This is a genomic window from Flavicella sp. IMCC45668, from assembly GCF_057219105.1.
The window spans coordinates 2,133,166-2,248,508 of the sequence record NZ_CM170114.1 but is presented as its reverse complement, the minus strand read 5'-3'; the positions used below and the strand labels follow the sequence as shown (position 1 = coordinate 2,248,508).

Sequence of the window (115,343 nt, the reverse complement as noted above, 5' to 3'; positions counted from 1 at the left end):
TTGTTAGTTCCATTCTTTCATGGTTTTTAAAAAAAAGGAAGCATCAACTTGATCTTTTTATCAAGTATCCGGTTGAAGTGCAAAATGAACTTTTATTAAACCTTTTGAAAACGGCTAGAAATACCGAAATTGGAAAGAATTATGGGTTTAAAAAAATTTCTTCATACAATGATTTTTCTAAGATAGTTCCCATTCAGAAATATGAAAGTATTGAAGAAATGCTTGAAAGGACTAGGAGGGGAGAACAAAATATTTTCTGGCCCTCTCACATTAAATGGTTTGCCAAATCTAGTGGTACCACAAGTGCAAATAGCAAATATATTCCGGTAAGTGATGAGGCTATTGAGTATTGTCATATGAACGCCGGAAAAGATATGTTATGCCTTTTTTTAAATAACAATCCAGAGGCTGATTTATTTTCGGGTAAAAGTTTAAGACTTGGCGGTAGTAGTGCTGTATATGAGGATAACAATACTTATTTTGGTGACCTATCGGCAATAATTATTGAGAATATGCCTTTTTGGGCGGACTTTAGTAGTGCTCCAAAGCAAAAAACGGCTTTGATGAGTGAGTGGGAAGAAAAAATGAATGCCATTGTTCAAGAGACAATTCAAGAAGATATTACGAGTTTGGCAGGAGTCCCTTCTTGGATGCTGGTATTGCTCAATAAAGTTTTAGAGGTTACCGGAAAAGATAATATTTTAGAAGTTTGGCCTAACCTGCAAGTTTACTTTCATGGTGGTGTAAATTTTACGCCTTATAGAGAGCAATACAAAAAAATAATACCAAGTGAATCGTTTCGATACTGTGAAACCTATAATGCCTCAGAAGGTTTTTTTGCCATTCAGGATCAGAATAATTCTGATGAGTTGTTATTGATGCTAGATTATGGGATTTTTTATGAATTTATTCCGATGTCTGATTATAATGGAGAAGATTCTAAGGCGATTCCATTAGATGAGGCTAGGATGGGAGTTAACTATGCTATAGTAATTACAACTAATTCTGGTTTGTGGCGCTATTTGATTGGAGATACCGTAAAGTTTACAAGTCTTACACCTTATAGAATTCAAATAACAGGTAGGACAAAACATTTTATCAATGTGTTTGGAGAAGAGTTGATTATTGAAAATACGGAGCACGCACTTGAGATAGCCTGTAAACAAAGTGGTGCTGAAATATTAGATTATACCGTTGCACCAATTTTTATGGAAGGTAAAGAAAAGGGAGCTCATGAATGGATGATTGAATTTAAAAAGGAGCCAGTTTGTAGAACAAAATTTAGTGAGTATTTAGATATAGCCTTGCAAAATGTTAATTCTGACTATGAGGCGAAACGTTATAAAAATATGACACTTGGTTTTCCGAAAATAAATTTCTCAAGAGAAAATTTATTTTACGATTGGTTGAAATCTAAAAATAAGTTGGGAGGACAACACAAAATACCAAGGCTTTCTAATAATAGAAAATTGTTAGAAGAGTTGCTGGTTTTAAATAAAAAACAAAATTGTATATTGTATACCTGAACAATAACCAATGGATTTTGAGAATAAATCCGAATATTTAACTAAACTTATGAATATTAAACTTATTATCAATAGCTTCATTTTTGGGGTTGTATTTTCATTTCTCAATGTATCGGCACAGAATAAAAATATTGAAGTAAAAGGTGTGATTTTAGATGAAACTGATGTTACCATTCCTTATGCTTCCATCAGTATTGTTGCAAAAAGTAAAGGAACCTCTAGTACCGATGAAGGGGAGTTTTCTCTTTACGTTTCGGAAGATGAGTTGAAGGATACCCTTACGATTTCTTCTTTAGGTTTTAATTCAGTTAATATTACTGTTGCAGATTTTTTAGCGACTAAAGACAAAAAAATTATTTTATCGGAGAGTGCAATTCTTATGGATGATGTGGTTTTGTTGAGTGATAAAACGTATGTTTTGAATGCCTTAAAAAACCTAAAAACTAATACTTTGAGTTCCACACATATGTCGGAAATGTTATTTCGTCGTGCTACAACTGAAGGAGGTACCTCTAAATTTTTTGTAGAAAACTATATTAAATATATCGATAGGGGGCCAGCATACGGAATAGGACGATTACAAGTTACAGAGGCTAGAAAATCGGCTGACTATAGAGTGTGGAAATCTAAAGATTGGAATCATTGGATAAATGGGATGATTCAGTTAAATCCATTACATAGTAAAGTTGATTCTCAGCACAGAAGAAACTTGAAAAAATTTGATTGGAAAAAAACAGGAAGTTCTTCTTATGAAGGAGAAGATGTATTAATTATTCAAGGACAAAATCCTAAAATTGATTGGGAAAGAATTACGTTATATATTGGTATAGATACCTATAAAGTTTATAGAATTGAACGAGGTAGAACAATGTATTTGTACAAAACTCATAAAAGTGGAAAATTAGTATTAAGTTATTTCAATCACGAATGGGTGTTGCAAGATGAAAGAATACCTGAAAAATACAGAAATACTATCGCTAGTAGAACCTCTTATAAGGCGGAGGCCACATTGTATTCAGTAGAAACTGATAAGTCTAAAATGAGAATAAAAGATTACGGAATCGATAAAGATATGGGATTGTTGGATTTGCCTTATCATTCGGAGTTTTGGGCAAATTTAAGTTTACCACCAGATACTAATTTCTACAAGAAGATAAAATCTGATATTGAAGGATTGTATGGTGTTCCCTTAGAAACTCAATTCAAACTTGTAAATAAATAATAGTTTCGTAATTATTTTTTTCTGTCAACAACGTAGTTAATCATTGTTTTTAGAGATTCTTTGTATTCAGATTCTGGGTAGGTATTCAGTATAGAAAGGGCCTTGTTTTGATAGGTTTTCATTTTACTAATCGTGTATTCGATACCTCCATTTTCTTTTACAAAGCTAATTACTTCTTTAACACGTTGTTTGTCTTTGTTGTGCTTTTTAACAGAATTGATCAACCACTTTTTGTCCTTATCAGAGCAATTGTTTATGGTATAGATAAGGGGCAAAGTCATTTTTTGTTCCTTGATATCTATTCCAGTCGGTTTACCGATGTTGCTTTCTGAATAGTCAAAAAGATCATCTTTAATTTGAAAAGCAATACCAATCAATTCACCAAATTCGTGCATTTTTTTTATTTCTTCCTCATTGGCTCCTACAGAGGCAGCTCCGATAGCGCAACATGCAGCAATTAAAGTAGCCGTTTTTTGTCGGATAATTTCAAAATAAACATCTTCGGTAATGTCTAGTCTTCTCGCTTTTTCAATTTGTAAAAGTTCTCCTTCGCTCATTTCCCTAACCGCTACGGAGATCAATTTTAATATGTCGAAATCGTCATTGTCAATAGATAACAATAGACCTTTTGATAGTAGAAAATCACCAACTAATACGGCAATTTTATTTTTCCATAGAGCATTGATAGAGAAAAATCCTCTTCTTCTATTACTGTCATCTACAACATCATCATGTACCAGTGTTGCCGTGTGTATCAATTCAATAACGGAGGCACCACGATAGGTGCGTTCTGAAAATTTTCCATTAGAAACCATTTTTGCCACTAGAAAAACGAACATAGGACGCATTTGCTTCCCTTTTCGTCTGACAATATAATAGGTAATTCTGTTTAATAATGGAACTTTAGAGAGCATAGCATCTTTGAACTTTTCTTCAAAAAGTTCCATCTCTTTTGTAATTGGAAATTTAATTTGCTCTACTGCTTTCATTGATGAAAGTTGTTCTCTAAAGGGGTTAAATTAAGGAGGTGTAAACTTAAAACATTCTCCTTTAAATTTTATGCTTTTGTACTTTTATTTGCTAATTGGCCACAAGCCGCGTCTATATCCTTACCACGACTTCTTCTTACGTTTACAGTTATGTCGTTCATTTCTAAAACACTTACGTAATCAGTGATAGATTTTTTACTTGCTTGCTGAAACTCCCCATCATCAATAGGGTTGTATTCAATGATGTTTACTTTAGAGGGGATATATTTACAAAATTTAACCAATGCCCTAATAGCTTCTTTGTTGTCGTTGATTCCGTCCCAAACAACATACTCATAAGTAACAGCTCTTTTGGTTTTTGCATACCAATATTCCAAAGCTTCTTTCAAATCTTTTAAAGGAAAGTTTTCATTAAATGGCATGATCTGTGTCCTTACTTCATCAATAGCAGAGTGTAAAGATACCGCTAGGTTAAACTTAACGTTATCATCTGCCAATTTTTTGATCATTTTTGGAACTCCAGAAGTTGAAACGGTAATTCTTTTCGGAGACATTCCTAGGCCTTCCGGTGATGTTATTTTTTCTATCGAGGCAAGAACATTGTTGTAATTCATAAGCGGTTCTCCCATTCCCATAAATACAATATTCGATAGTTTATGATTGAAGTATAACAAACTCTCTTGATTGATTGCAGAAACTTGATCATAAATCTCATCTGGATTTAAGTTTCTCATACGTTTTAATCGAGCGGTAGCGCAAAATTTACAGTCAAGACTGCACCCAACCTGACTAGATACACAAGCAGTAGTTCTCGTATCAGTTGGAATTAAAACGGATTCTACGATAAGACCATCATGTAATCTTACGGCGTTTTTAACCGTACCATCAGAACTCCTTTGCATATCATCAACTTGAATGTGATTGATTACAAAATTTTCTTCTAACATTTCTCTGGTGCTCAAAGAAACATTTGTCATATCTTCAAACTTATGAGCTGATTTAGACCAAAGCCATTCATAAACTTGGTTTCCTCGAAAAGCCTTGTCTCCATTCTCAACAAAAAATGCTCTGAGCTGTTCCTTTGTCAAGGCTCTAATGTCTTTTTTCTTAACTGTCATAAGGTGTAAAAATCTTGTGGTGTTCCGTGTGCAAAGATACTTCTTATTTATAAAAAAATCTCGTACCTATAATAGATACGAGATTTTTATTTATTGTGATATATTTCTTAGATGATTAACATAGCATCACCATAAGAATAGAATTGATATCCTTCTTTTACTGCCTCATCATAAGCTTTCATCAAGAAATCATAACCAGCGAATGCAGCTGTCATCATCATTAAAGTAGACTTAGGAGTGTGGAAGTTAGTAATCATTGCATTTGCAATACTAAAATCGTGAGGAGGGAAAATAAACTTATGTGTCCATCCATCATAAGGATTTAAACTTCCTGTTGGAGAAACTGAAGATTCAATAGCTCTCATTACAGTAGTTCCTACCGCACAAATTCTTTTCTTACGTTTGATAGTATCATTAACTTTTGCTGCTGATTCTTCAGAAATGATAACCTGTTCAGAATCCATTTTGTGTTTTGATAAATCTTCAACTTCTACAGCACTAAAAGTACCTAAACCAACGTGTAGGGTTAAAGCTTCAAAATCAACACCTTTTATTTCCAAACGCTTCATTAAATGTTTAGAAAAGTGTAAACCTGCCGTTGGCGCAGCAACTGCTCCTTCGTTTTTAGCGTAGATCGTTTGGTAACGTTCTGCGTCACTTTCTTCAACATCTCTTCTGATGTATTTCGGAATAGGTGTTTCTCCTAATGAAGTCAATTTATCTCTAAATTCTTCGTAAGATCCGTCAAATAAGAAACGTAAAGTACGTCCTCTAGAAGTAGTATTGTCAATAACTTCAGCTACTAGGCTATCATCATCTCCAAAAAATAATTTGTTTCCAATTCTTATTTTACGAGCAGGATCTACTAAAACATCCCAAAGTCTGTTTTCAGCGTTTAATTCTCTCAATAAGAAAACTTCAATTCTTGCTCCAGTTTTTTCTTTGTTCCCAAATAAACGAGCTGGAAATACTTTTGTATCGTTTAGCAGCATTAAATCACCATCATCAAAATAGTTGATCAGGTCTTTAAATTGTTTATGCTCTATAGTTTGTTCTTTTCTGTTTAATACCATTAGACGAGATTCGTCTCTGTGCTCAGCAGGGTATTCAGCTAATAAGTCATCAGGTAACTCAAAGTTAAATGCAGATAATTTCATTTGTGTGTTTTAGAAAATAGTTGGCAAATATACGATATCGAGATAGGGGTTGTCAAGTGTTTGCCGATTTAATTTTAATTAATTGACAAATAAAAGCCTAGCTTATAAAATTATAGGCTAGGCTTTTGATTGATTTATGAGTTGCTAACTATTGAAAGTTAGAAAAATCTTCCCAGAACGTTGGGTAAGATTTAGATACTACTGCCGCTTCGTTTATGATAATTGAAGTTTTTAGTAATAGTGGAGCAAATGCCATAGCCATTCTATGATCTTGGTAGGTATCAATGGCAACATCGCTTTGTATTTTTGTTGCTTTGTTAAGGTGCAAACTATCATTAGTTACAGAAATATCTGCCCCAAGTTTTGAAAGTTCTACATCCAATGCAACCAGGCGATCTGTTTCTTTAATTTTTAAAGTATGTAAACCCGTAAGGTCACAAGCAATCCCCATTCCAAATGCCGTAACAGCAATTGTTTGGGCAATATCTGGTGCTTTGATTAAATCAAAGTTTACTTTTTCTGGATTTTTAAATCCTTCTATCTTTTCTAAAGTGATGCTGTTTTCTCCAAATGTAGTCTGCACTCCAAAACTTTTATAAATTTCAGAAAGTACGCTATCACCTTGTAAACTTTTCTCTTTGTACGAGTTCAGCTTTATTTTACCATTGTTGCTTAAGGCAACCAAACTGTAGTAATAGGAAGCAGAGCTCCAATCAGATTCTACTGTGATTTTATGATTTTCTATACTTGATTTTGGAGAAATTTTAATGAACTGTCCCTCAAAAGAAGTTTCAATACCTACTTCGTTAAGCAAACCTAGAGTCATTTGAATATAAGGAACGGAGGTTATAGCTCCTTCAAATTCTAATTCAATACCTTTTTCTAAACTTGCTGCAATTAATAGTAATGATGATATGTATTGACTACTCACATTTCCATTAATGGTTACTTTACCACCTTTTAGTTTCGTGCCTTTTATTCTTAGGGGAGCAAAACCTTCATTTTCTATATAAGTAATATCTGCTCCAAGTGTTTTTAAAGCATCAACAAGAATTCCAATAGGTCTTTCTTTCATTCTCCCAGAACCTGTTAAAATAACATCAGACCCTTCTTTGATAGATAAAAAACTAGTTAAAAAACGCATGGTAGTACCCGCATGACCAATATTGATTTCTTCACCTTTGTTTGCCAAAGCTGCCATCATCAATTTACTGTCGTCAGAATTAGAGATGTTTGCAATCTCCAAATTTGGGTATAATGACTGTAAAATTAACAATCTATTTGTTTCACTTTTAGATCCTGTAATTTGAATCTCTTTGTTTACTTCTCCTGTGAAGTGGTGTAATTTTAAACTATCCATACTATTTTAATCCTTGAAGTTTTTTAGCTTTATTTCTTGAGAAGTATGCCATAGCAACTCCATAAACGATTCCGATTGCAACTCTAATTAAAACAAATTTAACCCAAGAACCATCTAACATAGCCTCATTCATTGCATCCATGTTACCATTTCTGAAATATGCGGCTGCGGATAAGACGATACCTAGTAATACCAAAAAACTTAAGGTAAATCGTAGGGCTACTTTCCAAAAAGGAACTTTTAAAATATTGTGTTCTTTCATTTTTATTTTAATTTTTCGTTGTTGTGATGGCGATCATGGTCTCTTTTTGTTTTGAAGTCCAATTTTTTGTCAAAAGATTTTTGCAGGTCAATTCCTGTTTGATTTGCCAAGCATAGGACTACGAAAATTACATCAGCCAATTCTTCGCCTAAGTCTTTGTTTTTATCGCTTTCCTTCTCAGATTGTTCTCCGTATCGACGAGCAATAATCCTAGCAACTTCACCAACTTCTTCAGTTAATTGTGCCATATTAGTAAGTTCATTGAAATAACGAACTCCGTGTTCTTTAATCCAATTATCAACAGCTAATTGAGCATTTTTTATGTCCATGGTCTTGTTTCTTTAAAGCAGGACAAATATACATAAGTCTTTTAAGATTGAGGCACCCTAATATGACAAAGAAATCTTAAACTATCCCTCTTGTGTGGTTGGGTTTTTAAGGAGGTTTAAGAAGGTGTCTCGAGATATTTCTTCTGCCCCCAAACTGGCTAAATGATCGTTGTAAACTTGACAGTCTAAAAAGTGATATCCCTCTTGCTGTAGTTTTTCTACTAGGTAAATGAAAGCTGCTTTTGATGCATTGCTTACTTTGCTAAACATGCTTTCTCCACAAAATACATGTCCAAGATCAACACCATAAAGTCCTCCTACCAGTTCATTGTTCTGCCAAACTTCGACCGATTTTGCTCTTCCCATTTTATGCAACTTGTTATAAGCGTTTTGCATGTCATGTGTAATCCAAGTTCCTAAACCATCATTCCTATCTATAGTTTTGCAATTAGCAATTACTTGTTCAAACTGTTGGTTGAATGTAATTTTAAAAATATTTTTTTTCAAAATACTTTTCATGCTTTTTGATACTTTTAATTGATCAAAGAATAAAACCATTCTAGGGTCAGGGCAGTACCAAATAATGGGTTCATTATCACTATACCAAGGGAAAATACCGTTCTTATAAGCGTGTATGAGACGTTGTGGTTTTAAATCACCACCTAAGGCTAAAATTCCTTCCTCAGTAACTTCTGTAATACTCGGAAAATTGATGTCAGTTTCAGAAAGCCACATGTTATCGTTGTTAAAAAAAATACTTTAAAAACAAAAAAGGCTGTTTGATATCAAACAGCCTTTTTAAAATATAATTGGTAAATTATCCTAAAGAAACTCTAGTGAAATTTACTACAGAAACGTCACCTAAAGAACTTACGTACTCAGCAACAGTTTTCTTTTCATCTTTGATGAATTTTTGATCTAAAAGACATTGCTCTTGATCTAAAGTTGTGTTGTCAGAAATGAATCTTTCCATTTTTCCTGGTAAAATTCTATCCCAGATTTTTTCTGGTTTCCCTTCAGCAGCTAATTCAGCCTTAGCAGCTTCTTCAGCTTTAGCTAATACATCTTCAGTCAATTGAGACATAGAAATAAATTGAGGAACATTTTTCAATGTTTTTCCTAATCTTCCTAATTCAATATTGTCTTTTTCGATAACAGCGATTCTAGCTTCAGTTTCAGCAGCAACATAAGCAGGATCAAAATCTTTGTAAGACAAAGAAGTTGCCCCCATAGAAGCAGCTTGCATAGCTAAATCTTTACCAAGTGCTTCAACACCATCAATCTTAGCAGATAAACCTACTAAAGAAGCGATTTTGTTTCCAACGTGGATGTAAGAACCAACATAAGGAGCTTCTACTCTTGTGAAGTCGTTTAAGTCGATTTTTTCACCGATAACACCAGTTTGCTCGATTAATTTTTCAGCAACAGTAATTCCTCCAAAGTCAGATGCTAAGAAGTCTTCTTTTGTAGTGTAGTTCAAAGCTTGCTCAGCTAACTTAGTAGCCATGTCTACAAAACTTTCGTTCTTTCCTACGAAATCAGTTTCACATCCTAATACGATAGATACACCAACGGTATTGTCAGCATTTACTTTTGCGATTGCAGCACCCTCAGAAGAATCTCTGTCAGCTCTTTTAGCAGCGATTTTTTGTCCTTTTTTTCTAAGGATTTCAATTGCACCGTCAAAATTACCTTCAGCTTCTACTAAAGCTTTTTTACAATCCATCATTCCAGACCCAGTTGCTTTACGCAACTTCATAACGTCTGCAGCTTTAATTTCTGCCATGATATTATAATTTTATGTTGTTTATAAAACGAGTTAATTAAAACTCAATTATTTTTCTTCCTTTACTTCAGGAGCTGCTGCCTCTGCTTCTGCTTTTGCAGGTGCTGGAGTAGCTTCAGCTTTGTCTTTAGCAGATTTTCTGTTGCTCAAACCACTAGCGATAGAATCGATCAAGAAACCTATTACTTTTTCAATAGATTTAGAAGCATCATCATTAGCAGGGATTACAAAATCCACAGCTTTAGGGTCAGAGTTAGTATCAACTAAAGCGAATACAGGAATGTTTAATTTTTGAGCTTCAGAAACAGCAATGTGCTCTTTCTTAACATCAACTACGAATAAAGCAGCTGGCAAACGAGTCATATCAGAGATAGAACCTAAGTTCTTTTCTAATTTAGCTCTTTGACGCTCGATTTGTAATTGTTCTCTTTTAGATAAAGCAGCGAAAGAACCGTCAACTTTCATTCTATCAATTTGAGCCATTTTCTTAACAGCTTTTCTGATAGTTACGAAGTTAGTTAACATTCCACCAGGCCATCTTTCAGTAATGTAAGGCATGTTTACAGATGCAGCCTTATCAGCGATAATATCTTTAGCTTGTTTCTTAGTTGCTACGAAAAGGATTTTTCTTCCTGATGCTGCAATTTTTTCTAAAGCTGTAGCAGATTCTTCAATCTTAGCCGCTGTTTTGTAAAGGTCAATAATGTGAACTCCGTTACGCTCAGTATAAATATAAGGAGCCATGTTTGGATTCCACTTTCTTGTAAGGTGTCCGAAATGCACACCAGCATCCAATAATTCTTTAATTTCGATGTTTGCCATTTTGTTATTTGTTTACGTTCTCTATGAATAGCAATAAGTAAGTAGCGCTTTTATTTTACGGTCTTACTTATTTAGATGCTAAACAAACCCTGCCTAAACAGGGTTTCGATAACTTGATTATAATTGTATTTTGTAAAGTCCAAATAGGACTTTGAATAAAAAATCCAATAAAACGGATTAACGTTTCGAGAATTGGAATTTTTTTCTTGCTTTCTTTTGTCCGAATTTCTTACGTTCAACCATTCTTGGGTCTCTAGTAAGTAATCCTTCTGGTTTCAAGATTGCTCTGTTATCAGCATCAATCTCACATAAAGCTCTAGAGATAGCCAAACGAATTGCTTCAGCTTGTCCTGTAACTCCACCTCCAAATACATTTACAGTAATATCGAAAGTTTCGATGTTTTCTGTTAATGCTAAAGGTTGTTGTACTTTATATCTTAACGTAGAAGTTGTGAAATAGTTATCAAGTTCTCTCTTGTTAACTGTAATTTTTCCTGATCCTTCTGACAAGTAAACACGGGCTACAGCCGTCTTTCTTCTTCCTATTTTGTGAACTGTTTCCATAATTATCTAAGGTCGTTTACGTTAAATGGTTTAGGCTCTTGAGCAGATTGTTGGTGCTCAGCTCCAGCATATACATATAAGTTTCTGAAAAGTGCAGCACCTAATTTGTTCTTAGGCAACATTCCTTTTACAGCCTTCTCGACTAAACGAGTAGGATCTTTTTCGAACATTTCTGTTGCTGATAAAGATCTTTGACCTCCTGGATATCCTGTGTGACGGATGTAAGACTTATCAGTCCATTTTTTTCCAGTTAAAATAATTTTGTCTGCATTGATAACAACTACATTATCTCCACAATCAACATGAGGAGTAAAGTTTGTTTTGTACTTACCTCTAATTAGCATTGCTACTTTAGAAGCAAAACGACCCAATGTTTGTCCGTCCGCATCAACAACTAACCACTCTTTGTTAGCAGTGTCTTTGTTTGCTGATACTGTTTTGTAACTTAATGTGTTCATACACTATTAGTTTTTGTATAGATTAATAAAATATTTTTCCCTTTTAAAAGGGCTGCAAATATAGTAACAATATTCTTATGGAACAATAGTGATTTGAAATATTTTATTGACTGATTTATAGTGTACTTACACAAATAAAAATGCCTCTGTTAATTATAGTTGAATTAACAGAGGCAGCATTGTGAAAGATTGTTTGATTTTTTTATTTCTAGTGAGCTTCTAGCCAGTTTTCACCGGTTCCTACTTCAACATCTAAAGGCACAGAAAGTTCAAAAGCATTTTCCATTTCTTTTTTAATGATAGGTTTTAGGGTTTCAAGCTCTTCTTTATGCATATCAAAAACAAGTTCATCATGCACTTGCAATAACATTTTAGACTTGTAATTATGTGCATCAAAATGACGTTGTATATTGATCATCGCTATTTTTATGATGTCTGCTGCGCTTCCTTGTATGGGAGCGTTTACTGCATTTCTTTCATCTCCTGATCTGACCATACCGTTTTGGGAGTTGATGTTCTTAAGGTATCTACGTCTTCCTGAAATAGTTTCTACATACCCATTATCTCTTGCAAAGTCCACTTGTTTTGCCATGTAAGATTTTAATGTAGGATAGGTTTCGTAATAGGCTTCTATCAAAGCTTTGGCTTCTTTTCTGGTCATTCCGGTTTGATCTGCTAAAGTAAAAGCACCTTGTCCGTATAAAATCCCAAAATTAACAGCTTTTGCGTTGCCTCTTTGTTCTCTAGTAACTTCCTCTAGTGGCACTCCGAATACTTTTGCAGCGGTTGTGGCATGAATATCTTGTCCGTCTTTAAATGCTTGAATCATGTTTTCCTCTTTACTAAGTGCGGCGATGATTCTTAATTCTATTTGAGAGTAATCCGCGGCAAACAATACATATTCTTTGTTTTTAGGAACAAAGGATTCTCTCACTTGTTTTCCTCGAGGTGTTCTAATCGGAATATTTTGAAGGTTCGGGTTGTTTGAACTTAATCTTCCGGTCGCAGCTACGGTTTGACCGTAAGTTGTGTGTATTCTTTTGGTGTTTGGGTTGACTTCATTTGGAAGCGCGTCAATATAAGTGCTCTTTAATTTTACCAAACCTCTCCATTCTATAATTTCTTGAATGATTTTATGATCTGCAGCAAGTTTAGAAAGGACATCTTCATTGGTTGCGTATTGCCCAGTTTTAGTTTTTTTAGGCTTTTCAACTAGATTCATTTTTTCGAATAAAACAACTCCAAGTTGTTTTGGGGATGCTAAGTTGAAATCTTCACCGGCCTGTTCGTAGATACTTTTTTCTAGAACTTCAATATCTTTAGTGATAACCGTGGATAATTCAGATAAGTATGCTGTGTTTAGGTTGATACCTTCTATTTCCATTTTTGCTAAAACTTTCAGCAAAGGAATTTCGATTTCTTGGTATAGTTGTGTAAGCTTGTTTTCGTTTAATTCTTTTTCAAAAATGGATTTTAATTGAAATGCGATATCAGTGTTTTCAATGGCAAAATCTGCCTGTTTTTTTAAGTCTGCATCTCCAAATTCAATAGCTTTTTTCCCTTTTCCTACAACGCTCTCTTCAAGAATGGTTTTGTAGTTTAAATGATTTTCAGCTAATACGTTGATCTGATGACGCATGTCAGGGTTTAAAAGATAATGTGCCAACATGGTGTCAAAAAGTTCACCTTTTACTGGGATGTTGAATTGTCCAAGTATTTTTATGTCACGTTTTAAATTTTGACCAATTTTTAAAATGTTTTCGTTTGAGAAAAATGCACCAAAGTTTTCTAAAATCTGTTTTGAGATTTTTTCGTCTTTTGGCAACGCTAAAAAATAGCCTTTTCCTTTTTGGTAGCTAAAAGAAATTCCAACGATAGTCAATTCAGTAGAATCAGTTTTTACCTCAAAACATACTTCTTTTTGTAACAATAGGTTTGAAAGTAATTTTTGTCTTCCTAAGTTGGTGTTTACAAATTGATACACATGATCGCTCGTTTCAATTGTAGTATATCCTGTTTGAACTTCTTCTTCTTTATATGGAGAAGCAAATAAATCCAACTGAGCAGTTTCATTATTTGGTTGTGGAACTTCTTTCGTAACTTCCGATTTTGCTTCAATAGAAGTTGTTTCTTCAGGTTGTTTGAATAGCTTGTTTATGGTTTCAAGAGTTCTTCTGAATTCAAGTTCTTGAAAAATATCATTTACCTTTTGGAAATCAGGTGTTGTTAATTGGTAGTCTTTTTCGTTGAATTCAACGGGACAATCTAACATGATTGTTGCTAATTGTTTAGAAAGTAAACCAAGTTCTTTGTTGGCTTCAACTTTTTCTTTCATTTTTCCTTTTAGCTCATGTGTGTTTTCTAAAAGGCCTTCCATACTTCCGTATAGTTTCAAGAATTTCTTAGCTGTTTTGTCTCCTACACCTGGTAGTCCAGGGATATTATCAACCGCATCTCCCATCATCCCTAGGTAATCAATAACTTGAAGTGGGTTTTCGATTTCAAATTTTTCTTTCACTTTTTCGACATCCCATATTTCAATACCATTCCCCATTCTAGCTGGTCGATACATAAAAATATTTTCTGAAACCAACTGAGCGTAATCTTTATCTGGGGTAACCATGTAAACTTGGTAGCCTTGTTTTTCTGCCTGTTTAGATAAAGTACCAATTAAATCATCAGCTTCAATTCCTTTGTGTTCTACAATAGGAATATTCATGGCTTTCAAGATTTCTTGAATGTATGGAACTGCTATTTTGATAGCTTCAGGGGTTTCTTGTCGATTCGATTTGTATTCCGGAAAAGCTTCGTTTCTAACATCAGAACCTCCTTTGTCAAATGCAACGGCTAAAAGATCTGGTTTTTCTCTTCTGATGACATCAATAAGGGAGTTTGTGAAACCTAAAATGGCAGAGGTATCCATCCCTTTGGAGTTGATTCTTGGATTTTTAATTAGTGCGTAATATCCTCTAAAAATTAGTGCAAATGCATCTAATAAAAATACCTTTTTTTGATTCGACATGGAATAGAATTTTAATACGAATGTAAATGTACAGAAATAAGTTTGAAAGTTAAACTTAGCTCTTTAAATGATGGAAAAAGAGTGATAGACCTTCTGAAATGCAGAACGTTGTTCACTGAAAAAACGATATGAAAATTAAAGTAGTTCAAGTACTTCTTGTGCTACTTCTTTTTTTGTTTTGTTGTCGGTTGTGATTTGAAATTCTGCTCTGCTGTAAAAAGGAGCTCTTTCAAATAAATGTTTTCCTATGAATTCTGCTAAGGCTTCTTTGGTTTCGATATTTGCAATTAACGGACGTTTTGCTTTTTTTAGAAAAAGTTTGTCTGTTAGTTTAGGTACAGATCCTCTTAGGTAAATACTTTTTGTGTCCTCAGATTCTAAAACAAGATCCATGTTTTTGCCAAAGCAAGGAGTTCCTCCTCCCAATGATAAAATGATATTTTCTTTTGTTTTAAGAAGTTCTTTTAAATACTCTTCTTCTTTTTGTCTGAAGTAAATTTCACCTTTTGTTTCAAATATTTCCTTTACGGTAACCGCTTCCTTCTCAACGATAAAATCATCAAGATCGACTAATTTATAGCCCGTCTTTTTTGATAATTTTCTACCAATTGAAGATTTTCCAGACCCCATATACCCAATTAAAACAATTATCATTTTTTTCGTTATTTAATTTTGTGAAACAAACTTATTTAAGAAGTACAAAAGAACAAAAAAATATATGAAATGAATGAATCGGGAGGCTCTGAAAAATTATTTTTATAAATGACATAAATACAGTATATTGCAGGATGCTTTTTGTTGTTTTAATAATTTTAAGACAAAAAAACACAGAATAAATTAAAAGCTTTCAATCAGATTATGACAAAATTTGGAGAACTAATAAATTTAGATATCCCTGTATTAATTGATTTTTATTTTGAATGGGATAAAACAGGTGAAAACCCGAATGAGGTTTTACGTGATGTTGTAGCAGCTCTTGGTGACAAGGCGAAAGTGATTAAGATAGATATAGAAAAGAATGAGATATTAGCAGATGCCTTGAAGGTAAAGGCGAATCCTACTTTTATTATCTACAAAGGAGGTCAAATGAAATGGAGACAGTCAGGTGATCTAGATGCAAATACTCTTATAGGGTTGGTGAAGCAACATGCTTAATCAATCGCTTTAAATTGAAATCCTTTTTTGTTAAAATGCTCCATCACTTTAGGGAGTACATATCTCAAGTTTTTTGAGGCTTTGATGCTGTCGTGAAAAACAATGATAGAGCCAGGTTTAGTGTTTTTTAATACATTTTGAAGGCACTGCTCTTTGCTGATGTTTTGATCAAAATCAGCACTTAATACTTCCCACATTACTACTTTGTATCCTTTGGAAATTATTTGATCCAATTGACTGGGTTTAATTTTCCCGTAGGGAGGTCTGAAAAGTTTTAAGGACTTTGAGTGTTGTTTTTCTTTTAACAGTTTTTCCGTTTTAAAAACATTGTTCATATAGTCAACCGTTTTAGTTTTCCATCCTTGTAGATGGTTGTGTGTGTGGTTTCCTATACTGTGTTTTTGAGAAATTATTTTTTCAAGTATTAGGGGGTGCTCTTCAATGTTTTTACCAATGCAGAAAAAGGTAGCTTTTGCATTGTATTGTTTTAATAGACTTAGAACCCACTCCGTTATTTCGGGAGTAGGTCCATCGTCAAAAGTTAGATATATTTCTTTTTTATCTGTTGGAATTGACCACAACTGTTTGTGGAAAAATCGTTGTACCCAAGATGGAATTTTTACAAACAGAGAATTCATTTGGGTGTCTTTAGAATTATTCCATTAGGCTTTGAAAAAGCTTAACATGATTGATGAAATCTTGCTCTGAGTTTTTCTTGTAAGTTTCGTCAGGATCGTTCGAGTCAATGTCTCTCATTACACTACGATACATGTTTAAATTGCGTTCAATTTCGTCAAAGGTTAAGTTGAGCCAAGCTTCATCAAAACGACTGTAATAAACTAGTTTTTCTTGGAAAATAGTAATTAATGTGTCGCAAACAGCTCTCGCTTTTTCTGGTTTTCCTATTTGGTAGTAATATTCAGGATAGCCTAAGCATATACCGTAATGGCCATAATCTTCAATCGGCATTTCCGCTAAGCTTAAATCAAGAATTTCCTCCGCTTTGTCATATTTATTTTCAGCGATTAAAGATTCCGTAAGTCTTAATAAGTTATTTCTAAACGAAATTGAGTTTTTTCTAGACTCTACATCCAGGTAAATGTTTTTAGAATTGATTTCAGACCAATCCCATCGTAGTACCTTTTCGTACATGTTTTCAGAATAGATTTTACCCATGTCAAACATACTCCCTGTATTTTTTGTTTTTACAGGGATGAATTTATAGCACAATCCGTCTAACTGCAAATAGTCTTTCAGCCAAATATATTCTTCGTCAGCATTGGCTCCTCCCGTAAAATAAATAGGGTGCTTCCAATTATTGTTTGCAAGAAGGTCTAACATCAATATTCTGTTTTTGGTTAGTCCTTGCTTGTCTATATCAAGATCAATATAAGAAACGATTAAGGCAGAATCTTTAACTGGAACAAGTCCGCTTTTTAGTACTTTTTCTTTGTCTACTTTTAAGCGTAGTTTGTTGGTTGGGTAAAACTTTTCTTTATGCCCGTTTTCTGTTTCGAAATACGTTCTTTCGTCGTTCGAAGCAATCCATTTCATAAAATCTTTAATGTCCCATCTATTTTCTGTTTGAGGATAGTGGTAGGCAACATCTAAAGTTCCGTGTTTGTATTGGTCGTGTGTTAGTTGAGATGGAATAGGGTCTGCTTTATAAGTTTTCCTTTTCATTTGATCGATGTACCAATCTGTAGCAAAAAGACTCGTATTGATCAACTTTATGTCCGTTCTGTAATCTTCAACTTCTTGCATGTACCAAAGAGGAAAAGTATCATTATCTCCAATGGTGAACATAATTGCATTTGGGTCACATGAATCTAGATAAGCCTTCGCATTAAAGTGCGCTGTGTACTTACCAGATCTATCATGATCGTCCCAGTTTTCAGAAGCCATAAGGGTTGGTACCGCGAGTAATGAAACTATTGAAACTGCAAATGCAACGGTTTTCGGACTTGTGAATTTTTTGAGTGCATCATACAAAGCATATACACCAAAACCGACCCATATAGCAAAAACATAAAAGGATCCTACAACTGCATAGTCCCTTTCTCTTGGTTCAAAAGGTTTTGGGTTTGTGTAAAAAATAATGGCAAGTCCAGTAAAAGCAAAGAATAAAAATAAGGTGTAAAAATTATTTTGGTCCTTGTTTAATTGAAATATAAGTCCAATAAGTCCTAAGATTAAAGGAAAGAAATAGTATTTGTTTCTTCCTTTATTGTTTTGAACATCACTTGGTAGGTCTGTTTGTGGACCGAGACGCATTTCGTCGAAAAAGTTAATTCCGCTAAGCCAATTTCCATTGAAAATATCCAAGTTTCCTTGTTCATCATTTTGTTTACCAACAAAATTCCACATTAAATACCTACCATACATATAGCCAAATTGATAGCTAATCATAAATTTAATATTCTGGTAGAAAGTAGGTCTTTCTTTACTTTTAGGGTCTATTCCAGCAATGGATTTGTAATTGTCAATGACGGCTGGATTTGGCATTCTAGGTATAAATCCTTTGTGCTCATCAGTATAAACAGGGGTTGAATTTTTGTAATTGTTTACAATAACATATTTTCCTGTTTTTTCGTCTTGTTCGTATTTTGGTTTATCGTCTTTGTATATAGAGTTTCCTTGGTCGTCTTTTTTCTGTTCTCTATTGTAGGTAATAGAGTAGTAGGTGTCATAAAAAACATTGGCATCTCCATATTGTTCACGGTTGTAGTAAGCAAGTAGTTCACGTGCACTGGCTGGATTATTTTCATTAATGGTTGTGCTAGCATTGGAGCGAATCGGTAGCATAAGCCAACAAGAAAATCCTATCATGATAAACAAAACAGAAAGAGTTAGCGTGTTTGCCAAAACCATCTTTTTAGATTTTGTGTATTTCAGTGCGTAAAAGAAGCCTACTGCTAATGCGATTCCTGCGATGATACTTCCTGAGTTAAAAGGTAGTCCAACAGTATTCACAAAAAATATTTCAGAAATACTAAAAAACTTTAAAGTAAATGGGAAAAGGAGTTTAAATACAAAAGCAAGAACCAAAACAGAAATTACATTTGCGATTAAGAATTTTTTTAGATCTATGTTTTCATAGTTTTTGTAAAAATAGATAAATACAATGGCCGGTATTACAAGTAGCGATAGGATATGTACTCCAAAAGACAATCCCACCACGAAGGATATTAACAATAACCATTTATGACCTCTTGGGGTATGCATTTCGTTTTCCCATTTCAGGGCAAGCCAGAATAAAAGCGCCATTAAAAATGACGACATGGCATATACTTCTGCTTCTACAGCACTAAACCAAAAACTATCTGAAAAGGTGTAAGCCAAGGCGCCAACTAATCCGCTTCCAAGTACCGCAATTGCTTTTCCTTCTGAAAAAGAACCCGACTTTAGAGCTAGTTTTTTTGATAAGTTTGTGATGGTCCAAAACATGAAAAGTATGGTAAAAGCACTTGCTAATCCAGACATGAAATTTACCATTTTAGCTATTTCTGTTACATCAGAAGTAAACATAGCAAAAAAGGCACCAAGCATTTGGAATAAAGGAGCTCCAGGTGGGTGTCCTACCTCTAGCTTCACAGAAGTCGCTATGTATTCTCCACAATCCCAATAGCTAACTGTAGGTTCTAGTGTTAAAGTGTAGGTTATGAGGGCTATTGCAAAGGTTGTCCAACCTAAGATGATATTTAGTTTCTTGTAGTTTGTTAAAAACATAGTGCTGATTAGTGATATGTGTGTGCGAATTTAATAATTTAAAGTGAATAGTAATACAAAAGCTTGGTGCATCCTGTTTTGAATTTAATTTTTCTAATTTTTTTAACAATTCACTGATTATTTGAGAGTTGAATTTTGGTCGAAAAAAAATATTAAAAAAAGTTTAGATTTTGTTTGTAGAATTGAAAGTTTACTTTAAATTTGCACCCGCAATAAGCAATTGACCCATGGTGTAATGGTAGCACTCCGGTTTTTGGTATCGTCAGTCAAGGTTCGAGTCCTTGTGGGTCAACAAAAAAGCAACTTCATTTGAAGTTGCTTTTTTTTATTTTAGGTTGTTTTGTAATAAGAATAACTTTGGTTTCTTTGATTTTTTTCTGAAAGAAGTATTCTTTTACGAGCTGATCTAAAGAAAAAAATAACTTTTAATTGTATCTTTAAGGACAACTCTAAATTTAGAATTATGAAAACGATGACTTGTGCTCAATTAGGGGGAGCTTGTGATGAAAAATTTACCGCTGCTACTTTTGAAGAAATTGCTGCTTTAAGTAAGCAACATGGAATGGAGATGTTTCAGAAAAAAGATATTGCTCATTTGCAGGCTATGGAAAAAATGCAAGCGCTTATGGGAAGTCCTGAAGCTTTGCAAGGTTGGATGCAGGAAAAAAGAAAGGAATTTGAAAATCTTTCTTAGTTGTTAAAAGGCTTCTTCGATTCCGAAATAGACACCACTATTCCCGTCAGCTCCTATACCAATATCAGCCCTTAGGTTTACATGTTCTTTTTTATTGAACATGTAGCGCAATCCAGAGCCAAAACTGTACTTCATAGATTTAAAATTGTATTCAATAATATTTTCAGATACGTTACCGACGGTTCCGAAAAGTACATATCCCCATCTTTTTGAGAAGCTTTTTCTGTATTCTAATTGTCCCATTGCATAAAAGTTGTCTCGATATCTACCAAAGAAGTATCCTCTCATTTGTTTTCCTCCAAGTGCTGGTAGTTTGTAGAATGGTGTGTCTCCCGTGGCAGATTGAATAAAAATATTACTCGCAAAAACACCTCCGTTTTTAAAAGAAACAAAGTTTCGAACATCGAATTCAAAAAAAGCAAAATTAAAATCACTCAAGCTTGGGTAGATTACTGCTTTGAAATATTGAAAACTTCCCGATTTTGGAGTGAATAAATGCTCTCTGCTATCCCAGACTAAATCTCCTCCAAAACCTATCATTTGTCCACCGTTTGAACCTATTACCAAAGGATCGTCGATCAACTCATTGCCTTTTTTGTCTTCAATGTCAGTATAGTTATAGTCAAAGATCATTCCTGCTCTATCTGCAGAAAACCATGTTGTAGGAATTTGTACTGTAAGCGTGGTGGCAAAGGTTGTGGCCGTGTAGGCCGCGTTCCCATAATCTGGAGCATCATCGCCAATTCCCCAAAATTTATTTACATAAAACCCATAATTCATGGGTAATTTGATGTTTAGTCTGTTTTTAAACAAGTATAAATCGTTGTCCATACTCACTCTGTATTGATTATTTAGCGAATAGAAACCACCGAAACCAAGTTTAGATGGGTTGAGTTCTTTTTCTTTTCCGGTGTAATAAATTAGAATTCCACCAGCTCCAAAGGTAACATCTGTTTCTGGAGTATAAGAGATAAAAGGATAAGTGTTAAAAGTTGGTTTTCTTAAAGTATCGGTAGATTTGAATTCTTGGTAGTGTCTTGCCTTCAGAGTTGCAGTTGTGATGCTATCTAAAAGTCTGCTTTCTTTATTTTGAGCAGAGTTAAATTGAATAAAGACCAGTGAGTAAATCAGCACGGTACATATTTTTTTCATAGCAGCGACAAATCTTAGTTGTTATAGCGGTTGCAAATTACAACAATCTAGTAACTAAATTATGAAATTAATATGGCAGGTACAAGTGCATATAATTTCTATAAAATGTTCTGTTAAATTTTTAGTGTTTTTAGTAGTTTTATTGTTGAAAATAAAATTCCTGCAGATAATAAAGAGGTTGTTGGCAATATCAATGTCAATGATACTGATGGGAATCCTATTTTTTGAGATCAACATGTGTGATTAAAAATGTGAGTTTAAGGTGTTGAATTGAGGAAATATGTGGCATAAATTAGGGTAATAGCATTGTTGTTACGCTTTTATAGTTGGGTGGATGTTCTGCCCCTATATGAACAACCATAAATGATAATCTATGAAACCAAAACTACGTCAATTCTATAGTGTGAAAAAAACTGTTTTTATCAGTGTTTTTTTTATGGTTCAATTTGCCTTTTTTGCTCAGGAAAACACCATAGAAAGACAGCTAAAACCGCATCCGATAGAGGCTATTGAGTCTGAAAAAAAAGAATACTTTCGAGAAAGAAAAACCAATTTTGAACATTGGATGTACTCTCAAAAAACTCATGCTTTTGTTGGGTATTTGGGTTCTATCGCTCAAGGAGGGTTTTCCAATAATCTTAGTGCAAATACTTGGCATTATGACTTGGGTTTGTTGTATCAAGGGAAGTGGGTGAAAACTAAAAATTACAAACTTAACTTTCACGGTTGGGTAGAGCATACAAATTTGATTTCAGGAAGCGATCCAAAATCCTTTGCAAAGAAGTTGCAGATGTTTACAGTTCCCAATGGCAATGATGAGACAAGCTCTGGTGTTGCACTTGAGTATCTGCATTTTGAGAATTTCTTTTTTGATGGTTTTTTGGATGTAACAGTTGGAAAACTTGAGCCTACGTTCTATATGACTTTTACCAAATACAGCGCTTGGGATAAGCTAACCTTGTTTAGTAAAACAGGCTCTTCAGATCCGGTTCCTGATATGGATGGAGCTTTTGGTGTTTTTACGGAAGTTAATTTTTCTGATTATTTTTCAGTTGGAGGTCAAATATTAGACGATACGCCCACAAATGAAGTGTTGGATGTTGCCAATTTTTTTGGGAAAACAAAATACAATTACCAAGGATTTGTTTGTTGGGCGGTTCCTTCAAAAAAGAACTATTATAGTTATCATGTCTTTAATATGTATTCATATCCTCAAAGTACAAAAAAAGCTGCTGGAAGCGGTTGGATGTATATAGGGAATCAGGGAGTCACAGACAATTTGATATTGACGATAAAGTTATCAAAAGGTACGGGTAGGGTTTTAAAATATAGCGGAGCCTATACAGCTGGTTTTATTCTTAAGAATACGTTTGATCGACCTGGTGACCAAGCAGGTGCAGCTTTTATGGTTAACGAGTTGGACGGAAAGTATGAGTATGGAATCGATGGTTATTACAAAATTTTTATCGCAGATTGGGTTACAATGGCTGTTAGTGTACAAGGGTATTATACCATGTCAGAAAATATAGCTGTTATTCCAGGGTTAAGAATGATGATAACCTACTAAGGTGTTTTAAATCGGTTAGATTTAAATAAAAACAAAAAATAATTAGGGTTTTCAATACAAAAACACACTGTTGTGTATAGAACCGTAAAAAATAAAACAATGAAAACAATCAATTTACTATCAGTCACTTTTTTGATGGCACTTTTTATAAGTTGTACATCAACAACAAAACCAGTAGCAGACCAGGTATTTACCAATGGTAAAGTATATACATTAAATGCTGAACAAGAATGGGCAGAAGCCGTAGCTGTAAAAGATGGTAAAATTATTTTTGTAGGTGCTTCTAAAGAAGCCAAGGCTTATATAGGAGCAAATACAAAAACAACAGATTTACAAGGAAAAACCATGATGCCAGGTTTTGTAAGTGCACATGATCACTTAATTGCCTCTGCTTGGACCAATTTGGGAATACAAATTTACAACGCTAAAGACAGAGCTGAAGCATTGGCCATGATTAAAAAATATGCCGATGAAAACCCAGATAAAAAAGTAATTCAAGGTATCGGTTGGGACACCAATATGTTGGGTGGTTACCCAATTGCCAAAGATTTGGATGCGGCAGTTCCAAACCGTCCTGCATTTATCTTAGACAATACAATACATGATGCTTGGCTAAACACGGCTGCCTTGAAAGCGGCAAATATTACTAAAGACACACCAGATACAGTGCCTGGCGTAACGTTTTGGAAACGAGATGCAGAAGGAAATCCGACAGGAATCGCTATTGAAATTCAATGGTTTGAAGCTTATGGGCAAATTGCATGGGATCCTGAAAACATGATTAGAGAAAGTGCTGAGAAACTTTTTGCACTTGCAGCTTCTAATGGAACTACCACATTTTTAAACCCTGGAATCGTAACACCCAATGTTAAAGATGTACATGGAGGTATGGAGAGAGACTTTGAGGTAGCCATGGAACTGCTGAAAGAATGGGAAGCTAAAGGGACTTTAAAATTACGTACGGTAGCGTTGCCGTTCTATAAAACTGCTGTGGGAGATCCTCAAAAATTTGTTGACTTTGGTGTGAAAATGAATCAGAAATACAACTCAGACAAATTGATGGTGACAAGCTTAAAGATACACCCAGAAGGGAACACGGTTGCTGGAACAGCTCCTCATTTTGAAAATTATATTGGAAAAGATCACAACGGATCTTTCAATGTACAGCCAGAAGAAACCATGTCTATCATTACCAAAGCTGCAAAAGTGGGATTGGATGTAATGGTACATACTGATGGAGATCGTTCTTCGCAGGCTGCCATAGAAGCGATATTGGCTGCCAGAAAAATCGACCCTAATAATAGAAGTGCTTTGCATCATGCGATTTACGTACATCCAGACGATCAACAACGCATTATAGAAAATAAAATTCCGGTTAATTCAACTCCAAATTTCACCAATACCTTTGGTAATGGAGATAAAGATAATGTTAGAGTGAGAGGAGAAAAGCAAGTAAACAGTTCTTTAGGTCGTTATCCTCATTTTGCAAGAAACGGTGTTAAAGTGAGTATTTCTGCAGATGTACCTAGTACACCACCTAGTATGCAAGGGCCTTTGTTTGTAGCTCAATGTGCTGTTACCTTAAAAGACGCATCTAATCCAGATGCAAGTGCATTTCCAACCAACAGAACAGCAATGACTTTAAAAGAAGCGATCAAAGCAATTACTATTGATGCTGCTTGGCAACTGAGTATGGAAGATAAAGTAGGTTCTATCGAAGTTGGTAAATATGCAGATTTGGTGATTTTAGAGGAAAATCCATTTGAAGTAGCTCCAGAAAAATTAAAAGATATCAGAATTATGGCTACAATTATGGATGGAGACTATACCTTTTATGCTGAAGAGAAAACAGCTATTCATATTATAAGTGATGAGCACTTTAGAGCGATGCCAGCAACACTCAAAGGTTGTGATCACGGGCATTTATAAAAAAAAGGGGGCAATTTGGGATTCTGATACCTTAGTCAGATAAGTGTGAAATCTAATAAAAATAACATGAAAAAGCCTCAGTTTACTGGGGCTTTTAGTTTTTATTATTTGCTCATTTAAACGAGTCTTTTTTATGTTAAACATAATGTTTTTTACAAACATGTAACTAAGCGTTTTTGGTGAAGTTCAGTAAATTTTTGTAGTTTCGATAGTGAATATAAAAAAGATTAAAAAATGAAGTTAGGAGCGTTTTCGGTTAGTTTGAATGTGAGTGATTTGATGGTTTCAAAAAAATTTTATGAGAAATTGGGGTTTTCTGTTTTTGGTGGAGATATCGAGAGTAATTATCTGATCATGAAAAATGGGGAAACATTGATTGGTTTATTTCAGGGAATGTTTGAACATAATATTTTGACCTTTAATCCGGGTTGGGATAGTGATGCTAAAATTTTAGAAGAGTTTGATGATGTAAGAGAAATTCAGAGTAAATTATTGGAGTCGGGAATCCATATTGAAAATAAAATTTCAGAGGAGAATAAAGAAGGACCTGCTAATGTAATTATTATTGACCCTGATGGGAATCCAATATTAATAGATCAACATATATAAAAGTATTTTGAGGGTGTTGATATTAAAATTAAAATAAAGAAAAAGACATTATGAAATATTTATTTACTCCTTTATTCCTTTTTTTAATCTGTTGTGGTAGTGTTGCTACAGATGAGGTTACCTCCATTGCTGTTGGTTTTGATGCAAAAGAGGTGTATTATGAAGGTAGAGTTCAGCAGAACAGAAATCTTGGTGCAACCGAATTGTATTGGCCGGGAACTTCAGTGTCGTTGAAATTTGAAGGGACTTCTGTTTCTGCAGTTTTAGACGATGAAAAAGGTGAGAACTTTTTTACGGTAGTCGTAGATGGCAAGCAAACGAAGGTTCTGGACTTGAAAAAAGGTAAAAATGAATATTTATTAGCCAACAATTTACTTTTCGGGGTGCATCGAGTTGAGATTCATAAAAGAAATGATTGGGGGTTCGGGAAAACCTTATTTTATTCCTATAAAGTTTTAGGAAAAAAAACATTGGAAATAGATGCTAAAAAAATGTTTATTGAATTTTATGGTGACTCTGTAACGGTGGGGTATGGAAATGAGGATACGACTGGACAGGATAGATCTACAGGTGATGTAACAAATAATTATTTGGCTTATGGGGCTATAACAGCGCGTAACTTAAATGCTGAATATTCTTGTATAGCGCATAGTGGTATTGGAATTATGGTAAGTTGGCATAATTTGATCATGCCTGAAGAGTATTATCGATGGAATCCTTTTGATGAAACGAGTAAATGGGACTTTACTTCAAAAAAGCAACCCAATGTAGTGGTGGTGAATTTGTTTCAAAATGATTCTTGGTTGGTAAAAAGAAAAGAGCACCCAGAGTTTGTAAGGAGATTTGGCCAAAAGGCACCAGATCATGATTTTATTATTGAAAGCTATGTGTCCTTTTTAAAATCAATTAGAAAAGAATATAAAGATGCAAAAATAATTTGTGTTCTTGGGAATATGAATGTTACAGAAAAAGGATCACAGTGGCCGGGTTATGTATGGGAGGCGGTTTCAAAAATGAAAGATCGTAAAATTTTTAAACTTTTTGTCCCTTATAAAGAAACCAAAGGGCATCCTAGTGTAAAAGAACAGGCTATTATAGCAGATAGGTTGACTACTTTTATAAAAACGCACTAGTCAAAAAAGGTCATTTGATTTTGGTTTCGGTCTAAATTCACTGCGATAAGATCTCTGTTGTATGGAGTCTTAAAATAATTAGGGTCTTTTCCTTGCAACCAGTTTGACTCGTCTTCAGGTTTTAAGATCACAGGCATTCTTTTTTTTGTGTTGTGAATCGTGCTCATTAGTGCGTTCGCTTCAGTTGTAATGATGCTGTAACTTTTGATGATTTCACCTTGGGTGCTTTGCCAAGAGGCGTAAATTCCTGCAAAGACAAATAATTCATTATTTGGGAGTGTAATCAGGTGTTTTTCTTTGATGTTGCCCGTTTTATTAAGCCATTTCCATTCATAAAATCCATCAGCAATAACAAGACAACGGTTTTCTAAGTTGTGTTTAAATGATTTTTTTTCGTGAAGGGTTTCTATCCTAGCGTTTAATGTATAGTTTCTAATGGATGTATCTTCAGTCCATGATGGAATCAATCCCCAGTTGTAAAGCACGGCTTTATCAGGGTTTGTATTGGTAATGATTGGTGTTTTAGGGAAATCAAAAGCTTTTATTGTTTCTGTACTTTGGAAAAGTTCAAGTTCAGAAATATCTAATTTGAAATGAGTTTTAATTTCGTTTTTCTTTTTCGCTATTCGAGTTTGGTAGCACATAACTTAGAAAACTATTTGTATTAAAAATACAAATAATTTTATAGGACAGGTATGTTTCTTTTTTTTTGAGCGAAAAAACTTTTGTAAAAAGAAAAAGCTTCAGTAAAAACTGAAGCTTTCTTTGTAGCGGGAACTGGACTCGAACCAGTGACCTTCGGGTTATGAGCCCGACGAGCTACCTACTGCTCTATCCCGCGATTTCGTTCGGCAAAGATACATCATTTAAAATGTTTTTTCCAAATAAAAACGGACTTTTTTTAAAGTATTTTAAAAATGATTTTTAAAGCTTTGATTTGTAGTTGTTTCGTTAATTAAAATCTTAGAGGATTTATATTTTTAACTAAACGAAAAGAGAGTATCTTTGCACTCTAAATAAATAACATGAAGCACAAAGCAGGTTTTGTAAATATTATAGGGAATCCTAATGTAGGAAAATCTACCTTAATGAATGCCTTGGTAGGAGAGCGTTTGTCTATTATTACTTCTAAGGCACAAACAACTCGTCATAGAATTTTGGGAATCGTAAATGGTGATGATTTTCAAATATTATTTTCTGATACACCAGGAATCATCAAACCTGCCTATGATTTACAGTCTTCAATGATGGATTTTGTAAAGTCGGCTTTTGAAGATGCTGATATTTTAATCTATATGGTTGAAGTAGGAGAGTTAGAGTTGAAAGATGAAGTGTTTTTTAGTAAAATTAAAAATGCTAAAATCCCTGTGATGCTACTGATTAATAAAATCGATAAATCAGATCAAGCAGAAGTTGAAGCTAAGTTAGCATACTGGCAAGAGAAAGTACCGAACGCTAATGTGTATTTAATTTCTGCGTTGGAGAATTTTGGAATTGAAGGTGTTTTAAATAAAATTGTAGAGATTCTTCCGGAATCACCTGCGTTTTATCCAAAAGATCAGTTGACAGATAAGCCAGAAAGATTTTTTGTAAATGAATGTATTCGAGAAAAAATATTAATGCATTACAAAAAAGAAATTCCTTATGCTGTAGAAATTGAGACAGAGGAGTTTATTGAGGATGAAAAAATAATTAAAATTCGCGCAATCATAATGGTGGAGCGTGAAACCCAAAAAGGTATAATTATTGGACATAAAGGAGCGGCTTTAAAAAGAGTTGGATCTGAGGCAAGAAAGGATTTAGAAAAGTTTTTCGATAAAAAAATATTTTTAGATTTATATGTCAAAGTGAACAAGAATTGGAGAAATGATTCTCGTCAATTAAAACGTTTTGGGTATAAGGAATAGGAACGCTATTCTTCTAAAATTTTTATCATAAAATCATGCAGGTCCTCCATTTGAGAGTGACCTGTTTTTTTTCCTAGTTGTCCTAAAAAGTACATCACAAACCAAAAAATAGGTAACAAAATAAGGACCCAAACACTTATAGTAATATCTTCTTTTAAAGTCCATTTGGTGTATGCGTAGATTAGAACGCTAATAAAAGTAAACGCAACAGTAGAGTGTAAAAAAATAAATAAGGTCCATACTTGTGGTTTTGGTCCAAACAATCCTTTTGCAATAGAGTTATTCGGATCCGTTGCTTCAATTTCTAAATGCAACTGCGGCGACCAAAAATGATTTTCTGTATCGGCTACATCAATCACTATATGTGCATCAACTATTTTTCCTTTAAGAGTACAATGTTCCTTAGTAAACTCTTCTTTAAAACGATTTAATAGTTGTGTTTTACTTTTTTGAAGCTCAATTCTAAATCTTGGTCGTAAAAATACCGGACTATTTTTTTCTTCTTTCATAGTGAGGTGCTTAGAGTAGAAAGATACTCATTTTTAGAATTATTATTTACTTCAACTTTACATTCCTAACATAAACCTTACTGTTTTTTTACTTGGAGAGCTAATTTCATAACGTTTGTTTTTTTCGTGGGTAAACATTTGTTTATGCTTCAAGGCTAATATTGCAGGGAATTTAACAATATGAATTATGAAAATTACAAGTAAATTATTTTTGGCTGCATTTTCTGTTGCCTTGTTCTCGTGTAACGATGATGTAAAAGAAAACCTAACAGAGGTTATTAAAGAAGTAGAAGAAGAGATTGTAGATACAACTGTAGACTTTGCTTATAAAAGTACCATTACACTTAGAAATGGTCCAGAGGGTGAAGATGATTCAGAAGGAGCTTCTGAAATAGCAGCATTTGAACCTGTGTCAAAAAAGTTATTTGTAGTAAATGTTGAGGTGAATGAAATTTCGGTAGTAGATCTTAGCAATCCAAGTCAGCCAGTAAAGTCAGGAGCAATAGATTTAAATGGTATGGGAGCACCTAACAGTGTTGCTGTTTATGGAGGTAAGGTTGCCATTGCATTAGAGGCGGATGTAAAACAAAACAATGGTAAAATTGTTGTTTTTGATGCTGTTACAGAAACAAAAGAAAAGGAGTATACGGTAGGTGCTTTACCAGATATGGTAACCTATACTAAGGATGGTAAATATATATTATCAGCAAATGAAGGAGAGCCTAATGATGCTTATGATAATGATCCACAAGGAACAATAAGTATTATTGAGGTAGACTCAGATGTAGTGACAACATTGGATTTTACGGCTTTCAACACATCTGAAGCAGCTTTAGAAGCTGAAGGATTTAGAGTATTTGGTCCAAATGCTGATTTAGCGAAAGATGTAGAGCCAGAGTATATTGCGGTTTCTGAGGATTCTAAAACGGCATGGGTTTCACTGCAAGAGAACAACGGAATTGCGAAAGTTAATATTGAATCTAAGTCTATTGAGGCAATTTATCCATTAGGATTTAAAGATTATAACCTGCCAGGAAATTCTATTGATGCAAGTGATAAGGATGGCCTAAAGCAATTGAAAAACTGGAATGTAAAAGGAATCTATCAGCCAGATGCTATTACAGCAATTAATATCGGAGGAACGGAATATGTGATTTCTGCAAACGAAGGGGATGCTAGAGATTATGATGGGTATAGCGAAGAAGTAAGATTGGATGATTTGCAGTTAGATGAATCAGTTTATCCTTTGGCAGGAGATTATTTAAATGAAATCAACCTAGGTAGATTGAAAACGACTACAACTTTAGGAGATGCTAATAATGATAACAAGGTGGAGCAAATTTATTCTTATGGAGCGCGTTCATTTTCAATTTGGTCTGCTAATGGATCTTTGGTATATGATAGTGGAAATGATATTGCAAAAGAAACTTTGATTGAAACACCTGCTGTGTTTAACGGTGGAGATAAAAGAAGTGATGATAAAGGAGCTGAGCCAGAAAGTGTGACTACCTTAAGTTTAGGGAATCGTCATATATTGTTTGTTGGTTTGGAAAGAAATAATCAAGTTATGATGTATGATATTTCAAATCCCATCGCTCCTGGTTTTTTAGATATTCTTTCTCATGAGGGAGATGTTGGTCCAGAAGGATTACTTGTAATTCCTGCACTTGAAAGTCCATCAGGAAAAGATTTATTAGTGGTTTCTAACGAAGTGAGTGGTACCGTGAGTATCTACGAAAACAAGTAAGCTAAAATATTCAATACAAATAATTAGGGTCTGAATGGCAATTTGCCTTTCAGACCCTTTTGCTTTTTTGTAACTTGAATAAAATGAGAATATTACTATCATGTTATCTTCTGGGTATAGTAGAAGAGAATTACTGTGGATTCCAAAATAAAAAGCGTAATTTTGCAAAAAATTAAAAACACACAATGAATACTATTGTAGCCATCGTTGGTAGACCTAATGTAGGGAAATCGACATTATTTAATAGACTTGTACAACGTAGAGAAGCGATTGTTGATTCTGTGAGCGGGGTTACTCGTGATAGACATTACGGTAAAAGCGATTGGAATGGGAAAGAGTTTTCTTTAATTGATACAGGAGGTTATATAGTAGGTTCTGATGATGTGTTTGAAGGGGAAATTCGCAAGCAAGTACAATTAGCATTAGAAGAATGTGATATTACAATTTTCGTTGTTGATGTAACGGAAGGAATTACACCTTCTGATGAAGCGGTAGCCAAATTGTTACGTAAATCTAAAAAACCAGTTTTTTTAGCGGTAAATAAAGTGGATAATTCAATGCGAGAAAACGACGCTTTTGAATTCTATAACCTGGGATTAGGAGATTTGTATACGTTTTCTGCAATTAATGGATCGGGAACTGGAGATTTATTGGATGCTTTGGTTAAAGATATGCCAGAGCCAGAAGAATTTGTAGAAGATGAAGAAAAGGAAGAATTACCTCGTTTTGCTGTAGTTGGTAGACCGAATGCAGGTAAATCTTCTTTTATCAATGCTCTTATTGGAAAAGATAGAAATATTGTTACCAATGTTGCAGGAACTACTCGTGATGCGATCGATACGGAGTATACAAGATTCGGATTTAAGTTTAATTTAGTTGATACCGCAGGAATTAGAAAAAAATCTAAAGTGTCAGAGGATCTTGAGTTTTATTCAGTAATGCGTGCAGTTAGAGCAATTGAACATTGTGATGTAGCCGTGTTAATGATTGATGCCACTCGTGGATTTGAAGCTCAAGATCAAAATATATTTTGGTTGGCTGAAAAAAATAGAAAAGGGATTGTAATTCTTGTCAATAAATGGGATTTGGTGGATAAAGAAACCAATACCATGAAAGAATTTGAAGCTTATGTAAGAAGAGAAATAGCTCCCTTTACAGATGTTCCAATCATTTTTACTTCTACGGTTACAAAACAACGTTTGTTAAAAGCTATTGAAACGGCTGTTGAAGTGTTTGAAAATAAAAAACGAAGAATTCCAACGAGTAAGTTAAATGAAACTATGTTGGAAATTATTGCACAGTATACACCACCTGCAGTGAAGGGGAAATTCGTAAAAATTAAATACTGTATGCAACTTCCAACGCACACACCACAATTTGCCTTTTTTGCAAATTTACCACAGTATGTGAGGGAGCCTTACAGACGATATTTAGAGAATAAGCTACGTGAAATATATGATTTCAAAGGAGTGCCTATTACGATATATTTTAGACAGAAATAAAAAAAACCGCTTATTATAAGCGGTTTTTTTGTTAATAATTCTATTTGTTAAGATATCATATGAACATCTCTTTGAGGGAAAGGGATGCTGATATTTGCTTCGTCTAATGCTTCCTTACATTGTTCTATACATTCAAAGTAAACGGTCCAATAATCCTCTGGTTTGGCCCATGGTCTAACACCAAGGTTTACAGAGCTGTCTCCTAAATCAGTTACAGAGATAGAAGGTGCAGGATCTTTCAAAGTCAAAGGATGTTTTTCTAATACATCCATAAGAATACCTCTTGCTTCTTTAATGTTAGAATCATAACTAATACCAATAGCGATGTCAACTCTTAACTTCCCTTCGTCGGTATAATTTTTAATCGTTCCGTTTGATAAAATTCCATTAGGAATGATGGCAACTCTATTTTTTGGAGTTATTATTTTCGTTACAAAAATTTGAATTTCTTTTACGTCTCCTTTTTCTCCTTGAGCTTCGATAAAATCTCCTACTTTAAAAGGTTTGAATAAAAGTATAAGTATACCGCCGGCAAAGTTACTAAAAGAACCTTGGAGCGCTAAACCGATAGCAAGACCAGCTGCTCCTAGCATTGCCATAAACGAAGTGGTGGCTACTCCAATTTGATTCAAAACACTTATGAATAATAATATCTTAAGTGTCCAGGTAATTAGATGAGACAAAAAACGTAAAAGACTGGTTTCTAATTCGGCCTTCTCCATTAATGTGTCACTTATTTTTACCAGTTTTTTGATAATCCAAAGTCCCACTACTAAAATTAATAAACCAATGGCTAGTCTTACGCCAAATTCAATAGCTAATTCTGTGTATTTTACATAGTCAATCTGACTGATGTCTTCTGAGAAATCTTCTAATTCGTCCATTTTTTTGATCTAAAGTGTATTGAGTGAAATAAATATAATTGCTAAAATTGCTGGCGTGGATTGGATGTAAAAAATTGCTCTTTTATTTAGACTGTAACTCCCATAGATTCCCGCAATTACAACACAAACCAGAAAGAATAAAACAGCAGAATTATTTCCAACAATCCACGACCAAAGAATTCCTGAGGCTAGAAAACCATTATAAAGACCTTGATTCGCAGCAAGAACTTTTGTTTTTTCTGCAAAGTCTTTTTCAAGATTAAAAGTTTTCATTCCTTTCGGTTTTGTCCATAAAACCATCTCTAGATATAAAAAGTAGAAATGAATTAAGGATACTAAAAGCGTGAAGACTGTGGCCAATATTTCCATTAATAAGTAATATTTATTTGATTACTAGCTTTTTTTACGGATGAAACCGGAAGTTTACAGGTCCCTTCGATACAAATATAAAGTAATGTTTCAGTTTCAGAAAATCTATTTTTTAATAGGGGGGCTTGACTATCAACAAGACTTCCTGCAATAATTTTATTTGGAATATAGATCTGATTGAGCTCTTTTATTTTGTTATGGGCATCTTTTCCAACCACTGCAATTTCATAAAAATCGGTGGACAAGTTGCTGTAGAGTTCCATCCAATTGGAATATCCAGAAGGGTATGCCGTCATATCATTCGCTACATTATGAAGCATTTGTTTGCTAATATTTTTGAACTCATTGCTTTCAAAATAAAGTCCCAATTTGTAGAGTGAATTGGCAAGAATAGAATTCGAAGCTGGTATTACATTATCAGTAAGCTCCATTTTTCTAGTAATCAAGTTTTTATCTTCATCAGAGGTAAAATAAAACATTTTTGTCTTTGGGTTATAGAAATGTTTGAAACAGTAATCGGTTAAGTTTTTAGATATATGTAACCATTCTTCGTCTAAGGTTACTTCATATAAAGACATATAGGCTTCAATTACTGTGGCATAATCTTCTAAATACCCATTGATATTACTTATCCCGTTTTTGTAGTTGTGATTTAAACCCCCGTCTTTTCTGAGTTGTTTTGTTTTAATAAAATGAGCATTTTTCAATGCTGTTTTTAAAAATTTAGGTTCATTAAATACACGATAAGCATCTACATATCCTTTTAACATAAGTGCATTCCACGACGTAAGAGACTTGTCATCTAGCCTGGGTTTTTCTCTTTTATTTCTTTCTTTTAGTAATTTTTGTTGCCATTTAGCAACTTGTTGCTCTAAATCATTAATTCCGATTTTATGTTTGGCGCAAAATTCAGAATCTGTTGAGGTTCTAATTAAATTGTACTTATGGTTTTCCCACAAGCCATAATCGTTGATGTTGTAATAGTCAGCGAATAATGAGAATTCCTTTCCAATGATATGTTGTAATTCTTTTTTAGTCCATACATAAAATGCTCCCTCTTCCAATTTGGAGTCCGAATTTTTACTGTCAGCATCTAAAGAAGAGTAGAAAGCTCCTTCGTTGTTGGTAAGTTCTCTCTCTACAAAGTCCAAAGTTCTGTAAACTGTTTCTTTGTAAATTTTATTTTTTGAAATCAAATAGGCATCCGCATACAGACTTACAAGTTGTGCATTGTCATATAACATTTTTTCAAAGTGGGGTATATGCCAATTTTTATCTGTAGAGTATCTCGCAAATCCACCACCTACTTGGTCAAAAATTCCACCTAGAGCCATTTTATCTAAAGTTGTGTAAGTGTATTTTAAAAGGCTGTTATTTTTAGTTTGAGTTGCGAACCTTAATAAAAAATGATAGTTGTTTGGCATTGGGAATTTTGGAGCCCTATTCATACCTCCCAAGTTTTGGTCAAACTGTTGTGACCATTTTTTTACTGCCAACTCAAGAGTATCTTTTAGATAAGTTGGTTTTGTAGTATTTAAAGAAATTGTTTCAGTGTCCTGGATCCCCTTGGTAAGGTTGTCTGCATACTCAATAATTTTTTCAGGGTCTTTTTTGTAGAAGGCTGCTATTTGTGTTAGGTTACTGATCCATTCATCTCTAGGGAAATAGGTGCCGCCCCAAAAAGGTCTCCCATCGGGAAGCGCCACGCAGTTTAATGGCCAACCTCCACTTTGTGTTAATAACTGAACAGCGGTCATATATATCTGATCGATATCAGGTCTTTCTTCTCTGTCAATTTTTATATTGATAAAGTTTTCATTCATGATTTTTGCTACAGAATCATTCTCAAAACTTTCATGCTCCATAACATGGCACCAATGGCAAGCTGCATATCCAACTGAAATTAAAATTAGTTTGTTTTCTTTTTTAGCCAATTCTAAAGTTTCTTCATTCCAAGCATGCCAGTTTACTGGGTTGTGGGCGTGTTGCAGTAAATAAGGGCTAGTTTCCTTAATAAGTGCATTGGTATGTTTATAATTTTTCGTATCTTTTTTATGTTTTTGATTACAACTAATAAAAATTGCTATGACGATTAGTAAATTAAAGACTCTATACATTTAATTTTTTTGGTTTTAACAAATATAACAAAAGGTAGTTCTATTTTTTTTAAAACGTTTATCGATCTAAAGACCGTGTTCGTCGAAGTTAATCGTTACTTAAGCTAAAAACCTAATTTTTGGGATATTTTGAAACTATTTTTACTTGAATTTAAAATCTATCGAGATGAAAACACAATTACTAATCAATCAAATGCGTTGGAAAATAAGTGTTATTTTTTGTATTTGTTTAACTTTTACGCTTAACGCTCAGGAAGAGCCTTTTAATTGCGACTACAACGCTTATCTTTTTCAGTATAATGATGTATATGCAATAGATTTAGCTTCAGGTAGTGCTTATGAAGTTGCTACGGACATCACACCAGGAAAAATTAATGCTGCTGGATACAATCCTGCCGACGGATACATATGGGGGTATGTTTCAGAGCCTGCTAGTTCAATAGTTAGGATCGGTAAAAATTTTAATGTCTCAATTTTTGAGATACCGGAATTACCAACAGGAGGAAGGTACGTAGGAGATGTAAGTTCTTCTGGAATTTATCATTTCAAAGGAGGTGGTACTACTTATTATAAAGTAAATCTTGATCCTGAATCAGAAAACTATATAAAATACGAAAGCACAAATACCTTATCTGCAAATATTAGCATTCATGATTGGGCGTTTAATGCTGTGGATGGAATGTTATATACCGTTGAAAAGAATACAAACCATTTGTATCGAATAAATGGAGATACAGGAAGTGTACAAGATTTGGGTGAGGTACCTATCTTGAAAGGATTAAAGTATACTTATGGTGCGGTTTATTTTGATGCGTCTGGACGTTTTTATGTTTCAGCAAATCAGACAGGTACTATTTACATTATTTATGATGTCCAGGACATAGAAGCAGGGGGTGCGATGAATTCCAATCTTTTCGCTTATGGTCCTTCTAGTGCAAGTAATGATGGGGCTAGATGTCCAACTGCGCCAGTACCACAAGAAGATTGTATCAATGGAATTGATGATGATGGAGATGGTTTAGTGGATTGTGATGATCCATCTTGTTCGGGTGTTTCTAGTTGTCCAGTTTTAGTTCCTGTAGTTTCTAGTGGTAATGATGGAGGTTTAGAAAGTAACGATAGGCTTTCTCAACAAATCAATCAAAGAAACTATATGAGAAGTAAGAATAGTTACAGGTTTTCTAAAAAATCTGCGAAAAAAGTAACAAAAGGAAATAGTTATAAAATGGCAAAATCAGCCGATAATTTTGGGTTGATTGATTTAATTCCATTAGAAATTTTGCCGGAAACAACAGCAATTGAATCGTCTCCAAGTGATTTAATTCAAATGACTAATGCTAGTGAATTATTTTCTGTTGATTATGTGAAGAATAACGAAACTGTCGCGGTAGTTTTAGCTAGTGTTACAGAGAATGGAGTTTACGAGCATACCAAATATATATGCGATCGATTGCTAGGAAGTGAATTACTTTCTGTTTCAACCATCGAGCTAAATGAGGTAACATTTATCAAATCGATTATTAAAAATGTTGATGGTTCGATAGAATTTGTTTTGAGTTTTTCAGGAAAGTTAAATGACGATGAATCTGGTTTTGAGATTGATAGTCATTGGAATATTGATAAATATACAGCCGATGCTAAATATTATAATTTCCAAATATGGACCAATAAAATTGATGATTTGGTGTTGTTAGGAGAGGAAGTATTAAATTTATTCGAAGCGCAAAAGCCAATTAGTTTATATGATAATTCAGCACCACCGCCTGTATTTGTTAAAAAAGGAAAATATGTGAATGGAATGATTGAATTAGAATTGGTAAATACGAATTCTAGTAAAAAGATTCAGTTTGATGCTGGTTTTAAAAGAACAGAAACTAGTGAAACCGAAAATATTAGTGAAGAAATAAACTTGCAAGAAGGATATTTAACACACATGACTTTAAATACAGGAGCGTTATTTGATATAGGTTTCAGAATTCAAAATGATACAGGGGAAACTTCTGATGATTTATTTATGTCAGATGGTCCATGGGGATTAGATAGTTCTCAAGAAGGTACAGAAGTTGGTTCCTTTGAGATTACGGAAAATGAAACGAATTATGAGGGTAGTGGGTTACGAATTGAAAGAGATTTAAGTTTTAAAGCAAATATTACTTCTTATGTTTCTGCTTACAGAGCGTTTACACCTCGTTTTAAATCTGTTAACCTTTCCGATTATAATGTGTTGGAGTTTGATGCTAGCGGAACTGGTGAAATTGAAATTACGATCGTAAAAGAAAGTATTGAGGATTGGGCAGATCAATATAGAACAACAATACCATTGGACGGTACATTTAAGCATTACCAATTGCCTTTGTCATATTTTAGTTCTAAAGCATCTAAAGGTTTGATGATCGATGATGCAGTGTCAATCGTGATAACAATGGCTTCTGATGGTGTAACTGAAGTAGAAAAAGAAATAAACATGAAAAATATTTCTTTTGAAACTAAAGACGTGGAGGATTATTCTTTTACCAAGGATAAAGCAGTTGTTTTCCCAAATCCAATAGTAACAGATGCACAAGTTAGTTTTTATACTGAAAGTTTATCAGAATGTAAAATTGAAATATTTAACCTAACAGGTTCATTAGTGAAAGCATTAGAACCTCAAACTTCTTTAGGTTACAATCAATTAAATATATCTAAAGAAGGTCTAAGCTCAGGTATTTATTATTTAAAAGTATCTACGGATACGAAAAACTTTGATACAGTACAATTGATAATCAACTAGCAAACTAATTCAAATGAAAAAAGCTCGTAAACTTTAGTTTACGAGCTTTTTTTTGTTGAACTATTTTAATTCCATTTGTACTTTAGAATTAATTCTACGGATGATGCGTTGTTCGTATCATATAGTTTTGATGTACTGATATCATAGCCTAGTCCAAATCTAAAGTTGTTTTTAGTACTCATTAAAGCGTATAATGAAACAGATTCATCAACTCTGTAGTTAACTCCTACTGTAGCCTTATCATGAAAATCAAATGTTGAGAATATATCATAAGAAGTAGGAGCTCCTTCGACTACTCTAGCCATTATACCGGGAGTTAAAGTTGTTGATTTGTTCAGGGTAAATATATATCCTCCTCCAAGGTAAGCATGGAAGGCATTTAATGCAGCAATGGGTACATTTCCGTCTTTTTCATATCGTTTCCCGTTCAGGAAATTAGGAGTAGATATGGTGATGTAATAGTTTTGACTTTTTAAATGTAAACCGGCTCCTATCTGCGGATTAAACGCACTTTCGTTAGAGCCAAATAAAGGGTCTAATTCAGGAGCACCAGTATTGGTCAAGTCTATATTCGTGAAAGCTCCACCTGCTTTAATACCAAAGGTCAAAGACTCATTCTTTGTCAATTGAACTTTGTAAGAAAAATCTATCGCTACATCTGTTTCAGCTAAAACAAAAACTTTATCGTTAATTATTGATACTCCTATTCCCATATTGTTTTTAAGGGGTTGAGAGTAGGTTAATGTTTGAGTTTCTGGAGCATTCGGCACTCCTATCCATTGACTTCTGTAAGCTAAATTAATTTCAGTGAATTCTTCGGATCCTGCGTAAGCAGGGTTTATAATATTCATATTAAAATTATACAAGGTAAAGTTTGGGTCTTGTTGAGCTTCTGTTTTTGAGATGTATAAAACAGTGAATATCAGACTTAAAATTTTAAAATATTTCATTTTTTTTATTTTTTATTTTTATTGGAATGATATATGAATTAATAATTGATGTAAATCCATCCTGAAACCATCTTGACTCCATCAACATTAAGATCGATTGTGAAGTAATAAGCGCCAACGGGTAGTTTTCCATTTCCTAATCCAGCAGACGAAGTTCCGTCCCAAGTATTATCATAATTGTCTTTGGCATATACTAGCCTTCCAGATCTGTTAAAGACTTTTACAGAGTTGTTAGCAAAGTTTTCAATATCTCGAATAGTCCAAGTATCATTTATTCCGTCCCCATTAGGTGAGAAACCATATTTGGTTTTTTCTGTAATCTGAGTTGTGTCGGCATAACCATCATTTTCATCATCAGAATCACAAAAGTCAGGTATGTTGTCCAAATCACTATTCGTTGTAGAAACGATAATTTCAAATTCATCAGAAGAATTACTTGTATTGTTGGAACTATCTGTTGCTGTTGCGGTAATGTTATATTCACCATCTATTTGAACAGTAGAACTTAAGTCTAAAGTCCAGTTACCATTGCTGTCTGTGTTCGTAGTTCCAACATTTGCATCGTTAATAAATACATTTACCGTGCTTTCATTTTCTGCTGTTCCCGTAATTACAAATGTGTTGTCAGCTGTAGCAAGAGTTGTTTCGGAACAAGTGTAGTCAGCAACTTCCACAATTATTGGACTACTAGGAGCGGTAATATCCGCTGTTGCAAAACTCCAAATATCTTTGGTGTTTACTCCACTGAAATTATTGTCATAGCTATCTTTAAAGGCAGTTCCTTCGATTTCTATATAAAATAATGTTTCACTTGGTAGATCGTCCGTAGGGTTTATATTTACAACGTTTGAAGTTATATTTACTTGGTCGGAAGTTACATCTATGGTAGCTATAGTGCTATTATTAAGATGGTTCTTTACTAGTATATTTCCTGTTCCTTTAACAATTTCCTCTGAAAATGAAATTTCCAAATTGCTACCCGGTGCAATATCAGTGGATCTATGATTTGGCGATATTGTTACTATTGTTGGAAGTACTGTATCGTCGCTGGTAAAGTTCCAATCTGTTTTGTTATTAAAACCAGTCCATCCATTTCCTGATAGATCTTCAACAGCTCCAACGGGTACTATAACATAAACTTGTGTTGTTTGCGGTAACTCGAGCGTTGGTGTGATTGTTATTTTTTTCCCTGATACAGTAACATTTGTGCTTGACACTGCTATTGTTTCAAGTAATGAATCATCATTGGAATTAATAAGTAAAATGTCTCCAGTACCTTTTTGAATATCATTATTAAAGACAATCTCTAAATTTATGTCAGGATCTACTCTTTCGGTTCCTGTTGATGGATTCGTGTTTTCAGTAAGTGCCAATGTTGGTTCCTCTAATAAAGTAGTGAATTCTTTTGCACCTCCATATAACTCTGAAGAGGCTAATGATTTATTAGATGTAAATATTCTAATCTTTCCTGAAGGAGTTTCAACAATAATGTAGGTTTGAAAATAGTACGTGGTATAAGGGTCAAGACCAGTGATGGTCATTTGAAAAGGACCGCTCACAGAAGAGTCTGCTAGTTGAGTTACATCGGAACCTCCAATTTGAGGGTCTGTGTTTGAAGATGAATATACAATACCTCTTTCGGTTACATTCGCTTCACTTGAAATCTGACCTTCTATTATTATTGCTTTTGAAGAACGACCCAAAGCACCTGTTGTTAATATCAATGAGATGTTAAACCTATTGCTTATAAAGGAAAGGTCATAGTTCTCACCTAAGGTTAAATCTCCGATGAGGATATCGTAAATACCTGCAGACTCCCCAGTGTTTCTCGTTAATTCTCCAGAAAATGTATCTCCACTGACCAAACTTCCTGAAGTGATTTGGTATGTGAATTCAGGGTCGTTTTCTCCTGATATTTTAGATAATTCATCGGCAGTTATGGTCAAAGGTTTTTTAGTAATAGTTAAGTTTTCCGGTACAAAAGTAATATCATAATTACTATTGTTCAGAGTTGAACTAATTGCATAAGTTCCGACATCTGTACCTGCTGCTCTTGATAAGCTTCCTGTTAATACATCAGCACCTTCTAGCGTTGCAGTATAAGTAAGTGTAGGATCGGCATCACCATATACTTTAGATGTCGCCTCTGCAGTTATGGTCAAAGGTTTTTTAGTAATGGTTAAGTTTGCCGGTACAAAAGTAATATCATAATTACTATTGTCTAGTGTTGAGCTAATAGCATAAGTTCCGACATCTGTACCTGCTGCTCTTGATAAGCTTCCTGTTAATACATCAGCACCTTCTAGTGTTGCAGTATAAGTAAGTGTAGGATCGGCATCACCATATACTTTAGATGTAGCCTCTGCAGTTATGGTCAAAGATTTTTGAGTAATGGTTAAGTTTGCCGGTACAAAAGTAATATCATAATTACTATTGTCTAGTGTTGAGCTAATAGCATAAGTTCCGACATCTGTACCTGCTGCTCTTGATAAGCTTCCTGTTAATACATCAGCACCTTCTAGTGTTGCAGTATAAGTAAGTGTAGGATCGGCATCACCATATACTTTAGATGTAGCCTCTGCAGTTATGGTCAAAGATTTTTGAGTAATGGTTAAGTTTGCCGGTACAAAAGTAATATCATAATTACTATTGTCTAGTGTTGAGCTAATAGCATAAGTTCCGACATCTGTACCTGCTGCTCTTGATAAGCTTCCTGTTAATACATCAGCTCCTTCTAGCGTTGCTGTGTAGGTAAGGGTTGGATCAGTTGCACCATATACTTTAGATGTCGCCTCTGCAGTTATGGTCAAAGGTTTTTTAGTAATGGTTAAGTTTGCCGGTACAAAAGTAATATCATAATTACTATTGTCTAGTGTTGAGCTAATAGCATAAGTTCCGACATCTGTACCTGCTGCTCTTGATAAGCTTCCTGTTAATACATCAGCACCTTCTAGTGTTGCAGTATAAGTAAGTGTAGGATCGGCATCACCATATACTTTAGATGTAGCCTCTGCAGTTATGGTCAAAGATTTTTGAGTAATAGTTAAGTTTTCCGGTACAAAAGTAATATCATAATTACTATTGTTCAGAGTTGAACTAATTGCATAAGTTCCGACATCTGTACCTGCTGCTCTTGATAAGCTTCCTGTTAATACATCAGCACCTTCTAGCGTTGCAGTATAAGTAAGTGTAGGATCGGCATCACCATATACTTTAGATGTCGCCTCTGCAGTTATGGTCAAAGGTTTTTTAGTAATGGTTAGGTTTGCTGGCACAAAAGTAATATCATAATTACTATTGTCTAGTGTTGAGCTAATAGCATAAGTTCCGACATCTGTACCTGCTGCTCTTGATAAGCTTCCTGTTAATACATCGGCACCTTCTAGCGTTGCTGTGTAGGTAAGGGTTGGATCAGCTGCACCATATACTTTAGATGTCGCCTCTGCAGTTATGGTCAAAGGTTTTTTAGTAATGGTTAGGTTTGCTGTCACAAAAGTAATATCATAATTACTATTGTCTAGTGTTGAGCTAATAGCATAAGTTCCGACATCTGTTCCCACAGCTCTTGATAAGCTTCCTGTTAATACGTCCGCACCTTCTAGAGTTGCTGTGTAGGTAAGTGTAGGATCAGCCGCACCGTATACTTTAGATGTCGCCTCTGCAGTTATGGTCAAAGGTTTTTTAGTAATGGTTAGGTTTGCTGTCACAAAAGTAATATCATAATTACTATTGTCCAGAGTTGAGCTAATCGCATAAGTTCCGACATCCGTACCTGCTGCTCTTGATAAGCTTCCTGTTAATACGTCCGCACCTTCTAGAGTTGCTGTGTAGGTAAGCGTTGGATCCGCATCACCATATACTTTAGATGTCGCCTCTGCAGTTATGGTCAAAGGTTTTTGAGTAATGGTTAGGTTTGCTGGCACAAAAGTAATATCATAATTACTATTGTCTAGTGTTGAGCTAATAGCATAAGTTCCGACATCGGTACCTGCTGCTCTTGATAAGCTTCCTGTTAATACATCGGCACCTTCTAGCGTTGCTGTGTAGGTAAGCGTTGGATCCGCATCACCATATACTTTAGATGTCGCCTCTGCAGTTATGGTCAAAGGTTTTTGAGTAATGGTTAGGTTTGCTGGCACAAAAGTAATATCATAATTACTATTGTCTAGTGTTGAGCTAATAGCATAAGTTCCAACATCGGTACCTGCTGCTCTTGATAAGCTTCCTGTTAATACATCAGCACCTTCTAGCGTTGCTGTGTAGGTAAGTGTTGGATCAGCCGCACCGTATACTTTAGATGTCGCCTCTGCAGTTATGGTCAAAGGTTTTTTAGTGATGGTTAGGTTTGCTGTCACAAAAGTAATATCATAATTACTATTGTCCAGAGTTGAGCTAATCGCATAAGTTCCGACATCCGTACCTGCTGCTCTTGATAAGCTTCCTGTTAATACGTCCGCACCTTCTAGCGTTGCTGTGTAGGTAAGCGTTGGATCCGCATCACCATATACTTTAGATGTCGCCTCTGCAGTTATGGTCAAAGGTTTTTGAGTAATGGTTAGGTTTGCTGTCACAAAAGTAATATCATAATTACTATTGTCCAGAGTTGAGCTAATAGCATAAGTTCCGACATCCGTACCTGCTGCTCTTGATAAGCTTCCTGTTAATACATCAGCACCTTCTAGCGTTGCAGTATAATTAAGTGTAGGATCTGCTGCACCATATACTTTAGATGTCGCCTCTGCAGTTATGGTCAAAGGTTTTTTAGTAATGGTTAAGTTTGCCGGTACAAAAGTAATATCATAATTACTATTGTCTAGTGTTGAGCTAATCGCATAAGTTCCGACATCCGTACCTGCTGCTCTTGATAAGCTTCCTGTTAATACATCAGCACCTTCTAGCGTTGCAGTATAAGTAAGTGTAGGATCGGCATCACCATATACTTTAGATGTCGCCTCTGCAGTTATGGTCAAAGGTTTTTTGGTAATGGTTAAGTTTGCCGGTACAAAAGTAATATCATAATTACTATTGTCTAGTGTTGAGCTAATCGCATAAGTTCCGACATCCGTACCTGCTGCTCTTGATAAGCTTCCTGTTAATACATCAGCACCTTCTAGCGTTGCAGTATAAGTAAGTGTAGGATCGGCATCACCATATACTTTAGATAAAGCCTCTGCAGTTACCGTCAAAGGTTTTTTTCCGATAGTTAACGTGATGTCCTTTGAACTCGAACTGTATATTCCATTTGCTGCTTGAGAAGCTCGAATAGTAACGGTTCCGGTTTCTCCTAATGTCACAGTTTCATTGTTAGTTCCAGACAAAGTTGCTGTACCTGAACCACCTGCTACAATTGAATAACTAATAGTACCTGCTGAGTTAGATGTAGCTTCTAAGTTAAAATTGGCTTCCTTATAGGTTTTGCTGATATCAGAAAATGTGATTAGTGGTGTAACAGAGGGTGCCACTACATTTGAAATTGTAATATCTGAAGAAGTCCAGTTTTCTGCTGCGTCGTCTGGACGACCTGGAACAATTGTAAATATAATTTCTGCTACTGAATGAACAGGAGATGAATTATTGTTGTCAAAAAATGAAAATATAGAGGAACCTATGTTTGGAGCTAAATATTTATCAGAATTTAATGTCATGGTTCTAATTGTAGCACCTGTTTTGTCTTTAAAAACAACATTTGTTGATTGATCATATGTCCTACCAACTGGAGTGGCGGCACCCGAGTAAGAACTTACATTTAAGACATCTACCGTAAAGGACTCGGCATTTACCCCATCAGCTTTTATACTATATGTTTTTGTTGCTCCAAGTTCAGAATCATTGATATACATACCAGCACCATCATTTAACATTATGTTACTGATTACATAATTGCTATTGCTTGAATTCGTTTTAAAACCAGTACCACCAGAATCATTTGATCCCAAGCTAGTAAAATTACTTGTTCCTAATTGATGTGTAGAAAAACTAATATCACTTCCATATGCCGTTCCTGCTGAATTGGTCGCATAAGCTCTTACATAAATCGTAGTATTTGAAGGTAGTGACCCGACCATTTTTGAAAAAGATCCAGTAGAACTGCCAATAGAAACTTTATTGTTTGCTATTGTCGGGTTAGAAGTTGTAGCCCAAACGATTCCTCTTTCAGAAACAGAAGCTCCACCGTTACTAGTAATATTTCCCCCTAAATCTGCAGATGTTGTAGTAATATTGGTCTGAGTTGCAGTAGTGATGGTTGCCAATACAGCTGGAGTTGCTGTGGTAAATGTTTGAACTGCTCCGTAAGAAGTTCCAGCAGAATTTATAGCATAAGATTTATATGAGTATTGTGTACTTGAACTCAAACTACCAATGGATTCAGAAAAAACTCCAGTTCCTGTGCCATTGGTGTTTTTTGTAACACCAGTCCCATCAATCATTGGATTACTATTGGTACTCGTAATTGAGTAAACGATTCCTCTTTCGGTAATTGATGCTCCACCATTTGCTGTTGCATTTCCGGCTAGCGTAGCAGAGGTAGTTGTAATGCTGCTAGCTGCTGTTGTGGAAATTGTTGCCAGGTTAGCTAAAGTGGTAATGTCTATTTTGCTAGGGCTTACCTGTAGGTTTGGTGAGCCTTCATCATCTTGAGCAGTGGTGTACACATCGTAAGATGTACCTGGCGATAGATTTAAAACGTTAAAATTAGTATTGAATACGCCTGAATTTACAATAGCATTTCCACTTGTTACGGCAGATGCTCCTCCGCTACCAGTTCCATTTTTAACTTCTGAAGAAGTTGGTGCACTAGCACCATCAGCAACAATTACGTAGTATATTGTACCCGCTTCATCTATATCAGTAGCTAATGTAAAACCAGTAGTTGTTACTGAAGATCCATTTGGTGTACCGTTTTCAAAAATTGGAGCTGTTGTGTCTGAGACAACTGCTGTATCGTATTTAAAGTCATCAAGATAGAAATTAATGTCTGTACCTTGAATTCTAATTTCATCTATGTTTGAAAAATCAGAGTTTCCAGAAAGAATCTTTACACCGTCAAAATTTATAGCAACGGATGATCCTACCTTTGAGTTGTCTTTGTAAGCAGATATAGTACCATTTGCAACTGCGAAACCTGCATCTTTTAAATATAAACTAATTAGTTGAAATTCTGATCCATCTGTTTTTTTTATTGTCCATTGCGTGATTCCACCAATGTCTAAATTATCGTCATAAAGAGCAGGACTACCAGAGGTACTATGAGATCCATCATCAAAGGTAATGTCGTCCGGTGAACTAGAGTTAATGCTAAAAGTGAACCCACCTATGTCGGTAGAAGTTCCAAGTTGAGCATTGTCTGATAGACCGAGGCTAAAATTAATTGTAGTTTGGGAATTCCCAAGAGTTGAGAATAAAAATGAAAAAATGAAAAGTAAATAGTATGTTAGCAGAGTAGTTTTTTTCATGACGTATAAGAACTAGTAGATCAATGATTAAAGAAAAACACACTCTTTAGAAGAATCCAAGGAGTGTGTTTGAGGAGTTATTTTTTTGAAGGGTTTATTTTGTTCAAGGGTGTGATGTAATTGATAGCTATAGAGGGTTGAACATTGTTTACTCCAGCGCCTAGGTTTGTAACAATAATATTGATATACAGGTTGTTATCTGTGTTTGGAGTGACTTGAACCAAGTTGTTTGGTGCTCTATATGTGTTTATGGGAGCAGTATTACTTCTATCAATAATATAATTAGATTTAGTAAGTACATCTATTGTAGGCTCATTTGTTTTTGCAGTATCTAAGCTAGCAAGTGTTGCTTCTGTATTAGTTCCTGTAGCTACATGTATATGAGAAGGTAATTGGTTTGTCTCAGATTCAGATAATTCACCGTCACAATATGTCCAGCCTATTGGAGTAAAATTCCCACCAAACATAATTATTTGTTGGATATATGGTTTCATGATTTTTTTAGACAAAAATATCTAAGACGATTAAAAAAAATACTGAAGATTCCTTTAGCGTATGAAAATAATGTTTAAACGAGGTTTAAAAGGTGTAAGCGTTATCTTTTTATAAATCGACTGGTGATAATATTCTTGTCAGTAGTGACTTTTAGATAATAAATCCCGGTGGGGAGGTTTTGGACATTTATTGTCGAATTCTTTATAGAGCAGTTCTTTATAAGTCTTCCTGAAATATTGTGAATTCCAAGGGTTTTGATTTCTAATAGACTTGTAGATTTTAAAATAAGTTCTCTATGAACAGGGTTTGGGGAGATACTGATGTCAGGAGTGTTGTTATTAGAGCATATAAAAACATCAGATTTTTCAAGTGCCGTCTTTTCTTGGTTACCACTTGGTTTCATGGATACCAAACAAAAAATTAATGCAATCAATACTAGGGGGTAGAATTGTTTCATATTTATCATTTCCTTTCGCGTTTCGGCTGTTTGAATAATGACAAATATACAATCCCGTCTGAAAGGTGTCAATCCCTATGGAAGAGGAATAATACAACTCACTAGTTATAGGGAGTGCCGGTGTCTTTGAACAATATCCTCGTCTAATTTGGATAGATTGTATAAAGCTTTATTCCATTTTTTTGATTGAGTTGAAAGTTTATAAATGCTAAAGTAAATAAAGATACCGTATAGACCTATGAGTACAAGAAAACTGTATGAAATTGTTTTTACAAAATCCAACTGATTATCAAATAAATAATTCAATTTATGTCCGCTAAAGTTAAACATGAGCGTATAGCATACAGTCATACAGACTATAATGAATGGTGCAGATTTCTTTTTCTTTGCAATTGACTTTTTGTTCCTGTTGATCGCATTTTCAAATTCAATGATGTTTTGTAACTTTTTCATTGTCGTTGATTTATAAAATTGGCAACTATTAGGGGCAAGTTAAAATTAGAAAAAGATATTGTTAAATGAAAATTTGTGATGTAATTGTAAACAATTGTTTACAAACAACCTCGCTATTATCAATAATGTGTTTTCAAAAAAATATTTTTTGGCTGTCTTATTTGAATGCTTTCTTGATTTTATCGATAGCTTCTCTTATTTGTTCTTCAGAAGCAGCTTAAGACATATGTACACAATCTAGAGCTCCAAAATTTGATCCGTAACCGTTGCATTATTGTGTTTTCTAATAAGATTATTTTAATGTGTCATATTAAAAACGTTTACTTCACCAAGAACTCAGTCGAAGAAAAATCGCTAGAGCTTGCTGTTTTAGAGACTGTAAAATCATCACCTATAGCTAATTACTTATTTAGGTCAGTCAAACTAAACACAGCAATATTTTCTTCTATTCGGTAATTTTCTCCAATATTGAACCCTTTAAAACTTCTAAATTTGTGACTAAATTATTAGAAGCAGGTGCAATTTATAAGCTATAATCATAAATTCTTGTTTACTACCAAAGGTATATCAAAGTCCTAAATAAAGGTGCTATCTTGTTGTTATCATTATCGGAGTAGTTCGTCTTTTACAAAAAAAAAGCCAGATTTAATTCTGGCTTTTTGCTTAGGTTTATCGAGTTTTAGCTTCTTGAAGGGTAAGTTCCGGTCAAAGCAATGATGTAATTTACGCATCCAAATGGCTGCATATTGTTCACCTGCTGTCCACCACCAGTGTTCCCAATTGTTATTGAAACACTTCGATCACCCATTAAGGCATTGGCTGTGGGGTTATATGCATTAATCTCAGCTTTGGCATTTCTATCTATTTGATAAATTGGGCTTGCAGGATACATGCCTTTTGGGTCACTTGTTGTTCCTTCATTCGTTGAGGCTTCTATTTTTCCTGTTGCAACATGACTATGTGAAGGAATCTGCGCAGTGGTAAGAACATTATATTCCGTACCTGATCTTTGACCGAGTCTCCTTGTAGTTAAACCAGGGCCCGTACCGGGGTGTACTGCGGTTCTTCCTCTTAAATCCGGTAGACCTACAGTTGTTCTTCCATCACCACCGTAAATAGTTCCTATAACAGAATATAATGCTTGATTTTGGTTAATTGGTAATAATTGTCCGTCACAAAAAGCCCAGCCTCTTGGGGGGAAGTTTCCTGCGAACATTACTATTTCTCCGATTGTTGGATTGTCTAAAGCCATTTTTTAAAGTTTTTATTTATATTAGATTTTACAATACAAAGATTTGTATTATCTGTTTTGAAAAAACTAAAAATTCCTTGAGCGTTAAAAAACTTAAATTAAGAGTTGTGAAAAATGGTATGAGAAAAAATTATTTGGGAAATTAAAAAGCCTCAATCAAATTAATGATTGAGGCTTTTAGAAATTTAGCACTTTTTAAGCCAAAGCTTTTTTGATTCTATCAATAGCTTCTCTCAATTGTTCTTCAGAAGCAGCGTAAGACATACGTATACAATCTGGAGCTCCAAAAGCTTCACCTGTTACGGTAGCGACATTGGCATTTTCTAATAAAAACATAGAAAAATCAGAAGCGTTTTCAATTTTATTTCCCTTGATTGTCTTTCCAAAGAAATAAGAAATATCAGGGAATACGTAAAATGCACCTTCAGGAATATTAAGTTTAAATCCTTTGATTTTTCCTAATAAATCTAAAACAATATCTCTTCTTTTGTGAAACTCATCCACCATGTAACCAATTTTCGTTACTGGTGCATCTAAGGCAGTGATCGTAGCACGCTGAGCAATACAATTAGCACCAGAGGTTACTTGTCCTTGTAGTTTGTTACAGGCTTTAGCAATCCATTCAGGAGCACCAATATAACCAATTCTCCAACCAGTCATAGCAAAAGCTTTCGCTACACCATTTACGGTGATAGTTCTGTCATACATACTCTCTATCGCAGCAAAACTGAAGTTTCCAGCTCCATAGTTGATGTGTTCATAGATTTCGTCAGATACTACATAAATATTTGGGTGTTTTTCTAATACTTTCGCTAATGCTCTATATTCATCTTCAGAGTATATAGTTCCACTTGGGTTGTTAGGAGAGTTAAAGAAAATTAATTTTGATTTTGGAGTGATAGCAGCCTCTAATTGTTCAGGTGTGATTTTAAAATCTGTATCAATTGAAGAAGGAATCTCAACAAAACTAGCTTCAGCTAATGTTGAAATAGCTGAATAACTAACCCAGTAAGGTGCAGGTAATAAAACCTCGTCACCTGGGTTTAATAAAACTTGTGCAACATTGGCAATAGATTGTTTTGCTCCTGTTGAAACAACAATTTGATTAGGGTTGTAAGATAAGTTATTGTCTCTTTTGAATTTTTTACAAATAGACTCACGTAAATCTAGGTATCCGTTAACAGGACTGTAAGAGTTATAATTGTCATTTACAGCTTGGATAGCAGCGTCTTTGATAAACTCAGGCGTGTTGAAGTCTGGTTCCCCTAAACTTAAACTGATAATGTCTTTTCCTTGTTCTTTCAATTCTCTTGCTTTAGCAGCCATTGCTAAAGTTGCAGAAGTTGGTAAGCTGTTAATTCTGTTTGATAATTGTTTCATTTTTGATAAATGTTGATTATTTGATATTGAAGTCTTATAAAACTTTTTGTGTTTTGTTTATTAATGATATGCAGGATTTACCCCTAAAGTTTTTAATTGGTGAAAATGTTCTTTTAAGGCTTTGGTCATGGTTTTGTATTCATGATAAGGTAAATTAAATTCTTTTGCCGTTTCTTTTACAATTTTAGCTAGTTTTCCATAATGAATATGGGAAATATTCGGAAAAATATGATGTTCTACTTGATGATTTAACCCACCCGTACAGAAGGATACAAATTTATTGTTTGGTGCAAAATTAGAAGTTGTATACAACTGGTGAATAGCCCAGGTGTGTTCTAAGTTACCTTCTTTATCAGGTAATGGCATTTCTGTATTTGGGACCACATGTGCCAATTGAAAAACTAAACTTAAAATTAGACCAGCAGTATAATGCATGGTGATAAAACCAATTAATACTTTCCACCAAGCAATGTCTAAAACGAGCATTGGTAATGCAACCCAAAAGGCATAATACAAAACTTTTGTAATAATCAGCGTGATCCATTGTTTTGTTGGATTTGGAAAATCACCATAAGACAAGCCTCTTTTTAAATACCTACTTGTTTGTTTAAAATCTGTAGTTATGGCCCAGTTAATTGTTAAAAGTCCGTAAACGAAAATTGAATAATATCTTTGTAAGTGGTGTATTTTTAGCCATTTAGAGTGTTTTGAAAAACGAATGATTCTACCGGCGTCTATATCTTCATCATGACCTTTGATATTAGTAAAGGTATGGTGCAATACATTATGCTGTACTTTCCAATTGTAAACATTTCCAGCAAGTACATACATGCTGCTTCCCATTAAGGTGTTTACCCATTTTTTACTAGAAAATGATCCATGGTTACTATCATGCATTACATTCATACCAACACCAGCCATTCCAATACCAGAGACTATCATAAGTAATAACATGGCCCATTGAGGAAGGGAAACAGTAAGAATAAGAATGAATGGAACAAAAAGTAAAACAAACATCAGAACCGCTTTGGAGTATAATTTCCAATTTCCTGTTTTTGCAATTCCGTTCTCCTTAAAATAGCCATTTACGCGCTTGTTTAAAGTTCTGAAAAACTTTGCTTTGTCTATTCTAGAGAAGTTTATTTTTTTCATATGTATACAGATCAGTTTGCAAAAATAAACTTTTTTTAGCTCAAAAGAATTCATTATTTCATAATAATAACCCATTAAATAGTTAAAAGATGTTACTTTTGGGGCATAATTAAGGGAATTATGGAAATAATAAAAAGATATTTTCCAAATCTTTCTGACTTACAGTTCAGTCAATTTGAAAAATTAGAAGAGTTATATAAAGATTGGAATGCAAAAATAAACGTTATATCTCGTAAAGATATTGACGAGTTATATTTGCGACATGTACTTCATTCATTGGGGATTGCCAAGGTGCAAGGGTTCAAAGCGGGAGCAAGAGTTTTGGATGTAGGAACTGGTGGTGGTTTTCCTGGGATTCCATTGGCCATTTTGTTTCCTGAAACCGAATTTCAACTAGTGGATTCTATTGGTAAGAAAATAAAAGTGGTTCAAGGAGTTGCAGAAGCTTTAGGTTTGAAAAACTTAAAAGCAGATCACATGAGGGCTGAAAAGGTGAAAGGTGAATTTGACTTTATTGTTAGTAGAGCTGTTACCACAATGCCAGATTTTGTAAAGTGGGTTCGTAAAAAAGTGGCAAAAAAGCAAAACCACGAATTGCGAAATGGAATTTTATATCTAAAAGGAGGGGATCTTACCGAAGAATTGTCGGTTTTTCAAACGACCACGCTTTATAATTTATCTGATTTTTTTGAAGAAGATTTTTTTGAGACTAAAAAAGTCGTGCATTTGCCATTAAAATATAAACCTTAACGGTTTAACGTGTAAGTTCCTCGATGATAGTTTTATGATTGGGGAATTTTTTTTGTAATTCGTTTTTGTCGGCAAGTATAAAATCTCTAAAATCAAATCCAGGTGCAACTGTACAGCCAACAAGACTGTATGAGTTAAGGTTGTTAACAGTAGCTCCAAACCAATAATTTTTTGGAACCGTATGTTGATAAACTTCTCCTTTTAAAATATTGGAACCTAGTTGGGTTTTGATATACACACCCTCAGGTGAAATTTGATGAATTGTTAGGCTTGATCCTTCATGGAAAAACCAATTTTCATCTTGATTAATTTTATGAAAAGCAGAAAACGAATCAGATTTCAAAAGGAAATAAATAGAAGTAGAATAATTTCTATCACCTTTAAATTGTTCAGGTAGATTGCTTTCAAAAATTAGTCCCTCACTTCTATAAGTTTCTTTGTAATATCCTCCTTCGGGGTGCGCTAATAGATTCAGTTCTTTAATTATGATGTCTTCTCTTTTCATGAGTTAAAGATATCAATTATTTGAAGCGATTATTTTTTTAGAGATGATTTTTCCGTCAATTTTTAGTTGAACAACGTATACGCCTGTTTTTAAATATGGAGTATTTAAAATTTCATGATTCTCTTGAGATAGGTCACTCCAACTTTGAATTTCATTACCTAGTACGTCAAATAAAATCACCTCTGAAATCTTGTTGTTATGATTTTCAATTACAATAGAATTATTGTTGCTATTGAAGTATACCAGTAAATTTTCCAGATGATTGTTGTCCGGTACATCTAAAATATCTTTTGCAGAAAAACTTAAAACGAATCGGTCCTCATAGAGTCCCTCTTCAACATACAAACTTGTTTTTCCGTTGTTTAATGGGTATAAAATGTTATTGTAAGAGTCTTCAATATAAACCGTTCTATCAATGGCTTGCCATTCATCTATTGAAATTGAGATTTCTCCGGTATATCCCATTTTTATAACTAGTGGTACTTGTAAATCATCAGATATCTCTTGAACACCGGCTATGATGTATTTGTTATCATCATTCGGGAATTGCCAATACATGTCTGTTGCACCTAGGTCGAACATCGAAGAATCATAGCCATTATCAAAGGCGAACGAATTATTTTTATTAAAAGATATTCCTATTTGACGATGCATACTTATGTTTTCATCATTTTTATAATCTAGTCCAAGTTTTATTATAGATAAGTTGCTATTATAGTAGCTTGGAGTAGGATTTACTGATGATTCTTTTTGCTGTTTTCCTGTTTTAAAGAAAATAGACTCTGAACCAAGTTTGATAAATTCTCTTTGACTATTGTTAAAATTAATGATCCCTCCATCAACATCACTTGAGACAAAGAATCCTTGTCCTACGGCAATATATTCCTCAGGTGCTGAATAGCTTCCGTTTCCTATAGAAGGAGTGTTTGGGTTTTCGTTATCATTTGAGATTACTTGGTTTGCGGCTAATCCTAAAGTAGCATTTCGGGTACCATAGCCGCCAATGTATCCTCCATAATTATGACCTGCCGTTTCTGAACTATCTTCATCTTCAATACCGGCATGTTCCCAAAAATAAAGGGTACCGTCTATAGCGTCTTTATTATCTTCAATGAATTTTTTTGCACTTATAGCAGAGGCGTAAGGGTTTCCGACTAAATAAGATTGATAACCACCAATTGTTGTAGTAAGGTTACCATCTTTAGGTGTTCCTACAAAGGTGTAATTCTGCGCTGCTCCAGGACCTTTTAGTGTAAATCCATCGACTTGTCCAATGGTACCATCAGAGCTTTTTCTAGACCAGCTAGATCTCCCTCCATCTCCGTTCGTGTAGGTGTAAATCCAGTATTCTGCTATGGAAATAGGGTTTCCAGTATTTCCGTCATAACCAGCAATAAAATTGATATCAAGGGGTGTTGAATCGACCTTGGTAGCTTCAGTACCGTCCTTAAGGACTGAGGCAACTGTGAAATTTGATCCTCCTGTTGAGTTTACAGGAGAGCTCAAGTAGTTATATCTATAGATACTGGCTGTGTTTGATTTTTGATCGATGAACATGTTTCCTGTTCCCGCAATTTTTTCAGAATCAGTATGAGTCTGGATAAGTTGAGAGGTACCTGCGATTCTAAGTTCACTAGCAGTATTTAAGGTGATATTCTCATTTATAAGAAGTAAATTATCTGTTATGGTTAACTTCTGAGAGGCAGTTAATTCTAATGTTCTGCCTTGTAAAGTAGATGAGGTTGCGAAGTTCTCGTCAATAACTAGACTTCTCGATCTGTCTGGATTACCGTTAGACCACGCATTGCTGATTCTAGAAGTTTCATCAAAATAATGTGTACCCAATAAAATACTAGTTTCACTTGCTGCAGTATTAACTTCTGAAATTAATGGTGCATGTGGATGTCTTTCCGGTCCACCGTTTTCAAGATCTCTGTAAGGATCTAGGGAGTCATCAACAAAAGCTACCCATTCATTATAATTATAATTATTACGATACGTATTAACTTGGTCAATTCTCACAAAAGAAGTATTGTTTGTTATGTTTTCTATAATATCAAAACGATTTGCCCATGCAGTGTTATCCGATTTTGTCGAGATTATTAAAATATCATCTCCTCCATCAAAACTTGTAATGTTATCGTCTGTTAAGGGAGTTGTTGTATAATTATTTAAAACTGCAGCAGAATTATTGATCAAAATAGAGGCATTTACACTTATGCTAACTGGAATTGTGTAAGTTGCTGTTGGCGTTTGACCAGTTTGGTCTCCATTTCTATTTTGGAATAATGCCAAAATCAAAGTGTCTGCTGGTATAGTTTCACTTCCGGAATTACTTATTTCAATCCAACGGTCTGTAGTGCTATAATGATAAACTTGTGAAAATATAGCTCCCTCAAAAGCACTTGTGTCGTTTATATAAATATCATAGTCTTCAATTTCTCCTGCTTGATAGTCAAAGTTACAAGATGAAGAAGGAATACTAGATTGTTTGATTCCAATTCGCATTCTTGATTTACCTTCAATGGCATTGGATGGAACTAAAATATTATTAGGAAGATCAATGCTTGTTACTCCAGTTGGTACAACAACACTGTAAACTTCTTCGTTTTCATCAAAGAAATCACCATCTCCATTATAATCTATCCAAACTACAATTCCTACAGCGTTATTTCCTCTTTCAAAATGTATGGTACCACTTATAGATTGATCAGGTGTTAGATTTGTTGAGACATCTTTATAATACGTATAGTTTGAGGCTGCGTTTGTCGAGGTATTGTCGATGTCATCAAAGATTACTTGACTTATATAGTATGATGAATTCCCTCCTAGATTTACATCCGAGTCACAATAAGCGATATCAATAGTAGTAAAGCTTTGTGTTGCGGTGTACATAGCGCAAGAAGCATCAATTGCAACTTCGATATCGTATTCGGTTCCAAAATTTAATCCACTGAGTGAAATTGAATTTGTTTCGCTTGTGGTTTCAGTCCAAGTACTATTGCTGCTTTGTTTGTATTTTATTTTATACGAGACTCCGGTGTCATCCCATGAGATATTAGCAGTGTTTTCGGTAATAGAGGTAATTGAGATGTTTGTTGGTGTTACAGGGTTTTCAATTGTGATAGTTTCTGTACTGGTTACTACAGTGCTTCCGTTGTCAAAATCCCAGTCGATCGTGTAGGTTCCTGCGGTGTTAAAATAAGTAGTATCCGATGTGGTTCCTATAATCTGTTGTCCACATTGATAATCCATAACGGGTGCGGAAGCTGTATATTCACAATAGGTGGTGGTCGGTTCAATCGCTGGGGCTTCAAACAAACCAGAGTAATTACTTACTGTAACAGTTGCTGTACAGGTGTCAGAAAGCCCTTTAAGATCAGTAACTGTTAGGGTGACTTCGTTGATTCCTATGTCATCACAGGTAAAAGATGATTTGTCTAGACTCAAATTAAACCCGTTACTATCATCTGAAGATCCATTATTAATTTGTTCAGGGGTAATAGTGATGTTACCAGAGACATCTAAACTCACGTCTAAATTTCCAATACAACTGGCAACGGGAGCTTGGTTTTCTGCTGAGATGTTTATTACATAATCTTCTACTTCTCCTGCGGCGTAGTTATATTGACAAGCTTGAAGTGATGTTTTATCACTTACGGCAACTCGCATTCTGCTTGTACCAGCTGTAGCATCTTCAGGTACTGCTATGGTGAAATATTGTACTGAGACACCATCTGCTGTTGAGTTGAAATCAGCAGTGTATACTGTTTCGTTTGCACCTCCAAAATCATTGTCACCATCAAAATCTATCCATACTCTAACGCTAACCTTTGATCGCCAAGATTCTCTTGTGATACGTAAAGAAGCATCATTAGAGGTTCCAATAATCAACTCAGTTGATGTAGTGTTGTAAAAAGTATAGTTGTCAGTATTGTTTCCTGTGGTATTGTTAATGTCACCAAGCTTAATATTTTCGATAAAAAAAGTACCGTAATTATTAATATTAGCTGGATTGCAATAAGGGGAAGCATCCGTGATAAAAGTTTGTGCCTTTGCTTGAAATCCGAACACGAATATTAGCAGTGCAATCGGAATGTATTTCTTTAATATATATTTTACTAACATTATTTCTTCTTTAAAAACCTTTAAAATAATTCTCAGGTTTGTTTATTAAACAGTTAAACCTGTTTTTACCCCACTTTAATGCTAAATAAATAGCTTATATTATGATAGGTTTAAGTTTCATGAAACCTTTCGGTTTTTTTAATTTTAAGAATGGTTGTTAGTTAAATGCAAAACTAACTGAAATTAGGGAGTTTGCCAATTCAATTATATTTAATATTTGTTAATTGTTGAGTACCATTAACTTATGTAAATAATAAAAATGGATAGAAAGAACTTAGATTGTTTTGAAAAAAAGTTAGAGATTTGAACTTTATAAATTGCATTTCATTTAAAATGGAAAATTTCCCTAGCTCACAGAATACTCAAAAGGAAGAATTATTAGCTAAAATTTCTGATAAGAAAAAGGAATTAGAACGTTTAGAAAAAATGCTAATCCCTTTTGAAAATGAGTTGATTAAATCGTTGGAGTCAGAGATTGTGGAGGTTCAAGAGTTAACGGCTCTTTATAAAAAAATCCAAAAGGAGAAAAAGCAAAAACGTCTTTTACAAAAGCAAAAAGGGAAGAATTATATTCCTCAAGAGGCTGTGGTTCCTATTCCATCTTATGAAGAAGTAGAGTCCGATTATGAAAAGAAACAAAGAAAATCTCTGTATCGTGAAGCAATGATTTGTGTGCACCCAGATAAATTTTCTTTGGAAAGCGATCAAAAAGATTTAGCTACAGATGCGGCAAGTCAATTAATCGAATTGTATAACAACGGAAGTTTGGAAGAGCTTATCGCTTTTCATGCCTATGTAATGAGTGGAAATTTAGTAGAGTTTGATAGTGTGCCTGTATCAAAATCAGATATTGATCCGAATGAATATTTAGAAATTCAATATCAAAAAATCACTTTAGAGTTGCGTGCCTTTAAAAAGAAACAAACCTATATTGTGATGACAACTTATGATAACCCTATGGACTTTTTGGAAGAATTAAAAATGTACTATGCAGATAGGATATTCAAATTAAGAAAACGCACTAGAAAAGCCAGAAAATAAACAGCTCATCTCTTTGTTTCTACAGTTGGGTATATATTACTTCTTAGAAAGACAGTTTCGTTAGATTTTTGAAAAAAAATCAACTTTTATGAAACGTTTTATAGTAATGTCATGCTTGTTAATGATGTCGTTTATAGGCTCTAGTCAAACCCATATTAACGGATTCGTTTTGAATCAAAATAAGGAGCCGATCATTGGAGCCAATGTGTATTTAAAAGGAACTTATTCTGGTGGAATGACAGACGATACAGGTCATTTTGAATTCGCTACCCAAACTAAAGGCAAACAAACACTCGTGGTTTCCTATGTTTCTTTTGAAACAAAGGAGCTAACCTACGATGTGTTGCGTATGAAAGCAATGACAGTAAAATTAAAGGAAGATGTTAACTCATTAGATGCTGTCGTGATTGCTGCAGGTATATTTTCATCAGGTGATCATAGTAAAGTTGCCACACTTAAGCCTTTAGATGTCGTAACAACGGCGAGTGCTTTAGGCGACCCAATCGCGGCTTTTCAAACCATGCCGGGTACTTCAACAGTTGCTGAAGATGGACGTTTGTTTGTGAGAGGTGGAGAGGCAGATGAAACCCAGATATTTATTGATGGGATAAGAGTTTTTACTCCATATTTAGCCACCGCAAATAACACCCCTACAAGAGGTCGTTATTCACCGTTTTTATTTGAGGGAATGACTTTTTCAACCGGGGGTTATTCAGCAGAGTACGGACAAGCCTTGTCTGGTGTTCTATTATTAAATACCATTAATGAGCCAGAACAAGAAAAGACAGATGTCGGAATCATGAGTGTGGGTGCTACGGTTGGAAATACACAGATATGGAATAAAAATTCTTTAAGCGTAAATGTTTCTTATCTAAATTTAGCTCCTTACAATTCTATTTTTTACGACAGAAATGAATGGATAAAACCTTATGAAGCTTTGTCTGGAGAAACTGTTTATCGGCATGTGTTCAAAAATGGCTTGTTGAAATTATATACAGCTTTTGATGCTTCTAAATTAGAGGTTATTCAAGAGGATATCAACTTTAGTGATGGATTGAGGTATGGTTTGCAAAATGATAATTTCTATTTTAATGGTTCTTACAAAGGACTATTGTCTGAAAATTGGTCTATAATGACCGGACTTAGTTATACCTACGCAGATACCAAGGTTGATTACCAGCTAAGTGATATTAGGGATAAAGAGAATTCTTTGCATGCGAAAGTGAAGTTTAAAAGATTTTTCTCCAATAGATTTCAATTTAGTTTGGGGGCAGAATATTTTACGACAAATTTTGAAGAAGATTTTTTAGATGAAAATATTCCTTCTTATACGGTTGGATTTCAGAAAAATATTGTTTCTTCATACGCAGAATTTGATTTATTTTTCTCTAAGAATCTAGCATTAAAGGCTGGACTTCGCGGTGAATATTCAGATTTAGAAAAAAGAGCTTCCCTTTCTCCAAGAGCATCATTGGCTTATAAAGTATCAAAATTTGGCCAGGTTTCTTTTGCTTATGGTGATTTTCTACAGGCGGCATCCAACACCTATTTAAAATTTAATGACAACCTAAGTTCTGCTAAAACACAGCATTATATATTCAATTACCAGTTCAATAAGAATGGTAGAATATTAAGAACAGAACTGTATGCCAAAAATTATGATAATTTAATTAGGTATGATACTGAACTTCCATATCATGGTAGTTATTATTCTACTGGAGGTTATGGTTTTGCGAACGGATTCGATGTGTTTTGGAGAGATAATACAACGATAAAAAATACGGATTATTGGTTGAGCTATAGTTATTTAGATAGCAAACGAGATTTCAAGAATTATGAAAGTGAGGCGGAACCAAATTTTGTGAATAGGCATAATTTTTCAGTCGTTGTAAAGCATTGGATAGAAGACTGGAAAAGTCAGATAGGCTTGAGCTACACTTATGCCTCGGGAAGAACATATACAGATCTTAATAAAACTGGTTTTTTGAATCAGAAAACGACTCCCTATGGCAGTTTAAGTATGAACTGGGCTTACTTATTAACACAACAGAAAATCTTATACCTATCTGTGAATAATGTTTTAGGAAGGCAAAATATCAATGGATATCAATATGCGAATACTCCAAATGGGGCTGGTGTTTTTGAAAGCAGGCCAATATTACCTGCAGCTGATAGTTTCTTTTTTGTTGGTTTTTTCTGGACGATAAGTGAAAAAGGAACAGACAATCAACTGGATAATTTGTAGAGAATTACAATTCATCATTGAAAAATTACAATTCGGTTTCTAAGTTTTTTTAAAACCTGAATATCTCAACATCTTTGTTGCAACTTAAAAACAATTTATTATGAAAAAAATGATTACAGTTTTAATTTATAGTATCAGCTTAACATTGAGCAGTCAATCTAATTATCAAGAAGGAATGCAACAAGCTTTTGGTTTGTGGGGAGAACAAAAAAATACTGAAGCGGTACATATGTTTGAACGAATTGCCAATGCAGAGCAAACCAATTGGGTACCTTATTATTATGCAGCCCAAATTGAAATTATTTCTAGCTTTGGAGTTAAGGATCTTGCCGTATTAGATGCAAATTTAAAAAAAGGGCAGTTTTATTTAGATAAAGCAATGGTTATTTCAAAAGACAATCCAGAATTACTAGTGTTGCAAGCATTATTGTACACTGCTTGGGTTGCTTATGATGGAGCTACCTATGGAAGAAAATATTCTAAAAAAATTGATAAATTGTACAAAAAAGCAGAGAAAATTGCGCCAGAAAATCCAAGAGTTGCGTATTGTCATGCGGAATGGAATATTGGAGCCGCAAAGTTTTTTGGTAATGATATTCAACCATTTGTAAATGACTTAGAAAAATCTTTAGATCTTTTTGCTACATTTGAATTGCCTTCTCCGTTTTACCCTAATTGGGGTGAAGATCGTGCAAAGGTGTTACTTGAAAGTTGTAAATCATAGAAATGAATAGATTTTTGAAAAACGTATTGCTTGCCTTTGTAATGGGGGTAGTGGCTTTTCTCTTGGGAAGTTATTTTTATGGAGATTTCCAATTTAATTCTGCAGAAGAACTGTTACGAAATTTTGGAATAAACCAATTGTATTCCTTTGTTTTGAGTTTTTCAAATGTTGGTTTTTTCTATTATTTAAACAATATCAAATGGAAAGAGAAACAATGGCCATTAAGAGTGGCACTCGGAATTTTTGGAGCAGTAGGAGTTACTCTGTTGGCGTTATTTTTTCTGAGGCTGTTTACAGGAATGTATCTAAAAGACATAACTTTTTCTGTATTTATAAGTAGAGAGAAATGGGGGTATTATTCTTTTGGGCTTTGGATTTCGCTGACCATAGTAGTTATTTTTCACATCGTATACTGGTACAAAAGAAACCAAGAGAGAAAAGTAACAGAGTCGCAAATTGTTGCAAAAACAGAAACAGCGAAATATGAGTCTTTAAAAAATCAATTAGATCCACATTTTTTATTCAATAGTTTAAATGTATTGACTTCTTTGATTGAGGAGAATCCGGCACAGGCAGAAAGATTTACCACAGGTTTGTCAAAAGTATATCGATATGTATTAGAACAAAAGGATAAGAATCTGATTCCATTGGAAGAGGAGTTGAAATTTGCGAAGTCTTATATGCAGCTGTTGAAAATGAGGTTTGAAGACGGGGTGGAGTATTATATTCCAGAAAATGTGAGTAATCCTAATTATAAAATTGTCCCATTGTCTTTGCAGTTGTTGCTAGAAAATGCGGTTAAACATAATATGATTACCTCAGACAAACCACTGCAAATAAATATTTACGAAAAAGATGGGTATTTGGTTGTAGAGAACAATAACAGGCCAAAAGCATCTTTAGAAAAAAGTACCAAGGTGGGACTTAAGAATATCAAGCAACGTTATGGCTTGATTACTAAAAAAATAGTAGAGATAATTTCAGATACAGAAAAATTTCAAGTGAAATTACCTCTTTTAACCAAAGAAATTAAAGTGATGCAAACAGATTATATAAATCAGAGTGAAAAATATTTACGAGCTAAAAAACGTGTTGATGAATTAAAGAATTTTTATTACGGATTGGTTTCTTACTGTGTGGTAATTCCATTTCTTATTTTTATCAATTATCAGACCTATTGGGGGTACAAATGGTTTTGGTACCCAATGTTAGGTTGGGGGTTAGGAATGGCTATACAGGGAGCTCGATTGATTGGTTTCAATAAAGGATGGGAGCAAAGAAAAGTAAAAGAATTTATGGACTCAGAGAATTATTAATTATGGATAGGAACGGAAATTTATCAGAAGAAGAGAAATATACCAGAGCAATGCTTAAGGTAAAAGAGATCAAAGAATTTTACGGTCATGCCATCGCTTTTTGTGTTGTCATTCCGTTATTGATTTATTTAAACGTTTTGAATAGTCCTAGTTTTTACTGGTTTTGGTTTCCTATTGGGGGCTGGGGATTTGGTTTGTTGATGCATGCGATTCGCGTTTTTAAAAAAACCTCTAGATGGGAAGAAAGAAAAATTCAGGAATATATGAATGACGAAAATTTTTAAGGGAAGATTGCTATGAAAATAATTATCATTGAAGATGAAAAACCCTCTGCGAGACGATTAACGAGGATGCTTTCTGGATTAGGAAAAAGTATATTAGCTACGCTGCATTCCGTAGAAGAGTCTATTGTGTGGTTTCAAGAGAATGAGCATCCAGATTTAATTTTGTTGGATATCCAATTGTCTGATGGCTTGAGTTTTGAGATTTTTGAAGAGGTTACTGTAAAGAGTGCAATTATTTTTACCACCGCTTATGATGAATATGCATTGAAAGCCTTTAAATTAAATAGCATAGATTATTTGTTAAAGCCAATAGATCATGAAGAATTAGAAAATGCTATTGAAAAATTTGAGGATAATCAACTTAAAAAACAGTCGTTGCAAGTGGATTTAAATGAAATCAGGAAATTATTGGTCAATCCACTTGAGAGAAAATTTAAAGAAAGATTTACTGTAAAGCTAGGACAGCATATTAAGATGATTCCAGTTGAAGATATTGAGTGCTTTTATAGTGAAAATAAGGGCACTTATATTGCTACAAAAAGCAATCGTATATTTTTAATGGACGGAACTTTAGAGGATGTTGCAAGTGATGTTGATCCTGAAAAATTTTTTAGAGTAAGTCGTAAATTTTATATCAATATCGGTGCTATTAAAGATATTGTATCTTATACAAATAGTAGATTACAGTTGGTGTTGCATTCTTTTTCTGAGTCAGAAATAATTGTAAGTAGAGAAAAAGTAAAAGATTTTAAAAACTGGATTAGTTAGGGTATAATCAAAAAAAAGTCGCTGAATAGCGACTTTTTTTATGAGTTAAAATGAAAATTAGACTTTCATTATTTCAGCATCTTTAACAGCGTAAACTTCATCAATTTTTTTGATGTAAGAATCTGTTAAAGTTTGTACATCCGCTTCAGAGTTTTTCTTTTCGTCATCTGAAGTATCCGTTTTCTTAATATCGTTATTAGCATCTTTACGCGCATTTCTAATACTTACTTTAGCGTGCTCAGCAGCAGCTTTGGCAATTTTAGATAATTCACGTCTACGTTCTTCCGTTAAGGCAGGTACGTTAATGATAATGCTTTCTCCATTGTTCATAGGATTAAAGCCTAAGTTTGCCACTAATATTCCTTTTTCAATTTCAGGAATTAATTGTTTTTCCCAGGGTTGAACAGTGATTGTTCTACCATCTGGAGTATTAACGTTGGCAACTTGACTCAGTTTTGTTTGAGATCCATAGTAGTCCACCATTACACTTCCTAGCATACCAGGAGTTGCTTTTCCTGCTCTAATGTTGCTAAATTCTTTATGTAAATGATCAATAGCATTGTTCATTTGTTCTTTAGCACTATCAATGATAAATTCAATTTCTTCGTTCATAATGAGTATTTATATTGTTCAGCTTATTCTTTATCTGAAACTACAGTTCCAATTTTATCACCTGAAAGTAATTTTTGTAAATTTCCTTCAGTATCCATATCAAATACAATAATAGGCAAATTATTTTCTTGACTCAATGTAAATGCCGTCAAGTCCATAATTTTTAAACCTTTGTCAAGAACATTTTGATAAGTAATAGTATCAAATTTTGTTGCATTAGGGTCTTTTTCAGGATCTGCAGAATAAATACCATCCACACGTGTTCCTTTTAGAATAACATCTGCAGAAACTTCAATGGCTCTTAGTACTGCGGCAGTATCTGTTGTGAAATAAGGGTTTCCAGTTCCAGCACCAAAAATAACAACTCTACCTTTCTCAAGGTGACGCACTGCTTTTCTTTTGATAAAAGGCTCAGCAACTTGTTCCATTTTAATAGCAGTTTGCAAACGAGTACTAACACCAGCAGATTCAATAGCACTTTGTAATGCTAATCCGTTGATACAAGTAGCTAACATTCCCATATAATCTCCTTGTACACGGTCCATACCGTTACTAGCACCTGCAACTCCTCTAAAAATATTTCCACCACCAATAACAATAGCCACTTCGATTCCTTTATCTACGATGGCTTTAATTTCTTGAGCATACTCCGATAATCTTTTTGGGTCAATACCATATTGGTTTTCTCCCATTAACGATTCTCCACTCAGTTTTAGTAATATTCTTTTGTATTGCATGTTGTGCTAAATTTTTGGCAAATATAAGTTTTTTGGTTTTCTTGTCTAAAATATTTTTTTAATTCTTACAGCATTTAGGTCAAAAAAAAGAGGTTATCTAAAAAGATAACCTCTATATATGTTGTGAGATGAATTTAGAATGGTAAATCATCTGGTTCGTTACTACTTGCAGCAGGTGCGCTTGTAGTTTCAAAAGAGTTTCCTCCTGCAGGTGCTCCAGCTGATTGAGCTGCCTCAATTCTCCATCCTTGGATAGAGTTGAAATACTTTGTCTCTCCTTGTGGATTAACCCACTCTCTTCCTCTTAAGTTGATTGATACAGTTACATCTTGTCCAGTACTGTAATTATTTAATAAATCACATTTGTCTTGAACAAATTCTATTAAAATAGACTGAGGGTACTGTTCTTCCGTTGTAACAACTAATTCACGTTTTCTGAATCCATTACTTCCGAATGTTTGCTCTGCATTGATCAATTTAACCTTTCCTGTTACTTGCATTTCTTTATTAATTAAATTAGTTTTTTTTCGATGAGGTTCCTTTTAAAAGGAGCAATACAAATTTATAATTTTTTATCGTTTTAATTGCTTTTTTTGAACATTGTCTTGTTAGAACTTATCAACATAAATCTTAAAATATAAACCAAAGCTTGATTCTTGTACAATATTGGTTTTTTTTTGCGTTCTTGTTGTAGGCTTCTCAAATTGAGATTTTCATATGGTTAAAAAATATTACAAATATATTATTGTCGTTGTTTCTTTTGGTATCGTAAGTGCGATTCTTTGGAATACGTATGATTTTTCTAAAAAATTTAAAACGAATGAGCGTTCCAAAATGGAAATTTTAGCGAAAGCTTATGATAGATTCGGATCTGATGATTTGGATCAAGATTTTTCTTTAGAGGCAAAAATAATTGAGAGCAATCACAATATTCCAATGATTGTTACTAATGAATTAGATTCTATCATAATGAATAGAAATTTAGATTCTATCAAAGCTCTTGATAAAGAATATCTCTATGATCAATTGAGGATTATGAAGGTAGAGAATACGCCTATTATTATTAATTATTTAGAAAATAAAAAATATCATATCTATTATAGAGATTCTGATTTGTTGACTAGATTGCAGTACTATCCTTTAATGTTGGTGTTGATTTTGACATTGTTTTCAGGGATTATTTATTTGGTTTTTAAATCGAATAAAATTGCAGAACAGAATAAATTATGGACTGGTATGGCTAAAGAAACTGCCCATCAAATAGGAACACCATTGTCCTCCTTAATGGGTTGGGTAGAATTAATGAAGCTAGATAATTCTGTTCCGCAAATCGTACCAGAAATTGAAAAAGACGTATTTAGATTAAGTATTATTGCAGATCGTTTTTCTAAGATTGGGTCGATTCCAGAGAAAGAAGCTTTGGATGTATTGCCAATTCTGAAAAAAACACTTTCGTATTTTGAATCGAGAAGTTCAAAAAATATTTCTTTCACTTTTGAAACGGAAGAGCCGCAAGTAATTGTTGATATCAGTGAGCAGCTATTTACATGGGTCTTAGAAAACCTAATTAAAAATGCTATCGATGCGATGGCTGGAAAAGGTTCTTTGTCGATACATTTAAAAAGCGTGTCGAATAAAATGGTGATCACGGTACAAGATACCGGAAAGGGAATTGCAAAAAATCTATTTAAAAAAATATTCACACCTGGTTTTACAACTAAGAAAAGAGGATGGGGACTTGGTCTTTCTTTATCAAAAAGAATTGTAGAAGATTACCATTCAGGAAAAATATTTGTAAAAAAATCTGAACCAAAAGTAGGAACTACTTTTGAAGTTCAAATACCTCTTTAGTTTTTTATATGAGCTGCAATTTCTTTGGCTAAATTTATAAACTCTTCGGTTGTCATTTTTTCTTTTGGTGCAGCAAAGTTCGCATCATTCATAGAATTTAAAGGAATTAGATGCACATGGGCATGAGGAACTTCTAACCCTATAACGGACATCCCAACTCTATTGCACGGAACCACTTTTTCTATAGCTAAGGCAATTTTTCGAGCATAGCTAAACAAACCATTATAGGTGTCCTCATCCAGCTCAAATAACTTATCAACAGGTTTTTTAGGAATCACCAAAGTGTGTCCTTTTGCATTGGGGTTGATATCAAGAAAAGCGTAATAAAACTCGTTTTCAGCAATTTTATAAGATGGTATTTCTTGGTTTATGATTTTCGTGAATATAGTTTCCATGTTGAGTTTTTTTCAAAAGTAAAAAACCCTTTTCAAATAAATGAAAAGGGTTGCTATTTTATTTAGAAGTTTGAATTATCTAGAGATTTCTAAAATTTCAAATTTCATAATTCCATTAGGAACTTTTACTTCTGCAATTTCTCCAACTTTAAGTCCTAATAAACCTTTTCCGATAGGAGAATTTACAGATAACTTGCCATTTTTAATATCTGTTTCAGAGTCAGCTACTAAAGTATAGGTAAACTCCATTTTATTTGCAGTGTTTCTTAGTTTAACTACAGAGTGAATTAAGATTTTTGATAAATCTAATTGAGATTCATCTAATATTCTAGCATTGGCAACTACATTTTTTAATTTAGCAATTTTAAATTCTAAGTGAGATTGTTCTTCTTTTGCTGCATGGTATTCAGCATTTTCACTCAAATCACCTTTGTCTCTAGCGTCAGAAATTTCTTGCGTTACTCTTGGTCTTTCAACCGACTCTAAATGCTCTAATTCGTCTTTTAATTTTTTCAATCCTTCCGGAGAGTAGTAAGATATATCACTCATAACTTTTTCTTTTTATAAAAACAAAATCTCATTGCGACTAATAGCGAATGAGATCGTGACAAATATACAAATTATTTGTAAATTGCAACCTAATTTTCCTAAACCCCAAGGTGACATGAAAAAATATATTTACATTCTTTTTTTGACGATCATAGCAGTTGGATGTACAGATGAACCCTATCAAGATCAGAATCTTGTACCAAATATAGTTTTAAGTACAACAATAAACCTTAATTTACCGGAGTCTCAAAATTTATTGATTCCAACTGGTTATGTGGTGTATCCTGCAATTGGTCATAGAGGGATTATAGTTTACAATACTGGAAATGGTGATCAAAGTATAGATCAATATCTGGCTTTTGATTTGGCTTGTCCTCATATTGAAGTTCCATCATGTGCGATCCCTATGGATATTAGTAATTTTCCTGAAATGACAAATGCTTGTGATTCTGATGGGATTTTTTATCGTTTTGATATTGGAGAGTCCGTAACCTATATGAAAGATGAAAATGGGGAGTCAATAAAAATTCCTGATGGACAGGCAAGATACAATATGCAACAATACAGAGTAGATTACTTAGGAAATAATCAATTGAGAATTACTAACTTTTAAAAGGTGAATAATTCAAAATAGATACTTATTTTTGCGCCAAATTTTACACACATGAAAACATACTTTTCTTCGGATTTTAAATTAGGCGTTTTAGGAGGCGGGCAACTTGGTAAAATGTTGTTGGCTGAAACCCAAAAATTTGATGTACATACTTCTATATTAGATCCTTCCAAGGAGGCTCCGTGTGCAGCTCATTGTAATGAGTTTCATGTTGGGGATTTATTAGACTTTGATACCGTTTATAAGTTTGGAAAATCAGTTGATGTTTTAACGATTGAGATTGAACATGTAAATATTGAAGCTTTATATCGATTAGAAAAAGAAGGGGTAAAAGTATATCCTCAACCTAATGTTATAGAAGTCATTCAGCATAAAGGAAAGCAAAAAGATTTCTATGTTGAAAAAGGAATTCCTACTTCTCCGCATCAAAGATTTGAATCCTTGGCTACATTAAAAGAAACTAATTTTGAGTTTCCATTTGTTTGGAAATCAGCTCAGTTTGGATATGATGGAACAGGAGTTAAGATAGTTAGAAGTCAAGCTGATATTTATGGATTAGCCGATACTGAATGTATTACTGAGGAGTTGATTCCATTTAAAAATGAATTGGCAGTTATTGTAGCTAGGAATGCAAGCGGTGAAATAAAAACTTATCCTGTAGTGGAGATGGAATTTCATCCTGAAGCAAATCAAGTAGAGTATGTAATTTGCCCAGCTCGTATTTCTGATGAGGTTGCTGCAAAAGCAAATCAAGTAGCATTAAAGGTTGCAGAATCTTTCGAACATGTTGGTTTGTTGGCGGTTGAAATGTTTCAAACGGAAGAGGATGAAATCATCGTGAATGAGGTAGCTCCGAGAACCCATAATAGTGGACATTATAGTATTGAGGCTTCTTTGACGAATCAATTTGAACAGCATTTGCGTACTGTTTTAAATTTACCATTAGGGCATACTGATAGTAAAATGGCTGGAATTATGGTGAATCTAGTAGGTGCTGAAGATTTCTCTGGGAATGTTTTTTACGAAAACATGGAAGAGGTGTTGCAGTTAGAAGGAGTGACTCCGCATATATACGGAAAGAAAGAAACAAGACCTTTTAGAAAAATGGGACATGTTACCATCGTAAATCAAGATATTTCGAAAGCAAGGGAAGTTGCAGAGAAAGTTAAAAATACAATTCGAGTAATTAGTAAATAAATCCAATCAGGAATTAAAATATAAGAAAATGAAAGTAGCAATAATAATGGGTAGTGATTCTGATCTTCCGGTGATGCAGGATGCAATTGATGTATTAAATGAATTTGGAATAGCAAATGAAGTTGATATAGTATCTGCGCATAGAACACCAGAGAAATTGGTAGAATTTTCTAATAATGCTCACTTAAGAGGTGTTTCTGTCATTATTGCTGGAGCAGGTGGAGCGGCGCATTTACCAGGTATGGTGGCTTCTATGAGTCCCTTGCCTGTGATTGGAGTTCCTGTAAAATCTAGAAATTCTATTGATGGATGGGATTCAGTATTGTCTATATTGCAAATGCCAGGGGGAGTTCCAGTTGCTACCGTTGCCTTAGATGGTGCGAAAAATGCTGGTATTTTAGCAGCTCAAATTATTGGTGCTTCAAACCCTGATATTTTGGATACAATTATTGCTTATAAACAAGGTTTAAAAGAAAAGGTAATTGCTGCCTCTGAACGCGTAAGAAAAGCATAAAACATATTGATTTATATATGAAAAGCGACCTACTAGGTCGCTTTTTTTGTTGTGTAATTTTAGGTTTTCTATAATCGAAATTATATTCCGTCGCTTAAAATAGAAGATTTATTTGATAAATTTCATGCCATAGCTATTGGCTATAGAATCTATTTGTTGTCTATTGGGTTTGCCATTTTTAGATATTTGTGCGATTGATTCAAAGAAGTTTTCAAACCCTCCTGGCGTAATCGTATTGATTGTAATTCCAGTGATGCTGTCTATGTTTTTAAAATGATGTGGAATTCCTTTAGGGAGCTGTATTAAACTCCCTTGAGGAGCATCTATAGTTTGTGCTCCACAATAAAACTCATAATGACCTTTTAGAACATAAAACAATTCATCCTCCTGGCTATGAACATGTGGTGGGGGACCGCCCATAGGAGGCGTATCTGTTACGATTACTGAATAGGCTCCTTGTGTTTCTTCGCTAAGTATTTTACCGATAATTTTCACGCCAAATACATTCCATTCTTTTCCACCATCAGGTAATACAACAATGGGTTTAGAAGGGGTTTTATGGGAATGTGAACTTTCTTTTTTACAGGCTACGTTAAGTCCAAGTAGGGTGAATAAAAGTATTATTTTAATTTTCATATTTCATTTTTTTTTAAAAAGTTTCAAACTTCCAAAGATAGGGCCAATTGCCAAAATTAAAAATATGAAATTCGTATCATATGTAAGATATAAAAAACTTAATATCTGAATACTTATGATTGTAATTGAAAAACCAATACAATTTACAATTGTTAAAGCGGTGCCTTTTGTGTCTGCGGTGGTGTTTGTTGCAATGAGAGTTGAAAAAAGCGGAGAATCACCAATCACAACAAATCCCCATAGGCTTAAAAATGAAATAAAGGCAATATTAGGAAGGTTGAATATAAATGGAGCGATACAACAACATATACCAGATGCTAATAAAAAATAAGAGGCGGTTTTTTTGAGGCCAAAATATTCAGAAAGATATCCGCTAATTACACAAGATAGACTACCTATACCGATAATGATAAATGAACATAATGGGACAGATAGATTGTTTTGTGTGGTTTCATTGAAAATAGAAATCATGACTGGAACAAAAGCCCAAAAAGCATAGAGTTCCCACATATGACCAAAATAACCGAATGCAGCTTGCTTAAATTGTTTGCTTTTAAATATTAATGGAATGCTATTGATTTGGGGTCTGGTGTTATTTTTTTTGAAATAAGGTCCTTTTTTTACAAATATTAAAATTAATAGACCACCTATTGTGGCTAAGAGGGAAGTTGCGATGAGCACATATTCCCAAGGGGATGAGGTTGCAATTAGTTTAATATAATGAGGGAAAGCGGTACCTAATACCAAGGCTCCCACCAACCAGCCAAGAGATTTTCCAAGTCCTTTTTCAAAATAATCCGCAGCTATTTTCATTCCGATAGGGTAGATTCCGGCAAGACAAAAACCGGTTAAGAATCTAAAAAGTAAAATGCTACTTAGAGTGTTGGAAGGATAAAGTATTCCTAAATTAAATGCACTTCCGAATAAGGCACAGATAAAAAATATTTTTGAAGGTGGGTATTTGTCGCTAATTGCCAATAATGCAAAGGATAGAGTACCTAATATAAAACCAAATTGAACAGCTGAGGTAACATAACTTAGTGCATTGCTATCTAAGTTGTAAGCTAAGATAAGATCAGAAATAATGCTGTTGCCAGCAAACCAGAGAGAGGTACATAAAAACTGTGAGATAATAATTAAAGGAAGTGTTTTTTTAGGAATGCTCATGCGTTTAATTTTGGTGTTGGTCATAAAAGAAGATACACGCTTACAAATAATTACAATACTACGTTAAATTGATAACAAATGAATACGTAAATTTAATTCAAAATAGTAAGTTTACATTCAAAATATAAATAGTATGAGCGCATCATTTAATGTATCTGTGGAAGAAAATTACAAAGCAAGTGATTCTCGGTATGAGAATATGGTTTACAGGAGAACTGGAAATAGTGGGTTGTTATTACCTGCTCTTTCTTTAGGACTATGGCATAACTTTAGTTTTACTGATGATTTTGAAAATGCAAGAGATATTTTGCAAACTGCTTTTGATAATGGAATTACGCATTTTGATTTAGCGAATAATTATGGTCCTCCTTATGGGGGTGCTGAAACTAATTTTGGTACTATTTTCAATAAAGATTTTAAACCTTATAGAGATGAATTGATAATTTCTACGAAAGCAGGTTATGATATGTGGCCTGGTCCTTATGGTAATTTTGGTTCAAGAAAGTATTTAATATCTAGTTTAGATCAGAGCTTGAAAAGAATGAATTTGGATTATGTGGATATTTTTTATCATCATAGACCAGATCCAGATACGCCATTAGAAGAAACCATGGGAGCTTTGGATCATATTGTTAGACAAGGGAAGGCTTTGTATGTTGGATTGTCAAATTATAAGGCAGAAGAGGCAGCTAAAGCATTTAAAATATTGCAAGATTTAGGAACGCCTTGTTTGATTCATCAGCCGAGGTATAATATGTTAGACCGTTGGGTAGAGGATGGTTTATTGGATGTTTTAGGAGAGAACGGAGTAGGTGGAATAGCTTTTTCTCCCTTGAGACAGGGGATGTTAACAAATAAATATTTAAATGGTTTTCCAGAGGATTCCCGAGCAGTTAAAGATGGCAGATATTTGAAAAAAGATCAAATAAAAGAAGTTTTGGATAAAGTTAGACTTCTGAATGTAATCGCGGAAGAGCGAGGGCAAACATTAGCGCAAATGGCCATCGCATGGATTTTAAGAGATGAACGTATTACATCGGTGTTAGTTGGAGCGAGTAGAAGTTCTCAATTGTTAGATAGTATAAAATCATTAAACTGTTTAGAGTTCGATGCAGCTACGTTGCTTAGAATTGAAGAAATATTAAAAGCATAGTTGGAAGGAGATGAAAGTTGAAGAGGCTATAAAAAATCGTAGAACATTAAAGGTGTTATCTACAGAAGGCGCAGAGGTTAAAGACATCTCAGAAGACGTATCTAAAATTTTAGAAATGGGAAATGCAGCGCCATTTCATTATATAAATTCAAAGTCTGCAGAAAAAGAATTGTCCTCCTTAGCACCTTGGAGATTTTATGTTTTAGAGGGACATGCCTGTAGAAAACTTGCAAATTATTTTGTTGCGAATCAAATAGCAGGAGGGAAGATTATTGATATGTTACGCGCTGCGCAGTGTTTGATTCAAGTAACTTGGACCCCTGAAAGGGGTCAAAATAATATGTTAATTTCAGAGGCTGCAAATATTGAACATATAGCTGCGACATCTGCAGCAATTCAAAACATGCTTCTAACAGCAACTGGATTGGGGTATGAAAACTATTGGTCAAGTGGAGGGATGTTAAAGGAAGACTCCTTTTTAGAATTGTTAGGAATACCTTTGGATGAAAAATTATTAGGGAGTGTATTTTTATTCGATGCGGATATAGAAGATTTTAAAACTAAAAAAGGAGCTTTAAGAGGCAGGCAAGGCCTGGTTGAAACTTGCTCTAAAAAAATAAGTCTATAAACACAAAAAGCACCATATCTTCAATGATATGGTGCTTTTTTTAGATATATTATTTGCTAATATTTATGTTTATCGTTCAAATTTAAAACGATATTGTAAATACTGATAAGCATCTCTTGGTAATACTTTGATCCACTTTTTATGCTTTAAGAACCATTTAATTTGTTCAGATATAAGTCCTTTTTGTAAGTAAGCAGCAACAAAAGGATGTACGTGTAATACAATCTTTTTGTCTTTGTTTTTACTTGACATAATTCTATTAAGTTCAACATTAAACTTATCTACCATAACAATAGGAGCCTCTACTTCCCCATTTACATTTGGGTTAGGCTCTTTTGTTTTGATGTTAGTTTCAGAACGTACTCTTTGTCTAGTAATTTGAATTAAACCAAATTTACTAGGAGGAAGAATTTTATGTTTCGTTCTGTCTAAAGACATCTCTTGTTTTAAATGATCATAAAGTTTTTGACGATTTTCATTTGAATGTAAATCGATAAAATCTACTACAATAATCCCTCCCATATCACGTAACCTTAATTGTCGTGCTATTTCTGTAGCAGCAATTAAATTAACTTCTAAAGCATTTTCTTCTTGAGAATTTGCTTTGTTGGAGCGATTACCACTATTTACATCTATTACATGTAGTGCTTCTGTGTGTTCTATCACTAAATAAGCACCCTTGCTCATAGAAACGGTTTGTCCAAATGCCGATTTGATTTGTCTTTCAATCCCATATTTTTCAAAAATAGGAGACTTTCCTTCGTGCATTTTTAAAATTGACTGTTTCTCTGGATATATTTCTTGTAAATAATCGTTGATTTCTTCAAACAAAGTTTCGTCGTTTGTAACGATACTTGTAAAAGATTCATTTAAAACATCTCTTAAAATAGAAGATGCTCTGTTCAGTTCACTCAATACTTTAGTTGGGGTCTGTGCATTAGGAATTTTCCCACACATTTCTTTCCAACGTTCTAATGAGTTCTGTAAGTCTTTGTCTAATTCGGCTACTTTTTTTCCTTCAGCAACTGTTCTTAAAATAACTCCGAAACCAGCAGGTTTAATGCTTTTAGCAAGACGTTTTAATCTGTCTTTTTCTTTCGGATCTTCAATTTTTTGAGAAACAGATACTCTTTTAGAAAAAGGTACCAACACTAAATATCTACCGGCAATAGAAATCTCTGAACTAATTCTAGGACCTTTTGTAGATATGGGTTCTTTTACAATTTGTACGAGTACATTTTGTTTTGATTTTAGAACTTGATCAATACTTCCGCTTTTTTCAATGTCTTTTTCAAATTGGAAGTTTTTTAAAGTGTAATCTTTGTAATTACCTGTACTTACTTTTTTCATGAATTTTGATAACGAATTCACTTGAGGTCCTAAATCGTGATAATGTAAGAATCCATCTTTTGGATAACCTACATTTACAAATGATGCATTAAGACCAGATAATATCTTTCCTGTTTTCGCTACGAAAATATCTCCAACAGAAAATTTATTATTGTTTGTTTCGTTATTAAATTCAATTAGTTTACCATCTTTTAGCAGCGCAAAATCAATATCAGATGAATTTGAACGTATAATCAATTCTAGTTTCATTCCGAATAGTTTTAACTACATAAGAATAGAGTTCTTACATAGATGGATTAAATTTAATACAGGGTAAATACCCTAATGAAATTTTAATTTCTTAAAATTTCTTTTTCAATGAACGGCTCTTGCTATAAACAACAAGAAAAAGTAATTATAAAATTACTTTTTCTTATGTCTATTAGCTCTTGCTCTTTTCTTACGTTTGTGCGTAGAGATCTTTGCTCTCTTTCTTTTTTTACCACTTGGCATAACTTTTCTGTTTTATAAATCTGATTGTTTCACAGATTTGGTTAATAATTTGTTCAGTAATTTATTTTACTAATACGTTGTTCTTTACTCCTTCTGCAAAAGTTTTTGCAGGTTTAAATGCTGGGATGTTGTGTGCAGGAATCTTAATAGTTGTATTCTTAGAAATGTTTCTTCCTGTCTTTTCTGCTCTAGTTTTGATAATAAAACTTCCGAAACCTCTTAAGTAAACGTTATCTCCTTGCTCTAAAGCTCCTTTCACTTCACTCATGAATGCTTCAACCGTTGCTAAAACATCTGCTTTTTCAATACCTGATTTGTCTGAAATACTTGATACAATATCCGCTTTTGTCATCTTAATCTAATTTCTAATGTGTTGTTATGTTTTTTTAAGGCTGCAAATATATGACAATAAATCAATTTCAAAAAGCTAAATCATTAAAATTTAATACAATAAATATAGTATTATTGCATAAATAAAAATATTTGATGTCTTTTTGTAACTTATTGGAAGCGTGGTATTTGTCTGTTAATAGAGATTTACCTTGGAGAAAAAATAAAAATCCTTACTCGGTTTGGTTGTCAGAAATCATACTTCAACAAACAAGAGTAGCGCAAGGAACCGCTTATTACCATAAATTTTTAGAAAATTTTCCTACAGTTTCTGATCTCGCAAATGCCGACGAAAGCCTAGTCTTGAAATTATGGCAAGGGTTAGGGTATTATTCTAGAGCAAGAAACTTACATTATTCGGCAAAGCTAATTATGCAGGAGTATAATGGCATATTTCCTGATACATATAAAGAGTTGATTAAATTAAAGGGGGTTGGTGATTATACAGCTTCAGCTATAGCTTCCATTTGTTTCAATGAGCAAACTGCGGTAGTTGATGGAAACGTATATCGCGTGTTAGCACGTTATTTTGGGATTGAAACGCCTATTAATTCTACACAGGGTATTAAGGAGTTTAAGCAATTGGCTCAGTCATTGTTAGAGACGGATAACCCAGGTCAGTACAATCAGGCCATTATGGATTTTGGAGCCTTACAGTGTACGCCGCAAAATCCAGATTGCAACATTTGTCCTTTAGTGGGTGGATGTGAGGCTTTAAAAACGAATAAGATTGAGGTGTTGCCTGTAAAAGAAAAAAAGATCAAAATTAAAAAGAAGTATTTTAATTTTATTGTGGTGCTTACCCCAAATAACAAGGTGATATTAAGTAAAAGAGAAGGGAAGGGGATTTGGCAAAATCTATATCAGTTCCCCTTGTTAGAAGCTGATAGTACCTTAGGAGTTGAATCGCTTGTACAAAGGAAGGATTTCAACGATCTATTTGTGGGGGAAGTACATTCCTTAAAATTATACAATACAAAAAAGTGGGTACATAAATTGTCTCATCAGCATTTATTTACGCAGTTTTGGGTTGTTGAAGCGGAGAGTCTGCACAAGGATTTGATTCCTTTAGAATCTTTACCTACTTATGCGGTGCCAAGATTGGTAGAAAGGTTTATAGAGGGTTATGGTTTGGATGAGTTGATAGAAGCAGAAAAAGCAAACACTTAAGACCTACAAAACAGTTTTTTTAGTATTTTTGATATAGAGTTAGTGAATTATGGCAGGAACATTGAATAAGGTAATGCTGATTGGGCATTTGGGAGATGAGGTGAAAACTCACTATTTTGAAGGAGGAAATAGCATTGGTCGATTTCCGTTGGCTACAAATGAGTCTTATACGAATAAAGAGACTGGCGCTAAGGTAGTTCATACAGATTGGCATAATATTGTTGTAAAAAATAAGTTAGCTGAAATTTGTGAGAAGTATCTCAAGAAAGGCGATAAAATCTATTGTGAGGGGAAATTGAAAACCCGCCAGTGGGAGCAAGATGGTGTAAAAAAGTATACTACTGAGATTCAGGTGGTAGATATGACATTTTTGTCTACTAAAGCTTCAACCAGTAATGAGACAAACTCTATAGTAAATAATGAAGCAGCAAAGGAAATCAATGATGATTTGCCTTTTTAATTAAATTCTTAATATAAAATTGGACCCAGAACCCATTATCACATTTTTGAATTCAGTACCTTGGTATCTAGTTATAGATGTTTTGGTTTTAATCGGTTTGTTGATTCTTTCAGCAATGATTTCAGGAACTGAAGTAGCGTTTTTTTCGTTGTCTAAAACAGCTTTAGATGATCTTGAGAAATCTAAAGAATCTAAAGGTGAGCTTGTTTTAAAATTACTAGCTAAACCCAAAAAATTGTTAGCAACGATTCTAATTACCAATAATTTTATAAATATTTTAATTGTACTATTGTTTTCATTCTTAGGAGCAGAGTTGCTTGGAGGTGTTGATGAGAATATTCGGTTTTTTATAGAGGTAGTTCTCATAACTTTTTTGATTTTGCTTTTTGGTGAGGTGCTGCCTAAAGTATACGCAACTAGAAATTCTTTGAGTTTTACATTGTTTATGTCTAGGCCAATTTCTGTTTTAAATAGAGTGCTGTCTCCATTGAGTGCAATGCTAACAGGTTTAACTGGGGTAGTTGAAAGTAAATTGGCCAAAAAGAATACTAATTTATCAGTAGAAACTTTGTCTCAGGCTCTTGAGCTTACTTCTGATGATGCAACCACTAAGGATGAGAAAAATATCTTGGAAGGAATCGTAGCTTTTGGGAGTACAGAAACGGTTCAGGTAATGAAGCCAAGGATTGATATTTTTGCCATTTCTGATGAATTGCCTTTTACTGAGATGTTAGAAAAAATTATTGAAAACGGTTTTTCAAGAAATCCAGTCTATCATGATAATATTGACGAGGTGATTGGGGTTTTGTATGCAAGAGATTTAATGCCTCACATAACTAAAAAGGATTTTAATTGGCAAACCTTGGTAAGAACTCCCTTTTTTGTTCCGGAAAACAAAAAGCTAGACGATTTGTTGGCAGAGTTTCAAGAGAAGAAAAATCATTTAGCGATTGTGGTAGATGAGTATGGAGGAACTAGTGGTTTGGTTACTTTAGAGGATGTAATTGAAGAAATTGTAGGAGAGATAAGTGACGAGTATGACACAGATGATTTGGTGTATTCAAAAATTGATGCGTCAAATTATGTGTTTGATGGTAAAACGGCATTGAAAGACTTTTACAAAGTATTGAATATTGATGCCGACTTATTTGAGCCTTTTAAAGGAGAGTCAGAAACTATTGCGGGTTTTATTCTTGAAATAACAGGGAGGTTTCCTAGGAGAGATGAAAAAATAAATTTTGAAAATTTTGTTTTTTCTGTAGAGGCAGTAGATAGAAAAAGAGTGAAACGTGTTAAGGTAACTTTGTTGTAGTGAGGTGTTTTTGTTTTCTATTTAGTATGTTGTTTCTTTTGGGGTGTAAAACGGATGTGCAACCAAAACCTAAAGCTTTTTTGAGGCTAGATTATGTAGATTCTGAATATTTAAGGTTTGGAGAAAAAAACTATCCTTTTTCGTTTCAGTACTCTAATAAAGCAAAAATTGTTAAAAAAAATAGGTTTTGGTTGGATATGTATTATCCTGAGTTAAATGCGACTTTGGTGCTGTCTTATGCTCCTGTAAAAGGGGATTTGAACTTGTTGTTTAAGGATGCAGAGAAGTTAACTTTTAAGCATATGATAAAGGCTGATGATATTCAGGCTGTTCCTTATGAAAATGAGCAATCAAAAGTGTATGGTAAGATGTTTGAAGTGTACGGAGATGCGGCCACGCAAATTCAGTTTCATGCAACAGATTCTGTAAAAAACTTCATGACTGGGGCGTTGTACTTTTATGCAAAACCTAATTACGATTCTATAATGCCAGCCGTACATTACTTAAAACAGGACGTGATACGATTGATGGAGACTTTAAAATGGAAGGATTTAGATTAAGTTTTTTTCTTTAAAAATGTTGCTTTGCAAGAGGTTCTTTTAACTAGTTTAAGTTTTTTAAAAAATAATATCGGGGTAAAAAATTTGTTTTCAGGGAGTTAATTTAAGATTGAAAAAAAACTTCAAAAAAAACACGAAAAAGTTTGATGGGAACGTAAAATGAGTGTATATTTGCATCCGCATTCAGGGAATACCTGATGAGACACTTGGAGAATTGGCAGAGTGGTCGAATGCGGCAGTCTTGAAAACTGTTGAGGGTCACACCTCCGGGGGTTCGAATCCCTCATTCTCCGCAATCAAGCGCAAGGCTTGAAAAGAAAAACCACTCAAACTTGTTTGAGTGGTTTTTTGCTTTTTAAGACATTGGCATTTGCAAAATGCTGTTTGTGGGATCTTGGAACAAAATCCCTCATTCTCCGCAAAAGGAAACCTGCAACGAAAGTTGTGGTTTTTTTGTTTATGAATATACTTATCTTTGAGGCGGAAAGATATTTCTATGAAAAAAATACCTTCTAAAAAATTATGAATTTTAAAGAGAAAAATTTAATTACCCTTCTTTTCTGCGTTTGTTTTTGTTTGGGGAGTAAAATTATTGGGCAAGAGAAAATAGAGAATAAGGATTATACTCCTTATGAGTTGTTGTCTAGTTATTACAATAGTGAAGAGTTTAAACCTTTTAAAAAGAAAACTTGGTATGCTGGTTTGGCTTTTTCTTGGGAAGATAAAGAGAGTGAAAATAATCAGCAGCTTTTTCAGAAGATTTTAGAAGGGACCAATAATGATTATAGTATTTTAGTTAAGGGTGGTTATTATTCGCAAGACTATAATATGATTGGTTTGAAGTTTAATTATTATCAAGAGTCTTTCAATGGTAAAGTTTTACGTGATTCGGATTCAATTCAGTCAAATTCATTAACAAGAGGTTATGTGTTTACCCCTAATTTACGTTCTTCTATTCCGTTGACCAAAAATGAAAGGTTTAGTTTTTTTGTTGAGTTAAATTTAATGGGGGGATTAGAGACTTCCTTGGTGAGAAATACTAAGAATATTGATGAGGTATCTAAAACCTATGGTAAAAATTATTTGTTTGGAGCGGCAATTGCTCCCGGTATCACATTTTTTGCAATGGAGAATTTTGCTTTTGAAGTGCAGTTAAATGTACTTGAGTATCGATTGAAAGTTTCGGATACCACTATTAATGGTGAGGAGCAAGCTCGGGTGGTCCAGAATAGGTTAGGGTTGAATATTGATTTGCTTAGTTTGAATTTAGGCTTGGCGTATAATTTTGGAAGAAAATAGTTTGTTATGAAACAGATTGTGATTTTTATAGGGGTTTTAGGGTTGTTGAGTTCGTGTGTTAAAGAGGATCATTTTGGGTACTCACCTTACGGAAACATCAAAGATATTGAAATTAGTAATCAAGCTAGTAAGGCAACAATTGATCAGGAAAATTTAACAGTTCAAGTGGAGTTTCCTGGAGGTGTTGATTTGTCTTCATCATTAATTCGTTCCATAAGTTTGTCGTCATTTGCCACTTCTGATAAAACTTCAGGTGATGTTTTGGATTTGAATCAGTCTGCTGAGATTTTGGTAACTGCTGAGAATGGTGATGTTGTAAATTGGAGGGTTGAACCTTTTATTGCTTCAGCAACACCTCAGCTTGTAAATTGGGAATTGAATGATTGGTATCAGACCTCAAGTGGGGGGTATTATGAGCCAGGAGCAGATGAGGGGACTACGATATGGGGAACAGGGAATCCTGGAACTCAGATTTTGAAATTATTAGCGACTACACCTATCGAGATCGAAGAAGGGAATCTTGCTGCAAAATTAGAGACATTGGATAACGGTCCTGTGTCGGGTGCCTTTGGTGCGCCAATATCTGCAGGGTCTATTTTTACAGGAAAGTTTGATAAAGATAAAATTGATCCCTCAAATCCTCAGGCTGCCATTGATTTTGGAACACCATTTTCAGGTAGACCGTTGCAGTTGCAATTTAAGTATAAGTATAGTCCAGGATCCGTAAATAAGGATAAAGATGGGAATACACTTTCTTATGGAGATCAGTGCGATATTTATGCGTATCTAGAAATAAGAAGAACAGAGAAAACAGAGCGATTAGCAACAGCTTGGTTTAGGGATGGTGATCTTCAAAGTGAATTTTTAATAAAGAATATAGATTTCACTTATGGAGCGTTGGATAATACGTTTCCGGATTATATGAAGCCAGAAAATGGTTTGTATGTAAGCGCTGATTCTGCTTCTTTTGTGTTGCCAACGCATATAACCTTTGTCGCTTCTTCTAGTTTTGATGGAGCAAATTTTGCGGGAGCTATTGATAGCGAACTTGTTGTGGATGACATTGAAATGGTGTATGAGTAGCTTTAGGTTGATAAACTTGTTAAGGGGGCAAAAAGGTACAATACATGCTCTTGCCATTGGTTTGGCTTTGCTGCTTTTTGTAATAAATTTTGTGTTTGTGATTTTAGGACATGTAGCTCAGCTGGGGATTCCTGTGGTTGTTCTATTTCTTTTGTTGGCTGTAGGTTTTGGTGGTTATAAAAAATTAAAAGGCTATGTATTTACCGCTTTATTATTAACTGGTGTGCTTTTGGCTCTTTATTATCCGGGTTATTTTGTTTCGGTTGGTGATTTTGAATTTACAGCATTAATTATTCCTTTGATTCAAGTAATTATGTTTGGAATGGGAGTTTCGATGAGTGTAGATGATTTTGCAGAAGTTTTCAAAACTCCAAGGTCTGTTTTTATAGGAGTATCGGCTCAGTTAGGGATTATGCCAGTTATTGGTTTTTTGTTGGCTAAATTTAGTGGTTTTCCGCCTGAAGTTGCGGCAGGTTTGGTTTTGGTTGGTGCCTCTCCTAGTGGTGTCGCTTCAAATGTGATTGCTTATTTGTCTAAGGCAAATGTAGCACTCTCTGTAACGATTACTTCTGTGGCAACCTTGATAGCTCCATTTGTAACTCCTTTGTTGATGGAGTTTTTTGCAGGGGAGTTTGTTCGTATAGATATTGTTGCAATGATGTGGACAATAATTAAAATGATCTTAGTTCCCGTTGGAGCTGGTTTAGTAGTGAATAGAATACTAAGAGAAAAAGTGAAAATCATAAATAAAATAATGCCAACTGTTTCAATGATTGCTATCGGCGTGATCATTGTGGTTATTGTATCTAAAGGACGAGATAGTTTGTTAGAAATCGGAGGATTACTGTTGGTTTTGGTGTTGATTCATAATATTTCTGGTTATCTTTTAGGGTATTGGTATGCTCGAATCTTTAAATTATCAGAACAGGATGCTCGAACAATTGCTATTGAGGTAGGAATGCAGAATGGAGGATTGGCTTCGGGTATTGCAAACTCAATTGGTAAGATAGCAACAATGGGTTTGGCTCCGGCAGTATTCGGACCGTTGATGAATATATCGGGTTCAGTTTTGGCTTCTTATTGGCAGAATAAGCCATTGAAGAATGATAGGTAATTTGATGAAAATTACTCTTTCTTCCATTTTTAGATATGGTATACTCCCATTTGAACCAATTCAAAAATAATTTTAGCCTCCATGATAGAGTCGTCAAGTCCTCTGTGTGCTTCAATTTTATGGGTTGAAGGGAAAAGTATGTCCCAAGCTTCTTGTGCTTTAGGCCATTTGTAGCCTCTTGATCCTTCTATTTTAAAAAAGTCAGTACTAGATTTCATTGGACAGGGTACCTCTTCTCCTAGGTCAAATCCGTTGGCATGTAGAAATGATTGATCAAAATTTCTGTTCCAAGCAGTGATCCTTCCTTTAAAAGGGGTTAGTATTTCTTGAATAGCTTCAGAATAATGGCTCAAAGGTTTAGCGTTTCTGATTTCTTCAATTTCCATAAAGCCATTTTGGAAAATCCATGAATTTCTGTGTTTCGCAGTTAAGTTAGGGTCTTTAAAAACCTCGTCAAAAAGTTCAGTGATTTCTCCTGTCTCAGTGTTTAACTTTACGATTCCTAATTCTAAAATATAGTCATTGATAGGACTTAATCCTGTGGTTTCGATATCTAAAACTAAAATTTCGTTTTCCATAATCTGTTTCGGTTTTTTTGAGAAATATAAAAATAGAACTTTTAAGAATTCCAAGCTTATTTTTATAAAAATAAAAAACCGTAAAGAACTAAATCTTTACGGTTTTTAAGTGGTGCCTCCAGTACCATTTAATACTTTTCTTAATTATCTTAATTCTTTGTGAAAACGTCTTAAAGTACTGTTTTTGTTGAGTTTTTGTTGTTTTTTAGAAAAGAAATAAATAAGAGTGTATTATATAAATAAGCTCTTATTAGCACCCTAATTAGCACCCTTTTTTAGTATCTTTGAATATAAGATAATGTGTTATGGGTAAAGGGATTGAAAGAGCAAAAGGTACGATAAGGTTTTCATTTAAAGAGTCAAAAGCGAAATTAGAAGCAAATAAAAGTTTTCAAAGTTTAATATTTCTGTTTTTTAGTTACGGAAATAAGCGATTTAAATATTCAACTGGATATAAGGCTTGTTTGAATGATTGGGATGTAAAAAAGCAGCGTATAAAAAATAAAGTTGGTATAAAAGATAAAGACAAGATTAACGAAGAATTAAGCGAGTTAGAGAGTTTTTTGTACAACGAATACGCCACGATTTCAAAAGAAGCTAAGAATGCCTCTAATGAGCTTTTAAAGTATAGGTTAGACGTGTTTACCAAGAAGATTATACCCAATCAAGAAATAAATGCGAATCTTACTTTTTTTCAAGTCATTGATAAATATATTTCGGAAAAAGAAAATCAAATTTCTATCATTACAATTAGGTCGTATAAGCAAACTAAAAAACGATTAGAAGAGTATGAAAAGCATTATAATAAGAGATTGATGTATGATTATATTGACATCAATTTTTATAATGAGTTTAAGGTTTTTATGGAGTTAAATAAATACTCTTTAAATACAATTGGTAAGCATATCAAAACAATTAAAACTTTTTTAGGCTATGCTTTAAGTGAAGGATATACAACGAATCAAAAGTTCAAAAGCAAAGACTTTAAAGTTGTAAAAGAAATTACTACAGAAATTTATTTAACAGATAAAGAGATCAAAAAAATGCATGATAAGGATTTATCCAAGTATCCAGTACTAGAGCATGCTAGAGATGTTTTTTTAATAGGTTGTTATACAGGGCAGAGGATTAGTGACTATAATAACTTATCAGAGAATGATATTGTAAAAAATAACGAAATTGAGTTTTTTAAAATTAAGCAAAAGAAAAACCGTAAATACAATAGAGAGGTTTTGTGTCCAATAACAAAAGAAATTAAAGATATTATGAATTCTAGGCATGCCGGAAAACCACCAAGAACAATTGCAGAAAGTATTCTAAATGATTCAATAAAACAAGTAGGGCAAATGCTTGAATGGGATGAGTTAATTAAATGCGAGTATACTAAAGGAGGTAAAGTTGTTGTAGAAATGGTTGAAAAATATAATTTAATAAAATCTCATACAGCAAGAAGAAGCTTTTGTACAAATAAATATAAAGCAGGTATGTCGGTCTATGATATTATGTTGTTTTCTGGGCATACTACAGAAAAAGAATTCTATAAATACATCCGTATCAAAGATGAAGAAAGAGCTTCACATATAGCGAGTTCCGGATTTTTCAATGTTTAATTGTGTTTTTTTATATAAAAGTATATTTTTAGCTAAAAAAATGGCTAAAGAATTGAACGATGCAATTACTGCAATTGTATTAAATATTGAAACTCTAGAATCAAAACAGTTAGCGTATAATGAAGAGCGTAAAGTTCTGCAAAATGAAGATGATGAATTAGGTATTCACTTTTTAGATTTTGGAAGTGAAGTTGAAGCAGCTGAGTATTCTGAAAAGATAAAAACAGACTTAATTGAGCTGTATAAGTTGTCTGGTAAATACAATTATTTCTTCCCTGATTGTCCTTTGGAGGTTTACAAAAATAATTTCCAAGAAAAATACCAAATATTTAAAGAAGAATATGTTGATGTTGGGATGTACGAATATATAGAGAAAGAAGTTAGCTTTTTTGATTCATTAAATAATAATAGATTTATTTCTGATGTAGATTCTGAAAAAAAGCTGAACTACAGTCATTACACCACGGATATTAAGCATTTTGAGTATTCTAAGAAAAGTAAGATTAAATTTTTAACAGAAGAGCTGAATAAATTAGGGTTTGGTTTAGAAGTTTGTGAATCTGATGGATACTATGATGAAATTTATAATTACCATGTAGAGAGTAGTACTATACATACTATTGTACCGATTGAGAATAAAGAAGTGCATACAATTGAAGAAGTGGATTTAAAAAAACTTACAACAAATCAAATTGTGATACTCTTAGAGAAATTAGGTTTTTTTATACATCCGAATATAGTAGAAGCCACTAAAGTAACACAAGCAGAACTGATTAGTTTAATTACAGGTTTAAATTCAAAGAATATTAAAACTAGTATTCAAAAGCTTGACAAAAAGCCATCTGTAAATGGTGATAGTTATCAAAAAGATATTGATAAAATAGATAAAATTCTAGACGGTTTGGTATAGTGTTGGAGTACCCTTTGGAGTTACTCCAGTGCATAAAACACTCATGTTTAAGTATATCTTTGTCATTGTAATCTTAAAAAAAATTATAATGGAAAGGAACAGAATCACAGAAGTACACGGAGTAACTCCTCAAGAATTACAAGCAAGTATAATTGAAGATTTAAAATCAGAAATTAATACAATTGTAAACAGTTTTAAACCTCAAAAAAACGCTGAGTATCTTACTAGAAAAGAGGTAGCGGCTATCTTAAAAGTATCTTTAGTCACTTTAACAGACTGGAATAAAAAAGGAGTGTTAAAACCATATCGCTTAGGGAATCTTATTAGGTATAAAAGAGCTGAAATAGATCAAGCTTTGATTTCAATTAACTCTAAAAACAATTAAGATGAAAAATTTTCAACACCCGTTTAATGACACTTTATTGGAGGTAAATAAAAGACTAGACATATTGTTAAAAAAGTTAGATTCAAAATATGAGAATCCTAAATATGTAATTCTTGACAATGCCGATATTTTAAAAATTTTTAAAATCAGTGATAGAACAGCTGCAAACTGGCGTAAAGATGGTACTCTATCATACGCCGCCATAAAAGGGAAAGTTTATTACAGATTGTCTGATGTGCATAAATTGTTAGATGATAATATAACCTCTAAAAAAAAAGAGTAGCATATAGAGTTAATGCGCCTTTAGAAATGTGCAATTGGGTTACAGCCAATAACACAGAAAATCAATTTGCATTTTTTATTTATTTAAAACTCACCTATTCGTCTGGTAAAGTCCAGTGGAACAAGAGCGATAAAAATTTAGCGAGTTTAACATTGCTAAAAAATGAGAAAACGGTCATTAGTAATTTTGACAAATGTGTAGATTTAGGATGGATAGAATATGATGCAGAATACAATTTTTACAGAATTATTTCTTTTGAGAAAATTAGAGAACAAAATAATTGGGAATTACGCAGGGCTTTCCCATTCAGTTATGAACACTTAGTTGATATAAGAGCAGTTTTAGGAGCGGTTATTTTTACACAGCTTTACAAATCCTATCTAAAAAAATTTTTTCCAAAACGCAGGAGCAACGTGCTATTAAGAGAAAGCGCCAGTAAGTCTCCTGCGTTTTTTTATGATAAAAAAAGATATGCAGAGATTTCGGTATTGAGTGTAAAAAGGTTTTTTAATTTGACGTTAAACAAAGCTGCACGAATAAAAAAAATGGCTGCTGATATGGGGTTAATTGAAGTAAAAAAGCAATACTATAAATTAAATCCTGATCAAGTGTATGCAGCTAAAAAAGGTGCAAAGTTGAGTGGTGCTAAGCAAAATATTATTTTTCGCAACGGAAATTACTATTTGCAGCTAATTGACAAGATTTACACTGAATTGTACTTTAAAAGAAGGAAAAAATTAGAAACATTATAAGAGAATATAGAGCTTTTAATAGTACTATCTTAATTAGTAAAGATAATAGCAATAAATAAGATAGGTTCTATCTCTAAAACTATATCTACAAATAAACAGTTTAATCAAGATATATTTCTATTTTTATGGTTTAAAAATTATTTAAACAACTAAAGAACTCTTGGTTATAGTTGTTTAAAATCCCAAAAATAATTTTTCAAAACGTACTAGTTGTTTGAATTGTGCAATTTAGTCGTAATATGTTATTTTGAAAAGTCTATTATTGAGTATATAAATTTTATGTGAAAAACACAAATGGAAAAATTCAATGTTAAGCCACAGCCAGGAAGTATTTTAGGATCATTAAGAAGTATTGGTTATAACTTAAAAACTGCCTTGTCTGATATAATAGACAACTCTATAGCAGCAGAAGCTAAAAGAATAGAGATAATAAATAATGATTTAGAGAAGACAAATGGAAAATTAGATTGGCTGTCAATTATTGATGATGGTTTTGGTATGTCGAAGGATGACATGTTGAAAGCATTAACTCTAGGAGGTGAAGGTATTGAATGTGAAAGAAGCCCAGAGGATTTGGGAAGATTTGGACTAGGTTTAAAAACAGCAAGTCTCTCACAATGTAGAAGACTTATATTAATTTCAAAAAATAAAGACAATAAAATCAATAGTTTGATTTTTGATTTAGACCACATAGCTAACAATGGGTGGGAAGTATATTCATTAGAAGACAACTCAGATATTTTAAAAAAAATTTCCCAACGAATAGAAGATAAGACCATTTTTGAAAATGATAGTTGGACAGCTGTACATTGGGAAAAATTAGATAAAATTAAAATTAGTTCAACTTCAAATTTTTATTCAGAATTAACAAAAGTTAGAAATCATTTTGAATTAATTTATCACAAATTTAAAGGTAAAGTCAACATCCGTTTGAACGGTACTTTAGTTGATTATTGGGATCCTTATCAAACTGCTATATCAAGTCAAGAAAAATATTATAAATACAACAATAGTGATGATTCTTATAGTATTAAGGGACACGTTTTAAAACACTCTAGTGAGTTTAAAAATACGCAAGAATATGAAAATCAATCATTGATTGGAACTTTTAATCAAAATCAAGGGTTTTTCATCTACAGAAACAATAGATTGATATATCGTGGAAGCTGGTTAGGTTTATTTAACAAAGAGCATCATTATATTTTAGCAAGAATTGAAATCAATTTAAATAACAAATTAGAATCTGATTTAGCGTGGGGAGTAAACATCAGTAAATCTTCTGTTTCAATACCCAAATATGCAGAAGCAGATATTAGATCTGAATGTAACAGGATAAGAAGTGAAGCTAACAACACTTTTAGGTTTCATGGGGGTGTACGCAAACACATTATAAGAAGCAAAAACAAAGAAACGGAAATACAACCTATTTGGAAATTTGAATCTAAAGGAACTAAAAATGGTGAGAAGAATCAATATAAAATAAATACAAAACACCCATTACTTGAAAATTTTCAAAAAAAAATAGAAAAGAATAGTGATGCAAAAAGAGACTTCAAAGAAATCCTAAAATATATAGAAAACTACTTGCCTATTGATAATATTTTTGCGCGTAAAGCTAGTAATGAAGTTGAACAATCATCTATAGAGGAAGTTGATGTTTTTGAAAGCTTTAAAGAATTGCTTAATGATTACAGTGTAAAAATGGATATCAACAAAGCTTTTACTAAACTAATAAGAATTGAACCATATAACAGCTTGTCTTTTGATCAAGAAAAAATGGAGACATTAGGTGTTGATTACAATAAAATACAATCATGATAGAGAAAAAAATTACAAAAAATGCGTTAGATGAATTGAATGATTATAAAAAAGAAGGTAAAGAAATTACAAATGAATTAATCCGTGAAGAGGTTGCTTTTTTTTATGATGCACATAGCAAAAGACATCCAAACGCTGTAGTTGATCTCGAAAAAATAGTTAATGATTTAGAATCACATTTTATAATTTCTATAGGGAGTAGTGAAGTGCTATATAGTCAAAAAACACCTTGGATTCGTAACTACAAACAAAACAACCCTAATTTAAGTGATTTCCCTTTTTGGAACAATTATAAGAGATATCTATCTGAACAAAAACAATTACCTGAAAACGTAATACAGGAAATAGACCAAAGTACAGACGATATTTTGGATGGAATGACAAATCCACAATATGATTCTAATTTTGAAAAAAAAGGTTTGGTAATTGGTTATGTACAATCTGGTAAAACAGGTAATTATGTAGGGCTTATTAACAAAGCTATCGATGTAGGATATCAATTTATAGTAGTGTTGGCCGGTATGCATAATAATCTACGACAACAGACACAGATGAGAATTGATGAAGGTGTAAATGGAGAACAAAAAGTAAATGGAAAAATAACACCTGTGGGGGTTGGTACATTACTTAATAGATTTAATACACAAACACAAACGCTAACAACAGCTGATTCGGATGGTGACTTTAATTCAAAAGCAGCAAATATGAATGGTATTAATTTTAATATTGAAACACCATTAATTGCTGTTATAAAGAAAAATGTACATCCTCTTAAGAACATGAACAAATGGTTAGAGAATGTTATAGGTATCAATAACTTATCAAAATCAAATAAAGCTGTTTTGATTATTGATGATGAAGCTGATCAAGCTAGTATTAATAATAATTTCACAAGTAAAGATTTAGATGCACCTTATGAAAACGAGGATGGAACAATAGATGAAAAAAACACACCAACAGCAATAAATTTAGGTATTGTAAATTTAATTAATAAATTTAGCAGAAGATGCTATACTGGTTATACTGCTACGCCTTATGCAAATGTTCTAATACCATTAGACAATGAACACCATAAAAGTATTTTTCCTGAAGATTTTATAGTAAGACTAAAGCAACCCTCTAATTATTTAGGGCCTGAAAAATATTTTGAAGTAAAACTACCTGGTGTTTTAGAGATTAATAAAGATGAAAATTTTGCTGAAAAAATAAAACAATATAAAAAAGATGAGATTGAAGCATTAGAAGTCCCTGAATCATTAAAATTTGCGACAAAACAATTTATTGTTTCTGGAGGCTTACGCTTTTATAGAGGACAACAAAACTCTCATATGTCAATGTTAATCCATGTTTCACATCTTACAAAAATTCAAAATCATATAGGTGAGATATTTAAACAATATTGGAGTGTTTTAAAAACCGCGATAGAAAATAACAGCCAAAAGCTTTGGAGTGAATTAGAAAACATCTATAGAGGCACTAAAGTAGATGGATTAATTAACGAATTAAATAGTCAAAAATACTATTCTGATGAATATTCAGCGAACGAATCTTTTGCTAAAAACAACTTTGATTTACCTATTCATTTTGATGAGTTAAGAGATCTTATTAGGAGTTTTATAGCAGCAGTAGAAGTTTTAGTTGTAAATGGACACAAAGACAATAAAGGGCAAAGTTTAGATTACCATCTTTATCCCCATGGTAGAAAAGTTATAGCTATTGGTGGAAATACAATGTCACGAGGCTTGACTTTAGAAGGACTACACACTAGTTATTTTATTAGGCATGCCAGAACGTTTGATACTTTAATGCAAATGGGACGTTGGTTTGGTTATAGAACGAATTACGCAGATTTATGTAGAATTGTTACTACAACAGAAATTGCAGTTGATTTTAGCGAAATTTGTTTTGCTGATACCACAATGAATGAAAATATTTCAGCAATGATACGTAGCAATGCTTCACCAAGAGACTTTCTAATAAAAATACGACAATCTACAACGAGTCTATCTGTAACCTCTAAAATGGGAATGGCCGGTGAAATGCAAGTTAGTTGGGCTGGAGGGGAAGTAATCACAAATACGATAGAACGTAAAGCTGAAACTGTAATTAAAAATCACAAAACTTTAACCGATCTAATTGATAAAGTCAAATCAAATTGTAATGTTGATGAATTTAAAAATAGAATGTATTTCAAATCAGTTTCCTTAGATACAGTATCTGATGCTTTAAATAAAGATAATTATTCTGTAAGTAACAATAACGGTAGTTTAGATTTAGATAAGATTTTTGAATTTTACAAAAAATCAGGATATGATACTGTTGATTTAGTAATTATGGGTAGAAATCCTGGAGAGCACCGTAATTATATATACAATGGTAAAGAATTAGGGCTTTCTCAAAGAAATACAGCTAGAAGAAATGATAAAGAGATTAACATACATCTCTTTAAAGTACCCAATGGTAAATTAACAGATGCCGATTATTTATCAAATTTTATTGGTGATAAAATAAATGATTTAAACCCGGAACAAAAACGATCACCATCAGAAACTTGTCGTCATCTTAAGAGACCTTTAATTACCTTTTTAGCCATAGATCCAATGTTTTTTTACAGCAAACAAAAAAACAAACAAAATACAGCACCTCCATTAGATAAAATGCATGAAGGTTTTAAAAACTTGTTTGATAAAAGTACGGGTGAGTACAAAGCAATACCATACGGTATTTCTTTTGCAACACCATTAAATTTACCTAATACATCCCAAATCAATAACACTTCTGTAACCGTTTTGGTAAATCAAATGGTTTTAGATAATGCCCAATAAATGATGAATATCAAGGAAACTTTCAACGAACTAATCAATACGCCTAAATCTAGTGGTCAATACAACACTAAACTACATGACTATAATGATTCTAACAACTATAAAACTTTATTAGCAGTTGACACATTTTCTGATTATCAAAAATGTGTATTACTACAATTAAAGAATGGTGGTAAAGAATCTGAAATAATTATTAAGAATATTAATATTCTGGACAGTATAAAAATTGACACATTCCCTGTACCTAATCCTGGTAATACTGAATTAGACACTTATTATAGCATAAAGCTAGATAAAGATACTGAAGAAGAAATATTTTATGCCTTTATCACAGATATTATTGAAATTGTAAAAGCATCTAAAAATGAACTGATAATTTTAGATACTTTAAAAAGAATAAAAGCTTGGATGCTTTTTTTTAAATCAAAAAAAACAGGTGTATTATCAGAAAATAATCAAATTGGTTTGTTTGCTGAATTGACTTTATTAAAGAGCTTGTTAGAGAAAAACCTTAATAACTTATCATCAGTAATTTCAAGTTGGGTTGGTCCTAAAAAACAAAATCAAGATTTTATTTTTCCAAAAGGACAGGCAGTAGAGGTAAAATGCACTACATCAAATAATAGATTTGAAGTTAAAATAAACAATGAATATCAGTTAGACTCAACAGGTTTGGAAAGTCTACATCTTAGCGTTTCTCAAGTAAAACGACATAAAAACAGCAAATCTAATACATTTCCTACCCTACCTTCTATTGTAAACGAAATAAAAACTATACTTAGAAGTGATTATGAAGCCAAATTTGAGTTTGAAAGTTTACTACTTGAAGTTGGTTATTTAGAAGAAGTAGAGGTTGAATATTTGGATTTTGGTTTTCAGGTTTTAGGAGAACCTAGGATATACCATGTTAATGAGGATTTTCCTATTATATCAAGTAAAAAAATACCTAATGAAATTAAAAAAGTAGAATATATACTCAACCTGCAAAATGAAGAAATTTTCAATGGAAGTATTAATGATTTAATTACAATTTAATGAGTTACTATAATACCCTAAAAACACTAGTTGAAGAGAGAATAATTAATGACAGTCAACTTAATGCAGAAAGTGCATTTTGTCAAATTTCGGCAGATTATTTAATTGATTCTTCTTTAATATCTGGTTTTCAACCTTCACCCTATTATATGGAAAACGACTTGGGTCGTAATTTAAAAATAGATGGATTTTCTTTGAATGATAACGAAACAGTTTTGTCGCTTTTTGTAACCAACTACAACCATACTGATGAAATTTCAAAGTTAAATTTAAAAGATGTAGAGCAACAATTTAAACAACTATATCGAGTCTTAAATTATGTGATAAAACCTGCAGAATGCAATTTGCCTAAAGCTAATGTTTTATCTTTTCTAAATGGAGAGTATAGAGCAGGGATAAAAGATACTTTAGTTAAAATAGACTTTTATCTGTTTACCAACAATATTGCTGTCAATAAAAAAGAAGTTACTGCATCAAAAATTATCGCTAAAAAAGATGATGATATTATTGATTACAACTTTAGAATATGCGATATTAATGAATTAGAAAGACTACATAAAAACAACCAAAAGCTTGATATAGAAGTTAGTGAGTTTTATGACAAACCTATTCATGTTTTAAAACCACATATAGGGAATTCAAGTTACGGTACTGCTATTACAATATTACCAGGAGAGTTTTTATATAATATTTATAGTGAGTTTAAAGGACAATTATTAGAAAGTAATGTAAGGTCTTTTTTATCTTCACGTGTGAAAATTAATAAAGGTATTAAAGATACATTAGTAAACAACCCTGAGATGTTTTTGGCTTATAATAATGGACTGTGTGTTACAGTTTCTGAAATAGAGTTAAACTCAGATAACACTGTTAAAGTCTTTAAAGATTTTCAGATTGTAAACGGAGGGCAAACAACTTCTTCTATCTTTTTTGCAACACAAGATGCGAGGAAATCTAAAATAGATGTTGACTTAGGTAAAGTTAATGTAATGGCAAAAATTACTGAAATAAGGCGTAATATTGATTCGATAAAAATACAATCAACAATTGCGAAAAACAGTAATTTACAAAATGCTGTAAAACAATCTGATTTGTCTAGTAATGAAGAGTTTTTGATGAATTTACATTCTTGTTCCAAAAAATATAGAAACCCTGTTACAAACAATTATTATTATTTTGAACGTACAAGAGGACAATATTCTTTGGAAAAGAACCTTAGCAAAAATGAAAAACATTTTTTAAACCTTTATCCACAAAAAAACAAGTTTGAAAAAGCAGATTTGTCAATATTATATTTTTGTGCATTTGGAAATAAAATAGAACCTTTTATTTCTGTACAAAGTGCAGAAAAAAGATACAATATAATTAAAAGTTTTTTTGATTCAGAAAACAAAAAAATAGGGGAAGAATATTTTATAAATATGGTTGGTTCTTTCATGCTGTATAAATTGTTTAAAACTAAATATGGTGTAGGTAACAATGCTATTGGAAGAATTAGAAAAAATGTAATAGCTTATTCAATTGCTTTATTACAAGATCATTTAAAAAAACAAGGTAAAACAATTGATTTTAAAAATTTATGGGACACAAAATTTGTAGATAATATAAACGATCAAATACTTAAAGATTTTATAAAATATGTTAATGATTTGTTGTTAAGTAATTTAGATGATGGTCGTTTGGATGAAGCATGTAAGAAAAAAGAATCTTGGGATAAAATAATTGCTAAAGTTGATGAGAATGTTCTAATAGAATTTTTAGATAACATGCCTACTACCCAATTAAAGAAAATCAAAGCTTCATCAAAAAGCTTTGATGTAGATAGTAAATACGAATTAATGATTAAGGACATGAATTCGATTATATCAACAGCAACTAATTATGTAAAATTATCAGATAGAATAGAAAATGAGATTGCTACCTATATGAAAGATGGGATGTCATTATATAGTAGAAGACATTTAACTTTAATGAAAAATCATTTTAATCCAAATAATAACAAAACTACAATTTCACCAAAAACATATAACCTGTATATAAATGAATGTTCTAACAAAAATGGAGAAATTATTAAAAGGAAATTCATTGAAATGAAGTTATATTTAGATGATTTATATCGTGTTTTTAATGCGGTTTTAAAAGATGAATTACTAGACCTTTAATCGTTTATAAGTGTTGAATAAATCGAGTATATAAACTTTTTACCTAATGCTAAAGACTGTATTTTTGCAAACTTATGGGGAATAAAAATAAATACAATTATGTTGATTTGTTTTCAGGTGCAGGTGGGTTAACTATTGGATTTGGAAATCAGGGTTTCCATTTAGAATTGGCAAATGATATTGCAGAACCAGCGCTGAATACCTTAAAAAACAACCTTAAAAAAACACATCCTAGCACAGAGCAAAATAGAGTGATTTTAGGCGATATTAAAGAGCTTTATGAACATCTAGGAAATGGAAGTGTTTCCTATGATATGCAAGGGCACTTAGTTTTAGAAACAAATAAAGAAATAGAATTACGAAAAAAAGTACCTTCAGTTAAAGATAACATAACTATTAAAAATACATTAGCTGAAATTACCCATGTAGATGTGCTTGTGGGAGGTCCACCTTGTCAGGGGTTTTCAATGATTGGAAGGTCTAAAAAAGCTACTTTAGAGGAGCGCACTAAAGGATTTATTGATGATCCAAGGAATCAATTATTTAAATATTATTTAAAATTTGCTGAGAAGTTATCGCCAAAATTAGTGTTGATAGAAAATGTAAAAGGCTTAGCATCTGCTGCAGGTTATAGAGATTTAATTGAAAAATCATTAGCTGATACAGGAGAGCTTGGATATGATACATCTTCTAAAATAATTAATGCAAAAGATTTTGGACTTGCACAAAATAGAGAACGAATATTTTTTATTGGAATCCGTAAAGATGTATCAAAGAAATATGAAATTAAGTCATCTGATATATTTGATCAAGTTTTATTGGATAAAAAAGAATCAATAACATTAAATGAAGTTATCAGTGATTTACCACAGATAAAGGCAAATCCAAAACCTAATAATTACAAAGAAGAAGCAGAAGTCAGTTTCAGAGATTTAAAAAGGTGTTTTGGTAAAAATATTTCGGATGAATCATATATTGAATTGATAGGTGAAAATAGAAAAAGCAATTATCTGAAATCAATAAATACTTATAACGGTAAATTAAAGACGCCTAAAAATTTATATAATCATAAATCTAGATATAATAATAAACGTGATTTGTTTATATATGAGAATCTAGTACCTGGTAAATACCTTAATGATCCATTAAATGAAAAAGCTTTATCCAAGGTAACTTATGGAGTGGAAATTGATAAAAATGGTAAGAGAAAAGTTAAGGGATTTGGAGATAAGTACTTTAAATTAGATCCTAAAAGTGTTTCAAAAACAATAATAGCACATTTAGAAACAGATGGGAATTCGTATGTGCATCCTGGGGACAACCCAAGAAGTATTACGCCACGCGAAGCAGCTAGAATCCAATCTTTTCCGGATTGGTATTTCTTTACAGGAAGCACTAGAAATCAATTTAAACAAATCGGAAATGCTGTGCCACCAATTTTAGGTAGTTTGTTTGCAGAGAAATTTAGAATAACATTAGACAGAATAAGTAAAGATGAAAAATAAAAAATTAACCTTTATTGACTTGTTCTCAGGATGTGGAGGCTTTACAGAGGGGTTTTTACAGTCAAATAAATTTGAAGCTCTCGCTCATGTTGAGTGGGAAATACCGATGGTACGAACTCTAAGGAATAGAGTTGAAAAGAAATGGAATCATACAAAAGAAAATGCAGATAAAAGAGTAATTCATTTTGATATACAAAAAACAGATGAATTAATTGAAGGTAAATGGTCTGATGACACTACCGATAATTACGGTGCAACGAATCATTCATCAATAATAAAATCTGGATTGAAGGGGTTAATTGGCTCAAAAAAAGTAAACCTTATAATTGGAGGACCTCCTTGTCAAGCTTATTCTGTTGCAGGAAGAGCACAAGACAAAAATTCAATGAAAGATGATTATAGAAACTTCCTTTTTGAAAGTTTCACAAAAGTAGTTGTTGCTTTTCAGCCAGATATATTTGTATTTGAAAATGTCCCTGGAATGCTTAGTGCTTGTCCTGGTGATATAAAAGTTACAGAAAGGATATATAAATATTTTAACACACATGGATATGAAATAAAACAACCCAACGATTTAGGGAATGTTATACAAATAGCTAGTGATTTTGGAGTTTCACAAAATCGAAAACGTGTTATTATTGTTGGGGTTAGAAAAAAATCTATAGATGACAACTTAAATTTAGATAAGATTTATGCAGCTATTGATAATCAAAAAACAACTACAAAAAAAACATTAAGACATGCAATAGGGCATTTACCTAAATTCAAACCTGCTAAAAAAGTTGTAAAAATAAACGGACGTAAATTTTCACATATACCGGTTAACAAAACTGATTTTATACACGAGAATCATAAACCTAGATTTCATAATCTACGTGATATCGGTATCTTTATAAAATGGATTGACGAGGATATGAATAAAATACCAATGAAAGAACGTATAGAATTTTATAATTCTACTGTAGGAAAAAATACTCAACATGGAAAATATCGAAGTTTAGAATGGGATAAACCCTCACCAACAATTGTTGCACATCTATACAAAGATGGTTTGTTATTTATACATCCTGATGCTAAACAAGCAAGAACCATAACAGTTAAAGAGGCCGCCTTACTACAATCTTTCCCTGATGACTTCGAGTTTATTGAAAATATGGGGTATAATTATAAGATGATTGGTAACGCTGTGCCACCTCTTATGGCTAAAAATATTGCTTTAGCTATTTACGATGTCATCACTTTAAAATCAAAAAAAAGTAAATCCTTAAAAGAAGAGCAATCTATAAAAAAAGCTCAATTAGTTTGAAAAAAAATACTTCTATAGATCTAAAATCAGAAATTAAAAATATCATTACTTCTCATAGTACTGAAATTAGAGGGCGATTCATCGAAGAAGAAGATTTAATAATTATAAAAGAAGAGATTAACGCTAATTATATAAATGGTAATTTATCTGATCATTTTAAGAAGGAAAAAGATGATATCAGAATGAAATTGTTTAACCTTGAATATCCTATTGCAGAAAAGACAATAAATAATGTGAATATAAAAATCTGTCAGGGTTTATTAAGAGGTAGTGAAAAAACTTATTTATTGTTTTTAGCTAATGAAATTATTGGAGAATTTTTTTCAATTGAAGATATCAAGTTCGTAGTAAAGAAAACTGAAGCTAAGTTTAATAAAAGTTGCGCTGGAAATTGATAAAGAAGAAAATGGTGTAAAATTTATGAAGAATCATATTGTTTAAGCAGGGAGTGTTATTCATGTCCATTTAAAAAACACTATTTAAACTATGAAGATTTGCCTCTTGAAGATTTTCATGTAGTGATTTTATAACAATAATATCTGTAGCATACGTCTTAACGAAGTAAACAATTTTGTTTACTAAATACAAATTAATATCTTTGTACTATATTATAACACACTATGTTACCAGATTTATCTAAAATAAAAGGAATACATCCTGGTCTTATATTGAAAAGAGAACTTTCAAAAAACAATATAAGAAGCAACGATTTAGCTAATGCCATTGATGAGCATAAGCAAACGCTTAGTGCTGTTTTAAATCAGAAAAGAGGGATCAACCCGAAATTATCTATTAAGCTTGCAAGTCGGTTTGATGTTGCTGATGATTATTTTATGTTATTACAAGCTAGCTACGATGTAAAAAAAGCAACTGCCTCAGTAACCAAACCTAAACCAAATTTAGAGAAGTTTAGAAAGGTGTTATTTTGGGATACATCTTTTGATAAGCTAGATTGGTTGAAACACAAAAAGGCTATCATTAAAAGAGTTCTTGAAAGAGGTAATGAGTCTGAGATAAATGAAATCATATTATTTTATGGTAAACAGACAATCAAAAATGAAGCACGTACCATTAAAAACAGTCGTATAGCATCATTTAAAACCAATGCTGAAACCTTTCTTGAATTAAGCTTATAATGAAATTACATTTAAATACAGTTTCCAATTTATTGTGGGATTCTTTAAAAACCTTAATGAATACTAAAGAATTTGAAACCTTTAGAATTGTTGGGGGTACTTCGCTTAGTTTACAATTAGGACATAGAGAGTCTATTGATATAGATTTATTTTCAGATGCTGATTATAATAGCTTAGATTTTGAAATGCTAGAAACCAAATTAAAAGAACTTTTCCCTTACGTAGATGCTGCAACGGTAGGTGAAGTAGGTATGGGGAAATCTTTTTTTATTGGAAATAACCCTAATGATTCAGTAAAGCTAGATTTGTTTTATACAGATCCATTTGTATTTCCTGTGTTGGTTGAAGATACCGTACGTTTTGCAAGCATTGAAGAAGTAGCCGCAATGAAATTCGAAGTATTGGCTGATAATGGTAGGAAGAAAGATTTTTGGGATATACATGAGTTGTTAGAGAAGTTTGAAATAAACACATTGTTCGAGTATTATTTAAAGCGATATCCTTACAGTGCATCAAGAGAAGATTTAATTGAAAAATTAGTCGATTTTGAAGTCGCTGATGATGAATTTACTCCTAACTGTTATAAGGATAAAGAGTGGGATATTATTAAATTAGATTTTATTGACCTGCACGAGACATTAGTAAAATAACTTCTAATTTCCCCACACCCCAAACCCCAGTTTTTTCGTACCTCAAAAGCCTCTGTGTTTTGTTGTGTTCCGCTGCCAAGCTAAGTTTAGCGTTTTCTTGTCTATTTGTGTTAGCATATTGTAGCTTTGTTTTTCATACTTCAAATCAAATTACAAAAAGCTAATCCTTATTGTTTTTTCAAAAACACTAAACTCTCCCAAAGCTATATTAACATAATTGGCATTATAATACTTTTTTGTAATATTTTATATTGGCTATAATATTCGTCTAAAAAAAGATAAGTTATAATGTAAATTATGTAAAATAGCCGCTTCCCCAACACTTGAATTCTCATTCGATACCGCACTTGTTTATCTCATTTAAGCTGGATAAAATCATCGCCAAAGCCTGTGTTGAGCGTAGTCAGAATATCTAAGTATACCTTATCTCAGATGTTTGTTTCATTTCTTTAACCTCTTTTGTAGTATGTTTAGAACGTTAGTAAATTAAAACCATAAATTATGACAATTAAGAAAATCGAGGTAACTGAAGTCTCTGTAAATGAATTAACCGAACAAATTTCCGATAAACTCCTTGGTAAACTTAAATCCTATTTAAAAGATAAACAATTTGAAGAGACAGATGTTTTTGTAACTCGTCAAGAAGCAGCCGATTTCTTTAGCATTAATTTGTCTACACTTTGGAACTGGACAAGAAAGGGTAAAGTTAAATGCTATGCAATAGGATGTCGTCGCTATTACAATAAAAAAGAATTGATACAAGTTTTAAAACAGAACGTTCTAGTTTTTAAATAAAAAAGTCAGCAAATTTAAGTGGTTTCCATCAGCCAACGCTTTATTCTATAAAGGTCAGGCACTCCGTGTTTTGAATAAATCTTTTTTAAATGTTGTTGGTTCTTTAAGTTATGTTTTCGTCTCAAAAAAGTTTTATCCAAAAACCTTGACAGAATTATCCACTCCACTAAGTGCATGAGCATCTTTTTATTTCAAAAATTTTAAAATGCTATTTGATGCATCATGATGTAAAATGCTGAAAAGCTTTGATCACTATTAATAATTGGGCAACAATTGATGTTTTTATAGTTATTTTAGAGAGTAAGGTCTTTAACTCGTTTAAAGTCCGTACCAAGTCCGAGCGAGTATTAATTTTAAATAAAAAGAGTAATGGGAAAAATTTCACAAGGAATACTAGGAGGAATTTCTGGTAAAGTAGGAAATGTAATTGGAGGTAGTTGGAAAGGTATTGATTATATAAGGGTCAAACCTTCAAGTGTAGCCAATCCACGTACAGAAGGTCAGATCAATCAACGAAATAAGTTTACTGCAGTATTGGAGTTTTTGCAGCCTAACTTAGGTTTTCTAAAAGTTGGTTTTAAGAATTCAGCGATTAAACAGACAGAGTTTAATGCAGCGATGTCTTATAATTTAAGAAATGCAATTACAGGTTCAGCGCCAAACTTTTCTGTAGATTATGCAAATACATTATTGTCAAAAGGTAATCTGAGTAAACCACAAGAAGCTACTGCAGTTTATTCTACTGCTGGACATGTAGATTTCAGCTGGAGAGAGAATACAGGTGAAGGAGATGCAAAAGAAGAAGATGTAATGATGATGCTGGTGTATAATCCATCAAAAAAAGAATCTGTATCTGTTTTAAAAGGAATTGTTAGAGGGGAAGAAGAATTTAGTGTGTCAGTTCCTATTTCATTTGTTGGTGATGTAGTGCATAGTTATATAGCTATTATAAATGAAGAAGGCACAATAACGTCAGATAGCGTTTATTTAGGATCTGGTACGGTTGCTTAAAAGAATAATCTTGACTACATGTTTTAAAAATCATCACATTAATTTGTGGTGATTTTTTATTAGCACCCTATTTAGCACCCTAAATTAAAAAAGCCTTATAAACATTGAGTTTATAAGGCTTTTAAGTGGTGCCTCCAGGAATCGAACCAGGGACACATGGATTTTCAGTCCATTGCTCTACCAACTGAGCTAAGGCACCATTTTTGCTGCGGTTAACATTCTGTCTGTTTTCCTTAGCGGTTGCAAATATACATCTATTTTTTAGTTATATCCAAACAATTTTAAAAAAAATCTATTTGTATATTTGAACTTTCATAATATTCTATGGCATATTTAATAATTGACGCTGGGAACACCAGAGTAAAAGTATTTGTATTTGAGGAAGATAAGGAGGTTTTATCTGATGTTTTTACTTCAATAGAACTCGAAAAAAAAATTTTATTTTTTTTTGAAAAATTTAAAATTAGCAAGGTTTTACTTTCTTCGGTTGGGGGATTACAGGATAAAATAGTAGAAATTGTAGGTTCACATGCTCCAATTGAATGTTTGTCTTATAAAACTAAAGTTCCATTTATTAATAAATATGGTACGCCCAATACCTTGGGGGTTGATAGAATCGCTTTGATGAGTGCTGCGGCATTTAGTTATCCTAAAAAAGATGTTTTGGTTGTTGATGCAGGAACCTGTGTTACATTTGATTTTTTAAATTCCAATAATGAGTATCTAGGTGGTGCGATTTCTCCTGGCCTTCGCATGAGGTATAAAGCATTGAATCAGTTTACTGAAAAGTTACCAAATCTTGAGTTCCAAGAACCTGATGACTTGATCGGTAAGAATACGGAAACATCCATTCATTCTGGGGTGGTTAATGGATTTGTTGCAGAGATAGATGGAGTAATTGATCAATATGTACAACATTATTCGAATTTAACAGTTGTTTTAACAGGAGGAGACATGATTTACTTGTCTAAAAGATTAAAAAATAGCATATTTGCGAATCCAAATTTTCTAGTGGAAGGTTTGCATGGAATATTGAAATACGAAATACAATAATGATACAGAAAACAATTTTGTTTTTTGCTTTACTTATATCAATGTCCAATTATGGGCAAAAGCAACAAGCATCTCCCTATTCTTTCTTTGGAATTGGAAACAATTTTCTTAGTAAGACGGTAGAAGAAAATACGATGGGTGGTGTTGGTACAGCTGTATCAGTTCCTGGGAACTTGAACTTTAGTAATCCTGCAGCAATGTCTGGTATCCTTTTTACTAGTTATACAATTGGTGCGGTAAATACGGTGAATCAATTGGTGGATCAAAATACTACACAAAGTAATTCTGTATTTTCATTATCCTATTTAGCACTGGGTCTTCCTCTTGGTGATAAAGGAGGCCTATCAGGAGGGTTAAGAGCTCGAAGTGGTGTAGGGTATACTATGTACGGAAATGATGGAGTGAATAGTGAATATACTTTTGAGGGATCTGGAGGGGCAAGTAGTTTGTTTGTTTCTGGTGGGTATCAAATTTTTAAAGGATTCTCTATTGGAGGAGAAATATCATATATTTTTGGATCTATTGAGCATCTGGTAACAGAAACTCAAGAAGGGGTTACATATGACTCTCAAGAGAAATCAAATTCGAGTTTAAGAGGTGTTGAGGCTAAATTAGGTTTGTTTTATACTAAAATGTTGAACAAAACAAAGAATTTCAATGTTGGAGTTACTTTGGCCAACGAAAGTAAGATCAAAGTTTCTGAAACGAGTGTTTTCTACAAGGGTTTTTTTACGGATGATATAAACTCAATCAAGAAAACTTTGAATCCTGTTTCAGCGAATGGAACAGCAGTGACTCCGAGAAATATTACGGGAGCTATTGCCTATGGAAAAAGAAGTGTATGGCAAACAAGTTTAGAGTATAGTTTTAATAAAGCACAATACTTTACAGGAGAGACCCTTGTCAATAACACGAGAGGAGTTGTGTATAAGGATTATTCACGTATTGCTTTTGGTGGATATTATATTCCGAAATTTAATTCATTGACAAGTTATTTACAAAGAGTAGTTTATCGTTATGGAGTAAAGTACGAAAACACAGGAATGGAATTTTCTGGAGTACCGTTAAAAGATCTTGGCATGTCTTTTGGTGTAGGTTTACCACTTGGGAAAGGATTGACCTATCTTAATCTTGGTCTTGAGGCAGGAGTAAAAGGGGAAGTGTCCGACGCCCTAGTGCAAGAAAAGTATTTAAATGTAAGAATGAGCATGTCTCTTGGAGATAAATGGTTCAGAAAAAGAAGAATTGATTAACCTAGTAAAAATTAACTAAATAAAATGAAGAAAGTATTACTTATTATAGCATGTTTGTTTTTTGGCTACAATTTGGTTTCTGCTCAGGCACCAAGTCAGGAAGCAATGATAAAGTATAATCTTTTTAAAGGAGATTATAAATCTAAGAATTATGAAGCCGCCTATGAAAACTGGATTTGGTGTTTGGATAGTGTGCCTACATTATCTGTTAATATCTATAAGTTAGGGGTTACTATTGCTAAAGATAGATATAAAAAAGCTGCGGAGGCAGATAAGGCAGAAGCTGTTGCTTTGGTAAGAAGAGTATATGATCAAAGGATTGAGTTGTTTCCTAAAGATTTAGCGAAAGTATATAGTGATTATGCAGATTTCTTAATCTTAGCGAAGCAGCCAGATACGGAGGTATATGAAACTTTGAAAAAGGCATACTCAATAGACCCTTCTAAAATGGGAGTAAAGTCTATCTACAGATATTTCCAATACGTAACAGATGAGCATAAAGAGTCTAACGTGCAGTATATTTTTGATACCTATGACAATATTGTAAAGGCAGTTGACAAAAAATTAAATTATTATGCTACAAAATTAGATGGGTATTCTGCTAAAGAAGAACAAGGAAACGTATTGTCTTCAAAAGAAAAATCGTTAAAGAAAGCGTACGAAAACAATTCTAAAGCAGTTGGACAAGTAGTGCACGGTTTGGATAAAATCATTAATGACTTATCAACTTGTGAGCGTTTGATTCCATTGTATACGGCAGATTTTGAGGCGAACAAAGGAAATGGTCCTTGGTTAAAGTCGGCTGTAAATATGATGTATAAGAAAAAATGTACAGAAGATCCTTTATATGATAAATTGGTAGAGGCTTATGTTACTGCTGAACCTTCTCCAGAGGCGTCTGTATTTTATGCAGGTATTTTGGTTAAGAAAAATGACATGAATAAGGCAAGAGAGTACTTCTTAAAAGCCGTTGATCAAGAGTCTGATCCTTTCAAAAAAGCAAACTATCAATATAAAATTGCTCAAATTTTAAGAAAAAAAGGATTGAAATCTAAAGCAAGAGTAGCCGCTTTAGAAGCGATCAAAAACAAAAGAAGTATGGGAGAAGCTTACTTGTTAATTGCTAACTTGTATGCATCTAGTGCAAACTCTTGTGGAAAGTCTGAGTTTGAAAAAAGAATGGTGTATGTAGCAGCACAACAAATGGCGCAAAAAGCGGCAGATGTGGATCCTGTAAACAGATCTAGAGCCTTAAAATACGTGAAGAGTTATAAAGCCTCTGCACCAGACAAAAAAGCAATCTTTACAGAAGGATTATCTTCTGGAAGTCCATATAAAATTGGATGTTGGATTGGAATTACTGTGAAAATTCCTTAAATTGTAAGGACTGAAAACCAGTTTTCTTAAAAATAAATATATGTTGCAAAACATTGTAAAAATGATACGAAACATTGCTGCCATTTTTTTGGTAGCAATGTTTTTTTCTTGTGCTAATAGTGTCAAGGAGGTAAATGATTTTCTGGCAGATAAAAATTTACCTGTAGGAGAATCAAGGGATGTTCGACATGTGTATAAAGATTCTGGAAGAATCGTTTTTAGATTAAACACACCCTTGTTGTATGATTTTTCAAACAGAGAGAAGCATCCATACTCAGAGTACCCTAAGGGTATAAAAGTAGTTACAATTAGTAATTCTGGTGAAGATTCTACAACGGTTACTGGGGATTATGCCAAGTCGTTTAACAATACACAGATTTCAGAGTTGATAGGAAATGTTGTGGTATACAACCATACGGAAAAATCGATGCTTAAAACGCCACAATTGTATTGGGATCAAAGAACGAATTATGTTTTTACAGAAAAAAAATTCTCTTTAATCACCGAAGGAGATACCATTCGAGGAAAAGGATTTGAATCTAATATGGATTTATCGGGCTGGTTGTTGAAAAAAATTAAAGGAGATATTCAAATAAAAGAAGAAGAATAATGAACACTTTTGGAAAATATTTAGAGATAGCCTATGCTATCATAGGAGTTATTTTTATAGGAGAAGGAATTGCATCTTGGTCAGATGATAGAGAAAAGGCGTATCTTTCGATTGCTTTTGGAATATTGGCTATATTTATGTTCTTTTTCAAAAGAAATTTTAGGAAAAAAAGATCCTAACCAAGCATTGCTATAATTGTAAATGGAAATAGAAATTACCATCATCATCGTTTCAATACTGTTTTCTGCCTTTTTTTCAGGAATGGAAATTGCCTTTATTTCTGCGAATAAATTGCATATAGAGTTGGAGAAAAAAAGAGACGGTTTGGCGTATTCGATTCTCGGAAAGCTTACGGATAATTCATCGAGGTTTATAACTACTATGTTAGTAGGGAATAATATTTCATTGGTTATCTATAGTTATTATATGGGGAAACTTTTGGTTGATCTAGTGATACCAATGATACCTATGCCGCTTAATGAATGGCTCATACTTTTTGTTCAAACTTTTGTCTCTACTATCGTAATTCTGGTTTCTGCTGAGTTTTTACCTAAAGCAATTTTTAGAATTTATGCGAATGAAACGCTGAAGTTTTTCGTTTTTCCAGCTTATTTTTTCTATTTCGTTTTCTATTTAATTACCGATTTTATTAGTAAAATATCAGATTATTTTTTGAGAACTTTTTTTAATACAAATGCGGATGAGGATCAAAAAGAATTTAGCAAGGAAGAATTAGGAGATTACATTACGGAGCAATTGGATACCAGTGATGAGACGAAAGAAATAGATTCAGAGATCCAAATATTTCAAAATGCACTTGATTTCTATAATGTAAAGGCAAGAGAAATTATGGTTCCTAGAACAGAAATAACCGCTGTTGAGATTCATGAAACGGTAGCCAATCTAAAAAATATTTTTGTTGAAACAGGATTGTCAAAAATATTAGTTTATAAAACTAGTTTGGATGATGTAGTAGGATATGTAAGAGTTTTTGATCTCTTTAAAAGACCTAAGAGTATCAAGTCTGTGTTGATGCCATTAGAGATAGTACCTGAATCAATTAGTATCAGCGATGTTTTGAATGTACTTACCAAAAAGAAAAAAAGTATTGCCTTGGTATTAGATGAATATGGAGGGACTTCTGGAATGATAACTGTTGAGGATATTATCGAAGAAATTTTTGGTGAAATTGAAGATGAACATGATAGTGTTGAACTTATTGATGAAAAAATAGAAGAAGGCATTTTTAAATTTTCTGCACGATTAGAAATTGACCATATCAATGATGCCTACAATTTAGAAATCCCAAAAGAAGAGAGCTATGAAACCTTAGGCGGGTTTATTTTAGAGCATACTGAGAGTATTCCTGAGAAAGAGGCAGTGGTAAAAATTGGAGATTTTGAAATTCAAGTAACAAAAGTTTCTGGAGCCAAAATTGAAGAAGTTGTACTAAAAGTAATTTAGTTTACTGCCTGATTTTAATAACCCTACTATTTTTTTTCGTTTTTATAAGTTTTTCATTTTTTTGTCAAAAAACTTTCCAATTTAATAAACTTTCACCTTTTTTTATTAGCGAGGAAATTGTATTTTCGCACACTATCAATAAATAATAACACATAATTTAGCATGGCAATATTATCAAAAATTAGAGAACGCTCAATGTTTTTAATCGTGATTATCGGTTTAGCGTTGTTTGCTTTTGTTGCAAGTCCAAAAGATATTTTAGACTTTTTTAATTCAAGTAAAGTAGATTCTGTAGGAGAAATTAATGGAGAGTCGATCAGTAGAAGAGATTTTGCTGCACAAGTAGAAGCTTACAAGTCTAATGTAGGTCAAAATGTTTCTGAAACACAAGCTGTAAATGCAGTTTGGAATAATGTTTTGAGTGAAAAAATATTTAAAACACAATTAGAAGAAGCGGGTATTGTAGTTGGAGAAAAAGATATTTACGATGCTATTATCGAAATACCTTCAATCAAAAATGCTGAAATTTTTAAAAATGAAATTGGATTATTTGATGAAGAAAAATTCAAATCGTATTTAGCAAATTTAAAGTCTAGTTCTGAGGCTCAATCAAACAATGCTTGGTTGAACTGGTTGCAAACAGAAAGAAGTGTAAAGGCAAATCTTGAAAAATCAGCTTATACGCAATTGGTAAGATATGGAGTTGGTGCATCTTTAAAAGAAGGAGAAAGAGCTTATTTAGAAGGACAAACAAAACTGAACGGATCTTATGTTTATGTGCCTTATTCTTCAATCAAAGACGAAGAGGTAGAAGTAAGTGCATCTGAAGTAGAAGCTTATGTGAATGCACACAAAGAGCAATTCTCTACTGAAGAAACAAGAGATATCAAATATGTTAGTTTTGACATTAAAGCATCTCAAGCTGATGAAGATGCCTTAAAAGACGATTTAAATTATATAGTACCGGCATTCGTAAAAACAGAGAATATTTCTGATTTTATTGAAGATCAAGGAACAGATATCGCTAATGATGATAGATTTCTGTTTAAGAATAATTTGCCTACTGTAGTAGCAGATGAGATTTTTGATGGGAACAAAGGAAATGTTGTTGGACCATATAAATTTCAAAATCATTTGAGATTGTCTAAGATTGTTGAATTTAAGAATATGCCAGATTCAGTTCAAGCAAGTCATATCTTAGTATCTTACGTAGGTTCTAGATCTGCCAATGCTGAGGTAACAAGATCAGAAGAACAAGCAAAAAAGTTAGCCGATAGTATTTTAAATGTTGTTAAAAAACGACCTTCTAAATTTGCTGTGCTTGCGAAATCTATCTCTGCAGATAAATCAAACGCAGATAAAGGTGGGGAGTTAGATTGGTTTACGTACAATCAAATGGTTCCTGAATTTAGAGATTATGCTTTTCAAAATAAAAAAGGAAGTGTTGGAATTGTAAAAACGATATTCGGATACCACGTGATCAAAGTTACGGGTCAAAAGAATATTCAAAAAACAGTTAAACTAGCTACCATAGCTAAAAAGATTGAGGCTTCAGAAGAAACTGAAAATACTATTTTCGAACAAGCTGAGCAGTTATCTTATGATATTACTAACGGAGGTTCTATTGATGAATTAGCGAAGGAAAAGAACTTTATTGTGCGCCCTTTAGTTGGTTTAAAAGCAATGGAAGATGCTGTAGCTGGACTTGGAACGAATAGAGGAATTGTTCGTTGGACTTTCAATGAAGAAACGAATGTAAATAGCGTGAGACGTTTTGATCTTGATCAAGGTTATGCGGTAGTTGTTTTGACAAATAAAACGGCAAAAGGACTAACGTCTGCTTCAGCGGCCTCTGCTAAAGTAAAACCGATTTTGATTAAAGAAAAGAAAGCAGCGTTGATTGCTTCAAAAATGAATGGATCAGATCTTGCAGCAATTGCATCAGAAAATGCAACATCTGTAAAAACATTTAATAATGTTACTATGGCTGCGCCAACTTTATCTGGTGTAGGAATAGAGCCAGGTGTGGTAGGAGCTATTTATGCATCAAATGTGGATAAGGTAGTATCTAATATAGTTGGTGTAAAAGGAGTATTTGCAATTAAGGTTACCAAGAAAGAAGCTCCTGCTGAATTGCCAAGTTATGAAGGATCAAGGGCTTCGCTTGCAAAACAGAATCAAGGAAAATTATCAAGAGAATTGTTTAATTCTCTGAAAGAATTGGCAGAGATAGAAGATAATAGATCTTATATTTATTAAGCTGAAATCGAATGTATTAAAAAGCCCTGAACAATTGTTCAGGGCTTTTTTTGTATATACTGTGTTTGATTTATAGGGGTATTCATTGTCCCTACAAGTTTATATGCGGCAGAATGGTGTGTTAAAACGCGATAGAACTGTACCTTTGAACTATAAGAAGTGGGGTATAGTTACATCTTGAATTTCAAATGTACTATAAGTAAACTTTAGGGGTAAACTCTCGTAGAAATACGAGAGTTTTTTGCATAAAAAAAGCCCATCAATAACTTGATGGGCTTTTATAGTTTTAAGAAAAAAGATTAGTCTTTCTTTTCTCTTGGTTTTCTGTCGTCTCTGCGGTTATCGCGTCCACGGTTATCTCTACCTTTAGAATTATCTCTAGGAGGTCTAGCAACATATCCTTCTGGCTTTTCTAATAAAGCTTTACGAGATACTTTTTCTTTACGAGTCTTAGGGTCTGTTCCGAAGTATTTTACTTCAAACTCATCACCCATATTGATCACATCAGAAACGTTTTCTGTTCTTTCCCAAGCAATTTCACTTACGTGTAGTAACACTTCGTTTCCTGGTGCATCTAAATACTCAACAACAGCACCAAAATCTAGCATTTTGATAACTTTTACTTTGTAAGTATCTCCTTTAACAGGTTTGAAAGTGATAGAGTCTATTTTCGCTAGAACTTGCTCAATTCCTTCTGATCCTGTTCCTAAAATCTCAACAATTCCTTCTTCGGTAACAGGGTCCTCGTTGATCACGATTGTACATCCTGTAACTTTTTGTAATTCTTGAATGTTTTTACCACCAGGTCCAATTAAAGCACCAATAAATTCATTAGCAATACGCTTAGTAACCATTTTAGGAGAGTGAGATTTCACATCCTCGTTTGGTTGAGCAATTGTTTCTGTAATTTTATCTAAGATATGTAAACGACCGTCACGAGCTTGTTTCAATGCGTTTACTAAAATTTCGTATGATAAACCTTTTACTTTGATATCCATCTGACAAGCAGTGATACCATCAGCAGTTCCGGTAACTTTAAAGTCCATGTCTCCTAAGTGATCTTCATCACCTAAAATATCAGAAAGTACAGCATAACGATCACCGTCAGAAATTAATCCCATTGCGATACCAGATACTGGTTTAGTCATTTGAACCCCTGCATCCATCATTGCCATAGTACCTGCACATACAGTTGCCATAGATGATGAACCGTTAGATTCTAATACTTCAGATACAACTCTTACTGTGTAAGGGCAGTCGTCAGGTACCATTCCTTTTAAAGCTCTTTGTGCTAAATTACCATGTCCTACTTCTCTACGTGAAGTTCCTCTTAAAGGTCTTGCTTCTCCTGTACAGAAAGGAGGGAAATTGTAGTGTAAGTAAAAACGCTCTTCACCTTCATTTGTCGGTGAATCAATGATATTAGCATCTCTAGAAGTACCTAAAGTTACAGTAGCTAATGCTTGAGTTTCCCCTCTTGTAAATACAGATGAACCATGTGTAGAAGGTAGGTAATCTACTTCACACCAAATAGGTCTAATTTCTGTAGTTTTACGTCCATCTAAACGCAAACCTTCTGCAAGTGTTAATTCACGCACAGCTTCTTTTTGTGCTTTATTAAAGTACTTTCCAACTAAGTCTCCGTAAGCTTCTAATTCTTCTTCTGTAAAAGCAGCTTTAACTTCTTCTTTAACTTCAGCAAAGGCATCCGTTCTTTCTACTTTCGAAGTTCCTTTTGCAGCAATAGCATAACATTTATCGTATGCTAAACCATTAATTTTGGTAGCTAATTCTTCGTTTTCTTCTGCTACAGCATACTCACGAGTTTCTTTTTTACCAAAAGCTTCAGCTAATTTTACCTGAGCAGCACATTGTATTTTAATAGACTCATGTGCAAATTTAATTGCATCTGCCATTTCTTCTTCAGAAATTTCGTCCATTTCACCCTCTACCATCATTACTGATTCAGCAGAAGCTCCAATCATCATGTCAATATCAGACTCTTCTAATTGAGCTCTTGTAGGGTTGATAACGAATTCTCCATTTATTCTTGCTACACGTGCCTCAGAGATTGGTGTCTCAAAAGGGATATCGCTTAATTGAATAGCAGCAGATGCAGCTAATCCAGCTAAAGCGTCAGGCATAACGTCTTCATCATGAGACATTAATTGAACCATTACTTGTGTTTCTGCATGGTAATCTTTAGGGAATAATGGACGTAAGACACGGTCAATTAAACGCATAGTCAATACTTCTGCATCACTTGGTCTTGCTTCTCTTTTAAAGAAACCACCTGGATACTTACCAGCAGCAGCAAATTTTTCTCTGTAGTCTACCGTTAACGGTAAAAAATCTACATCACTTTGTTTGTAATTAGATACAACGGTACACAACAACATTGCTTTTCCCATTTGCACAACAACGCTACCATGAGCTTGTTTTGCTAATTTTCCTGTTTCTAACGAGATTGATCTTCCATCTCCAAGGTCGATAACCTCTCTAAATACTTTTGGAATCATACTTTAATTTCTAAATTTTGTTACTAAAAATGTGTGTGTGTTGTTTCGGGGTTGTTGAATTCCCTGTGGAGTAAAATACTAGTACCAAAAATAAAAAGAGGCAATGAATATTGCCTCTTTTAGAGTTTTTATTTTCTCAAGCCTAATTCCTTGATGATTGCACGATATCTTACGATATCTGTTTTGATCAAGTAATCAAGTAAACTTCTACGTTTACCTACCAACTTAACAAGTGAACGCTCTGTGTTGTAATCTTTACGATTGTTTTTTAAGTGCTCAGTTAAGTGATTGATACGGTGTGTGAACAACGCGATTTGTCCTTCTGAAGATCCAGTGTTTGATTCTGATCCTCCGTGCTTTTTAAAAAGCTCTTTTTTTCCTTCAGCTGTTAAATACATGCTAACATTAAATTTTAATTAATAATTTTTATGTATTGATAAGTATTTTATCAAGGCCGCAAAGATACTATTATTTTTGTATTTAACAATTTGTTTGTAGATTTATATGCCTCCAATTAAACCTTTTACTAGTTTTGTAGTCAGAGAGTTAATGTTAAACTAGCTAAATTTAAATTATGATGAAAAAAACAAAGTTATTTTATTCGTTTCTACTAATGGTAACAATGCTCTCAATTACTGGATGTGAAACGGACAATGGTATAAATGTAGAAGATGTTTCTAAAGAAACGATTGTTTCTATTGAGGAAGGTGATGCAGTAATTGATGAACTTGTCGCAATTTTTGAAGAAATTTATATTGATGAAGAGCTTTCTAGTGTGGCATCCAAAACGGAGAAACGAAATAAATATTTACCGGATTGTGCTGTAAAAACAGTGACAAAAGAAGCTGGGGTTAAAAATGTTATTATTGATTTTGGAGAGGGATGCACCTTAAAAAACGAGAAAGTTTTAAAAGGAAAATTATTGATGACTTATACGAATGATAAATCATTAAGAAATAGGTCGGTTACCCATGGTTACGAAAACTTTTATATAAATGACAAACAAATTTCAGGAGAGAGTAGCTCCGTAAAAGTTTTCTCAAATGAAAATGGTAATCGCCAATCAACTTTTACAGAAGCTATCTTGATTACATGGGATTCCGGAGAAACTGCTTCGAGAGAGGGTACGCGAGTAACTGAATTGATATCAGGTGAGGCGCAAGACGGTTGGGCATCAAAGGTATATGAGATATCTGGTAATTGGACATCTACTTCAAAAAATGGAGACGTTCACTCGGTTGAAATTACCCAAAAACTTCGTAAGGAATTGACCTGTAGGTATATTGTTAGTGGTGTAAAAGAAATTTCCAAAACAAATAAAACGGGTAGGTTAGACTTTGGAGATGGTAGTTGTGATGCACTTGCTACGTTTACTGATGCTGATGGAGTAGTAGTAGAAATTGAATTGCAAAAAAATAAAAGAAAATAGAATTGTGTAAAAATAAAAAAGCCCCATAATTGGGGCTTTTTTTATGATCTTATTTTTTGATTTGAAATCAAATCTATATAAAGGTTGATTTGTTTTTTCAATTCTTTTCTTTCGTAAATAGCATCTAAGAAACCATGTTCCAATAAAAACTCAGAGCGTTGAAATCCTTCAGGTAAATCTTTACCAGTAGTATCTTTAACAACACGTGGTCCTGCAAAGGCAATCAATGCATTAGGCTCTGCAATGTTGATATCACCCAACATTGCAAAAGAGGCAGTAATACCTCCAGTAGTTGGATCAGTACATAGAGAAATGTAAGGAACTTTTGCTTCGGCTAATAATGCTAATTTGGCAGAAGTTTTTACCATTTGCATTAATGATAAAGGAGCTTCTTGCATACGAGCTCCACCTGATTTAGAGATCATTAAAAATGGAATTTTATGTTTGATAGAATAGTCAATTGCTCTCGCAATTTTTTCTCCTACCACACTTCCCATAGATCCACCAATAAAAGCAAAGTCCATACAAGCTATTACTAAATCTTGTCCTAAAGATTTTCCAACAGCAGTTCTAACAGCATCTTTCAATTTTGTTTTTTTCTGGGCGTCTTTTAATCTATCTGGATATGCTTTTGTATCAGAAAAATTCAAAGGATCTGCTGCTTCTAATGAAGCATCTAATTCTTTAAATTTATCATCAAATAATATTTCAAAGTATTCTGCGCTACCAATTCTTACATGGTATCCATCCTCACGACTAACATAAAGATTTTGTCTTAAGTCTTCAGTATCAACAATTTTTCCGCTAGGAGTTTTGTACCATAATCCTTTAGGTACATCTTTTTTAGCTTCCGTAGGGGTGTTGATTCCTTTCTCTATTCTCTTAAACCAAGCTGACATAATTTATTCTGTTTTATAGTGGGCTAATTTACTAAAAAAATAAAGAGAAACTGAAATTAAATTCAGTTTCTCTTTTTGTAATATTTAAAATGTTTTTACTCTTAAAGAGTGTTCACATTGTTTAAGTCTTCGAAAGCTTTGATCAAACGTGCTTTTAAAGTTGCTTCACCTTTACGTAACCATACACGTGGGTCGTAGTATTTTTTGTTAGGTGCTTCAGCTCCTTCTGGGTTACCAATTTGAGATTGTAAGTATGCAGAGTTATCAGCGAAATAATCTCTGATTCCTTCCATAAATGCATATTGTAAATCTGTATCGATATTCATTTTGATCGCTCCATATCCGATAGCTTCTCTAATCTCTTCAACAGAAGATCCAGATCCTCCGTGGAATACGAAGTCAATTGGGTTGTGCTCTAAACCGTGTTTTTCTTCGATGAATTTTTGAGAGTTATCTAAAATTTTCGGAGTTAATTTTACGTTTCCTGGTTTGTAAACACCATGTACGTTTCCAAAAGCAGCAGCTACAGTAAATCTTGAAGAAACTTCAGAAAGTTGCTCGTAAGAGTAGTTTACTTCTTCTGGTTGTGTATATAATTTAGACTCATCAACATCAGAGTTGTCAACACCATCTTCTTCACCACCAGTGATTCCTAATTCGATTTCTAAAGTCATTCCCATTTTGTCCATACGCGC

The 115,343-nt window shown here is 33.3% G+C and carries 101 protein-coding genes and 4 tRNA genes (2 of these 105 only partly in view); 58 read left to right on the top strand and 47 right to left on the bottom strand.

Annotation, left to right across the window (positions count from 1 at the left end):
* Positions 1-1,526 carry the 3' portion of a GH3 auxin-responsive promoter family protein gene (locus tag AC2DZ0_RS09300; RefSeq protein ID WP_484641445.1) on the top strand. It extends 13 nt beyond the left edge of the window, so 1,526 of the gene's 1,539 nt are visible here — the last part of the coding sequence; the start codon falls outside the window, past its left edge; the stop codon is at positions 1,524-1,526.
* 49 nt (positions 1,527-1,575) lie between these two features.
* Complete coding sequence (locus tag AC2DZ0_RS09295) at positions 1,576-2,748, top strand: carboxypeptidase-like regulatory domain-containing protein (RefSeq protein WP_484641443.1); 1,173 nt, start codon at positions 1,576-1,578, stop codon at positions 2,746-2,748.
* An 11-nt stretch (positions 2,749-2,759) separates the two neighbouring features.
* Here AC2DZ0_RS09295 and AC2DZ0_RS09290 read toward each other — a convergent pair whose 3' ends face one another.
* The 13 genes from AC2DZ0_RS09290 to AC2DZ0_RS09230 all read right to left on the bottom strand — a co-directional run bounded on the left by AC2DZ0_RS09290 (position 2,760) and on the right by AC2DZ0_RS09230 (position 15,269).
* Complete coding sequence (locus tag AC2DZ0_RS09290; protein ID WP_484641441.1) at positions 2,760-3,737, bottom strand: polyprenyl synthetase family protein; 978 nt, start codon at positions 3,735-3,737, stop codon at positions 2,760-2,762.
* 68 nt (positions 3,738-3,805) lie between these two features.
* Positions 3,806-4,855 carry a dual-specificity RNA methyltransferase RlmN gene (gene rlmN, locus AC2DZ0_RS09285; protein ID WP_484641439.1) on the bottom strand — a complete coding sequence of 350 codons (1,050 nt, stop codon included), beginning with the start codon at positions 4,853-4,855 and terminating at the stop codon, positions 3,806-3,808.
* A gap of 107 nt (positions 4,856-4,962) precedes the next feature.
* Positions 4,963-6,012: a tRNA preQ1(34) S-adenosylmethionine ribosyltransferase-isomerase QueA gene (gene queA / locus AC2DZ0_RS09280; protein ID WP_484489777.1), complete on the bottom strand. Its 1,050-nt coding sequence runs from the start codon at positions 6,010-6,012 to the stop codon at positions 4,963-4,965.
* A 148-nt stretch (positions 6,013-6,160) separates the two neighbouring features.
* Positions 6,161-7,372: a 3-phosphoshikimate 1-carboxyvinyltransferase gene (locus AC2DZ0_RS09275; RefSeq protein WP_484641437.1), complete on the bottom strand. Its 1,212-nt coding sequence runs from the start codon at positions 7,370-7,372 to the stop codon at positions 6,161-6,163.
* 1 nt (position 7,373) lies between these two features.
* On the bottom strand, positions 7,374-7,634 hold the full coding sequence (locus AC2DZ0_RS09270) for a hypothetical protein (protein ID WP_484489775.1): 261 nt from the start codon (positions 7,632-7,634) through the stop codon (positions 7,374-7,376).
* Positions 7,635-7,636: 2 nt separating this feature from the next.
* On the bottom strand, positions 7,637-7,963 hold the full coding sequence (locus AC2DZ0_RS09265) for a nucleotide pyrophosphohydrolase (protein ID WP_484489774.1): 327 nt from the start codon (positions 7,961-7,963) through the stop codon (positions 7,637-7,639).
* 81 nt (positions 7,964-8,044) lie between these two features.
* The gene (gene aat, locus AC2DZ0_RS09260) at positions 8,045-8,698 is read right to left on the bottom strand and encodes a leucyl/phenylalanyl-tRNA--protein transferase (protein ID WP_484641435.1); all 654 of its coding nucleotides are present in this window, start codon (positions 8,696-8,698) and stop codon (positions 8,045-8,047) included.
* An 82-nt stretch (positions 8,699-8,780) separates the two neighbouring features.
* Complete coding sequence (gene tsf / locus AC2DZ0_RS09255) at positions 8,781-9,749, bottom strand: translation elongation factor Ts (protein ID WP_484641433.1); 969 nt, start codon at positions 9,747-9,749, stop codon at positions 8,781-8,783.
* A 48-nt stretch (positions 9,750-9,797) separates the two neighbouring features.
* Positions 9,798-10,571, bottom strand: a complete 774-nt coding sequence (gene rpsB / locus AC2DZ0_RS09250) for a 30S ribosomal protein S2 (RefSeq protein ID WP_484489771.1) — start codon at positions 10,569-10,571, stop codon at positions 9,798-9,800.
* 177 nt (positions 10,572-10,748) lie between these two features.
* A complete protein-coding gene (rpsI, locus tag AC2DZ0_RS09245; RefSeq protein WP_484489770.1) occupies positions 10,749-11,135 on the bottom strand; it encodes a 30S ribosomal protein S9 in 387 nt (128 codons plus the stop codon).
* 2 nt (positions 11,136-11,137) lie between these two features.
* Positions 11,138-11,593, bottom strand: coding sequence for a 50S ribosomal protein L13 (gene rplM, locus AC2DZ0_RS09240; RefSeq protein WP_484489769.1), 456 nt, complete (start codon positions 11,591-11,593; stop codon positions 11,138-11,140).
* A gap of 208 nt (positions 11,594-11,801) precedes the next feature.
* The gene (gene polA / locus AC2DZ0_RS09235) at positions 11,802-14,615 is read right to left on the bottom strand and encodes a DNA polymerase I (RefSeq protein ID WP_484641431.1); all 2,814 of its coding nucleotides are present in this window, start codon (positions 14,613-14,615) and stop codon (positions 11,802-11,804) included.
* A 135-nt stretch (positions 14,616-14,750) separates the two neighbouring features.
* A complete protein-coding gene (locus AC2DZ0_RS09230; protein WP_484641430.1) occupies positions 14,751-15,269 on the bottom strand; it encodes a shikimate kinase in 519 nt (172 codons plus the stop codon).
* Between the two features lie 204 nt (positions 15,270-15,473).
* On the opposite strand from AC2DZ0_RS09230, the gene AC2DZ0_RS09225 reads away from it, so the two are divergent.
* Positions 15,474-15,770, top strand: a complete 297-nt coding sequence (locus tag AC2DZ0_RS09225) for a thioredoxin family protein (RefSeq protein ID WP_300326175.1) — start codon at positions 15,474-15,476, stop codon at positions 15,768-15,770.
* Here the strand turns inward: AC2DZ0_RS09225 and AC2DZ0_RS09220 are convergent.
* Positions 15,767-16,408, bottom strand: coding sequence for a polysaccharide deacetylase family protein (locus AC2DZ0_RS09220; RefSeq protein ID WP_484641428.1), 642 nt, complete (start codon positions 16,406-16,408; stop codon positions 15,767-15,769). The two genes, AC2DZ0_RS09225 and AC2DZ0_RS09220, sit on opposite strands and share 4 nt — an antisense overlap.
* Before the next feature lie 16 nt (positions 16,409-16,424).
* Complete coding sequence (locus AC2DZ0_RS09215; RefSeq protein WP_484641426.1) at positions 16,425-19,499, bottom strand: glycosyltransferase family 117 protein; 3,075 nt, start codon at positions 19,497-19,499, stop codon at positions 16,425-16,427.
* Between the two features lie 221 nt (positions 19,500-19,720).
* Between AC2DZ0_RS09215 and AC2DZ0_RS09210 the strand changes: the two genes are divergently transcribed.
* Positions 19,721-19,791: transfer RNA gene (locus AC2DZ0_RS09210), tRNA-Gln, on the top strand.
* A gap of 171 nt (positions 19,792-19,962) precedes the next feature.
* A complete protein-coding gene (locus tag AC2DZ0_RS09205) occupies positions 19,963-20,193 on the top strand; it encodes a DUF1059 domain-containing protein (RefSeq protein ID WP_484641425.1) in 231 nt (76 codons plus the stop codon).
* 3 nt (positions 20,194-20,196) lie between these two features.
* On the opposite strand, the gene AC2DZ0_RS09200 is transcribed toward AC2DZ0_RS09205, so the two are convergent.
* Positions 20,197-21,345 carry a hypothetical protein gene (locus AC2DZ0_RS09200; protein WP_484641423.1) on the bottom strand — a complete coding sequence of 383 codons (1,149 nt, stop codon included), beginning with the start codon at positions 21,343-21,345 and terminating at the stop codon, positions 20,197-20,199.
* A gap of 373 nt (positions 21,346-21,718) precedes the next feature.
* Here AC2DZ0_RS09200 and AC2DZ0_RS09195 point away from each other — a divergent pair, with 373 nt between their 5' ends.
* The 4 genes from AC2DZ0_RS09195 to AC2DZ0_RS09180 all read left to right on the top strand — a co-directional run bounded on the left by AC2DZ0_RS09195 (position 21,719) and on the right by AC2DZ0_RS09180 (position 26,583).
* Entirely contained in the window at positions 21,719-22,912 is a 1,194-nt protein-coding gene (locus AC2DZ0_RS09195) for a hypothetical protein (RefSeq protein ID WP_484641422.1), read from the top strand.
* Positions 22,913-23,011: 99 nt separating this feature from the next.
* On the top strand, positions 23,012-24,841 hold the full coding sequence (locus tag AC2DZ0_RS09190; RefSeq protein WP_484641421.1) for an amidohydrolase: 1,830 nt from the start codon (positions 23,012-23,014) through the stop codon (positions 24,839-24,841).
* 234 nt (positions 24,842-25,075) lie between these two features.
* A complete protein-coding gene (locus tag AC2DZ0_RS09185; RefSeq protein WP_484641419.1) occupies positions 25,076-25,450 on the top strand; it encodes a VOC family protein in 375 nt (124 codons plus the stop codon).
* Between the two features lie 50 nt (positions 25,451-25,500).
* On the top strand, positions 25,501-26,583 hold the full coding sequence (locus AC2DZ0_RS09180; RefSeq protein ID WP_484641418.1) for an SGNH/GDSL hydrolase family protein: 1,083 nt from the start codon (positions 25,501-25,503) through the stop codon (positions 26,581-26,583).
* Here AC2DZ0_RS09180 and AC2DZ0_RS09175 read toward each other — a convergent pair.
* Entirely contained in the window at positions 26,580-27,227 is a 648-nt protein-coding gene (locus AC2DZ0_RS09175) for an SOS response-associated peptidase (protein ID WP_484641417.1), read from the bottom strand. The two genes, AC2DZ0_RS09180 and AC2DZ0_RS09175, sit on opposite strands and share 4 nt — an antisense overlap.
* 124 nt (positions 27,228-27,351) lie before the next feature.
* Positions 27,352-27,424, bottom strand: a tRNA-Met gene (locus AC2DZ0_RS09170).
* Between the two features lie 184 nt (positions 27,425-27,608).
* Here AC2DZ0_RS09170 and era point away from each other — a divergent pair.
* Positions 27,609-28,490: a GTPase Era gene (gene era, locus AC2DZ0_RS09165; RefSeq protein ID WP_484489757.1), complete on the top strand. Its 882-nt coding sequence runs from the start codon at positions 27,609-27,611 to the stop codon at positions 28,488-28,490.
* 5 nt (positions 28,491-28,495) lie between these two features.
* Here era and AC2DZ0_RS09160 read toward each other — a convergent pair whose 3' ends face one another.
* Complete coding sequence (locus AC2DZ0_RS09160; RefSeq protein WP_484641415.1) at positions 28,496-28,999, bottom strand: GTP-binding protein; 504 nt, start codon at positions 28,997-28,999, stop codon at positions 28,496-28,498.
* 187 nt (positions 29,000-29,186) lie between these two features.
* On the opposite strand from AC2DZ0_RS09160, the gene AC2DZ0_RS09155 reads away from it, so the two are divergent.
* Together AC2DZ0_RS09155 and der are read left to right on the top strand one after the other, a co-directional pair.
* Positions 29,187-30,746: a choice-of-anchor I family protein gene (locus AC2DZ0_RS09155; protein WP_484641414.1), complete on the top strand. Its 1,560-nt coding sequence runs from the start codon at positions 29,187-29,189 to the stop codon at positions 30,744-30,746.
* 185 nt (positions 30,747-30,931) lie between these two features.
* Positions 30,932-32,248, top strand: a complete 1,317-nt coding sequence (der, locus tag AC2DZ0_RS09150) for a ribosome biogenesis GTPase Der (RefSeq protein WP_484489754.1) — start codon at positions 30,932-30,934, stop codon at positions 32,246-32,248.
* Between the two features lie 47 nt (positions 32,249-32,295).
* Here the strand turns inward: der and AC2DZ0_RS09145 are convergent, their stop codons facing one another.
* The 3 genes from AC2DZ0_RS09145 to AC2DZ0_RS09135 are packed head-to-tail and all read right to left on the bottom strand — an operon-like array spanning position 32,296 to position 35,618.
* Entirely contained in the window at positions 32,296-33,132 is an 837-nt protein-coding gene (locus tag AC2DZ0_RS09145; RefSeq protein WP_484641413.1) for a mechanosensitive ion channel family protein, read from the bottom strand.
* A gap of 9 nt (positions 33,133-33,141) precedes the next feature.
* Positions 33,142-33,501: a DUF1304 domain-containing protein gene (locus AC2DZ0_RS09140; RefSeq protein WP_484641411.1), complete on the bottom strand. Its 360-nt coding sequence runs from the start codon at positions 33,499-33,501 to the stop codon at positions 33,142-33,144.
* Positions 33,501-35,618: a thioredoxin domain-containing protein gene (locus tag AC2DZ0_RS09135; protein WP_484641410.1), complete on the bottom strand. Its 2,118-nt coding sequence runs from the start codon at positions 35,616-35,618 to the stop codon at positions 33,501-33,503. Before AC2DZ0_RS09135 ends, AC2DZ0_RS09140 begins: the two co-directional genes overlap by 1 nt.
* 166 nt (positions 35,619-35,784) lie before the next feature.
* Here AC2DZ0_RS09135 and AC2DZ0_RS09130 point away from each other — a divergent pair, with 166 nt between their 5' ends.
* On the top strand, positions 35,785-38,388 hold the full coding sequence (locus AC2DZ0_RS09130) for a DUF6923 family protein (RefSeq protein ID WP_484641409.1): 2,604 nt from the start codon (positions 35,785-35,787) through the stop codon (positions 38,386-38,388).
* A 65-nt stretch (positions 38,389-38,453) separates the two neighbouring features.
* Here AC2DZ0_RS09130 and AC2DZ0_RS09125 read toward each other — a convergent pair whose 3' ends face one another.
* The 8 genes from AC2DZ0_RS09125 to AC2DZ0_RS09090 all read right to left on the bottom strand — a co-directional run bounded on the left by AC2DZ0_RS09125 (position 38,454) and on the right by AC2DZ0_RS09090 (position 51,981).
* The gene (locus tag AC2DZ0_RS09125; protein WP_484641407.1) at positions 38,454-39,338 is read right to left on the bottom strand and encodes a PorP/SprF family type IX secretion system membrane protein; all 885 of its coding nucleotides are present in this window, start codon (positions 39,336-39,338) and stop codon (positions 38,454-38,456) included.
* Between the two features lie 38 nt (positions 39,339-39,376).
* Positions 39,377-46,792 (bottom strand): MBG domain-containing protein, encoded by a 7,416-nt coding sequence (locus tag AC2DZ0_RS09120; protein WP_484641406.1) that lies wholly within the window; start codon positions 46,790-46,792, stop codon positions 39,377-39,379.
* A 77-nt stretch (positions 46,793-46,869) separates the two neighbouring features.
* Positions 46,870-47,286: a tail fiber protein gene (locus tag AC2DZ0_RS09115; protein ID WP_484641405.1), complete on the bottom strand. Its 417-nt coding sequence runs from the start codon at positions 47,284-47,286 to the stop codon at positions 46,870-46,872.
* A gap of 101 nt (positions 47,287-47,387) precedes the next feature.
* Positions 47,388-47,744, bottom strand: coding sequence for a T9SS type A sorting domain-containing protein (locus AC2DZ0_RS09110; protein WP_484641403.1), 357 nt, complete (start codon positions 47,742-47,744; stop codon positions 47,388-47,390).
* Positions 47,745-47,849: 105 nt separating this feature from the next.
* A complete protein-coding gene (locus AC2DZ0_RS09105) occupies positions 47,850-48,197 on the bottom strand; it encodes a hypothetical protein (RefSeq protein WP_484641401.1) in 348 nt (115 codons plus the stop codon).
* A 679-nt stretch (positions 48,198-48,876) separates the two neighbouring features.
* The gene (locus AC2DZ0_RS09100; protein WP_484489744.1) at positions 48,877-49,449 is read right to left on the bottom strand and encodes a phage tail protein; all 573 of its coding nucleotides are present in this window, start codon (positions 49,447-49,449) and stop codon (positions 48,877-48,879) included.
* Positions 49,450-49,644: 195 nt separating this feature from the next.
* Positions 49,645-50,829, bottom strand: a complete 1,185-nt coding sequence (locus AC2DZ0_RS09095) for a pyridoxal phosphate-dependent aminotransferase (protein WP_484641399.1) — start codon at positions 50,827-50,829, stop codon at positions 49,645-49,647.
* A 60-nt stretch (positions 50,830-50,889) separates the two neighbouring features.
* On the bottom strand, positions 50,890-51,981 hold the full coding sequence (locus AC2DZ0_RS09090; RefSeq protein ID WP_484489742.1) for a fatty acid desaturase family protein: 1,092 nt from the start codon (positions 51,979-51,981) through the stop codon (positions 50,890-50,892).
* A 120-nt stretch (positions 51,982-52,101) separates the two neighbouring features.
* On the opposite strand from AC2DZ0_RS09090, the gene rsmG reads away from it, so the two are divergent.
* Positions 52,102-52,731, top strand: a complete 630-nt coding sequence (gene rsmG, locus AC2DZ0_RS09085) for a 16S rRNA (guanine(527)-N(7))-methyltransferase RsmG (RefSeq protein ID WP_484641398.1) — start codon at positions 52,102-52,104, stop codon at positions 52,729-52,731.
* 4 nt (positions 52,732-52,735) lie between these two features.
* On the opposite strand, the gene AC2DZ0_RS09080 is transcribed toward rsmG, so the two are convergent.
* Positions 52,736-53,236 carry a cupin domain-containing protein gene (locus tag AC2DZ0_RS09080; protein ID WP_484641396.1) on the bottom strand — a complete coding sequence of 167 codons (501 nt, stop codon included), beginning with the start codon at positions 53,234-53,236 and terminating at the stop codon, positions 52,736-52,738.
* A gap of 12 nt (positions 53,237-53,248) precedes the next feature.
* Positions 53,249-57,364: a GEVED domain-containing protein gene (locus AC2DZ0_RS09075; RefSeq protein WP_484641394.1), complete on the bottom strand. Its 4,116-nt coding sequence runs from the start codon at positions 57,362-57,364 to the stop codon at positions 53,249-53,251.
* A 333-nt stretch (positions 57,365-57,697) separates the two neighbouring features.
* Between AC2DZ0_RS09075 and AC2DZ0_RS09070 the strand changes: the two genes are divergently transcribed.
* The 6 genes from AC2DZ0_RS09070 to AC2DZ0_RS09045 all read left to right on the top strand — a co-directional run bounded on the left by AC2DZ0_RS09070 (position 57,698) and on the right by AC2DZ0_RS09045 (position 63,742).
* Positions 57,698-58,405 carry a hypothetical protein gene (locus tag AC2DZ0_RS09070; protein ID WP_484641393.1) on the top strand — a complete coding sequence of 236 codons (708 nt, stop codon included), beginning with the start codon at positions 57,698-57,700 and terminating at the stop codon, positions 58,403-58,405.
* An 88-nt stretch (positions 58,406-58,493) separates the two neighbouring features.
* Positions 58,494-60,650, top strand: a complete 2,157-nt coding sequence (locus tag AC2DZ0_RS09065) for a TonB-dependent receptor (protein WP_484641391.1) — start codon at positions 58,494-58,496, stop codon at positions 60,648-60,650.
* Positions 60,651-60,750: 100 nt separating this feature from the next.
* A complete protein-coding gene (locus tag AC2DZ0_RS09060; protein WP_484641389.1) occupies positions 60,751-61,374 on the top strand; it encodes a hypothetical protein in 624 nt (207 codons plus the stop codon).
* A gap of 2 nt (positions 61,375-61,376) precedes the next feature.
* Positions 61,377-62,690: a histidine kinase gene (locus tag AC2DZ0_RS09055; protein ID WP_484641387.1), complete on the top strand. Its 1,314-nt coding sequence runs from the start codon at positions 61,377-61,379 to the stop codon at positions 62,688-62,690.
* A gap of 2 nt (positions 62,691-62,692) precedes the next feature.
* Positions 62,693-62,974, top strand: coding sequence for a 2TM domain-containing protein (locus AC2DZ0_RS09050; RefSeq protein WP_484641386.1), 282 nt, complete (start codon positions 62,693-62,695; stop codon positions 62,972-62,974).
* Between the two features lie 12 nt (positions 62,975-62,986).
* On the top strand, positions 62,987-63,742 hold the full coding sequence (locus AC2DZ0_RS09045; protein WP_484641384.1) for a LytR/AlgR family response regulator transcription factor: 756 nt from the start codon (positions 62,987-62,989) through the stop codon (positions 63,740-63,742).
* A 57-nt stretch (positions 63,743-63,799) separates the two neighbouring features.
* On the opposite strand, the gene frr is transcribed toward AC2DZ0_RS09045, so the two are convergent.
* From frr to AC2DZ0_RS09030, 3 genes are all read right to left on the bottom strand, one after another.
* A complete protein-coding gene (frr, locus tag AC2DZ0_RS09040; protein WP_484641382.1) occupies positions 63,800-64,354 on the bottom strand; it encodes a ribosome recycling factor in 555 nt (184 codons plus the stop codon).
* Between the two features lie 23 nt (positions 64,355-64,377).
* Positions 64,378-65,091 carry a UMP kinase gene (pyrH, locus tag AC2DZ0_RS09035; protein ID WP_484489731.1) on the bottom strand — a complete coding sequence of 238 codons (714 nt, stop codon included), beginning with the start codon at positions 65,089-65,091 and terminating at the stop codon, positions 64,378-64,380.
* Between the two features lie 134 nt (positions 65,092-65,225).
* Positions 65,226-65,591: a DUF3127 domain-containing protein gene (locus AC2DZ0_RS09030; RefSeq protein ID WP_484641381.1), complete on the bottom strand. Its 366-nt coding sequence runs from the start codon at positions 65,589-65,591 to the stop codon at positions 65,226-65,228.
* A 217-nt stretch (positions 65,592-65,808) separates the two neighbouring features.
* On the opposite strand from AC2DZ0_RS09030, the gene AC2DZ0_RS09025 reads away from it, so the two are divergent.
* Entirely contained in the window at positions 65,809-66,942 is a 1,134-nt protein-coding gene (locus tag AC2DZ0_RS09025) for a sensor histidine kinase (protein WP_484641379.1), read from the top strand.
* On the opposite strand, the gene AC2DZ0_RS09020 is transcribed toward AC2DZ0_RS09025, so the two are convergent.
* Together AC2DZ0_RS09020 and greA are read right to left on the bottom strand one after the other, a co-directional pair.
* Positions 66,939-67,337: an HIT family protein gene (locus AC2DZ0_RS09020; protein ID WP_484641378.1), complete on the bottom strand. Its 399-nt coding sequence runs from the start codon at positions 67,335-67,337 to the stop codon at positions 66,939-66,941. The two genes, AC2DZ0_RS09025 and AC2DZ0_RS09020, sit on opposite strands and share 4 nt — an antisense overlap.
* A gap of 75 nt (positions 67,338-67,412) precedes the next feature.
* Positions 67,413-67,886 carry a transcription elongation factor GreA gene (greA, locus tag AC2DZ0_RS09015; protein ID WP_300325844.1) on the bottom strand — a complete coding sequence of 158 codons (474 nt, stop codon included), beginning with the start codon at positions 67,884-67,886 and terminating at the stop codon, positions 67,413-67,415.
* Positions 67,887-68,001: 115 nt separating this feature from the next.
* Between greA and AC2DZ0_RS09010 the strand changes: the two genes are divergently transcribed.
* Genes AC2DZ0_RS09010 through purE form a run of 3 tightly spaced genes read left to right on the top strand, consistent with a single transcriptional unit; the run spans position 68,002 to position 70,210 of the window.
* Positions 68,002-68,499 carry a hypothetical protein gene (locus AC2DZ0_RS09010; protein ID WP_484641377.1) on the top strand — a complete coding sequence of 166 codons (498 nt, stop codon included), beginning with the start codon at positions 68,002-68,004 and terminating at the stop codon, positions 68,497-68,499.
* A 51-nt stretch (positions 68,500-68,550) separates the two neighbouring features.
* Positions 68,551-69,696, top strand: a complete 1,146-nt coding sequence (locus tag AC2DZ0_RS09005; protein ID WP_484641375.1) for a 5-(carboxyamino)imidazole ribonucleotide synthase — start codon at positions 68,551-68,553, stop codon at positions 69,694-69,696.
* 28 nt (positions 69,697-69,724) lie between these two features.
* A complete protein-coding gene (purE, locus tag AC2DZ0_RS09000; protein WP_484489725.1) occupies positions 69,725-70,210 on the top strand; it encodes a 5-(carboxyamino)imidazole ribonucleotide mutase in 486 nt (161 codons plus the stop codon).
* A 108-nt stretch (positions 70,211-70,318) separates the two neighbouring features.
* Here the strand turns inward: purE and AC2DZ0_RS08995 are convergent, their stop codons facing one another.
* Complete coding sequence (locus tag AC2DZ0_RS08995) at positions 70,319-70,846, bottom strand: cupin domain-containing protein (RefSeq protein ID WP_484641374.1); 528 nt, start codon at positions 70,844-70,846, stop codon at positions 70,319-70,321.
* 3 nt (positions 70,847-70,849) lie between these two features.
* On the bottom strand, positions 70,850-72,013 hold the full coding sequence (locus AC2DZ0_RS08990) for an MFS transporter (protein WP_484641373.1): 1,164 nt from the start codon (positions 72,011-72,013) through the stop codon (positions 70,850-70,852).
* Between the two features lie 133 nt (positions 72,014-72,146).
* Between AC2DZ0_RS08990 and mgrA the strand changes: the two genes are divergently transcribed.
* Together mgrA and AC2DZ0_RS08980 are read left to right on the top strand one after the other, a co-directional pair.
* Positions 72,147-73,166 (top strand): L-glyceraldehyde 3-phosphate reductase, encoded by a 1,020-nt coding sequence (gene mgrA, locus AC2DZ0_RS08985; protein ID WP_484641371.1) that lies wholly within the window; start codon positions 72,147-72,149, stop codon positions 73,164-73,166.
* 10 nt (positions 73,167-73,176) lie between these two features.
* Positions 73,177-73,794 (top strand): nitroreductase family protein, encoded by a 618-nt coding sequence (locus AC2DZ0_RS08980; protein WP_484641370.1) that lies wholly within the window; start codon positions 73,177-73,179, stop codon positions 73,792-73,794.
* 69 nt (positions 73,795-73,863) lie between these two features.
* On the opposite strand, the gene AC2DZ0_RS08975 is transcribed toward AC2DZ0_RS08980, so the two are convergent.
* Together AC2DZ0_RS08975 and AC2DZ0_RS08970 are read right to left on the bottom strand one after the other, a co-directional pair.
* Entirely contained in the window at positions 73,864-75,393 is a 1,530-nt protein-coding gene (locus AC2DZ0_RS08975) for an Rne/Rng family ribonuclease (RefSeq protein ID WP_484489720.1), read from the bottom strand.
* A gap of 304 nt (positions 75,394-75,697) precedes the next feature.
* Complete coding sequence (locus AC2DZ0_RS08970; RefSeq protein ID WP_300325868.1) at positions 75,698-75,988, bottom strand: HU family DNA-binding protein; 291 nt, start codon at positions 75,986-75,988, stop codon at positions 75,698-75,700.
* Between the two features lie 134 nt (positions 75,989-76,122).
* On the opposite strand from AC2DZ0_RS08970, the gene mutY reads away from it, so the two are divergent.
* The 8 genes from mutY (at position 76,123) to AC2DZ0_RS08930 (ending at position 83,024) form a co-directional block, all read left to right on the top strand.
* Entirely contained in the window at positions 76,123-77,196 is a 1,074-nt protein-coding gene (mutY, locus tag AC2DZ0_RS08965) for an A/G-specific adenine glycosylase (RefSeq protein WP_484641369.1), read from the top strand.
* 49 nt (positions 77,197-77,245) lie between these two features.
* Entirely contained in the window at positions 77,246-77,656 is a 411-nt protein-coding gene (locus tag AC2DZ0_RS08960) for a single-stranded DNA-binding protein (protein ID WP_484641367.1), read from the top strand.
* A 19-nt stretch (positions 77,657-77,675) separates the two neighbouring features.
* Entirely contained in the window at positions 77,676-78,968 is a 1,293-nt protein-coding gene (gene gldE, locus AC2DZ0_RS08955; RefSeq protein ID WP_484641366.1) for a gliding motility-associated protein GldE, read from the top strand.
* Positions 78,969-78,994: 26 nt separating this feature from the next.
* Positions 78,995-79,528 carry a gliding motility lipoprotein GldD gene (gene gldD, locus AC2DZ0_RS08950; protein ID WP_484641365.1) on the top strand — a complete coding sequence of 178 codons (534 nt, stop codon included), beginning with the start codon at positions 78,995-78,997 and terminating at the stop codon, positions 79,526-79,528.
* A 208-nt stretch (positions 79,529-79,736) separates the two neighbouring features.
* A tRNA-Ser gene (locus tag AC2DZ0_RS08945) sits at positions 79,737-79,821 on the top strand.
* A 229-nt stretch (positions 79,822-80,050) separates the two neighbouring features.
* Positions 80,051-80,827, top strand: coding sequence for a hypothetical protein (locus tag AC2DZ0_RS08940; RefSeq protein ID WP_484641363.1), 777 nt, complete (start codon positions 80,051-80,053; stop codon positions 80,825-80,827).
* A 6-nt stretch (positions 80,828-80,833) separates the two neighbouring features.
* Positions 80,834-81,910, top strand: coding sequence for a PCMD domain-containing protein (locus tag AC2DZ0_RS08935; protein WP_484641362.1), 1,077 nt, complete (start codon positions 80,834-80,836; stop codon positions 81,908-81,910).
* Entirely contained in the window at positions 81,885-83,024 is a 1,140-nt protein-coding gene (locus AC2DZ0_RS08930) for a bile acid:sodium symporter family protein (RefSeq protein ID WP_484641360.1), read from the top strand. Before AC2DZ0_RS08935 ends, AC2DZ0_RS08930 begins: the two co-directional genes overlap by 26 nt.
* 29 nt (positions 83,025-83,053) lie before the next feature.
* Here the strand turns inward: AC2DZ0_RS08930 and AC2DZ0_RS08925 are convergent, their stop codons facing one another.
* Positions 83,054-83,602: a 3'-5' exonuclease gene (locus AC2DZ0_RS08925; RefSeq protein ID WP_484641359.1), complete on the bottom strand. Its 549-nt coding sequence runs from the start codon at positions 83,600-83,602 to the stop codon at positions 83,054-83,056.
* Positions 83,603-83,907: 305 nt separating this feature from the next.
* On the opposite strand from AC2DZ0_RS08925, the gene AC2DZ0_RS08920 reads away from it, so the two are divergent.
* The 16 genes from AC2DZ0_RS08920 to AC2DZ0_RS08845 all read left to right on the top strand — a co-directional run bounded on the left by AC2DZ0_RS08920 (position 83,908) and on the right by AC2DZ0_RS08845 (position 101,785).
* The gene (locus tag AC2DZ0_RS08920; protein ID WP_484641357.1) at positions 83,908-85,212 is read left to right on the top strand and encodes a tyrosine-type recombinase/integrase; all 1,305 of its coding nucleotides are present in this window, start codon (positions 83,908-83,910) and stop codon (positions 85,210-85,212) included.
* Positions 85,213-85,252: 40 nt separating this feature from the next.
* Positions 85,253-86,122 carry a hypothetical protein gene (locus tag AC2DZ0_RS08915; protein ID WP_484641356.1) on the top strand — a complete coding sequence of 290 codons (870 nt, stop codon included), beginning with the start codon at positions 85,253-85,255 and terminating at the stop codon, positions 86,120-86,122.
* Positions 86,123-86,210: 88 nt separating this feature from the next.
* Positions 86,211-86,507 (top strand): helix-turn-helix domain-containing protein, encoded by a 297-nt coding sequence (locus AC2DZ0_RS08910; protein ID WP_484641355.1) that lies wholly within the window; start codon positions 86,211-86,213, stop codon positions 86,505-86,507.
* A 1-nt stretch (position 86,508) separates the two neighbouring features.
* Positions 86,509-86,790, top strand: a complete 282-nt coding sequence (locus AC2DZ0_RS08905) for a helix-turn-helix domain-containing protein (RefSeq protein WP_484641353.1) — start codon at positions 86,509-86,511, stop codon at positions 86,788-86,790.
* Between the two features lie 26 nt (positions 86,791-86,816).
* Entirely contained in the window at positions 86,817-87,542 is a 726-nt protein-coding gene (locus AC2DZ0_RS08900) for a hypothetical protein (protein ID WP_484641352.1), read from the top strand.
* A gap of 294 nt (positions 87,543-87,836) precedes the next feature.
* Positions 87,837-89,360 (top strand): ATP-binding protein, encoded by a 1,524-nt coding sequence (locus tag AC2DZ0_RS08895; RefSeq protein WP_484641350.1) that lies wholly within the window; start codon positions 87,837-87,839, stop codon positions 89,358-89,360.
* Positions 89,357-92,185: a Z1 domain-containing protein gene (locus AC2DZ0_RS08890; protein ID WP_484641349.1), complete on the top strand. Its 2,829-nt coding sequence runs from the start codon at positions 89,357-89,359 to the stop codon at positions 92,183-92,185. The genes AC2DZ0_RS08895 and AC2DZ0_RS08890 overlap by 4 nt, the downstream gene beginning before the upstream one ends.
* Positions 92,186-93,220 (top strand): PD-(D/E)XK motif protein, encoded by a 1,035-nt coding sequence (locus AC2DZ0_RS08885; RefSeq protein WP_484641347.1) that lies wholly within the window; start codon positions 92,186-92,188, stop codon positions 93,218-93,220. It abuts the gene before it with no gap.
* The gene (locus AC2DZ0_RS08880) at positions 93,220-95,382 is read left to right on the top strand and encodes an AIPR family protein (RefSeq protein ID WP_484641346.1); all 2,163 of its coding nucleotides are present in this window, start codon (positions 93,220-93,222) and stop codon (positions 95,380-95,382) included. Before AC2DZ0_RS08885 ends, AC2DZ0_RS08880 begins: the two co-directional genes overlap by 1 nt.
* Before the next feature lie 74 nt (positions 95,383-95,456).
* Positions 95,457-96,887 (top strand): DNA cytosine methyltransferase, encoded by a 1,431-nt coding sequence (locus AC2DZ0_RS08875; protein ID WP_484641344.1) that lies wholly within the window; start codon positions 95,457-95,459, stop codon positions 96,885-96,887.
* On the top strand, positions 96,877-98,193 hold the full coding sequence (locus tag AC2DZ0_RS08870; protein ID WP_484641342.1) for a DNA cytosine methyltransferase: 1,317 nt from the start codon (positions 96,877-96,879) through the stop codon (positions 98,191-98,193). The genes AC2DZ0_RS08875 and AC2DZ0_RS08870 overlap by 11 nt, the downstream gene beginning before the upstream one ends.
* Positions 98,190-98,588 carry a hypothetical protein gene (locus tag AC2DZ0_RS08865; protein ID WP_484641341.1) on the top strand — a complete coding sequence of 133 codons (399 nt, stop codon included), beginning with the start codon at positions 98,190-98,192 and terminating at the stop codon, positions 98,586-98,588. The genes AC2DZ0_RS08870 and AC2DZ0_RS08865 overlap by 4 nt, the downstream gene beginning before the upstream one ends.
* A 225-nt stretch (positions 98,589-98,813) precedes the next feature.
* On the top strand, positions 98,814-99,329 hold the full coding sequence (locus tag AC2DZ0_RS08860) for a HigA family addiction module antitoxin (RefSeq protein WP_484641339.1): 516 nt from the start codon (positions 98,814-98,816) through the stop codon (positions 99,327-99,329).
* Positions 99,329-99,979, top strand: a complete 651-nt coding sequence (locus tag AC2DZ0_RS08855; protein ID WP_484641338.1) for a nucleotidyl transferase AbiEii/AbiGii toxin family protein — start codon at positions 99,329-99,331, stop codon at positions 99,977-99,979. Before AC2DZ0_RS08860 ends, AC2DZ0_RS08855 begins: the two co-directional genes overlap by 1 nt.
* Positions 99,980-100,480: 501 nt before the next feature.
* Complete coding sequence (locus AC2DZ0_RS08850) at positions 100,481-100,774, top strand: helix-turn-helix domain-containing protein (RefSeq protein ID WP_484641337.1); 294 nt, start codon at positions 100,481-100,483, stop codon at positions 100,772-100,774.
* A gap of 369 nt (positions 100,775-101,143) precedes the next feature.
* Positions 101,144-101,785, top strand: a complete 642-nt coding sequence (locus AC2DZ0_RS08845; RefSeq protein WP_484641336.1) for a DUF6266 family protein — start codon at positions 101,144-101,146, stop codon at positions 101,783-101,785.
* A gap of 126 nt (positions 101,786-101,911) precedes the next feature.
* On the opposite strand, the gene AC2DZ0_RS08840 is transcribed toward AC2DZ0_RS08845, so the two are convergent.
* A tRNA-Phe gene (locus AC2DZ0_RS08840) sits at positions 101,912-101,984 on the bottom strand.
* A gap of 125 nt (positions 101,985-102,109) precedes the next feature.
* Here AC2DZ0_RS08840 and AC2DZ0_RS08835 point away from each other — a divergent pair.
* The 7 genes from AC2DZ0_RS08835 to AC2DZ0_RS08805 all read left to right on the top strand — a co-directional run bounded on the left by AC2DZ0_RS08835 (position 102,110) and on the right by AC2DZ0_RS08805 (position 109,801).
* A complete protein-coding gene (locus AC2DZ0_RS08835) occupies positions 102,110-102,838 on the top strand; it encodes a type III pantothenate kinase (protein WP_484641334.1) in 729 nt (242 codons plus the stop codon).
* Positions 102,838-104,091 (top strand): BamG family beta-barrel-assembly machinery protein, encoded by a 1,254-nt coding sequence (gene bamG / locus AC2DZ0_RS08830; protein WP_484489708.1) that lies wholly within the window; start codon positions 102,838-102,840, stop codon positions 104,089-104,091. Before AC2DZ0_RS08835 ends, bamG begins: the two co-directional genes overlap by 1 nt.
* Before the next feature lie 24 nt (positions 104,092-104,115).
* Positions 104,116-105,468 carry a tetratricopeptide repeat protein gene (locus tag AC2DZ0_RS08825; RefSeq protein WP_484489707.1) on the top strand — a complete coding sequence of 451 codons (1,353 nt, stop codon included), beginning with the start codon at positions 104,116-104,118 and terminating at the stop codon, positions 105,466-105,468.
* Between the two features lie 61 nt (positions 105,469-105,529).
* A complete protein-coding gene (gene lptC, locus AC2DZ0_RS08820) occupies positions 105,530-106,078 on the top strand; it encodes an LPS export ABC transporter periplasmic protein LptC (protein WP_484489706.1) in 549 nt (182 codons plus the stop codon).
* Positions 106,078-106,257: a hypothetical protein gene (locus tag AC2DZ0_RS08815; protein ID WP_484489705.1), complete on the top strand. Its 180-nt coding sequence runs from the start codon at positions 106,078-106,080 to the stop codon at positions 106,255-106,257. Before lptC ends, AC2DZ0_RS08815 begins: the two co-directional genes overlap by 1 nt.
* A gap of 22 nt (positions 106,258-106,279) precedes the next feature.
* Positions 106,280-107,542: a hemolysin family protein gene (locus AC2DZ0_RS08810; protein WP_484641332.1), complete on the top strand. Its 1,263-nt coding sequence runs from the start codon at positions 106,280-106,282 to the stop codon at positions 107,540-107,542.
* 162 nt (positions 107,543-107,704) lie between these two features.
* Positions 107,705-109,801 (top strand): peptidylprolyl isomerase, encoded by a 2,097-nt coding sequence (locus AC2DZ0_RS08805; protein WP_484641331.1) that lies wholly within the window; start codon positions 107,705-107,707, stop codon positions 109,799-109,801.
* Positions 109,802-110,100: 299 nt separating this feature from the next.
* On the opposite strand, the gene AC2DZ0_RS08800 is transcribed toward AC2DZ0_RS08805, so the two are convergent.
* Together AC2DZ0_RS08800 and rpsO are read right to left on the bottom strand one after the other, a co-directional pair.
* Positions 110,101-112,320: a polyribonucleotide nucleotidyltransferase gene (locus AC2DZ0_RS08800; RefSeq protein WP_484489702.1), complete on the bottom strand. Its 2,220-nt coding sequence runs from the start codon at positions 112,318-112,320 to the stop codon at positions 110,101-110,103.
* 128 nt (positions 112,321-112,448) lie between these two features.
* On the bottom strand, positions 112,449-112,718 hold the full coding sequence (gene rpsO / locus AC2DZ0_RS08795) for a 30S ribosomal protein S15 (RefSeq protein WP_484489701.1): 270 nt from the start codon (positions 112,716-112,718) through the stop codon (positions 112,449-112,451).
* Between the two features lie 176 nt (positions 112,719-112,894).
* On the opposite strand from rpsO, the gene AC2DZ0_RS08790 reads away from it, so the two are divergent.
* Entirely contained in the window at positions 112,895-113,749 is an 855-nt protein-coding gene (locus tag AC2DZ0_RS08790; RefSeq protein ID WP_484641329.1) for a hypothetical protein, read from the top strand.
* Positions 113,750-113,790: 41 nt separating this feature from the next.
* On the opposite strand, the gene accD is transcribed toward AC2DZ0_RS08790, so the two are convergent.
* Together accD and fbaA are read right to left on the bottom strand one after the other, a co-directional pair.
* Positions 113,791-114,648, bottom strand: coding sequence for an acetyl-CoA carboxylase, carboxyltransferase subunit beta (gene accD, locus AC2DZ0_RS08785; protein ID WP_484489699.1), 858 nt, complete (start codon positions 114,646-114,648; stop codon positions 113,791-113,793).
* Between the two features lie 101 nt (positions 114,649-114,749).
* Positions 114,750-115,343 carry the 3' portion of a class II fructose-bisphosphate aldolase gene (fbaA, locus tag AC2DZ0_RS08780; RefSeq protein WP_484641328.1) on the bottom strand. Its footprint extends 474 nt past the window's final position, so 594 of the gene's 1,068 nt are visible here — the last part of the coding sequence; its start codon lies off the right edge, out of view; it ends in the stop codon at positions 114,750-114,752.

Excerpts from the sequence above, each read along its gene's own strand:
- AC2DZ0_RS09295 (WP_484641443.1), top strand. The coding sequence starts at position 1,576 with ATGAATATTAAACTTATTATCAATAGCTTCATTTTTGGGGTTGTATTT.
- AC2DZ0_RS09290 (WP_484641441.1), bottom strand. The coding sequence starts at position 3,737 with ATGAAAGCAGTAGAGCAAATTAAATTTCCAATTACAAAAGAGATGGAA.
- rlmN (WP_484641439.1), bottom strand. The coding sequence starts at position 4,855 with ATGACAGTTAAGAAAAAAGACATTAGAGCCTTGACAAAGGAACAGCTC.
- queA (WP_484489777.1), bottom strand. The coding sequence starts at position 6,012 with ATGAAATTATCTGCATTTAACTTTGAGTTACCTGATGACTTATTAGCT.
- AC2DZ0_RS09275 (WP_484641437.1), bottom strand. The coding sequence starts at position 7,372 with ATGGATAGTTTAAAATTACACCACTTCACAGGAGAAGTAAACAAAGAG.
- AC2DZ0_RS09270 (WP_484489775.1), bottom strand. The coding sequence starts at position 7,634 with ATGAAAGAACACAATATTTTAAAAGTTCCTTTTTGGAAAGTAGCCCTA.
- AC2DZ0_RS09265 (WP_484489774.1), bottom strand. The coding sequence starts at position 7,963 with ATGGACATAAAAAATGCTCAATTAGCTGTTGATAATTGGATTAAAGAA.
- aat (WP_484641435.1), bottom strand. The coding sequence starts at position 8,698 with ATGTGGCTTTCTGAAACTGACATCAATTTTCCGAGTATTACAGAAGTT.
- tsf (WP_484641433.1), bottom strand. The coding sequence starts at position 9,749 with ATGGCAGAAATTAAAGCTGCAGACGTTATGAAGTTGCGTAAAGCAACT.
- rpsB (WP_484489771.1), bottom strand. The coding sequence starts at position 10,571 with ATGGCAAACATCGAAATTAAAGAATTATTGGATGCTGGTGTGCATTTC.
- rpsI (WP_484489770.1), bottom strand. The coding sequence starts at position 11,135 with ATGGAAACAGTTCACAAAATAGGAAGAAGAAAGACGGCTGTAGCCCGT.
- rplM (WP_484489769.1), bottom strand. The coding sequence starts at position 11,593 with ATGAACACATTAAGTTACAAAACAGTATCAGCAAACAAAGACACTGCT.
- polA (WP_484641431.1), bottom strand. The coding sequence starts at position 14,615 with ATGTCGAATCAAAAAAAGGTATTTTTATTAGATGCATTTGCACTAATT.
- AC2DZ0_RS09230 (WP_484641430.1), bottom strand. The coding sequence starts at position 15,269 with ATGATAATTGTTTTAATTGGGTATATGGGGTCTGGAAAATCTTCAATT.
- AC2DZ0_RS09225 (WP_300326175.1), top strand. The coding sequence starts at position 15,474 with ATGACAAAATTTGGAGAACTAATAAATTTAGATATCCCTGTATTAATT.
- AC2DZ0_RS09220 (WP_484641428.1), bottom strand. The coding sequence starts at position 16,408 with ATGAATTCTCTGTTTGTAAAAATTCCATCTTGGGTACAACGATTTTTC.
- AC2DZ0_RS09215 (WP_484641426.1), bottom strand. The coding sequence starts at position 19,499 with ATGTTTTTAACAAACTACAAGAAACTAAATATCATCTTAGGTTGGACA.
- AC2DZ0_RS09205 (WP_484641425.1), top strand. The coding sequence starts at position 19,963 with ATGAAAACGATGACTTGTGCTCAATTAGGGGGAGCTTGTGATGAAAAA.
- AC2DZ0_RS09200 (WP_484641423.1), bottom strand. The coding sequence starts at position 21,345 with ATGAAAAAAATATGTACCGTGCTGATTTACTCACTGGTCTTTATTCAA.
- AC2DZ0_RS09195 (WP_484641422.1), top strand. The coding sequence starts at position 21,719 with ATGAAACCAAAACTACGTCAATTCTATAGTGTGAAAAAAACTGTTTTT.
- AC2DZ0_RS09190 (WP_484641421.1), top strand. The coding sequence starts at position 23,012 with ATGAAAACAATCAATTTACTATCAGTCACTTTTTTGATGGCACTTTTT.
- AC2DZ0_RS09185 (WP_484641419.1), top strand. The coding sequence starts at position 25,076 with ATGAAGTTAGGAGCGTTTTCGGTTAGTTTGAATGTGAGTGATTTGATG.
- AC2DZ0_RS09180 (WP_484641418.1), top strand. The coding sequence starts at position 25,501 with ATGAAATATTTATTTACTCCTTTATTCCTTTTTTTAATCTGTTGTGGT.
- AC2DZ0_RS09175 (WP_484641417.1), bottom strand. The coding sequence starts at position 27,227 with ATGTGCTACCAAACTCGAATAGCGAAAAAGAAAAACGAAATTAAAACT.
- era (WP_484489757.1), top strand. The coding sequence starts at position 27,609 with ATGAAGCACAAAGCAGGTTTTGTAAATATTATAGGGAATCCTAATGTA.
- AC2DZ0_RS09160 (WP_484641415.1), bottom strand. The coding sequence starts at position 28,999 with ATGAAAGAAGAAAAAAATAGTCCGGTATTTTTACGACCAAGATTTAGA.
- AC2DZ0_RS09155 (WP_484641414.1), top strand. The coding sequence starts at position 29,187 with ATGAAAATTACAAGTAAATTATTTTTGGCTGCATTTTCTGTTGCCTTG.
- der (WP_484489754.1), top strand. The coding sequence starts at position 30,932 with ATGAATACTATTGTAGCCATCGTTGGTAGACCTAATGTAGGGAAATCG.
- AC2DZ0_RS09145 (WP_484641413.1), bottom strand. The coding sequence starts at position 33,132 with ATGGACGAATTAGAAGATTTCTCAGAAGACATCAGTCAGATTGACTAT.
- AC2DZ0_RS09140 (WP_484641411.1), bottom strand. The coding sequence starts at position 33,501 with ATGGAAATATTGGCCACAGTCTTCACGCTTTTAGTATCCTTAATTCAT.
- AC2DZ0_RS09135 (WP_484641410.1), bottom strand. The coding sequence starts at position 35,618 with ATGTATAGAGTCTTTAATTTACTAATCGTCATAGCAATTTTTATTAGT.
- AC2DZ0_RS09130 (WP_484641409.1), top strand. The coding sequence starts at position 35,785 with ATGAAAACACAATTACTAATCAATCAAATGCGTTGGAAAATAAGTGTT.
- AC2DZ0_RS09125 (WP_484641407.1), bottom strand. The coding sequence starts at position 39,338 with ATGAAATATTTTAAAATTTTAAGTCTGATATTCACTGTTTTATACATC.
- AC2DZ0_RS09120 (WP_484641406.1), bottom strand. The coding sequence starts at position 46,792 with ATGAAAAAAACTACTCTGCTAACATACTATTTACTTTTCATTTTTTCA.
- AC2DZ0_RS09115 (WP_484641405.1), bottom strand. The coding sequence starts at position 47,286 with ATGAAACCATATATCCAACAAATAATTATGTTTGGTGGGAATTTTACT.
- AC2DZ0_RS09110 (WP_484641403.1), bottom strand. The coding sequence starts at position 47,744 with ATGAAACAATTCTACCCCCTAGTATTGATTGCATTAATTTTTTGTTTG.
- AC2DZ0_RS09105 (WP_484641401.1), bottom strand. The coding sequence starts at position 48,197 with ATGAAAAAGTTACAAAACATCATTGAATTTGAAAATGCGATCAACAGG.
- AC2DZ0_RS09100 (WP_484489744.1), bottom strand. The coding sequence starts at position 49,449 with ATGGCTTTAGACAATCCAACAATCGGAGAAATAGTAATGTTCGCAGGA.
- AC2DZ0_RS09095 (WP_484641399.1), bottom strand. The coding sequence starts at position 50,829 with ATGAAACAATTATCAAACAGAATTAACAGCTTACCAACTTCTGCAACT.
- AC2DZ0_RS09090 (WP_484489742.1), bottom strand. The coding sequence starts at position 51,981 with ATGAAAAAAATAAACTTCTCTAGAATAGACAAAGCAAAGTTTTTCAGA.
- rsmG (WP_484641398.1), top strand. The coding sequence starts at position 52,102 with ATGGAAATAATAAAAAGATATTTTCCAAATCTTTCTGACTTACAGTTC.
- AC2DZ0_RS09080 (WP_484641396.1), bottom strand. The coding sequence starts at position 53,236 with ATGAAAAGAGAAGACATCATAATTAAAGAACTGAATCTATTAGCGCAC.
- AC2DZ0_RS09075 (WP_484641394.1), bottom strand. The coding sequence starts at position 57,364 with ATGTTAGTAAAATATATATTAAAGAAATACATTCCGATTGCACTGCTA.
- AC2DZ0_RS09070 (WP_484641393.1), top strand. The coding sequence starts at position 57,698 with ATGGAAAATTTCCCTAGCTCACAGAATACTCAAAAGGAAGAATTATTA.
- AC2DZ0_RS09065 (WP_484641391.1), top strand. The coding sequence starts at position 58,494 with ATGAAACGTTTTATAGTAATGTCATGCTTGTTAATGATGTCGTTTATA.
- AC2DZ0_RS09060 (WP_484641389.1), top strand. The coding sequence starts at position 60,751 with ATGAAAAAAATGATTACAGTTTTAATTTATAGTATCAGCTTAACATTG.
- AC2DZ0_RS09055 (WP_484641387.1), top strand. The coding sequence starts at position 61,377 with ATGAATAGATTTTTGAAAAACGTATTGCTTGCCTTTGTAATGGGGGTA.
- AC2DZ0_RS09050 (WP_484641386.1), top strand. The coding sequence starts at position 62,693 with ATGGATAGGAACGGAAATTTATCAGAAGAAGAGAAATATACCAGAGCA.
- AC2DZ0_RS09045 (WP_484641384.1), top strand. The coding sequence starts at position 62,987 with ATGAAAATAATTATCATTGAAGATGAAAAACCCTCTGCGAGACGATTA.
- frr (WP_484641382.1), bottom strand. The coding sequence starts at position 64,354 with ATGAACGAAGAAATTGAATTTATCATTGATAGTGCTAAAGAACAAATG.
- pyrH (WP_484489731.1), bottom strand. The coding sequence starts at position 65,091 with ATGCAATACAAAAGAATATTACTAAAACTGAGTGGAGAATCGTTAATG.
- AC2DZ0_RS09030 (WP_484641381.1), bottom strand. The coding sequence starts at position 65,591 with ATGCAAGTAACAGGAAAGGTTAAATTGATCAATGCAGAGCAAACATTC.
- AC2DZ0_RS09025 (WP_484641379.1), top strand. The coding sequence starts at position 65,809 with ATGGTTAAAAAATATTACAAATATATTATTGTCGTTGTTTCTTTTGGT.
- AC2DZ0_RS09020 (WP_484641378.1), bottom strand. The coding sequence starts at position 67,337 with ATGGAAACTATATTCACGAAAATCATAAACCAAGAAATACCATCTTAT.
- greA (WP_300325844.1), bottom strand. The coding sequence starts at position 67,886 with ATGAGTGATATATCTTACTACTCTCCGGAAGGATTGAAAAAATTAAAA.
- AC2DZ0_RS09010 (WP_484641377.1), top strand. The coding sequence starts at position 68,002 with ATGAAAAAATATATTTACATTCTTTTTTTGACGATCATAGCAGTTGGA.
- AC2DZ0_RS09005 (WP_484641375.1), top strand. The coding sequence starts at position 68,551 with ATGAAAACATACTTTTCTTCGGATTTTAAATTAGGCGTTTTAGGAGGC.
- purE (WP_484489725.1), top strand. The coding sequence starts at position 69,725 with ATGAAAGTAGCAATAATAATGGGTAGTGATTCTGATCTTCCGGTGATG.
- AC2DZ0_RS08995 (WP_484641374.1), bottom strand. The coding sequence starts at position 70,846 with ATGAAAATTAAAATAATACTTTTATTCACCCTACTTGGACTTAACGTA.
- AC2DZ0_RS08990 (WP_484641373.1), bottom strand. The coding sequence starts at position 72,013 with ATGAGCATTCCTAAAAAAACACTTCCTTTAATTATTATCTCACAGTTT.
- mgrA (WP_484641371.1), top strand. The coding sequence starts at position 72,147 with ATGAGCGCATCATTTAATGTATCTGTGGAAGAAAATTACAAAGCAAGT.
- AC2DZ0_RS08980 (WP_484641370.1), top strand. The coding sequence starts at position 73,177 with ATGAAAGTTGAAGAGGCTATAAAAAATCGTAGAACATTAAAGGTGTTA.
- AC2DZ0_RS08975 (WP_484489720.1), bottom strand. The coding sequence starts at position 75,393 with ATGAAACTAGAATTGATTATACGTTCAAATTCATCTGATATTGATTTT.
- AC2DZ0_RS08970 (WP_300325868.1), bottom strand. The coding sequence starts at position 75,988 with ATGACAAAAGCGGATATTGTATCAAGTATTTCAGACAAATCAGGTATT.
- mutY (WP_484641369.1), top strand. The coding sequence starts at position 76,123 with ATGTCTTTTTGTAACTTATTGGAAGCGTGGTATTTGTCTGTTAATAGA.
- AC2DZ0_RS08960 (WP_484641367.1), top strand. The coding sequence starts at position 77,246 with ATGGCAGGAACATTGAATAAGGTAATGCTGATTGGGCATTTGGGAGAT.
- gldD (WP_484641365.1), top strand. The coding sequence starts at position 78,995 with ATGTTGTTTCTTTTGGGGTGTAAAACGGATGTGCAACCAAAACCTAAA.
- AC2DZ0_RS08940 (WP_484641363.1), top strand. The coding sequence starts at position 80,051 with ATGAATTTTAAAGAGAAAAATTTAATTACCCTTCTTTTCTGCGTTTGT.
- AC2DZ0_RS08935 (WP_484641362.1), top strand. The coding sequence starts at position 80,834 with ATGAAACAGATTGTGATTTTTATAGGGGTTTTAGGGTTGTTGAGTTCG.
- AC2DZ0_RS08930 (WP_484641360.1), top strand. The coding sequence starts at position 81,885 with ATGACATTGAAATGGTGTATGAGTAGCTTTAGGTTGATAAACTTGTTA.
- AC2DZ0_RS08925 (WP_484641359.1), bottom strand. The coding sequence starts at position 83,602 with ATGGAAAACGAAATTTTAGTTTTAGATATCGAAACCACAGGATTAAGT.
- AC2DZ0_RS08920 (WP_484641357.1), top strand. The coding sequence starts at position 83,908 with ATGGGTAAAGGGATTGAAAGAGCAAAAGGTACGATAAGGTTTTCATTT.
- AC2DZ0_RS08915 (WP_484641356.1), top strand. The coding sequence starts at position 85,253 with ATGGCTAAAGAATTGAACGATGCAATTACTGCAATTGTATTAAATATT.
- AC2DZ0_RS08910 (WP_484641355.1), top strand. The coding sequence starts at position 86,211 with ATGGAAAGGAACAGAATCACAGAAGTACACGGAGTAACTCCTCAAGAA.
- AC2DZ0_RS08905 (WP_484641353.1), top strand. The coding sequence starts at position 86,509 with ATGAAAAATTTTCAACACCCGTTTAATGACACTTTATTGGAGGTAAAT.
- AC2DZ0_RS08900 (WP_484641352.1), top strand. The coding sequence starts at position 86,817 with ATGTGCAATTGGGTTACAGCCAATAACACAGAAAATCAATTTGCATTT.
- AC2DZ0_RS08895 (WP_484641350.1), top strand. The coding sequence starts at position 87,837 with ATGGAAAAATTCAATGTTAAGCCACAGCCAGGAAGTATTTTAGGATCA.
- AC2DZ0_RS08890 (WP_484641349.1), top strand. The coding sequence starts at position 89,357 with ATGATAGAGAAAAAAATTACAAAAAATGCGTTAGATGAATTGAATGAT.
- AC2DZ0_RS08885 (WP_484641347.1), top strand. The coding sequence starts at position 92,186 with ATGATGAATATCAAGGAAACTTTCAACGAACTAATCAATACGCCTAAA.
- AC2DZ0_RS08880 (WP_484641346.1), top strand. The coding sequence starts at position 93,220 with ATGAGTTACTATAATACCCTAAAAACACTAGTTGAAGAGAGAATAATT.
- AC2DZ0_RS08875 (WP_484641344.1), top strand. The coding sequence starts at position 95,457 with ATGGGGAATAAAAATAAATACAATTATGTTGATTTGTTTTCAGGTGCA.
- AC2DZ0_RS08870 (WP_484641342.1), top strand. The coding sequence starts at position 96,877 with ATGAAAAATAAAAAATTAACCTTTATTGACTTGTTCTCAGGATGTGGA.
- AC2DZ0_RS08860 (WP_484641339.1), top strand. The coding sequence starts at position 98,814 with ATGTTACCAGATTTATCTAAAATAAAAGGAATACATCCTGGTCTTATA.
- AC2DZ0_RS08855 (WP_484641338.1), top strand. The coding sequence starts at position 99,329 with ATGAAATTACATTTAAATACAGTTTCCAATTTATTGTGGGATTCTTTA.
- AC2DZ0_RS08850 (WP_484641337.1), top strand. The coding sequence starts at position 100,481 with ATGACAATTAAGAAAATCGAGGTAACTGAAGTCTCTGTAAATGAATTA.
- AC2DZ0_RS08845 (WP_484641336.1), top strand. The coding sequence starts at position 101,144 with ATGGGAAAAATTTCACAAGGAATACTAGGAGGAATTTCTGGTAAAGTA.
- AC2DZ0_RS08835 (WP_484641334.1), top strand. The coding sequence starts at position 102,110 with ATGGCATATTTAATAATTGACGCTGGGAACACCAGAGTAAAAGTATTT.
- bamG (WP_484489708.1), top strand. The coding sequence starts at position 102,838 with ATGATACAGAAAACAATTTTGTTTTTTGCTTTACTTATATCAATGTCC.
- AC2DZ0_RS08825 (WP_484489707.1), top strand. The coding sequence starts at position 104,116 with ATGAAGAAAGTATTACTTATTATAGCATGTTTGTTTTTTGGCTACAAT.
- lptC (WP_484489706.1), top strand. The coding sequence starts at position 105,530 with ATGATACGAAACATTGCTGCCATTTTTTTGGTAGCAATGTTTTTTTCT.
- AC2DZ0_RS08815 (WP_484489705.1), top strand. The coding sequence starts at position 106,078 with ATGAACACTTTTGGAAAATATTTAGAGATAGCCTATGCTATCATAGGA.
- AC2DZ0_RS08810 (WP_484641332.1), top strand. The coding sequence starts at position 106,280 with ATGGAAATAGAAATTACCATCATCATCGTTTCAATACTGTTTTCTGCC.
- AC2DZ0_RS08805 (WP_484641331.1), top strand. The coding sequence starts at position 107,705 with ATGGCAATATTATCAAAAATTAGAGAACGCTCAATGTTTTTAATCGTG.
- AC2DZ0_RS08800 (WP_484489702.1), bottom strand. The coding sequence starts at position 112,320 with ATGATTCCAAAAGTATTTAGAGAGGTTATCGACCTTGGAGATGGAAGA.
- rpsO (WP_484489701.1), bottom strand. The coding sequence starts at position 112,718 with ATGTATTTAACAGCTGAAGGAAAAAAAGAGCTTTTTAAAAAGCACGGA.
- AC2DZ0_RS08790 (WP_484641329.1), top strand. The coding sequence starts at position 112,895 with ATGATGAAAAAAACAAAGTTATTTTATTCGTTTCTACTAATGGTAACA.
- accD (WP_484489699.1), bottom strand. The coding sequence starts at position 114,648 with ATGTCAGCTTGGTTTAAGAGAATAGAGAAAGGAATCAACACCCCTACG.